Genomic DNA, 115,343 nt, shown 5'->3' with positions numbered 1-115,343 from the left:
CCGAGCTTGGCGAGGGAGGCGTCGAAGGCGCGGTGGGTGTTCTCCTCTCCGGCGTCCTGCACCCAGAGTTTGGTGGTGATGAACAGTTCCCCGCGGGGGATGCCGCTCTTCTTGATCGCTGCGCCGACTGCCTCTTCGTTGCCGTAGGCGGCGGCGGTGTCGATGGAGCGGTAGCCGGCGGTGAGGGCGGCGGAAACGGCCTGTTCGGTCTGGTCGTTGTCGACCTGGTAGACGCCGAAGCCGAGGATGGGCATGTCGACGCCGTTGTTCAGGGTCACTGTCTGGATGGTGTTTGTGGTCATGGTTTCAACGGTAGGGGCGAAACCGGTGCGGGTGAGAGTCACTGGTGTTATCCCCCAGAGGCGTACTTGGTGCGGCAAGGCACCAAAGCCGCGTGCCGCCGTCGTTCTTCCCTGGGGGTTAACGCCAGGGGCTCCCACACGTGGCGCTGACCGGCCTAGCCTTGTGGATATGGATACCCGCAATGACGTGCAGCAGTTCCTCACCGCTTTGCGCGCCCGCATCACCCCGGAGGTGGCGGGCCTGACAGTGTTCGGTGGGGAACGCCGCGTCCCCGGCCTGCGCCGCGAGGAAGTGGCCCAGCTCGCAGGAGTCAGCACCGCCTACTACACGCGGATGGAACGCGGGGACCTCAGCGGGGTGTCCGAGAGCGTCCTGTTCGCCCTCGTCCGGGCGCTGCAGCTGAACGAAGCGGAAACGGCACACTTGTTCGATCTGACCCGTGCCGCGACCGGGCCGCGCCGCGCACCCCGGACAAAACCCGAGCTGCGGGTCTCCCGGCGGGTTACGCAGCTGATCAACACGATGAGCGATGTTCCCGCGATCGCGATGACAAGGCTCGGCGATCCGGTCGCGTCCAATCCACTGGGCCGCCCGCTGTTTCCGGACCTTTTCCCGGGCGGGAAACCGGTCCTGAACAGTGCCCGCTACCTGTTCCTGGATGAACGCTCCAAGGGTCTTCTACCCGGACTGGGAGACAACCGCCCGCGAAGCAGTATCCGGGATGCGGCTCATGGCCGGACAGGATCCTACCGACAGAGCGCTCATGGCACTCGTGGGGGAGCTCGCGACCCGCAGCAATGAATTCCGGACCTGGTGGGGCGGACACACCGTCCGAACCCACTCCACCGGAACCAAAAACATCCACCACCCCATCGTGGGTGACATGACCATCGGCTACGAAGTCCTCGCGCTGGCGTCCACTCCGGGTTTGAGCCTCATGACCTACCTCCCCGAGCCCGCTACGCCGTCCGCGGACGCCATGAACCTGCTCCGCAGCTGGACCGCCAACGAAGCCCACACCCCGGACTCAGCGCGCACCGGCCACTAGAGGAACAGCTGCCCTTGCCACTTACCCGAAGGACTCCAGATGACAAAGAACCAGCGGACCGTCGGCAGGCGCTCGGTCCTGCGCACGGCCATCACGGGTCTGGGTGCGGCCATGGTCACCGCCGGAATTTCAGGCTGCGCCGTGGAAGACAGCGCCCAGCCCGCCCAGGAAACGCCACCTTCGCCCAGCGCAGAGAACACCCCGGCCCAACGGGGAAACGGGCACATCCTGCTGGCCTACTTTTCCCGCGCCGGGGAGAACTACTACTACGGGGGCCGGACCAACCTGGAGATCGGGAACACCGAGGTCCTGGCCGGCATGATCAGCGCACTCATCACGTGCGACGTCCTGCGGATCGAGGCGGCAGAGCCCTACCCGGAGGACTACGAGGAGACAGTTGCGCGCAACGTCCGCGAGCAAAACGCGGACGCCCGCCCGGCCATGGTTGCCCCGCTGCCGGACATCGGCCAGTACAGCACCGTGCTGCTTGCCAGCGGGATCTGGAACAGCCGCGCGCCGATGATCATGTCCACGTTCGCCGAACGGTACGACTTCGCAGGCAAAACCGTCCACCCCGTCACCACCCACGCCATGAGCGGCCTCGGCACCACCGAACGGGACTATGCCGCATCCTGCCCCGGCGCAGCCATCGGCCAGGGACTCGCTGTTCAGGGCGAGGAAGTCCGGGACGCCGGGGCGGCCGTCGAATCCTGGCTGCGCGGCACCGGACTCCTCAGAGGCTAGGTACCAAGCTGCACGGTTATCTCTTGACATTGCCCACGGTCAGGGCGCTCTTATCGAGTATCCATCTGAATACGAGAGGGAGTGGTGGCCATGCCTGCCATCCAAACCAGCCAGGAGAAACAGTCCCGCCTGCGGACGGGGGCCGCGCTGATGGCGATCGCCGGCCTGGCCTTCGTGGGGTATGCGGCAGTCTTCCTGGTCCTCAACTTCACGGGCGCGTTCCTTGAGCTTGGCATCGGTCCGGACGAAGTGGACAAGGGTAAGGCCGAGGTTGAGGCATTCAGCCCGGAACTGTCCCACTACATCAGCCACCTGCACATTGCGCTCAGCGGCTTCATCGCCGCTACTGGCCTGGCAATCACGGCCCTGTGCTGGTTCGGCGTGCGCCGGGGAGAGCGGTGGGCCTTCGGCACGGCCGTGACCGTCGCCGTCGTCGGACTCGTTGTGTCCGTCCCCGCGCATTACCCGTGGGGCCTGGCCACGCTGGGGCACCTCGGCCCCGTCTATGTCGCGGTGGCCATTTTCCTGGCGGGGGTGGCGGTTGCCTACAGCGGAATGCGCAGCCCGGGGATGAAACACAGCTGACACGCCACGGGACGGACGGCGGCGTCGTGGCGGAGCCCACATCCCGGTGCTAATCTCGGAATTGCCAAAGGCGGGCACCCGGACTCCGGGCAGCTATCTACCAGGCGCAACATCACCTCGCAGCAGACGCTGAAGCCTGGTAACCGTCGCATCTGGTCCTACTGGCGCAACGGGATACAGGCTTCCTCGCATAGGGAGCCACCATGAGTAGCATTGTCACCGCCGAACATTACCTGGCCCGGTCCATCCAGCTGGCAACAGCCAACGTACACAACAGCGGCGGTCCCTTTGGAGCCATGATCGTGACCGCTGATGGCCGCACGTTCGACGGCGTCAACCGCGTCACCGCAGACCACGATCCCACCGCGCACGCCGAGGTCACCGCCATCCGCACTGCCTGCCGTGCATTGGGGACGCACGATCTCACCGGGGCGGTCCTCTACACCAGTTGCGAGCCGTGCCCCATGTGCCTGGCCTCTGCGCTGTGGGCCCGCATCGGGCAGGTCGTCTATGCCGCGGACCGGCACGATGCCGCGTCCGTCGGTTTCGATGACGCCCTTTTTTACGAATACTTCGAGAACCGGGACAGGGACGCACTGTTGCATGTCTCCAAGCTTGAGCTGAACGATCCCCAGGCTCCGGCCCCGCTTGAGCCGTTCACCACCTGGAACACCCTCACCTCGCGGATCGATTACTAGGGAGCCGCTGTTCCCCTGTTCACCGTCGGGGGTACGACAATATGGGAATCACCGCATTCCCCGAATGCAGTTCCGGAAGAAGGAGCGCCGCCATGCTGGACCTGATACCTTCGCTCGGATCCTGGCCGCCGGCTGTGGCCGGTCAGCCGTACGCTGTGGCCACGATTGTTGCGGCGGGAGGCTCGGTGCCGTTGCCCGTGGGGACGTCGATGCTGGTGGCCGAGTCCGGGGATGTCCTGGGCAGCCTGTCCGGCGGGTGTGTGGAAGGCGCCGTGGTGGCGCTCGCACAGGAAGCAATGGACGACGGCGGCACCCGCCATGGGACGTTTGGCTACAGCGCCGCTGATGCCTTCGCCGCCGGACTCACCTGCGGCGGTGAGCTGGAGATCCACATCGAGCCCACCGGCGGCGGCCGCGGCATTCAGCTGCGGCAAGCCCTGGAGCAGCTCGCCTCCGTTCCGCCGGGTGACCCCGTGGCACTGGTGCGCCGGCTGGACACCGGCGGCGCCGTCGTGATCCTGGAGCCTGACACGTTCACCGCGGCCGGATCGCCGCAGGTTGCCACCCTGCTGGGCACGGCAGGGAAGCCTGACCTGGACCGCGGTTGGGTGGAGCCCTCCGGCGCGGCCCTGCTGGAATCATTGCTCCGGGGCGGCGGGACCGGCCTGCTGCACGTTGGAACACCGGATACCTGCCCTGCCGGCCCCGGCCCCACGGCGCCACTGGTGACAGGGACGGCAATCACGCTCCTGGTGGAGAGCAGGCTCGCCCTGCCCCGCATGCTGGTGTTCGGCGCCAATGACTTCGGCGCGGCCCTCATTCCCGCCGGCAAACTGCTGGGATACCACGTGACCCTGGTGGATGCCCGGCCCGCCTTTACCGCCCAGGCCCGGTTCGCCGGCGCGGACGAGGTGGTCACGGCCTGGCCGCACCGGTACCTCGGAGCGGAAGCCGCAGCGGGCCGGCTCGACCGGCGCACCGTTGCCTGCGTCCTGAGCCACGATCCCAAGTTTGATCTCCCGCTGCTGGAAACCGCCCTGGCCCTCGATCTTGCCTACGTCGGTGCCATGGGATCACGCCGCAGCCACCTCCAGCGGATGGAGGACCTCCTCACCGCGGGGGTGCCGCCGGAGCGGATCGCGCAGCTGCACTCGCCGATCGGCCTGGACCTCGGCGCCGTCACCCCGGCCGAGGTGGCGGTCTCGGTCACCGCAGAGCTCATCGCATCCGGGAACCGGAAACCGACGTGCGCCCCGCTGCGGGACACCTCCGGTCCAATCCACCAGCCCGCCGCACGCCGGGCGACAGACACAGCCGGCCCAGATGCAGCCGGCCCTGCCACCGCGTGCCCTGCCACCGTCAGCCCGGAGGTGATCGCATGGATATGAACAGCATCGAGGCGGTGGTCCAAGCCACGGATCCGGCCGACTGGCGGGACGGCGACGCCTGGCTGGCCGGCGGCACCGTCCTGTTCTCCTACGGCAGCTACGCCTTCGGGCCCGAACCGCTCAAGCGCCTCCTGGACCTCGGCTCGGCCGGCTGGACACCCGTCACTGTCACCGAGGACGGCATCGAGCTGGCCGCCACCTGCACGGTGGCCGAGCTGTATGCCCTGCCGGATTCGCCGGAGGTGGCCCAGCGGGGCTGGCCCGCACTGGACCTCTTCCGGCCGTGCTGCGATTCCTTTGTTGCGTCCTTCAAGGTCTGGAACATGTCCACCGTGGGCGGGAACATCTGCACCGCACTGCCTGCAGGACCCATGACCTCCCTTTGTGCCGCTCTCGACGGTGTGGCCACCATCCTGGGTCCCGGCGGCACCAGCCGCACCATCCCGGTGACCGACCTCGTCACGGGGGACGGGACAACCTGCCTGGCACCCGGCGAGCTGCTGCGCAGCATCCACCTGCCGGCGTCGGCCCTTGCCTCCCGAGTGGCGTTCCGCCGCCTGTCACTGAGCAACCTCGGACGCTCCGGTGTGCTGCTGATCGGAAGACTCGACGCCGGGACGCCCCTGGTGCTGACAGTCACCGCCGCGACTAAACGGCCCGTGCAGCTGCGCTTCGGGCACCTGCCGCAGGCCGCCGCACTCTCCGCGGCGCTGGACGGTGCGGTCCCCGACGATCTGTACCACGACGACGTCCATGGCCTGCCTGCCTGGCGCAAGGACATGACGTACCGCCTCGCGGAAGAGATCCGCGCCGAACTCGCTGTACCCGAGGGCGCCCCGGACCTTCAGATGTCCGGAGACTTCTGGCCGCCGCGTGTGCCCCGTAGACCGCAGCAGGAAGGGGTCTGAGCGTGGCTATCGAGATCAACGGCATCCCGGGGGAAACCGCGCCGCGCCCCGGGCAGTGCCTGCGGACGTTCCTGCGGGAGCAGGGGAACCTGGGCGTCAAGAAGGGCTGCGACGGCGGCGACTGCGGTGCCTGCACCGTGCACGTGGACGGCACCCCGGTCCACAGCTGCATCTACCCGGCCGTCCGGGCCGAAGGTCACGCCGTGACCACTATTGAGGGACTGGCCGGAACAGCCGGCGCCGCCGGCGGGGAGCTGCATCCCGTCCAGCAGCAGTTCCTGGAGCGCCAGGGCTTCCAGTGCGGCTTCTGCACCGCAGGCATGCTCATGACGGCGGCCACATTCACGGCCGACCAGAAGGCGGACCTGCCCCGCATCCTCAAGGGCAACCTCTGCCGCTGCACCGGCTACGGGGCCATCGCGGACGCCGTCTGCGGGCAGGCCGGGCACCCGGATCCGGCAGGGCAGGGCTCTGGGATCGCAGGGGAGGGGCAGCCGGGACCCCGGCCGGGCGGGATGGGCGACGACGTCCCCGCCCCAGCGAGCCTGGCTGTGGTCACCGGCGCCGCCCGCTACACCTTGGATGTTCCCGCAGACCAGCTGAAGGGGCTGCTGCACCTGAAGCTCCTGCGCTCGCCGCACGCCCACGCCCGCATCCTCAGCATCAACACCGAGGCGGCCCTGATGGTGCCCGGGGTGGTGGCGGTCTTTACCCACCTGGACGCGCCAACGCGGCTGTTCTCCACTGCCCAGCACGAGCTCTTCACGGACGACCCGGACGATACCCGGGTGCTCGATGACGTGGTGAGGTTCATCGGGCAGCGGGTCGCCGCCGTCGTGGCTGAGTCGGTCCAGGCAGCCGAAGCGGGGGTCCGGGCGCTCGCCGTCGAGTACGAAGTTCTCGACGCTGTGTTCACGCCGCAGGACGCCATCCGCCCCGGCGCCCCGCTGGTGCATGGGGAGAAGGACGGCCCCACGGCGCGGATCGCCCGGCCCGGGCAAAATGTGGTGGCCGAACTCCACTCCGAACTGGGCAATGTGGAGGATGGCTTTGCCGCCGCCAGCTTCATCCACGAACGGACCTATCAGACGCAGCGCGTCCAGCACGTGGCACTGGAAACCCACGCGGCCATCGCCTCCGTGGACAGAGACGGCCGGCTACAGGTCCGAACCTCCAGCCAGGTCCCGTTCCTGGTCCGCCGCACCCTGTGCCGGGTCTTCGGACTGCCCGAGGCGCAGGTCCACGTCGTGGCAGGACGCGTCGGCGGCGGGTTCGGCGGCAAGCAGGAAGTGCTGACCGAGGACATTGTGGCGCTGGCGGCCCTGAAGCTGGGCCGGCCCGTCCAGCTCGAACTGACCCGGACGGAGCAGTTCATCGCCACCACCACCCGGCATCCTTTCACCATCCGGCTCAAGGCCGGCGCCGATGCCAACGGCCGGCTGACCGCGCTGAAGCTGGATGTCCTGACCAACACCGGCGCCTACGGGAACCACGCCCCGGGAGTGATGTTCCACGGCTGTGGCGAGTCGCTTGCTGTGTACAACTGCGACAACAAGAAGGTGGACGCGCAGGCGATCTACACGAACACTGTCCCGTCCGGCGCCTTCCGCGGCTATGGGTTGAGCCAGATGATCTTCGCCATCGAGTCCGCCATGGATGAGCTCGCCATCGGCATCGGGATGGACCCGCTGGAGTTCCGCCGCCGGAACATGGTCCGCGAAGGCGATCACATGCTTTCCACGCATTCGGAGCCGGCAGAGGACGTCCACTACGGCAGCTACGGCCTGGACCAGTGCCTGGACCTGGTCCGCGATGCCCTGGACCGTGGCCTGGAACGGGACCGCGCCGCAGGGCTGGACCGGCTTGGGGCGGACTGGGTGACCGGGGAAGGCGCCGCGCTGTCCATGATCGACACCGTGCCGCCGCGCGGGCACTTTGCCCATTCGAAGCTCCGGCTCCTGCCGGACGGAACGTACCAGGCCGACGTCGGGACCGCCGAATTCGGCAACGGCACCACCACCGTGCACGCCCAGCTGGCCGCCACCGCGCTGTCCACCAACGCCTCCAGGGTGGCCATCCGGCAGTCAGACACGGACCTGATCGAGCACGACACGGGAGCGTTCGGCTCCGCCGGCACCGTCGTCGCCGGCAAGGCCACACTCGCCGCCGCGGAGGAACTCGCTGTCCGGATCCGGGCGTTCGCCGCCGGGATCCGCCAGGTCCAGTCCTCCGGATGCATCCTCGACGGCGACACGGTGGTGTGCGAGGGAACGCCCGTGCCGCTGGCGGAACTGGCGCACGCCGCCGCGGAAGCCGGCGTCGAACTCGCCGCCGAAGGCCGCTGGGGCGGCACGCCGCGCTCCGTGGCGTTCAACGTCCACGGGTTCCGTGTCGCCGTGAACCGCGCGACGGGGGAGCTGCGGATCCTGCAGAGCGTGCAGGCCGCCGACGCCGGCGTGGTGGTCAATCCCCGGCAGTGCCGCGGCCAGATCGAGGGCGGGATCGCCCAGGCGCTGGGCGCCGCGCTGTACGAGGAGGTGGTGGTGGACGACGCCGGCCGGGTCACCACGGACATCCTGCGGCAGTACCACATCCCCACGTTCGCGGACGTGCCGCCGAGCGAGGTGTACTTCGCCGACACCAACGACAAGCTGGGCCCGCTAGGTGCGAAGTCGATGAGTGAAAGCCCCTTTAACCCGGTGGCGCCTGCCCTGGCCAACGCCATCCGGAATGCCACCGGGGTGCGGTTCGCCTCGCTGCCGATCGCGCGCGACAGGATCTACCTGGGCCTGAAATCCGCCGCCCCTCCTCCGTCACAGAGCAACGCGGGGTCAGATAACGCCCAATAATGCGGCGTAATTGGGCCGGATCTGACCCCGCGTTGCATATAGTCGGGGGATGGAAAAGCGCATATTAGGCAAGACCGGACGGAACGTCTCGATCGTGGGGCTGGGCACCTGGCAGCTCGGCGCCGACTGGGGCAACGTTGACCAGGCACAGGCGCAGGCAATCCTGGCCGCCTCGGTGGAAGCCGGCGTCACTTTCTTTGACACCGCAGACGTCTACGGCGACGGCAAGAGCGAGCAGGCCATCGGGAAGTTCCTGAAGGACAATCCCGGGCTGGACATCACGGTGGCCACCAAGATGGGCCGCCGCATGGACCAGCTGCCGGAGAACTACACCTTGGCCAACTTCCGCCAGTGGGTGGACCGGTCGCGGAAGAACCTGGGCACGGACAGCCTGGACCTCGTCCAGCTGCATTGCCCGCCCACCGCCGTGTATAGCAACAACGAGGTGTACGACGCGCTGGACACCCTGGTCTCCGAGGGAGCCATCCGCAACTACGGGGTCAGCGTCGAACGCACGGACGAAGCCCTCGAAGCCATCAGGCATCAGGGCACCGCATCAGTCCAGATCATCCTTAACGCCTTCCGCCTCAAGCCGCTGGACGAGGTCCTGCCCGCCGCGAAGGCTGCCGGCGTCGGCATCATCGCCCGGGTGCCTCTCGCCTCGGGCCTGCTCTCGGGCAAGTACACCAAGGACACAGCCTTCGCGGAGAATGACCACCGCAACTACAACCGCACCGGCGGATCGTTCGACGTCGGCGAGACCTTCTCCGGCGTGGACTACGAACTGGGGCTCAAGGCTGTCTCCGAGTTCCAGCAGCTCGTCCCTGAAGGTGTTGGGACCGCGCAGGCTGCCATCGCCTGGATCGCCGCACAGGACGGCGTGACCACCGTGATTCCCGGCGCACGCAACGTGGACCAGGCCATCGCGAATGCTGCTGCGGCCGAGGTTTCCCTGGACAGTCAGTTCGATGAGGGCGTGCGCTGGATCTACGACCACTACTTCCGTGAGGCCATCCACCCGCGCTGGTAGGCGGCCTGTCGTAGTCCACCGGGGCAGATGAATGGCTGCATCCTCGGTCAGGGCCTTAACGGAGCGGCTCTCGGCTGCGCCCTCAGCGCATGGGCGCACCAACTTCTTCGATGACACCATCCCGGGAAATGCTGTGCGCCGCCGGAACCTGGAGATCTACCTGCAGGAGATGCTGGACCGCTCGCCAAAAGTGCTGCTCCTCGGTGAGGCCCCGGGTTTTAGGGGCATGAGGATCACCGGGGTTCCTTTCACCAACCGCACCATGTTCGAGGGGCCGGCCAACAGCTTCGGCCTGTTCGGGCCTGGAAAAGGCTATGCGCTGCCGGCGGAGGCGGCAGAAGCCGCGGCTGAGCCGACGGCAACGGTGATGTGGGAGGTCCTGGCGGAGCTGCGGTTCCTTCCCCTGCTGTGGAGCGCCTGTCCGTGGCATACCCACGTGCCGGGTCGCCCCAGGTCCAACCGCACCCCGACTGCGGCCGAAGCGGCCCTGGGAACTCCTTTTTGGCAGGAGCTGACGGAGCTGTTCCACATCGAATTCGTAGTGGCCGTCGGAAATGTTGCGCACCGAAGCCTCGTTCGAACAGGACTGGACGTACCTAAAATCAGGCATCCCGCCCATGGCGGGCGGGCCGGCTTCAAGCAGGGCCTCCAGGAGCTGCTCAGGGCCGGCCTGGGCAGAGACTAGTTCAGCAGGCGGAGCTGCTCCGGGGTGTCGATGTCCTCGCCCGTTGACTCGTCGCTGCAGTCCACTTCGTCCACCAGTTCCGGGTGGGACTTCAGAAAGAAGCGTGCGCCGGCGTCGCCCGTCACTGTTGCCGCAACAGCGTCCCGGAGGTCGACGTCGATAAGCAGCGGATGCCCCCGGCGGACCGTTCCGTTTGAGTTGCCCTCCCCGTCACCGCCGCTGTAGGCGGCGGCAGTGATCCGCCCCGGACGATGGGCGGCCAGCAAGCGCGTCACAATCCGGGGTGTGAGGCCGGGCTGGTCCACAAGGGCAATCAGCAGGTGGCATTTCGGGTCAGCCGCGGCGTTGCCCAGCAGGAACGAGCTGCCCATTCCGGACTCCCAGTCCTCGTTGACCACAGTCCGGTAGTGGTCCAGCTCCGCTAAGGCCGCAACGTCGGCGGCGCGGGCGCCGAGCACCACCACCACTTCGTGGCAGCCGCCATCGAGCAGTGCTCCGGCGATTGATTCCACGAGCGGGCGGGCGCGGTAGGAAAGAAGAGCCTTGGGTCCCCTCCCCAGCCGCGTTCCGGCGCCGCCGGCCAGGACAACACCGGCAGTCCTGATCTCGGTCATGTTCCCCATATCCACACCCTAACGCCGTGCACGGTTGGGCAGGGTCGACTGTTGTGCAGGGGCGCCGGCCAGGGCTTGTCTGCCCAGCACCGGGGCGCTTGATCTCCGTGGGTCCATTCAGCCCTTGAAGGTCTGATCGCCCGGGGCATAGCATTGCCGGCACGCGCACCGACGGAGTACCCGCACCGCTTGGTGCCAGCGGAGACTGAAGCCGGCTGAAGCGAGGAGAAGGCCATGGACGGGAAAACTGGAGAGGCATCATCAGCGTCCCTGATGATCGACCTGATCATCTCCCTGGACGGGTATGCGTCGGCCGAGGGATGGCCTGGCTGGTGGGGTCTTGAAGGGCCGGAGTACCTGGGCTGGCTGGAGCAGGAGGGCGAGAAGGGCTACACCTTCCTCCTGGGGGCGAATACTTACCGGCTGATGTCCGGCATGTCAGAGGAGGCCGCGGCCGGGGGCTCGGAATTCTCGGAGGAAGAGGGGGCCAGCCTGACGGGCCTTGCCGCCGTCCCCAAGGTCGTCTTCTCCTCCTCGATGCAGGCGCCCCTGACCTGGCCGAACTCGGAGCTGGTGACCGGGGACGCGGTTGAGGCCGTGAGCGAGATGAAGCGGACGCGCACCGGCCCCCTGAGCACTTTAGGGAGCCTCAGCCTCTGCCGGTCGCTGCTGACCGCCGGGCTTGTGGACAGGTTCCGGCTGGTGGTCTTCCCCGTGATCACGGGCCGTACCGGGCGGGAACGGATCTACGACGGCTATCCGGACGTCGCCCTTGAGATGGTGGACAGCAGGACCTTCGACGGCCGGCTCCAGTTGCTTGATTACATTCCCACAGTGCTCAGCGGACCGCCGGGCAGCCGGTCGACCTGACGGCTGTTGTCTCAAGCTGGACTTTCATCGCAGGACGGCGGCGACCGCGCTGATCTCGACGAGTGCCCCGGGCACGCCCAGCCCGGCGACAAACGCGGCGGTCACCAAGGCAGGTTCTTTAGAGGCGAGAACCGGAGCGATCGCACCGTACCCCGCCGCGAGGTCAGCGCCGTCGACGAAGAGCACAGTCCAGTGAACGACGTCGGTGAGGGTCGCCCCGGCCGCTGCGAGTGCGGTCTTCGCATTTTCGAGGGCGCGGGCAGACTGCACGGCGACGTCGCCCGCACCGATCAGTGCGCCGTCGGCGTCGACCGCGTTCTGCCCACCGACGTAAATGGTGGTCGCGCCGGGCGGCACGATGGCGACGTGGCTGAAGGCCGGGCTTGAAACGAGCCCCTGGGGGCGGATGCGCTGAATGGGTGCCATGCCTGTATGGTCCCACCGCGGACCGACAGAGGCGACCGAAAGTTCCCGGACGTTTATGTGCGGCCCCAATCGGGGCGCGGTACCAGGCCCACCAGCGTGGAGATGGTCACGAGCGTCTGCTCCTGCTCCTGCCTCAGCCGAGGACGGCCCACCCTCGCGGGGGCACCACGACTGTGTTCGCGCCTACATCGACGGCCGCGTGTCCGGCGACGACGGTGGTGGCGCCCGCCGCGCTGATTTTCTGGGTTTCGTGCGAGAGATTCAACGCGACGACGAGCCTATCGGCGTCGACCGCGACGCGGTATGAAAGCACCTCGTTGGAGAGCTGGATGACGTCCGTCGCGGCACGGTGCAGCCATGGGTTCCGTCGACGCAGCCCAATGAGCTCCTGGTGCACGGCGAATACGGTTCCCCCCAAGGCGGAGAGCTGGTCGGGGGAGGACGGGAAGAGCGGCCTGACATCGTCGTCACCCCCTGCCCTGTCCTCCTTGACGCCCCGGTAACCCTGCTCGTCACCATAGTAGATGGACGGCGTCCCGCCGACGGTGAGAAGTACGACGACGGCGTGCGGCACGAGCGCGGCATCGCTGAGCTTGCTCGCGATGCGGGTGACGTCGTGGTTGCCGATGAACGTGAGCGGCGCGTAGGAGGCCAAGAGCACGTTGTGCCGCTCGAGCGCGGCAGCGAGTTCAAAGAAGTTTGCGTCGTTGAGCGAACTCCAGACAGCCTTCCAGAGTTCGTATTGCGTGGCGGAATCGAGCTCCCCGGATCGTACTTCCGCCGCATAGTCGCCATGGATGTACTCGCCCACGAAGTACGCATTCGGATGGGATGATCGGACGCGCGCGATGACAGGGGCCCAGAACGACGCCGGGACTGCATATGCGGCGTCGAGTCGCCAGCCGTCCGCACCCCGTAGTAGCCAGTGCTCCATAACTTCGACGACGAAATCGGCGACGGCCGGCTCGTCATGGTTGAGGGCCACGAGGTGGTGGTGGCCCTCGAAGTCACGGTACCCGGGTTCGGTGCCGGGAGCGGCCCCGTCGGGCCACTCCAGCGAGAACCAGGACGCGGTGTCCGCCGCCGGCCCGTGGGCCAGGACATTCTGGAACGGCGCAAAGGAGCGCCCGGTGTGGTTGAAGACGCCGTCGAGCAGTATGCGCAGCCCACGACGGTGTGCCTCGGCCACCAGTGTGTCGAAGTCTTGCCCGGAGCCGAGCCGGGGATCAATCCGGAAGTAATCCGTGGTGTCATACCCGTGCGTCTCCGAAGCGAAGATGGGGCCCAGGGCCAGCCCCGACGCCCCGAGTTCCACGGCGTAGTCCAGCCATGGGACAAGGCCCAGCAACCGGTGGTCGGCGGCGGGATCCGACGTTGCGGTCTTCTCGGCGCCGACGAAGCCGAGAGGATACACCTGCCACCAGATGGCGTGCTGGACCCAGTCAGGTTCGTTCATGGCGAGGAAGCCCTTCCGTCCGATCCCGGGACGCCCGGAAAGGCGACGGGTTGACCCTGGCCGGGGCCAGCGTCTTCTCCAGCCTATATCGGCCAGGAGGTGGGCTGCTTCAGCCGTACTGCAGCCGCGGGTTTTAGCGCTTCCTGCCACCGGCACCCGGCACGGACGTGACTTGCTTCATCCACGCGGGCCGGCAAATCCGCCGCAGCTGAAGCGCCCCCATGACAGACACCGTAGTAGGCCATGCCCCACTTCACGGAGCGCCTGAGGTCCGGAAGTGTCTTTGCTGGCGACGTCGGCAGGTGCCGATGTGCGCGTGGGCTCGAACCTGCAGCTACTGGAGCTGTGTGGCCCGGCTCGGTAGCGTGCAACGCATGACCATCAAATTTGAGAACGTCGGAATCGCCGTTCGCGACCTCGAAGCAACGATCTCCTTTTTCACCGACCTCGGTCTCACGGTCGTCGGCCGTGACACTGTCAGTGGCGAATGGGCCGACACCGCCGTCGGGCTTGACGGAAACCACGCCAAAATAGCGATGCTCCAAACGCCGGACGGTAACGGTCGCCTTGAGCTCTTCGAGTACATTCACCCGGATGCGATCGAGTCGGAGCCCACCCTTCCCAACGAGATTGGTATGCACCGCGTCGCGTTCTCAGTCGATGACATCGAAGAAGCCCTGGAGATAGCCGCGAGGCACGGCTGCCGTCCGCTTCGGGGCGTGGCGACCTATAAGGACGTCTACAAGCTCACCTACGTCCGCGGTCCCAGCGGCATTATTGTGATGCTGGCCGAAGAACTCAAGAAAAGATGAGGGCCGGATCAGCATCTCGTACGGCCGTCGTTTCCGCGGATCGACGCCGTCACCAACCGCCTCGCGTCGGAGTATGTCCCTTTCGGGCGTCGTCGGGCATTGCCATTTCCGCCCGCAGGCCCAGGAGCCGGATGGGCCGGCCCGCTTCGATTCCGGCCGCCAGGTCCAGGGCCCGCGCGAGGATTTCGTTCGTGTCGTACGTCTCAGGGATCTTCCTCGCGTGGGTCCTGGTAATGAACGGCGCGTACCGAACCTTGAGGGTCAGCCCAACCACAGGCCTTCCTTCGGCCACAACGTCCTCAAGCACACGGGCAGTCAGTTCCTTGACCGCCTCGTCCACCTGGGCGGTCTCGGTCAGGTCCCGCTGGAAGGTGGTCTCCCGGCTATGCCCGCGGGCAACCCACGGGGTGTCGTCCACGACGCTGGCGCCGTCCCCGCGACCGAGCTCCGCGTACCAGGGACCCATCCTGGGACCGAACTCCGGGACCAGGTCCTGCGGATCGGACGCGGCGAGCTCGGCGACTGTGTTGATGCCAAGTTTGGCGAGCCGGCCCGACACCTTGGTTCCGACGCCCCACAGGTCCTTGGTGGGCCGGCTGCCCATGACGTCGAGCCAGTTCGCGGCCGTAAGACGGAAGACGCCTGCAGGTTTGCCGAAGCCCGTGGCGACCTTGGCGCGGACCAGGGTGTCACCGATGCCCACGCTGCAATGCAGCTGTGTTCGTTCCAGGACAGCGGCCTGCATCTGCATGGCGTAGGCTTCCGGATTCTCTGTTTCAGTGCCTACAAAGGCTTCATCCCAGCCCAGCACCTGCACGGTGGCGCCGGGCTGCTCGCGCAGGGTAGCCATGACCGTTTCAGAAGCCGCGAGGTAGGCCTCATGATCAACGGGCAGGATCACAGCGCCGGGCACTTTCCGGGCCGCGACACGTAAGGGCATTCCGGAACCCACGCCGAACGCCCTGGCCTCATAGGATGCGGTCGACACCACAGCCCGTTCCGTGGGGTCACCCCGGCCGCCGATAATGATCGGCTTGCCCGCAAGCTCCGGCCGCCGGAGCACTTCGACCGCCGCGATGAACTGGTCGAGATCGACGTGCAGCACCCACCGGATTCCACTCACGCCACCAGTCTGCCCTAAACCCCGGCATCGTGGATCCGATAACTGTGACGCAGGCAGGTGCCGATGGTTTTTGGCCGGTCAGGGCTCCCGACCACTCGATTAGGGCCGGCCCGGCGCCCGCGCTTCGGGGTCAATCGCGATGATCTCCGGATAGCACTGCGTTCAGATGCAGGCCTCGCCGTCGTCATGGAAAACGTCATATAACGGCACTAAGGCATACTGAACAGGAGTTTTAGGGACCCGTTGGCTGTTGGCTGACGGGTCCCTGCAATGTCCTTGAAGAAACGAACCAACGTGGGTTTGCCTGGCGGCGGTTTGCGCGCGCCGGGCTTTTTGTATGGATGAAGGAGAGCGAACGTGACACGTATTGGCATTGTGGCCGAGTTGGGTCGCGAGACACGGGTGGCGGCGACGCCCACCACGGTCAAGCAGTTGTTGGGGTTGGGCTACGAGGTTGTGGTGGAGAAGGGCGCGGGGGAGTCCGCGTCGTTCCGTGATGAGGCCTATGTTGAGGCCGGCGCCCTGATTGTGGGCGCCGATGAGGCGTGGGGGTCTGAGGTGGTGCTGCGGATCAACCCGCCCACGGAGGAGGAGATTGACCGGCTGGCTGAGGGTGCGACGCTGATCGGTTCGCTGAGCCCTGGCCTGCGCCCGGAGTTGGTGGAGGCCCTGGCGGCGCGGCCGATCACGGCGCTGGCCTTGGATGCTGTGCCGCGGATTTCGCGGGCGCAGTCCATGGACGTGCTGAGTTCGATGGCGAACATCGCCGGGTACCGTGCGGTGATTGAGGCCGCGCACGAGTTCGGCCGGTTTTTCACGGGCCAGGTGACTGCGGCGGGCAAGGTCCCGCCGGCGAAGGTCCTGGTGGCCGGAGCAGGTGTTGCCGGGTTGGCGGCGATCGGGGCTGCGTCCAGCCTGGGCGCGATTGTCCGGGCGACTGATCCGCGGCCTGAGGTCGCTGACCAGGTGAAGTCGATCGGCGGGACCTACCTCAAGGTTGAGGTGGAGGAGGAGATGAAGTCCTCCGACGGGTACGCGAAGGCCACGTCCGAGGCGTACAACGCCCGGGCCGCGGAGATCTACAGCGAGCAGGCAGCGGATGTGGACATCATCATCACCACCGCCCTGATCCCGGGCCGTCCGGCCCCGAAGCTGCTCACGGCCGAGGACGTGGCGGGCATGAAGTCCGGCAGCGTGATCGTGGACATGGCCGCCGGCCAGGGCGGGAACGTGGAAGGCTCCGTGGCCGGGGAACGGATTGTGACGGAGAACGGGGTGGTCATCCTGGGCTACACGGATCTGCCTGCCCGTTTGCCGGCGCAGGCGTCCCAGCTGTACGGGACGAACATGCTGAACCTCCTCAAGCTCCTGACCAAGGACAAGGACGGAGTGCTGCGGATCGACCTTGATGATGTGGTCCAGCGTTCGGTGACGGTGGTGCGCGATGGTGAAAAGACGTGGCCGCCGCCCCCGGTCCAGGTCTCCGCCGCACCCGCGGCCAAGGCCCAGGCCGCCGAAAGCACCGCCCCGAAGAAGAAGCAGGGCCTCAGCGCCGCCGGCAAGGCAGGCCTTTTTGCGGCCGGCATCGCTGCGTTGTTCCTGGTTAACGCGGTGGCGCCGGCGCCGTTGCCGCAGCACTTCACCGTTCTGATGCTCTCGGTCGTGGTGGGCTTCTACGTGATCGGCAAAGTCCACCACGCCCTGCACACCCCGCTGATGTCCGTCACGAACGCGATCTCCGGGATCATCGTGGTCGGCGCGCTGCTGCAGGTCACCTCGGAGAACGTGGTGATGCAGGTCCTCGCCGCTGTCGCGGTGCTGCTGGCCAGCATCAACATCTTCGGCGGGTTCGCTGTGACCCGGCGGATGCTCGCGATGTTCTCCCGCGGAGACGGGGCCCGTAAATGAGCGCCGTCACCGAAGCAGCAGCCCGAATCGTCCCGAGGAGCCTTACCGTGTCTGACACCGTCTCCGGTCCGTTGACCGCCGACACCATCGCCGGAGCTGCGTACATCGTCGCGGCCCTGCTGTTCATCCTGTCCCTTGCCGGCCTGAGCAAACACGAAAACGCGCGCGCCGGCGTCGTGTACGGCATCACCGGGATGGTCATCGCCCTCGCTGCCACGGTCTGGCTGACCTTGCAGGGCGCCTGGGGCACCGGCCACGGCCTCACCGGCCTGGTCCTCCTCCTGGCCGCGGTGATCGTGGGCGGGGCCATCGGGCTCTGGCGGGCCCGGGTGGTGGAAATGACCGGCATGCCCGAACTCATTGCGCTGCTGCACAGCTTCGTGGGCCTCGCCGCCGTGCTGGTGGGCTGGAACGGGCACCTCGAAGCCCCGTCCCTGTCACCGGAGCTGATGGCCGTCCACCACGCCGAGGTGTTCATCGGCGTGTTCATCGGTGCGGTGACCTTCACCGGTTCGATCGTGGCGTTCCTGAAACTCTCCGCCCGGATGAAGTCCTCACCCCTGATGCTGCCGGGCAAGAACGCGATCAACCTCGGCGCGCTGGCCGCGTTCATCGTCCTGACCGTCTGGTACGTCAACGACTCCCAGCTCTGGCTCCTCATTGTCGTCACCATCCTCGCCCTCGGGCTGGGCTGGCACCTGGTGGCCTCCATCGGCGGCGGCGACATGCCCGTGGTCGTGTCCATGCTCAACAGCTACTCCGGCTGGGCCGCGGCCGCCGCGGGTTTCCTGCTGAACAACGACCTGCTCATCATCACCGGCGCCCTGGTCGGATCCTCGGGTGCGTACCTGTCCTACATCATGTGCAAAGCCATGAACCGGTCCTTCATCTCCGTGATCGCCGGCGGCTTCGGCATCGCCGCCCCGGCCGCGGCGGACGCCGAGTACGGCGAGCACCGCGAAATCACCGCCCAGGCCACCGCCGAGATGCTGTCCAACGCCTCGTCCGTGGTCATCACCCCCGGCTACGGCATGGCCGTGGCCCAAGCCCAGTACCCCGTAGCCGAACTCGCCCATCAGCTCCGCGAGAAGGGCGTGAATGTCCGGTTCGGCATCCACCCGGTCGCCGGGCGCCTGCCCGGACACATGAACGTCCTCCTCGCCGAAGCCAAAGTCCCGTACGACATCGTCCTGGAAATGGATGAAATCAATGACGACCTCGGCGACACTTCCGTGGTCCTGGTCATTGGCGCGAATGACACCGTCAACCCGTCCGCCGCTGAGGATCCGGGAAGCCCCATCGCGGGCATGCCCGTCCTGCGCGTCTGGGAAGCCGAGAACGTCATCGTGTTCAAACGCTCCATGGCCGCCGGCTACGCAGGGGTCCAGAACCCCCTGTTCTACCGCGACAACTCCCAAATGCTCTTCGGCGACGCCAAAACACGCGTCGAAGACATCCTCAAAGCGTTCTGACAGACACCGCGCTGAAGGCAGCGGGCGACGGCGGGAGATTCCCGCCGTCGCCCGCTGTTCCTTTTTTTTGGGGGGGACCGGAGGTCAGGCCATGATGGCGAGCTCGTCGCGGTTTTGGGAAATTGCGGGGGCGGCTGCAGCCAGGCTGACGGTGACGGGTTCGAAACCGTCAGCGCTGACATGGACGGTGATCTCCCCTTCAGCGGTGGGCCTGACGACGGCGAGCAGGCGGCCGTCGAACGAGGTGTGGCTCTTCGACGTGTACAGCTCCTCGGTGTCGGGCCGGGCGCTGCCCAGGCCCTGGAGCACGCCGGCCCCTTGGACCGTCACGGTGACGCTGTGTTCGACATTCGAGGCCAGGGTGCCGCTTGCATCGCGGAACTCGATGGCCAGGTAGCTGAGGTCTGAGTGGTCGGCCACCAGTTCCGTGCGGTCTGCGCCGGCGGTGAGGCGGATATCTCCCGTTGCCGTGCGGAGTGTGGTGCGGGCCTGCTCCGTGCCGTTCACGTAGCCCACTGCCACCAGCTCACCGGGCTCATAGGTCAGCTCGAAGTGTGCGCGGAACCGGTGCGCGGCTCCGGCCGGGGCCCTGCCCACGGCGGAGCCGTTGAGGAGCAGCTCCACCTCATCAGCATCGCTGTAGACCTCAACCCTAACCGGGGACCCGTCGGCCGCGTCCCAGCTCCAGCTGGAGATGCAGTCAGTCCAGGTCCACGGCCCCATCCCGTGTTCACGGGCGTAATTCTGCGGGCGCTGGACGGCGATGTACGGCTCGTGCCGGAGCCCGAAGACCGTCTCGCGGTAGTAGGAGGCGGGCCGCCGGTAGCCGGTGATGTCGATGTCACCGCACCAGGCGAGCAGCCAGGGGTACGGGGCTGCCAGTGAGGTCTTGCCATCGCTCCCATCGGTGTACTGCACGCGGCCGATGCCTGCTTCGCCGAGGTAGTCCCAGCCTGTCCAGGTGTAATCGCCGATCACGTGCGGGTTTTCCTCCACCAGTTTCCAGAGGACGTCGATCCGGTCAGGGAACGTTTCGGTTCCGACGATGATCCTGTTGGGGAAGAGGTCCTTGTCCATGACATAGCGGCCGTCACCGTAGTTGATGCCGGCCACGTCCACTGCCGCGTGGGATTCTGCCGTGCGCTCCGACACGAGAGGGGATGCGCTGATGCGGCCCATCGCCTCGCCGGCTTCGCTGATCAGGGCGTTGACGCCCTGGCTGTCATCGCCGGCGCCGGCCTCTTTCATCATGGCCGCGGCGTCCGCGATCACCGAGACGAACCCGTTGATCCCGTTGGTGATGTAGCGGGTGGAATCCAGGGACCTGATCTTCTCCGCGATCCGGCGGCCCCAGCCGGAGCCCAGGCCGCTGCCGGTTTCCGGGATCTCGTTGCCGATGGAGTAGAGCACCACGGACGGGTGGTTGAAGTCCTTGGCCACCATGGCCTCAACATCGCGTTCCCACCATTCGGGGAAGGACAGCGAGTAGTCGAACGCGGATTTTCCTTCGGTCCACACATCGAAGGTTTCGTCCATGACCAGCATGCCGTGCTTGTCGCAGGCGTCCAACATGGCCTGGCTGACCGGATTGTGCGCGCTGCGGATGGAGTTGAAGCCGGCTTCCTTCAGCAGTTGCACGCGGCGCTCGTCCGCGCGGGCAATGGTGGCTGCGCCGAGGATGCCGTTGTCGTGGTGGATGCAGGCGCCGCGGAGCTTGACGGTCTCGCCGTTGATCTGAAGGCCGTTGAAGGGGTCCAGCTGGAGGGACCGGATGCCGAAGGTGGTGCGCTCTGCCTGCAGCACCTCCAGTTCGTCGCGGAGCTCAGTCCGCGCCGAGTAAAGGTGCGGGCGCTCCAGTCCCCACAGCAGTGGTTCGGTGACGTACAGGCGCTGGCGGACGACGGCGGTGCTGCCCGCCTTGAGTGTCACCGGCGCGGAGCCGACGGCGACAACCGAGCCGTCGCCGTCGTACAGTTTCGTTCCGACCGTCACCGTGGCAGTGGACAGGCTTTCGTTCTCCACGGTGGTGGCGACGTGCACGACGGCACGGCCGGCAGTGATGTCCGGCGTCGAGATCCGGACGCCGTTCGTGGCAAGGTGTACCGGGTCCGTGACGTTCAGGAACGTATCGCGGTAGATGCCGGCGCCGGAGTACCAGCGCGAATCCTGATGGACGCGCGCATCGACGCGGATGGTGTTCTCCTGGCCATACTTCAGGAAAGGGTCCAGCGGGATCGTGAAAGTGGAGTAGCCGAAGGGGCGCTGGCCGGCGAAGTCCCCGTTGACGAAGACCATGGCGTCGCGGTACACGCCCTGGAACTCCAGGGAGACGCGCTTGTCCCGGTAGTCCTCAGGCGCCTCGAAGGTCTTGGAGTATTCGAAGGTGCCTCCGGGGGTGTAGCCGGCGTGCGAACCCTGGGCGGAACCGGCAGAGCGCGGGAGGCCGATCAGTGCGTCGTGCGGCAGGGTGACGGACTGCGGCGGGGCAACCGGCGCGTCAAACTCAGCGAAGAGGCCGACCTTCGGCCGTACCGCCCAGCCGGCATTGAAAGAGGTGCGCGTCATTGAGGTTCTCCATGGGGATAGGTATCACGTGTCACAACAAGGACATCACGGCGAGGTGACACGTGTCAATGAGAGCTGCAGGGGGCTAGGCGGTTTCCCCGGAAATAACTGACACGTCCGCCCGGACGGCCGGCAATGGCGGGGCGGGAGCCGGGTGGCTGATCGAGGCCAGGTCTGAAGCGATGCGTTCCATGAGGGGCGCATTGTGGATGCGGACGCTGGTGAGCCGCGGAGAGACCAGTTGCCCGATCGCCGTGGCATCGACGCCCACCACGGAGAGGTCCTCAGGTATCCTCAGCCCGAGCGCCCTTCCGGCGGCCACCACGGCAATGGCGACGTCGTCGTTGTAGCAGCCCACGGCAAGCGGGGCGTCCTTGGCTTGAACGGCAGCGAGGGCTGTGGTGGCCCGTTCGAGCTCGAGGGGGATTTCAATGCGTTCGGGTTCCGGCAGGCCCTCGTGGCGGGCCGCTGCCTTCATCCCCTCGAATCTCCCTGGCCCGAAGGGGTCGAGCCGCTCATCCAGCAGGGCAGCATACAAGAGCTGCCTCGGTCCGTTCCGCAGGAGGGTCTTCGCCATGGTCCGGCCGATGACGTGGTTGATGTCATGGGTGGGGTCCTCAGATGCAGGGATCCGTGGAATGACCGCCGCCCCGGAATTATGGAGGACCTCACGCTCGTCCGCCCCGAGGATTCCCATGTCCACCACAGCAACGGGCCGGAAGCGCAGGATGGCAGCGAGTGTCTCACCGGGATTGCTGCCGGCGAAGCGAACAACAACACTCAGGCCGTGCGCTGCTGCACGCTGTGTGACGTTGTCCACGAGATCCTGGAGGTTGCTTCCGAACGTGGTGTTGGGGACGAGGATCACCAGAATGTCGCTCCGGCCTGTCACCAGCGCGCGGCCGGCGGGGGAGGGCTGGTAATTCAGTTCCCCGGCCGCTTTCAGGACTTTGGCACGGGTCTCCTCCGGGAAGCGGGACCCCTGCCCGTTCAGGATATGGCTCACCGTGGCCCGGGATACCCCGGCCAGTTTGGCGACATCAAAGCTGGTGGGGCGCTTGGTGGGTTTCGTTTCCGCGGTCACGGTCTGATCATTGCACAGGGAGGGTTGACACGTGATACTTATCCGCGGTCGTCTTCAGAGATCGTGTGGACAAATTTCGTTGCCTGCCTGCTCAGGCCTTACTTGTCCAAAGGCGGGATCGTCGTCGCTTCCGGCCCAAACAACACCGCCTCGAGGGCAGGGCAGCACCTCGAACGCCAAGCCGTCATGGTGTGCGCGAAGGTGGCGCCCGTCGTCCTCCACCACTTCCCAGCCGGCCGCCGGCAGCGCTGCACGATAGTGCTGCAGGACATCGACGTCTCCTACGACCACGAACCCCCGGCTACAGCCGCCGACACCACTCATACCGCCACCGCTGAAATGGCCTATGTGTTCGATGGAATCGAACGCCCGCTGGGACTCACGGTCCGCGGTGGCCATTGGCTCATCGGTGCCCTCGATCACGCATTGTGGAGCGGCGTCGAACCTCTCAAGCCGCTGCCCCAGGGCCGAGGGGGTGACAGCGAGCATCCCGAGCAGCATAAGGACCAGGATGGCCACGGCCGTCAGGCGCATCCACAGGCGGGGCGCGAGCACCACGCCGATCAAGGCAACTACCACGACCACACCCAACGCCAAGCCGGAGGGACCGGCCGTCAACCCCCAAGTGAACCCATCGAACGCGGTACCGGTGACATCGCCGTACACAGCCATGAAAGCGTGGTGGACCAGCACAGCCAGCAGCGCCAGGCCTGCCTCAACGGCGAGCAGCACCGCAACAGAGACGACACGGCCGGTCATGGGCATGGCTCATGTTAGTCCCGCTCCCAGTTCCAGGAAATGGGGTACTTCCTTGACAGTGCTGGCGCCAAAGAGGAATGTGGCCCACGAAGAGGTCTCCTTCAGTTCAGGTCCCAGTCTCGGCAGCGGTGCTGTGACGATCCGAAGGAGAAGTGAATGCGAATTAAGCCAGCCCTCATCGTCCTGTTGGCTTCGGCTCTTTGTTTGACGAGTCCCATTCCTGCCACAGCTTCGAGGGACGGTGACCAATGGAAGCACGAAAACGGCGACATCGCTTTTGGCCGGTTCGATCCTGCCTTGGATGGGCTGAGCCTGTGGGTGGCCGAATCCGATGGCTCCCAACAGAAGCGCCTGACCGAAGATCAGACAAATTTCTCAGACTGGGCACCGGATGGCGACCGAATCGCTTTTGACTTCATCAACGACACCGGGGTGCACATCGCGACCATCAACCCCGATGGGCAGGACCGGACGGCGCTTACGTCAGCAGCCGGGGTGCAGGAGAGCCCTAAATGGTCTCCTGACGGCGAGTCCATTGCCTATGACGGATTTCCGTTCCCTGTGGATGAAGCGAATTTTGCCATTTCCATTTGGGTAATGGATGCTGACGGATCTGATCCTCGGCAGCTCACGCACGATGCCCTGGATGTGGAGCCCGTATTCTCTCCCGACGGGACCAGAATTGCATTCGGACGTATCACCGGGGACAGCACGGACGGGCAGATCGAAGCAATTTATGTGATCAACACCGATGGCACCGGGCTTCGCGAAGTGGTTGCACCGCGGGCCGGCCTGGAGCATCCGGACTGGTCCCCTGACGGCCGCTCGATATCCTTCAATATCGCGCCGGAGAGCCCTGCTGCTGCAGATTCCGGTTCGATTCTCGCCGTCCGTCCGGACGGAAGCGGTCTTCGCGTGGTTCAGGAAGCAACAACAGCATTGAAATTCTTCAAGGCGGTGTGGTCCCCTGACGGCCGCCGCCTGCTCAGTGGCTGCTTCGAGGAATCAGACGGCATCGACAGGATCTGCAGCATCTCCCGTGGTGGGCGCGTCAACGTCATCGTGGGTGGAATCCAAAGAGTTAATTTCCCTTCGTGGGGATCAGCCGGCTGACTTTAGGGCTGCAATCCACATAGCTACACCTCGTGGCTTGTCGGAATGTCCTGGGATGCCGCCCATTCGCCTACGTCGCGGCGTTCTATGGCAGCGGCCATCAGGTCCGGGAACAGGTCCGGCGTGCAGGCGAAGGCCGGGACGCCGATTCCGGCGAGGGCCGCAGCATGGTCCGCATCGAAGGACGGATGGCCGCTGTCGCTGAGGGCGAGGAGCGCGATCATGGTGGTTCCCGCCCCCACGATCGAGGCCGCACGCCGCAGCATCTCCTCGGCAATCCCGCCCTCGTAGAGGTCGCTAATCAGCACCAGGATGGTCTCCGTGGGCTGGGTGATCTGGTCCTGGCAGTAGGCCAGGGCGCGGTTGATGTCAGTGCCGCCGCCCAGCTGCACGCCGAACAGCACGTCCACGGGATCGTCCAGCTCGTCCGTCAGGTCAACCACCGCAGTGTCGAAGACCACCAGACGGGTGCGCACCGACCGCAGCGAGCTGAGGACCGCCCCGAACACGCTGGAGTACACCACGGACTCGGCCATCGAGCCGGACTGGTCGATGCACAGGATGATTTCCCGCTGGATCTCGGTGCTGCGCCGGGCGTGGCCCACCAGACGCTCGGGCACGATGGTCCGGTACTCGGGCTGGTAGTGCTTGAGGTTCGCCGCGATGGTCCTGTTCCAATCGATGTCCCGGTGCCGCGGCCTTCGTGTCCGCGCGGCCCGGTTCAGCGCTCCGGAAACGGCCTGGACGGTCCGCGCCCGCAGGCGCTCCTCGAGCTCATTGGTCACCTGCCGGATCACGGCCCTGGCCGTCTCGCGTGACTGCTCGGGGATCACCCGGCCGAGGCCTATCAGCGTGCTCACAAGGCCGACGTCGGGCTGTACCGTGCGCAGCATCTCCGGCTCGAGCAGCAATTGCCGCAGTCCGAGACGGTCCATGGCGTCGGCCTGCATCACCTGCACCACCGTGGACGGAAAATAGCCGCGGATGTCGCCCAGCCAGCGGGCCACCCGCGGACTGGAGGCGCCCAGGCCGCCGCGGCCGTTCTTGTCCGCCCCGTACAACTCCTCCAGCGCCTGGTCACGGCGGGCATCGGCGGCAGAGAGCTCCACGCTGTTCCCGTCCGCCGTGACGCCGTCGGCCTCATTCCCGCCGAGCACCAAGCGCCAGCGGCCCAGCCGGCCGCGGCCGTTGCCGCCATCGGGCTCCGTAGCACTCACGCGACCGCCTCCCATCCGAGATACCGGGCCATGGTCCGGATGGCGGGGCCCGCGGCAGCCAGATCCAAAGTGGACCCGCCGGCCACTGGGGAGGCATCGCCGATGCGGCTGACCTGCTCGCCGATCTCCCGCCGCTCCGGCCGGCTGAACGCCGAGAACGTCCTGCGCAGGAGCGGCAGGACGTCGTCAAAGATCTCGCTGTCCACGCCCGCGACCCACCCGTCGACGATCTCCAGGAGCCTTCGATCGTAGACCAGCAGCGTGGCGTCGCCGGAGAGAAGGCCGTCCAGCCAGGCAGCGACTTCCCGCGCCGGCGTGGCGATCGAGAGCCGGCGGCTGAGGCTGGCCGCCACGTCGTCCCGGTCAACCAGACCGGCGTCCAGCAGCAGCCGCGTGGCCCGCCCGGCCACCGAGCCATGGATCCTGTCCGAGCCGGCGACGGCGGCGAGTGCCCGGTGCCAGTCATCCAGTGGGAGGTCAGGCAGCAGGGACATCCCCTGCTGGGCGGAGTCGACCGCGTGCCGCATGGCCCCGGCGGCTTCATCGTCCAGTCCGGCGCAGGCCGTGGGCAGTCCAACGCAGGCGCGCACCACCGTGGTGTCCAGGATCTTCCGGACCCCCGTGACATCGACGCCGCGCACGTTGCCGTACCGGCAGGTCCGGGCGAGCGGCGCGATGGTTTCCAGCAGCGGCGCCACGTCCTGCTGCAGGGCGGTGCGCTCGGCCAGGACCGAGACGACGGCGCCGATACCGTCCGGCAGATCCGCAAGAAGGCAACCCGCCAGGAGCCCGCTGAGCTCCGTGAGGCTGCCCGAGTCCTGCGCCTTTTCGGAGACGTAGGCACCGGCGGCCGAGGCAACCGTGGTGCCGTAGCGGCTGGCCTCCACCAGGTCGAGGGCCAGCTCCGGCTGCCACTGGAGCGTCCACACCTCCTTGAAGGTGCCCGTGGTCCGGCCGGTTTCGGTCTGCGCCCCCCACCCCACTCCGAGCAGTACCAGCCGGTGCAGCAGGACCGAGCGGGCCAGCTGGTTCGGCTTGCGCAGGTCCAGGGTGAGGACTTCTTCCATGGCGCTGGGTTTCCAGCGGAGCCTGCGCTGGGTGGCGGTGAGATCGGCGGCCAGGGGCAGGGTCGGCGCGGACTCCGGCACGTTCCCCAGCTCATGCCCGACCGTGAGTTCGCGGTGCACCAGGGCAAGCGGAAGGGGTGAACCCTCGCACAGGACCGCCTGAGCGGCGTCGTCCAGTTCCGGCAATCCAGGGCTTGGCCGCCCCCTTACGGCCGCAAGGGCGGTGGCCATCCGGCTTGCCTCCACGATGGACGCCGTTGAGGCGTCGAGGTCTTCGCGTCGGAGGGCGTGGGCCACCCGGACCAGCCAGGTGGTGGCCACATCCGTGTCCGGATCCTGGGCCATCCAGTGGGCGAAAAGATGCTGGTACCAGCCGGGTGCCGTGACACCGGCGCCGTATCCGCTGCGCAGGCTGAGCCTGCCGGAGGTCCACGGGACCCAGGTGACGGCCACCTTGGCCTTGGGCAGCCCTGCAAGTACTTTGTTGTCGGCGGCCACCGACGGAAACGTGGAAGGCACCAGCGCGGGGGCGTGATAGGCACCGCACACCACGGCGATCCGTTCATGCCCGTCACGCATGGCCGCCCGGATCAGGCGCCGCATCCAGGCTTCCCGGCGGTTGTTCTCCAGGACATCAGGATGGTGGTCCGGCCTGTCATCCACTGCCCGAATCTCCGCAATGGCCTCGGTCAGCGCCGCGAAACGCTCCACCGGGTCCGCGTTCCGGTGCTCGACGGCGTCCTCCCACCAGCGCTCGGCGTCGCTGTATCCTGCGGCACCGGCCAGTATCCCGATCGCGTCGGGCCGGTAGGGCGGCTGCGGCAGGGCGGGAGGTTCCGTTCCCTCGGCGGAGGTGCCGCCGTCGGCGTCGGATTCTTCCCCTTCCGCGTCCGCTGTCGACGGACCGGACGGCGACGGACCGGACGACGGACCGGACGACGGCGGCCCTGCAGTTGAGGCGGCCAGCTGAAGTCCCAGGGTGTGCGCTGCGGGCAGATCGATCGCCCGCACCTGGGCGCCCGTGGACAGCGCCCAGCGGATCGCCACCCACTCCGGTGAAAAGCCTGCCATGGGGTAGAAGGAAGCCAGCCGGGGTTCGTCCGCCGCGTAGATCAGCCCGGCGACGGGCGGAACCATCTCCGGATCGGACAGCAGCGGGATCACCTGGTCAAATTCCGGCGGGCCCTCCACCAGCACCAGGTCCGGGCGGAGGAGTGCCAGGGCTTCGGCAACGGAGCGTGCCGAACCCGGGCCGTGGTGCCGGATCCCCAGGACGTGGACGTCGGTCATGGTCTCAGTTCGGGGATTCGAGGTCGCGGCAGGCCCGGTAGAGGTCCTTCCACTCCGGCCGGTTCCGGACCACGGTCTCCAGGTATTCCTGCCAGACCACCCGGTCCTGCACAGGATCCTTGACCACCGCTCCCACCAGGCTGGCCGCCACATCGTGGGCCCGGACCGTGCCGTCGCCGAAGTGGGCGGCCAGGGAAAGGCCGTTGGTCATCACCGAGATCGCCTCCGCAGTGGACAGGGTCGCCGAGGGCGATTTGATGGTGGTTCGCTGGTCCTGGGTCACGCCCGACCGCAGTTCGCGCATGACCGTGACCACCCGGCGGATCTCGGAGAGCGCGGCGAGGTCTGCCGGAAGTTCCAGGGCAGTTCCGAGGCTGCGTACCCGGGTGGTGACGATTTCGACTTCCTGTTCGATGCTGTCCGGGAGCGGCAGCACCACAGTGTTGAAGCGGCGGCGCAGTGCGGAGGAGAGATCGTTGACGCCCTTGTCCCGGTTGTTGGCCGTGGCGATGATGTTGAACCCCTTGCGCGCCTGCACTTCCTCGTTGAGTTCCGGAATGGGCAGGGACTTCTCACTGAGGATGGTGATCAGGGAGTCCTGCACATCGGAGGGGATCCTGGTGAGCTCCTCCACCCGGACCAGGCTTCCGGTCTCCATGGCGCGCATCACCGGGCCGGGAACCATGGCCGCCCGGGACGGGCCGTCGGCGAGCAGCCGGGCATAGTTCCAGCCATACCGCAGTGCCTCCTCCGGGGTTCCTGCTGTGCCCTGAACCACCAGGGTGGAGGAACCGGACACGGCCGCGGCGAGGTGCTCTCCGAGCCAGGTCTTCGCCGTGCCCGGCACACCCAGCAACAGCAGGGCGCGGTCTGTGGCGAGAGATGCGACGGCGATTTCCACCAGCCGCTCCGAGCCGAGGTATTTGGGCGTGATCTGGACTCCGTTCGGCAGGGTGCCGCCGAGGATATAGGTGGTCACCGCCCACGGGGACAGCCGCCAGCTGGGCGGCCGCGGCCTGTCATCCGCCGCGGCCAGGGCGCTGAGCTCATCGGCGTAGGCGTTCTCGGCATGGGCCCGCAGAACATCTGTGCCGGTCTGGGCATCTGTCATTGGAAAGCCTCCGTCAGTGATTGTCGGAATGAGTGGTATTGCACGGCATCACGGAGCACGCGGCGGCGCCCGGCGTCGTCGTCGGACTCTTCGAGCAGGCGCCGCGCCTGTTCGGCAGCCTCGGGCGGCAGCGCCGCAGGAAGGACGTCGGAAAGCATGCCCGCCAGACCGCTGCCGTTCTTGGCAAAGAGCTGCTCCAGCACTGTCCCGGCCAGCTGAAGCCCCCAGGGCCTCGTCAGGGCGCGAAGCGGTTCAACCAGGCTGAACGGGTGGTCCGTTCCCGCTTTGATGTGCCGGATCATGATGTCTTCGCGCTCGTTCCGGGGAAGGCAGTTCAGCAGCCGCAGGTCCGTGCGGAGGTCGAGCAGCGCACGCACCCAGTCAAGGTCCGCCCGCACGGCTGCGGTAGTAAGGATCGTCTCCAGGATCCGGGTTTCGCCCTTGAGCAGCGCAAGGGTTGCCGCCGGGCTCCGGCCCGAAACAGTGGTCCAGACATCGAGCGGGGCACCGCGGACGACGGCGTCCAGCCGGGCCAGCCGGTCGGGTTCACCGGTGCGCCGGTCAGGCGGGATCCCGTCGCGCAGCGCGGCCTCATCCGGTTCAGGCGGGAGGCTGATCTCGAATTGTTTGCGCAGCACTCCCTTGACGTGAAGCAGCGGACGCAGCCGGTCAGCCATCCGGCCCGCGCGGGCGCTGGCCGGCAGCCTGTCGAGCAGGCCCGCGGCGACGTCCCGCACGCTCTTGGCCTTGTCGTCCAGCCCACGCTCCAGCAGTTCCTCGTCCCCGTCACCGAGGTTCGTGGCGAACGTTGCCAAATGGGCGGCGCGCTCCCGGGCGGCGAGAGTGTCCCAGTTTGAGGCAATGTGTTCGCGGGCGGCTGCCGGATCTTCGCGGCGGAGCCGTTCAAGCTCCGTAGCGGCGTCAGCGCTCTTCAGCCCGGTCCAATCAGCGGATGCATGCTGCCCCGCGGCGGGGACACCGGCCTTCAGGTCCTCGAGCCAGCGGCCCCGGACACCGATGGCAGGATGCAGGCGCTCCGCCACCGCGGACCTGGCGTCTGCCAGCTCAAGCAGCTTCGGGAGCAGCCGGTGCGGAACCCGCTGTCCGGCCGCCTCCGCGAACCGGAGCCAGTCGGCCACCAGCTGGTTGCGCAGGTCCAGTCCAACAGGCGGCTGGGTGAGCAGGAGGTCCAGCAGGCGTGCAGCGTCCCCGGAGGCCAGCGGAGCATCGTCCGGTGGGGCCGGCTCCGGAATATCGGCAGGGTCCAGGGTGGTGGAGTGCCGGGTGGCGCGGGTGGCGGCGTCGGCCAGGGCCGCCTGTTCCAGCAGCAACTCCTCGCTGGAGAGCCCGTCCGGAGGTTGGAAGCCGAGTTCCACGGGCGGGGGCGGCGCCGGGTGCCGTGCGGTGCCAACGAGGGCGGCAGTCCGCAGCTCGGCCAGCCAGGTCATGGCGTCACCACCGCGCCGTCAATGACCGCGGAGAGCGGCCGCACGCGACCCTCCTCAAGCTCCCCGAACAGGTCCACGGGATGGCCGCCGGTGAGGGCCAGCAGCGAGTCCAGGGGTGCGTCCGCCAGGGGGAGGGCGTCTCCGGATCCGTCGCGGAGCCAGCCCCGGTCACCGGGGGAGACGCTCACACCGCAGAGCAGGACCGGGTGGCGCTCCCGCCAGGGTGAGAGGGCCACGCCAGCCGATTCGGCGTCGAGCGCTTGTTGAATGCTGCCACCCTCGCCCAGATCCGTTGCCATGCCAAGGGGTGCAACAGTGCCGGTGAACATGGCACGCCGAGGTGCGGAACCGGGGTACCGTGCGACGGTGGCGTCCAGCAGCGCGCCAGCCAGCTGTGGCGCCGCCAGCACTTCACTCCGGGCGGCAAAATCGAGGACGACGACGACTGTTCCGTCGGGTGCGCGAAGCCAGGTCCGCTGTTGCTGCAGCCGCCCGTCGTCGCTGCGGTGGGCGCCCAGCACCAGCCACGGACCTGGGAGTTCCTCCGTGCCCTGGACGTCCGCCGTCGGGAGTGCCCAACCGACGGCCACCCTGAGGTCGGCAAGCTCGGCCGGGGTCAGGGTGTCCCGCTTGCGCCACGCCTTGGTCACCGCCCACCACCGGCCGGCCCGCAGCAGGAGGTGGTCGGCCCAATCCGGCCGGGCATGGACATCAGAACCCATGGCGCGCACCTGTTCAGCCAGGCCTGGAAGCTGTGCGTCAACCAGCCTCGCAGCCACGCCGTCCCACCAGGAATACGGCTGCGTGCGGGCAGCGGCAAGGCCGGTCCGGACCAGGTCCGTCAGCCACCGGGAAAAGTCATCAATGCCCGCATCCATTAACGCCATCCGGTCCGCGAGCCGCTTGGCCTGTGCCTCAGGATCCACCGGCTGCTCGGTATTGCGGCGCTCCCGCACGGTGGCACGTTCCGCCCGCTGCGCCGCCCATTCCCGGGCGAATTCAGCAGTCTCGGCGCCGCCGTCGGCCGCTTCACCCCGGGACCACAGCAGGAGCAGCGCGAGGGCGTGCTTGCAGGGGAACTTCCTGCTGGGGCAGGAGCAGCGGTAGGCGGGGGCGGCGGTATCCACGCTCACCTGGTAAGGGGTTTTTCCGCTGCCCTGGCACTTGCCCCAGACGAGGACGTCGTTGCTGCCCGTTTCGGACCACGGGCCCTGCCGTGCGAGCTTGCGGGCGGCCGCCAGGGAAGCCGCGTCGGGCGCAGCGTTGACCACCCGTTCCTCGCTCCAACGCCCCATGAAGCACATTGTGCCCGAGGTCACGGAACCTGCAAAGTAGGCAGGGCGGCGTGGCGGCGTCAGCCGGCTGGCTGACCTGCAGCATTCCGGTTCCGTCCGCTGCGCAGAGCCGTCATGATGTTCACTTTCGAGGTGTAGGAAATCGATCCGTATTGGAAGAGGCGGACGCCGAGGTAGAACATGAGCACAGCCCCGATGTAGACGATGGCGATGACGACCGCACCCTCGCCCACTGTGAGCGAGCCGAGCCCGTTACGGAGCAGCGCGGTGACCGGGGCGGTGAACGGGAAGTAGGTGAACACCTGCACGATCAGTGTCTGGGGGTTGGAGAAGATCAGGGTAACGGCGTAGAACGGCACGAAGATCATGATGATGACGACGGCCATGAAGTTTCCCGCTTCCTTGGCGGTCGGCATCACTGCTCCGATGGCCACCAGTGTGGTGGTGAACAACGCGAAGCCGCCGACGAGGATGAGGAAACCGGCGATCATGGGGAGCGGTTCGAAGACCAGGGCGGAAAGATCGACGTCGGGGATGTTGATCTGGTCCCGGAAGAACAGGTAGGCGATGAGGAGCGGGGATGCGAACACCACGATCTGCACCAGGCCGATGGCGAAGAGCGCCAGGACCTTGCCGCTGATCAGTGTGGTCGGTTTGAGCGTGGTCAGGATCATCTCGGTGACCCGGTTCTCCTTTTCCTCCAGGGTGGAGTTGAGCATCTGCCCCGACAAGAGGATGACCAGGCCGTAGAAAATAACCACGTACGACAACGGCGGCACCGCGGACATGAACCCGCTGGTTTCCGCTCCGCCACGGTAGGCCTTAGTTTCGATGGTTGCGTCGGAACGGGCCAGGGCTGACAGCTCGGGGGAGCCGATGCGGGCGCTGACTGCCTGGGTCAGCATCGCCTGGGCCACGGCGGAGTACTTGTTGTTCTCGAACAGGCCTCGGTCCGCACCATAGACCTTCACTTTTTGGGTTGCCGGGTCGGCGGGGAAGTCGAAGAATGCGTCGATGGTTCCGGACTGGACAGCGCGGATGCCCTCCTCCGGGGACGGCGCCCTGGTGGCAGTGAAAACCTTCGCCTGTTCCGGCGTGATGAGTCCGGACGCATCCGCATACGAGATGGTGAACTCGGCGCTTTTCTGGGCGTCGGCGGCGGTGTCGGTTGCAGACCTGGAGAGGTAGAGCAGGCCGAAGACGACCGCAAGCATAAGCGGCACGGCCAGGGTGGCCGCCCAAAAGCGTTTCTTGGTGACGGTGCGGATGAACTCGAAACTGACGACCGTCCTGAGGTTATGCTGTGCCATTTTACGGCCCTGCCAGTTGGTAGACGGCTGCGTCGGCCCTGTTCTGGTCGCCGTAGACCCGGATGAAGATTTCCTCGAGGGAGATCTTGGTGGTGGTGAAGCTGCGGACGGCCACACCGGCGGCGACGAGTTCCCTGAGGATGTCTGCCTCGTCAGTGTCATCGGTGATGGACAGTTCGGAGTAGTTGGTTTCATTGAGCGTTGCGGTGTAGTGCGGTGAGGCAGGGATGGGACCGGTGTGCTTGAGCCGGATGATGCGGCCGCCGTACTGGTCCTGGACCTCGTCGATGGTTCCGTAAGCCTCTGAGGTCCCGTTCTTGAGCAGGATGACCCGGTCGCAGAGACGTTCGACTTCCTCCATCTGGTGGGTGACCATGACCACGGTGGCGCCCTTGGCCTTCTGTCCGTCGATGATGTCCATCAGCAGGCGGCGGTTGACCGGGTCAAAGCCTTTGGTTGGCTCGTCCAGGATCAGGAGTTCGGGTTCGTTCATGATGGTGACGCCGAGCTGGACTTTCTGCTGCTCCCCGCCGGAGAGCTTATCCAGCAGCAGGCCCGCCTTGTTCGCCAGGGCCACGCGCTCCAGATAGGCGAGGGACCAGCGCTTGGCGGTGTTCCGGTCCATGCCCTTGAGGCGGCCGAAGTAGGTCATGACGTCGATGACCTTTTCTTTCTTGTACAGGCCGCGCTCCTCGGGCAGGTAGCCTAGGCGCTCGCCGGCTTCGGGACGGAAGGGTCTACCGTCGATATGGAGGATCCCTCCGCTCGGCTCGTAGATCCCGAGCAATGCCCTGATGGTGGTGGTCTTGCCTGATCCGTTGCTGCCGAGGAACCCGAAGGTCTCGCCCTCATGGACGTCGAAGGATAGATCCCGGATGACTGTGGTGTCCCCGAACTCCATCCGAAAGCCGTCAATGTGGACCAGTGCTTCGCTCATGGCCGTTCCCAAGAAATCTGTGGGCTGCTGTCAGGTTTGAGCCTACAGACGCGATCTCTGCTGACCCATGGCCTTAAGACCCGCGATTTTGGTGTCTGAGGGTCAGCCTTCCCGGCCGGGGCGGTGCTATTCGGCCGAGGGCCGCTGCCTTTGCTGTTTGGTTGCCGACCGCTGTTGCTTTGCGGCCAGGCGCCGCCGGTCCGAACCGCGGGTGGGTTTTGTCGGACGGCGGCGGGGCGCATCCGGGGCAAGGCCCTCGGTGACGAGTTCGGCGAGTTTACCCAGGGCTATCTCGCGGTTCCGCAGCTGGGACCGGTGTTCGGAGGCGGTCACGGTAAGCATTCCCGTGATGAGGCGCTGTCCCAGCCGGGTGAGCAGCTGCGTCCGTTGCTGGTCGGAGAGCACCGCAGAGCCAGCGATGTTCCAGGAGAGTTCGACGCGGGTGTCCGTGGTGTTGACGTGCTGGCCGCCCGGGCCGGACGAGCGTGAGAACCTCCAGTGGAGTTCCGTGGCGGGAATCGTGAGCATTGGCGACACCTCAAGATCCATGAAACAAGTGTTGCATGTATGCCCCGATGGCTAACCTGCACTGCTTCTCTGGTCCCACCAGGACAGAACCCGGAGACAGCGCAGCGTGGCGATGCGGCTCGGACCGGGCGGTTCGAGCGGGAACCACTGCTTTCCGGGATACGGGGGATAGCGCTTCCAGGTTCCGTCCGGACCACGGGCTGAACGGACCCGGGCCACAGCGTCGGCGAGTTGTGGATCCTGGGCAGCCCCGCTGGCCCTGAAGTATTCGAGTCCGCGGAGGATATCGAAATGCCACTGTGGCGGGAAAGGGAAGCGGACGAAGTCCTGACGGGCGATCCGGCCGGTGGTGTGGGAGCGGTATAAGCGGTGGAGGAGGAAGAACGTCTTCCCCCTTTCGGCGGCCTCCCGGACATCGATACCACCACCAGCAAGGCCATAGGCGAGGAGGGCTTCAAGCACTGTGATGGTGGTGTGGAACGAGCCGTGGCAGGAGCCTGTCCTGATGGCGCGGCAGTTCCAGCCGCCGTCGGGTAGTTGGTCCCGGAGCAGCCACGAAACCGCCTCGTCAATGCGGGAGTCCCTGTACCGGAAGTGGGAGCCGAGCAGGACGAGCATCCCCGTCACACACGTTTCCGGGGACCGATAGGCCAGATTGAGCCCGCCGTCGGTGTACGTGGCGCCGTCCCACAGGCAGCCGCAGGCGCGCAGGGCCTGGGGGTGTGCTGCCGGAAGCCCGAGCCAGCGGAGAAGCAGGAGGGTGTAGGTGGTCGACGTCCATTTGGGCAGGTACAGACCCTGAGCCCAGGTACCGGCCGCATCTTGGGCTGCCAAGAGTTGGGAGACCCATCCCTCCTCCGCCACGCGCTGCCGTTCAGCCGAAACCTCGGCCGTGGACGCGGCCGTCAGGTCCTGAAGAACCTGCCACCGCAGGGCCGGGTCCCCCTCGAGCAGCCAGGCGATCACCTGTGGACCGGGCACAGGATCTCCCGGTCCTGCCGGGTCCAGCGGGGTGGAATGTTCTGTCATGGTGGTGCAGTTCTGAGTTGGTGCCATGGAGCGGTTCCCTGCCAACATTCCCAGCCGTGCTCCGTGCCCGTAAGGGACAAAGGTCCTTGACGCCGGCTGGTCCCGCCGCAAGGCTTGCTGCCATGGACCCTGGACCCCGAAAGGACCGGATATGGGCAAGGTAATCGTGATGAACCACGTGACACTGGACGGGGTCATGCAGGCGCCCGGGCGTGCGGACGAGGACACCCGGGACGGCTTCGCGCACGGCGGCTGGGCCGTTCCGCGCAGCGATGAGTCCATCGGGGCGAAGATGGGCGGACTCATGGGCGCCGAGCACGCGTTTCTGTTCGGCAGGCGCACGTATGAGCAGCTCCTGGCGTCGTGGAATGCCCAAGGCGGACCTTTCAAGGAAGCGCTGAACAGCACGGCCAAGTACGTGGCTTCCCACAACCCTGAGGCGCAACTGCAGTGGCCAAACTCCACCCTCCTGGGCGGCGATGTTCCCGAAGCCGTGAAGGACCTCAAACGGGGCTCGGACACGACTTTGGTGGTCATGGGCAGCGGTGTCCTGATCGGCTCCTTGATGGCCGCCGGCCTGATCGATGAGTACCTGCTGATGATCCATCCGCTGGTGCTGGGCACCGGCCGCCGGCTCTTTGCCGGCGATACCCCCGCGTCCCTGCGGCTGGTTGACAGCAGCGCTACCAAAGCCGGGGTGCTGATGGCCACCTATGAGGCAGTCTGCGGATAGCTTCGCGCTGCCGGCGAGGCCCGGCATTACACAATCGTCCATATATTCGCGCTTTTCTGCCATGGGACCGGGGCCTCCTGGTTCCTAGACTTGCATGCGTGATCAACGCCGATGAGCCCCAGAGCCAAATCATCCTTCCCGACGCGCCGCCGGATCAGCAGGCCATCCTGGCCGGGGGCGGCGTTGCCTGCTGGAGCGAGCCAGTCTCCATCGACACGTACGCGCCGGGGGAGCCGGACCGGTATCCGCTGTTCCTGGACCGGCGCGTCTACCAGGGCTCCAGCGGCAAGGTATATCCGATGCCGTTTATTGACAGCATTGCCGCCGTCAAGGAATCCCGCCTCTGGCAGGCGATCCATCTGGAGAACGAATTTGTCCGGCTGATGCTGCTCCCGGAAATCGGCGGCCGGATCCATATCGGGTTTGATAAGACGGCGGGCTACGACTTCTTCTACCGGAACAACGTGATCAAGCCGGGACTGGTGGGGCTTGCCGGGCCGTGGATTTCCGGCGGTGTGGAGTTCAACTGGCCGCAGCACCACCGGCCGGGCACCTTTCTGCCGGTGGAAACCTCGGTGGAGCGCGGCGAGGACGGCCAGGTCACCGTATGGCACAGCGATCTGGATCCTTTGCAGCGGATGCGGGGGACCCACGGTGTCCGGCTCCGGCCCGGCAGTTCGCTGGTGGAGGTCGAGGCCCGGCTCTACAACTGCACGGACGTGCCGCAGACCTTCCTGTGGTGGGCCAATGTCGCGGCCCGCGCCCACGAGCAGTACCAGTCCTTTTTCCCCACGGATGTCCGGTACGTGGCGGATCATGCCAGGCGGGCCATTACCGCCTTCCCGCAGGCTGACCGACCCTACTACGGGGTGGACTACCCGGCGCTGGCCGCAAAGGGAAACCCGGATGCAGACCGGATCGATTTCTACGCCAACATCCCCGTCCCCACCTCGTACATGATCACCGGGACAAAGGACAGTTTCTTCGGCGGCTACGACCATGAGGCCAAGGCAGGCTTCGTCCACTGGGCGGACCGCTCAATTTCCCCGGGCAAGAAACAGTGGACCTGGGGCAATGGCCCGGTGGGTAAGGCCTGGGACGCACACCTGACTGACGACGACGGCCCTTACGTTGAGCTGATGTCCGGCGTCTTCACCGATAACCAGCCTGATTTCAGTTATCTGGCGCCGGGTGAGACGCGTACGTTCAGCGAGTTCTGGTACCCGATCCGCGAGATGGGTTCGGCGCATCAGGCCAACCTGGCTGCCGCCGTCGCGCTTCAGCTGGATGGGGAAGGACGGAACGCCGTGGTAGGCGTGTCCACGACGGCGGACCACGAAGAGGCAACCGTCCTGCTCAAGCTCAAGGGCACCACCATCCGCTCGTGGACAGTCCGGATCTCTACGGCCCATCCCTTCCACGGGGTCGTGGAGCTCGGAGCGAACGCAGACGCACCTGACCTCACGCTGCAGGTGCTTCACGGCACCGAGGAACTGATTTCGTGGACTCCGCTCAAACCTGCGGGCAGCGAAGAGGCCGAGGAGCCCTGGGTAGCCACGGAGCCGGGCCTTCCGGCGGCCATCGACAGCCAGGACGAGCTATACGTCACGGCAACCCACCTGGCGCAGAACCGGCACCCCACCAGGTCTCCGCTGCCCTACCTCGAAGAGATGCTGCGGCGGGATCCGCTGGACTCGCGCGGGGCCACAGCATTGGGCTCTGCCAGGTACGCCACCGGCCATTATGACCAGGCGCGGGAACTGCTGGAGAAGGCCCTGGCCCGGCTGACCCGGCGCAACCTGAATCCGCCCACCGGGGAGGCAAGCTACCGGTTAGGCCTGGTGCTGGAGCGCACCGGGCACCGGGAGGAAGCCAAGGCGCACTTTGGGAAGGCGGCCTGGGACCGGGCCTGGGCACAACCGGCGCATCTGGCGCTCGCCCGGCTGGCACTCAGGTCACGGCAGCCCGCCGAAGCACTCCGGCATGCCGAAGCCGCAGCCGGGTTGGAGGCGGCGAGCCCGGAGGCGAAGCATCTGCTGGTCCTGGCACTTAGGGGACTGGGACGTACTGACGAAAGCCGTTCATTACTGCAGAAGATCCTGTTCACGGACCCGCTCGACCCTGTGGCGTTGGCGCTGGACGGTTCGCTGCAGGCAAGCGATCCCAAAACAGCACTGGCCGTGGCGTGCTGGCTGGCCCGGGCTGGCCAGTGGCAGCTCGCATTGGACCTCACGGAGCAGCCCGCCCCGTCAGGCCACAGAGTGTTCGGCAACCCCGAGCCCCTGCGCCGTTACCTGCGGGCCAGCTGGCTGGAGGAGCTGCTCGAGCCGGAAGCGGCATCCGCGGAACGGTCGGCGGCACGGCGCAGCGACACCACCCATGCGTTCCCCTACGGGCTTGACGACTACGACGCGCTCCGCCGTGCCCTCGAAGCTGACCCAGGCGACAAAACGGCCCACGGGCTGCTGGGGTGCTGGCTGCTTGACGCCGGCCGCACGGAGGACGCCCTGAAGGATCTGCGTGCAGCCATGACCCACGGTTCAGAGGACCCCGTAGTGTGGCGGAACGCCGCCATCGCGACGGTCAACACCGGCGGTGACGCCGCCCTGGCTGATTCATACTTTGAGCGTGCCCTTGAGCTGAGCCCGGACGACGCCCGTCTGGTCTTCGAACGTTCAGTGCTGGCCGGCGTGAGGGGGCTGCCGGTCCAGGACCGGATCGCCGGGATTGAGCGCCACGACCGCTCCGTCCTGAAACGCGACGACCTGACCCTCCTCTACACCAACCTGCTGATTGACGCCGGGCGGGCCGCTGAAGCCCTGGGCATCCTGTCCACGCGAAGTTTCCAGCCCTTCGAGGGCGGCGAGGGAATGGCCCTCGCCGCCTATGACCGGGCGGCGGTCCGGTGCGCCCGCACGCTGATGGAGCAGGACCCGACGGCGGCAATCACGTTACTGAGGGAAGGCATCGATGCTCCCGCGAACCTGGGCGAAGGCCGGCATCCGGCGGACCGCATGGCAGAGCGGCTGGTCGCAATGGGGGACGCCCTCGAACTGGCCGGGGACAGTTTGGCAGCAACGGGGGCATGGGGCCAGGCCTGCCAGGAAGTGAACGCCCTGGCAGTCCATGCCGCGCCCGCGGGCCCTTCGGATTACTGGCGGGGCGTCGCCCAGGTCAGGCTCGGCCGGCATGCGGAAGCGGAGCGGGTGTGGCGAAGCCTGGAAACCCGAGCCGATGAGCTGGAGTCCGCTCCGGCCGCGTCGGACTATTTTGCGACGTCCCTTCCCGAACTGCTGCTCTTCGACACCGATACAGCTGCGGCCCGGTCAGAAACGGCGGGCTCCCTCCGCGAGCTGGCAGGACGAGGCCGCATGGAACAGCAACGTGTGAGCCGGCAAGGTGCGGCACAGCAGCAGGAAGGTGCAAGCCTGTGACGGAATCACCGAGGTATCTCGGCTCAGGGACCACGGAAGTGGACACGGCCTCCCTGACCGGTGTGCCGCCGTCGCACCTTCCCACCCGACTGACCGTCACCCTCTGGGACTTCTCCTGGTATACGCGGGCCGAGGACGGCGGCCCGTATGCCGATCTGGACGCAGCCTGCGCGAAGGCCGCTGACCTCGGCTACAACACCATCCGGCTCTGCGCGGCCCCGCTGCTCCTCTTCGGCAACCTTGGCCTCGAGGACCTGGCTATGGACCTGGACATCGAAGGACTCGGGCAAGCCCCCGACGGCGGCATCTACGGCCGGGGGACGCGCTGGTACGACGTGCCCGGCGGTTACCGGCTGAACCTGCAGGCGAGGCTTCTTGAACTTTTCGACGCCGCCGCCCGGCACGGGCTGGTCATCATCCTTGCCAGCTGGGAGTACCAGCAGTCCACAGTGTTCGCCCGTTCGCCCCGCTGGTTCGATGCCATCGACGCCGTCCCGCTGCACGACAGGTACCGGCTCCTCGCCGACTCCTGGGACCGCCTTATCGCGGCACTCACGGCCGCAGGCCACCGGCACCGCATCGCGATGGTGGAACTGCACAACGAGGTGGACTTCTCCATCCTGCCCGCACTGGCCGACGGCGGCAGCGGGCAACTGCACCGCCTGCGTGAACTTCACCCGGACCTCCTGGTCACCGCCAGCTACGGCAAACCGCCGCACCTGGCCATGCACACTGTTCCCGACGGTCCGGGGGCGGCACAGTTCCACGTCTACAGCTACGGCGTCCTGGATGCACTGCAGCAGCAGATCGACATCCGCTCCGAGGGAACCTCGGACTTCCCCAACCCGGCACTCACTGCCCTGCTGCGGCCCGACGCCCCCTCAGTGGCAGAATACAAGCGCCTCGCCGACTGGAAATACCGGGCAACCGTGGTGACCGACCGGATGTTCTACGGCTACGACTGGATTGACCCGGACGCCTGGGACACCTGGCTCTGCAACGAATACGGGCCCTACCGGGAGGTCATGCGGCGGGAGATCGACTCCCGTGTGATCGCCATCGCCGAGTGGGCACGCTGGAAGAGTATCCCTGCGGTGGTGGGGGAAGGCTGGATCGGCTACACCCCGCTCCATGGCACCTTCGAGGAGGGTCCCATCGGACGGGACCTCGCCGAACGCGGCATCCGGACAGCGCTGGACCACGGCATCTGGGGGATGGTCCTGTGCTCCAATGCCGCACCGCATCACCCCCTGTGGGCCAACGAAGCATGGCAAAGCCGCCTCAACCACCTCATCCTCGCTGCCCCCACCGATTGAGAGACTTACCCATGCGCCAGGAACCAACCACCCTCGAACTGCTCTCCGCCACCCACCGGCCACACGGGTCAGCCCTGCAGTCCCCGGCCATGAGCAACACGGTGGATCCGCACAGCAGGTGGCGGCTGACCAGCCACTACATCGAGTGCGAGAGGGTGCCCTCGGTTCCCGTATCCGGCGAAATCCATTTCAGCAGGCTTCCCCGGGCCCGCTGGGAGGAACGGCTGCGCCTGATGAAGGCCGGCGGCATCACCGTGGTGGCTTGCTACGTCTTCTGGATCCACCATGAACGGACCGAAGGCGAGGCCCGCTTCGATGGCAACCTGGACGTGGCCGCCTTCGTCCGGCTCTGCGCCTCCATCGGCCTGGACGTCGTCCTGCGCATCGGGCCCTGGGCCCACGGCGAGGTCCGCAACGGCGGCTTCCCGGACTGGGTGCAGGCAGCCGCCGTCGGACACCGGACCAACGATCCGGCCTACCTTGCCCTGGTGGAGCGCTGGTTCCAGCGCATTGGGTCTGAACTGCGCGGCCTCACCGGCCCGGACAGCAATGTGGTGGGCATCCAGCTGGAGAACGAACTCTACGACCAGCCCGGGCACATCATTGAGCTGAAGAAGATTGCCCGGGCTGCAGGGCTCAGTGCCCCCCTCTGGACGGCGACAGCCTGGGGCGGGGCGGACATCCCGGAGGCTGAGGTCCTGCCCGTCTTCGGAGGTTACGGTGACGGGTTCTGGGTGGACGCCGCGGCCCCCTGGGACCCCACCTTCCGGCAGCATTACTTCTTCAGCCACCAGTGGGATGACCCCGGCATCGGCGCTGACCTGCGGGAACAGCTGTCCGGGATCGACGCAGCACCGCCGCGCTCCCCGTTCGCCCTCTACCCGCCGGCCACGTGCGAGCTGACCGGCGGCATGGCCACGGCCTACCAGCGACGGCCCTGGCCGGAGGGCAAGGATGTTGCCGCCGTGGCCCACAACAAGATCGGCAGCGGCTCAGGCTGGCAGGGGTACTACATGTTCGCCGGCGGAACCAACCCGCCGGGCGGACTCCAGGAATCACAGGCAACGGGGTATCCGAACGATCTTCCCGTGATGGACTATGACTTCCATGCCCCCATCGGGGCCGCCGGCAGGCTGGCACCCGGGTTCGCCCAGCTGCGCAGGCAGCACGCCTTCCTCGCCGCCTTCGGTGACCGGGTGGCGCCCATGCCCTCAACGTTGCCGGACCGGCTTCCCGCCAGTGTGGACGATTCCGAAACCCTCCGCTGGTCCCTGCGCAGCGATGGCCGGTCCGGATTCGTGTTCATCACCTGGCACCAGCCGCACATTCCGCTGCCGGACTATGCCGCTGCCCAGTTCAAGCTCGCACTGGCAGAGGAAACGGTGAGCTTCCCGAGCACGCCGCTGCCCATTCCGGCCGGAACCATCGCCCGGTGGCCCGTCAATCTGGAGATCGCCAGCGTCTGCCTGCGCTGGGCCACGGCTTCGCCTCTGACAGTTCTGGGCCCGGAATCCTCACCCACTGTGGTCCTCGCCGCCGAAGAAGGAATCGAGGCACAGCTGTGCCTGCCCTTGGGTACGACGCTTGACGGACCGGCCATTCCACTGGCCGGAAACACGTACGCCGTGGACACCCGGGAACCGGTCACCCTGACCGCGACGTCGGGGGATTGTTCACTGAAAATCCTCGTCCTGCCGCCGCAGCTGGCGGATCAGGCGTGGGTCCTGGAAACGCCGCATGGACGCGACCTGGTCCTCTCCGCAGACCCGGTGTGGTTGGCTGCGGACGGCGGCCTGGCCGGCAGGTCCGTGGGGTCGCCGGATATCAGGCGCTACTCAATGGACCTTTCCGGGTTCGAACAAGTGGTGACGGCAGCGGAGGAACCCGGCCGGCCGCGGCACCCAGCGCCTGCGGCACTGCTCCGTGCCGCCAAGCCAGTGCCCGCGTCCTTCGGGTCGCTGGCGGGCCGGGCGGCCGCACCGTCCGATAACGTGATGGACGGGCTGGCCGCGGTTTATCGCCTGGACCTGGCCGCGGCATCCACGTCCGGAGGAGACCACACGGAATTGGAAATAGCATGGGCCGGCGACGTCGCCCGGCTGTTGGTTGAGGGCGTCCTGGTTGCCGACAGGTTCTGGGACGGCTCGCCGTGGGTGATTGAAACGCACGACGCCGGGATCCGCGCCGGTGCGGAGGTCCTGCTCCAGATCCTTCCGCTGTCGAAGGCGGCAAAGGTCGGGCTCCCGGCGGCGGCCCAGAAACGGAGAGACAGTGTGGCGGGCGACCTCATATCCCTGGATGGAGTGGAACTGATCCGGTGGACCCCGTGGACCGAAGAGCGCCCCTAATAGGCGGTCCGTCCGTGGCGTAACATGGACATTCCGTCTTGGAGGGAGTGCCGCGTGGAGCTGGCAACAGGGTTCCAGAACCAGCGCCTGGTGGTTGTGCCGCGGCCCCTCGTCAGGGATGCCCTGGCCCGCCCCGTCACGCGCCGCCTGGTGGTCACCGACGCCGGGGTCTTTCCCGTGGCGAAGGCGCACGGGCGCCGTCGCCCCGAAGGCGCAAAAGAGACCATCATCATCCTCTGCGTCGCGGGGACAGGCTGGGTTGAAGCGGGAGGTTCCCGGTTCGACGTCGGCAAATCCACCGCCGTCGTACTCCCCGGCGGAACGGGGGAGGCCCATGCCTATGGCGCCTCGCCCGATGACCCATGGACAATCTGGTGGTGCCACGTCCTGGGCTCCGATGCCGCTGAACTCGTTGAAGAGGCCGGCGTGCATCCGGACCGGCCCCTCATTCCGCTCGTTGCGGTGGACCGGCTGACGGCGATGCTGGACGAGATCATCACCGCCCTGGAGCAGGACCAGTCGCCGGCCCGCCTGGTGGCCACGGCGGGAATGGCCTGGAAGCTGCTGACCACCCTGGCCGTGGACCGCCGCCTCCCTGAGCAGGGAACGCCCCTTCAGCAAGCCATGAAGTTCCTGGAAGAAAGGGTGGACGGCGCCATCCGGCTGCCCGACTTGGCCAAGGTGGTGGGTGTCTCGTCGTCGCAATTGAGCAAGCTGTTCCGGGAGGCGACCGGCGGGGGAGTGCTGGCGCACCACACAGCACTGAAGATGGCCAGGGCCAGGCTCCTGCTGGACACGACGGACCTCTCAATCGCAGAGGTTGGACGGGAGACCGGACTCGCTGACCAGTTCTATTTCTCCCGCCAGTTCCGGCGGCTGCATGGAGTCAGCCCCAGCGCCTACAGGGCGGAACGGAAGGGCTGACGGGCTGATGATGCGCCGGCCGGGCCCGCCCCCGGTGCGGTGCGGCACGGAGTTGTCCGGGTCCGTTGAGCCCCGACTTTGACGGATCGCGGCTAGGCTCCTTCCGGTACTGAATCGCACTCGATGGAGAGGTAATGCTCTGTGGCAAACACAGTCCTGACCAATAGCGGAACCGAAGAACGTGGTCTCGCCCGCGTAGCCCAACGGATGGCGGCCTGGACCGAAAAGTGGTTCCCGGACGCCTACATCTTTGCCCTCGCCGGCGTCGTCATCATCGCTGTCGCGGCCCTGGCCATCGGCGCCTCACCGCAGTCGATCGCCGACTCCTTCGGCAACGGATTCTGGGACCTGACGGCGTTCACGCTCCAGATGGCCATGGTGGTGCTGACGGGCTACGTGGTGGCCACCTCGCCTCCGGTGGCAAAGCTCATCAACCGGCTGGCGCTCATCCCCGCCACGGCCCGCACGGCGGTCAGTTTCGTGGCCGTGATGTCGATGTCCGTGTCGTTCCTCAACTGGGGCCTCAGCCTCATCTTCGGCGGCCTGCTGGCCCGGGCCATCGCCCGCCGCAAGGACCTCTCCGTGGACTACCGCGCACTAGGCGCGGCTGCGTTCATGGGCCTCGGCGCCGTCTGGGCGCTGGGGCTGTCCTCCTCTGCCGCGCAGCTGCAGGCCACTGCCGCATCGCTGCCGCCGGCCCTGCTGAAGATCACCGGAATCCTGGACTTCGGCACCACCATCTTCACCTGGCAGTCACTGGCCACCCTGGTCATCCTGATGGCCCTCACCACCGTGATCGCGCACTTCTCTGCACCCCAGGGCGGCGCGATCCGCACCGCGGAGGACCTCGGCGTCGACCTCGACGACGAACCCAGCGAACCGGCGCCGCGGTCCCGGCCGGGCGAGTGGCTCGAATACAGCAAGATCCTCCCGGTCCTCGCAGGCATCCTGACCCTGGGCTGGCTGGTTTCCCAGTTCGTTACCAAGCCGTTCCTGACCGTCGTCAGCAGCCTCAACGGCTACCTGCTGGTCTTCCTGATCCTTGGCCTGGTGCTGCACGGCACGCCGCGGAACTTCCTGCAGGCCGTCACCAAAGCTGTTCCTGCGACGGCCGGTATCCTGGTCCAGTTCCCGCTGTATGCAGCAATGGCCGCGATCCTGACCAAGGCCACGGGCAACGGCGGGATGACCATTTCCGCCCACCTGGCCGAGTTCTTCTCCGACATCGGCGGCGGCGGTGCGTTCGCCGTCGTGATTGCGCTGTACACCGCGGTGCTGGGGCTGCTGGTCCCGTCCGGCGGCGGCAAGTGGCTCGTTGAGGCGCCCTACGTGATGCAGTCCGCCACCGATGTTCAGATGAACCTCGGCTGGACAGTGCAGATCTACAACATCGCCGAGGCCCTGCCGAACCTGGTCAACCCGTTCTTCATGCTTCCACTCCTCGCGGTGCTGAGGCTGCGGGCCAGGGACCTCGTCGGGTTCACGTTCCTGCAGTTCGTGTTCCACCTGCCCGTGGTGCTGCTGCTGGTCTGGCTGCTGGGCATGACGTTCCAGTTCGTCCCGCCGGTCATCCCGTAACTGGAGCAACCCGGGGGAATAAGCCCACAAGGGGCACCGGCCTGGATTCAGGCCGGTGCCTCTTTTGGGTGCATAGGGGGCCGCTGACCCACCGAAACAGTGCCAACATTGCCGCAATCTTGACCCAACATGATACGCAAGGGCGCCGCGGGCCGTTTAGGGTGGGCCTAATGATTCATGCAGACGGATCAAACCACTAGCGTTCGGAGTGCAACAACGTGGCCGAGAAAAACGAACACCCGCCTTCACCGCAGAGTGAAGAAGGTCAGGACGAATCCGGCACTGCCGCGGAAAGCATCGAGCCTGGAAACTCCCCCGAACCGAAGGATGAACCCAGGCCCAGGCCCCGCCTCTACGGGTATGACAAGGACCTGTGGCCCTGAGCAGTCAGCTCCACGCTCCTTTTAGCGCCGCTTCCGCTTAGACCTCTGCTGCTCCTGACGCTCTGAGTGCTCACGCTCAGCGGACCGCTGCGATTTCCCTGCTGCCACCACCTTCTGGTGCCACTCGCGCTGATAGGCCCTGCGTGCGGCGGCATCGGTGCGCCGGGCGAGGGCTGCCAGTTCGCGCTGCAGCTTTCCGTAGCTGAGCCACCGGCGTTCCTCCAGCGTCCCGTCCGCCAAGGCTGCCTGCACGGTGCAGCCCGGCTCGCTCTGATGGGTGCAGTCAGTGAACCGGCAGAGGCTTGCCAGCTGCTCCACGTCGCCGAACATTTCCGTCAGGCCCTCGTCGGCGTCGAACAGCCCGAATCCCCGGACACCGGGGGTGTCCATCAGGACCGCCCCGTTGGGCAGCGGCACCAGCTCCCGGGAGGTGGTGGTGTGCTTGCCTTTGAAATCTCCCGAACGGACTTCGCCGGTGTGCTGCACCTCGCGGCCCACCAGCGCGTTGATGAGGGTGGACTTGCCGGCGCCCGAAGGTCCGAGGAGAACCAAGGTTCCGTGCGGTGGCAGGTGCGCCAGCAGCGCGTCGATCCCACCACCGTTCTCGGCTGAGGTGGTGACCACCTCCACGCCCGCCGCTTGCAGAATGACTTTCCCGACGACGTCGTCCGCTATGTCCGCCAGGTCCGCTTTGGTGATGATCACCAGCGGAACCGCGCCCGAATCCCAGGCTGCCACCAGCGTGCGTTCGAGGCGGTTGTGCGTAAGCGGACGGTCCACCGGCACCACCACGCCCACCACATCCATATTCGCGGCCAAGACCTGGGCCTCGGAAGAGTCTTCAAAGGCACGTTTCCGGCTGAGTTCTGACCTGCGGGGGAGAATCACGGTGATCTGCCGGTCACCCGCGCGGTTTGGCCCGAGCCAGACCCAGTCGCCGGTGACCGGCACGCCGGCGTCGAGCGGATAAGGCAGATGGAGCAGTTCGCTGCCCACGGCCACGAGGACCAGGCTGCGGTCCACACGGACCACCCGCCCGCGCTCGCTCCGCTGAACGGCCTCGAGTCGGGTCCCGTGCTCGGCATGGTCAGCATCGAAATGTGCTGCGACGGCGGGGGAATACCCGTACATTGCGGGACCGTCGTTGCTGGAAGCGGGTACGGCAAGTCTGTCCAGGCTGGTGCCTGAGAAATTGTTCAAGGTGGGTCCTTCGGGCGTGGTCCCCAGGCCCGGATTCCCGGCAGGCACATGGCAGGTTTCCTGCCGGTTGGTGCCTTGGGCGGCTAGGCCGGGCGGGCGCTGGAGACGTGGGGGATTGGTTTGATGTGTGCTGGGCACTCTGGGCGCGCGGCTGAAACAGTCATCAAAACCACCTCCCGTCTCTCCCGGTGTCCGGATTCCGTCACGGACTCTCGGTTTCCGAGTGTAGCCTCGCGGAGGCGGCTTGTGTAGGGCCACAGCGAAGTGCGGCATGGCTGTAGTTTGGCAACGGAACATGGGCGGCGCGGGCGTTCACACAAGCGGCCAGGGGTAACGCATGCCCGTGCGGTCCACCGGCAGCACTCCCTCGCGAAGTGCGCGCTCCACCCGGCGCTGCAGGGCGGTAACCTCGGCGGCGTCGAGGAGCCCTGCAACGTCCGGGGGAATCTCCTCCGTGAGCGGCGTGATGTCCGCAAGCAGGGCGTCGGGAATGGGCAGCCCGGCGAAGTCCCAGATCACGGTGCGGAGTTTGTAGGCCGCGGAGAAGCACAGCCCGTGGTCGATGCCCCACACCCGTCCGTCGTCGCCCCGCAGCACATGCCCGCTCTTGCGGTCGGTGTTGTTCGCGATGTAATCGAACAGTGCGATCTGCGACAGGACGCCGTGGGTGTGCGGCGCCTCAGCTAACAGTGTGAAGTAATGCTCACGGAAGTCGCACTCGATGAACAGCTGCAGCGACCCCACGCCCAAGGGGGAGTCCTCACGGATCACGGTGGGCGGCACCAGGCCCCAACCCAGGTACTCGCTGAGCAGATAGGCGGCGACTTCGCGGCGGTACAGCCCGGGCTCGAAATCGGACAGCGGCCGCTCCCCGGCCTCCGGTTTGTAGACCGCACGCGCAGAATCCGAGCCGCGGGAGACCCGGACAAGGAAGGTCTCGTTGCTGCTGCGGAGGATACGGCCGAGGACTTCGATGCGGCCTTCGGTGAGCAGTTTCAGCTCCCGTGCGGACACCGTACGTCCCTCATTACGACGCCCTCAGGCCAGTCAAGGCGTCCGACGTCGAATTCACCGTCAGCACGGCGGGCGCCTGGCCGTCCATATAGGAAATGACCGTAACTGAGCCCGGGCTGATGACAATCCGCTGGAAGTGGTCCAGTCCGGAGCCGAGAGCGTGGGCCACGGCGGCCTTGATCGGGTCGGCATGGGAGAAACACACCACGACGCCCCCGGCGTGCGCGGCGCATAGTCCTTCGAGGGCTCGGACAATCCGTTCCTGCATCGCAACGAAGCTCTCACCGTCCGGGAAACGGAACGACGACGGGCTGCGCTGCACCGCGTGCCATTCCGGCAGCGCCACCAGGTCGGCGAGCGCGGCGCCGGTCCACCCACCGAAGTCGCACTCAATCAGCCCGGCGTCCAGCTTCACTTCCAGGCCGGTCAGTGCCGCCGTCGGCTCCGCTGTCTAGCGCGTGCGCTCAAGGGGTGAGGAGTAGATGCCGTCGATGGAAAGCCCCGCCAGGCGTTCCGCGATCCGTTCGGCCTGCGCCCGGCCGCGGTCGGACAGGTGAAGCCCCGGCGCGCGCCCCGGCAGCACCATGCCCGTTGTAGGCGTTTCACCGTGGCGCACGAGCAGCAGCAGCGTCTGTTCCCGTCCCGCTGGACGGGACGCTGGAGGTGTCGAGGGTGCCGACGGCGTTTCTGCAGTCATCAGGGATAAGCGTATCGCCCAATGTCTGACCCGGGCGGCTCTCGTGTTTCGGACCAAGGGCAGGAATTCGCGACGGTTTGCTCGATTCCGCCCGCGTTTGGGGTCTACCGTAGAGGAGTGAGTGAGCGCCCCGATATCTTCACCATTGGCGAACTGCGTGCCGCCGGCCACGTCCACAAAGACCTGCGGCACGAAATCCGCGACAACCTGCTCGCCGCCCTCGCGGCGGGCCGCGATCCCTGGCCCGGGATGTTCGGGTTCAGCAAGACCGTCCTTCCCCAGCTGGAGCGGGCCCTGATCGCCGGCCACGACGTCGTCCTGCTCGGCGAACGGGGGCAGGGCAAGACGCGGCTCCTGCGCACCCTGGTGGGACTGCTGGACGAGTGGTCGCCGGTGATCGAGGACTCGGAACTGAACGAACACCCGTATGAGCCGATCACCGAACACTCCCGTGCCCGGGCCCTTACCGAGGGGGACCGGCTGCGCGTTGGATGGCGGCACCGCTCGGAACGCTACGTGGAGAAGCTCGCCACCCCGGACACGTCGGTCGCGGACCTCATTGGCGACGTTGACCCCATGCGGGTGGCCGAGGGCCGCCGCCTCGGGGATCCGGAAACCATCCACTACGGCCTGGTCCCGCGCTCCAACCGCGGAATCATCGCCATCAACGAACTGCCGGACCTTGCCGAGCGGATCCAGGTTTCCATGCTGAACGTCATGGAGGAACGCGATATCCAGATCCGCGGCTACGTCCTGCGGCTCCCGCTCGACGTGCTCGTCGTCGCGTCCGCCAACCCTGAGGACTACACCAACCGCGGCCGGATCATCACGCCGCTTAAGGACCGGTTCGGCGCCGAGATCCGCACCCATTACCCGATCGAGCTGGAGGACGAGGTCGCCGTCATCCAGCAGGAGGGGCAACTGGTTGCAGACGTCCCGCCGGTCATCCTCGAGATCCTGGCCCGCTACACCCGCGCGCTCCGTCTGTCCCCGGCCATCAACCAGACCTCGGGGGTCTCCGCACGGTTCGCCATCGCGGGCGCCGAAACCGTCGCCGCAGCCGCCCTGCGCCGGGCCAGCGTGCGCGGGGAGGACCAGGCCGTGGCAAGGATTGTGGACCTGGAGACGGCAGTGGATGTCCTGACGGGCAAGATTGAATTCGAATCAGGGGAAGAGGGACGGGAACAGGCCGTTCTGGACCACCTGCTGCGCACCGCCACTGCCGAAGCGGTGCGGGCGCACTACCACGGCCTGGATCTCGGTCCTCTGGTGGCAGCCCTGGATGGCCACCGGACCGTCACCACCGGAGAACACGTCACAGCGCGCGAGTTCCTCGAGAACCTCCCGCCACTGAACGGATCGGGCCTCTATGACGAGATCAGCGGGCGCCTCGGTGCGAAAAACGACGGACAACGCGCCGCCGCCATCGAACTTGCCCTCGAAGGCCTCTACCTCGCCCGGCGGATTTCGAAGGAGTCCGACGACGAGGAATCGATCTACGGCTAGCAACAGCGACAAGGACGGGGCAGGGAGCTTATGGGCGTTCACCACCGGGCCCGGTACGGCCGGTACGCGGGCGGGCCGGATCCGCTCGCTCCGCCGGTTGACCTCGCCGAAGCGCTGGACGCGATCGCCGAGGACGTCATGGCCGGCTATTCCCCCCGGCACGCCCTGCAGGAGTTCCTGCGCCGCGGCGGCCGGAACCGGGAAGGGCTCGATGACCTCGCCCGCCGCGTCCAACAGCGGCGGATCGAACTGCTGGGCCGCCACAACCTGGACGGCACCCTCAACGAGGTCAGGAAACTGCTGGACGCCGCAGTGCTGGAGGAACGCAAGCAGCTGGCCCGCGACGCGATGATGGACAATACCGACCGCGCCTTCCGCGAGATGCAGCTGCAGAACCTGCCGCAGTCCACGGCGGCGGCGGTCAATGAACTTGCCTCCTACGACTGGCAATCCGGCACCGCGCGTCAGGCCTACGAAAAGATCAAGGACCTGCTGGGCCGGGAGGTCCTGGACCAGCGCTTCGCCGGCATGAAGCAGGCACTCGAAAACGCCACGGAGGAGGACCGCGCCGCCGTGAACGGGATGCTGCGGGACCTCAACGGGCTGCTCGGGAAACACCGCCGCGGTGAGGACACGGCCGCCGACTTCCAGGAGTTCATGGCCCGGCATGGACATTTGTTCCCGGAAAACCCTCAGTCTGTCGAGGAGCTGATCGACGCCCTGGCCCAGCGTGCTGCCGCTGCGCAGCGGCTCCTGCAATCCATGTCACCGGAGCAGCGTGAGGAGCTGATGAGCCTGTCCGCCCAGGCGTTCGGTTCGCCGGAGCTGATGGCCCAGCTCGATCAGCTCGACTCCAGCCTGCGCGCCCTCCGGCCCGCCGAGGACTGGACCGGGTCCGAACGCTTCGAAGGTCAGGAAGGCCTCGGCCTCGGTGACGGCACAGGCGTGCTCCAGGACCTCGCCGAGCTCGACGAACTGTCAGAACAGCTGTCCCAGTCCTACAACGGGTCCCGCCTGGACGATCTTGACCTGGATGCCCTGGCCCGGCAACTGGGGCAGAACGCCGCCGTGACGGCCCGCACCCTCGCGGAGATCGAACGGGCCATGCAGGACGGCGGCTACCTGAGGCGCGGGGCGGACGGCGACCTGAAGCTGTCCCCGCAGGCCATGCGGCGGCTCGGCAGGGCACTGTTGCGCGACACCGCAAGGCAGCTTTCCGGCCGTCAGGGGCGCCGGGACACCCGGGTCGCCGGGGCAGCCGGCGAGCAGATCGGGTCCAGCCGCCAGTGGGAGTTCGGGGACGCGGAGCCCTGGGATGTGACCCGCACCATGACCAACGCGATCCGCCGTACGGTGGCCGACGGCGGCGATCCGGGCCGGGGCCTGCGGCTCGGTGCCGGCGACATCGAGGTCGCGGAGACAGAGGCACGTACCCAGGCCGCCGTCGTCCTTCTGGTGGATGTCTCGTTTTCCATGGCTGCCGAGGGACGCTGGGTACCGATGAAACGCACGGCCCTGGCCCTCCACCACCTCGTCTCCACCCGTTTCCGCGGGGACCGGCTCCAGCTGATTGCGTTCGGCCGGTACGCGCGGTCCATGGACATCGGCGAGCTCACGGCCCTTGCCTCGCGGCGGGAACAGGGTACAAACCTGCACCACGGCCTGCTGCTGGCCAACCGATTTTTCCGGCAGCACCCGTCAATGCAGCACGTCCTGCTGGTGGTGACCGATGGCGAACCGACCGCTCACTTGTTGCCGGAGGGCGAGTCGTGGTTCTCCTACCCGCCGGATCCGGAGACCATCCGGGTCACCATCGCCGAGCTCGACCGCCTGGGCCGGGCCGGAACGCAGTCCACGTTCTTCCGGCTGGGCGATGACCCCGGCCTGGCACGGTTCGTCCAGCGGATGGCCCGCCGGGTGGATGGCCGGGTGGTCGCCCCGGAAGCCGGGGAACTCGGTACCGCCGTCGTGGGGGAATACCTCAGGGCCCATTTCCGCGGCCGCCCCTACGACGACGATGATTGGGCCTCCTAGCTTTGCGGCCTGGCGCTGACAAGCTGCAGGAAGTCACGTAAAGAACCGGCCATGTCGACCGAGTCGTCGTAAAGCCAGGCAAGCTGCACGCCCTCGATGAGCGACGCCGTCTGGCGGGCAAGGACAGCAGGGCTCAGGTGCGAAGCCACCCGCCCGGCGCCGATTTCACGCTCGAACTCGGACCGCAGCGAGGCAATGATCTCCTGGTCGCGGCGCTGGATGAACGCGTGGGCCGGATGGTCAGGGTTCACGGCTTCGGCCCGCAGGGTGGCGTCGAGCTGGATCACGCCTCGGATGCCCGCGTTGTGGCGCATGACCTCCGGCACTGTCTCCAGCAGGCCCTTCTCCTGGAGCAGGGTGCGGCGCCACGGACCTTCGCGCTCCTCGCGGCGGACAAGAACAGCCTCGAGCAGTGCATCCTTGCTTCCGAAGTGATGCAGCAGGGCGGTGTGGCTTGTCCCGATCTCTTCAGCGATCTGGCGGATCGACAGCCGTTGGAAACCCTTCTCGGCGAAAACAGCGAATGCGGCATCCACCAGTTCTGCGCGCTTGCGCTCACCGTTGGCGTAGGGGGCGCGCCGTCCGGTGCGGCCCGGCTGCCGTGCCACTTCTGTCATCGTCGCCCTCCTGGGGTTGTGAGCCGAGCGTATCAATTATCGTTTCCACCTTGGTAAAGATTATAGCTTCAAAGTGTTCCAACATGGAAAATGTTTGCGTATGGTTGTGACCAGCCCAAGGGCAGGCGCCTCCCAAGAATGGCAGGGCCGGCCCGACGCAACCCTGAAAGGATTTCCATGACCGAGCTCCAGCAGTTTCCTTCCAACTTCCTGTGGGGCGTCGCCACTGCCGCCCATCAGGTGGAGGGCAATAACACCAACAACGACACGTGGTTCCTCGAGCACCTCCCCGGGACCATCTTTGCCGAGCCGTCCGGTGACGCCATTGACCACTACCACCGCTACCGCGAGGACATCGCCCTGATCGCGTCGCTGGGTTTCAGCACCTACCGGTTTTCCCTGGAATGGGCCCGGATCGAGCCGGAGGAGGGCCACTTCTCCGTTGCGGAGCTCAACCACTACCGCCGGATGCTCGAGACCTGCCATGAAAATGGCCTCACCCCGGTGGTGACCTTCCATCACTTCACCTCGCCGCTGTGGCTCCTTGCTGCCGGCGGCTGGGAGGACCCGGTCACGCCGGAGCGGTTTGCCCGGTACTGTGACCGTGCCACCGAACACCTGGGTGACCTGATCGGCGTCGCCTGCACCCTCAACGAGCCCAACCTGGCGTGGCTCCTCCAAGCCCTGGGCATCGGCGGGGAGCCGGCGGAACATCGCGGCCGGGTTCCGCTGTGGTCGGCGGCCGCTGAAGCCCTGGGGATCGAGGCGGCCAGGGTGGCACCGTTCCAGTTCACGGGTTCCGATGCCGCATTCGACATCAAACTCGCGGCGCACCGGGCCGGACGGGATGCCATCAAGGCCCGCCGGCCCGAATTGATGGTGGGCTGGACCCTTGCCAACTCGGACATCCAGGCGGCGGAGGGTGGTCAGGAACTGGCGGACCAGGTCCGGCGGGACGTCAACGAACGCTTCCTCGAGGTCTCGCGCGGCGACGACTTTGTGGGAATCCAGACGTACGGGCGCACCGTCTTCGGGCCCGACGGCGTCGCCCCGGCCCCCGCCGGTGCCGTCACCAACCAGCTGGGCGAGGAGATCTACCCGCAGGCACTCGAAGCTACTATCCGGGAGGCGCACCGGATTGCCGGAATCCCCGTCATGGTGACGGAGAACGGCCTGTCAACGAGCGATGACACCCAGCGGCTTGACTACTTCAAGACGGCCCTGGCCGGGGTTGAATCCTGCCTCGCGGACGGCATAGATGTGCGCGGCTACATCGCGTGGACAGCGTTCGATAACTACGAATGGATCTTCGGTTACGGTCCCACGTTCGGAATTATCGCCGTCGACCGCGCAACCCAGATCCGTACCCCAAAGCCGAGTGCCTACTGGCTCGGCGGCGTGGCCCGGGAAGCCCGGGAGCGCCTGAGCACGGTGGGTATCAGCTAGGAGGAGGAGCCGGCGTCAGGTTTCGCCGGGGCATGCCCGGCGGCCGCGGAAGGGACCTCGTCCTCTCCGTGGCCGCTCATTTTGTTGCCGAACGGCAGCACTTTCAGCAGCGGCACCACGATGGCCATCACGATGAGGCCCCAGATGATTCCGAGGACGGCCGAGCACAAAGTGTTCACGAGCCAGGCCAGGAAGCTACCCGCCACGGGGATCCCGGCGACAGGGGACTCGAGGGTGTGGACGAGGTCATAGGGAGCATGCCAGCCGAGATCATAGGCGCCCTGCAGCATGATGTGGCCACCGACCCACAGCATGGCAACCGTCCCCACAATGGTGATCGCGGTCAGCACGGCGGGCATGCCCTTCACGAGCAGTTCGCCGAAACGCTGGGAGCCTGCGGATTCCTTGGCAGCCAGGTGGATGCCGATGTCGTCCATTTTGACGATCAGTGCGACAGCGCCGTAGACCAGCACCGTGATCGCCAGGGCAACAACAACAAGGATGAGCGCCCGGGCCAACAAAGACTCAGCGGCTACCTCGTTCATGGAGATGACCATGATCTCGCAGGAGAGGATGAAATCAGTGGTGATGGCGCCCTTGGTGACCTTCGCCTCCGCCTCCGGACCGCGGTCCACGGCCGGCGCGTCATTATCGTGCGGGTGGTCTCCGCGGAGCTTGTGCCAGACCTTCTCGGCACCCTCGTAGCAGAGGTAGGTGCCGCCCGCCATGAGGATGAACGGAATGGCCCAAGGGGTGAAAGCACTGATGAGCAGCAGCGCCGGCAGGATGATCAGCAGCTTATTCCGGAGCGATCCCCAGAAAATCTTCTTGATCATCGGCAGTTCGCGTGACGGGTCCGCCCCGGAGACGTACTGCGGCGTGACGGCGGCGTCGTCGATCACCACGCCGGCGGCCTTTGCCCCCGCCTTGGCGGCCCCGGCAGCGATGTCGTCCACTGAAGCGGCGGCTATGCGGGCAAGGGCTGCGACGTCGTCCAGCAGGGCGACGAGACCGCCGCTCACAGGTCGGTCCCGCACCGCTGGGACGTGGACTGCTGGGCATGGAGGCCTCGGTTGAGGCGCGTGATCGGCATGCTCAGATTATACGAGGCATGCCCGTTCACCTTCGGCACCCGCCCGGCACGGCCGCTAAGGGCGCATGCTCACGCTGTCACTCGGTCCGCTGTTGTAGCCGAGGTTTCGCGATACCGCCCTGGCCGTGGCCTGGACCGCGGGTGCCAGCACGTTAGGGGGAGTGGCCCCATCGGGCACCACGATGGACAGCGCGGCCACGACCGCGCCCTGCGCATCAAAAATCGGCGAAGCAACAGAAACAGTCCGGGACGGCGCAGACCTGCGGATCATCGCGACGCCGGTGCGGCGGACATCGGAAAGAGTCCGCCGCAGCTGGCCTTCAGGCATGGCATCCACGCCCGATTCCATATCAGGAGGCTGCCTGATGACCGCCTCCTGGAACCCTGCGTCCGCCCCCGCGAGCAGAACCAGGCCCACCGCCGTCGACCTCAGCGGCGCACGCCCGCCAACACGGTAGGCCACCTCTGTGGCCTGCTTTGATGACAGGCGCTCGATGATGACGGCCTCGTTCTTGTCCCGGACGGCCAGCAGGACGTGGTGGCGGGTCACGGCAAAGAGGTCCTCCAGGTAGGGAAGGGCAATCTCGCGCACGCCGTGGCCGCGGGGGGAGAGTGAAGCGACTTCCCAGAGCCTGACTCCCACCACGTACCGGCCGTCGTCGAGGCGTTCCAGCGCACCCCACTCCACCAGCCTGGCGATCAGCCGCAGCGCTGTGGGTGCAGGCATTTCGGCCAGCCGGGCCATTTCAGAAAGAGTCAACGCACGACGGCGGTCACTGAACACTGCGAGGAGGCTCAGCGCCCGGTCAATCACCGGTTCGCCCTGCTTGGGGCGCTTGCCGCGCTGCGGTTTTGCCGCATCCCCTTCAACTTCAACCGTCACGCCTGTGCTCCTTTGCCATTTCATGTCAGGTGATCCCCACCACAATACTGTTTCAACCAATGAAATTCGCATGGGGAGCCGATACCCGCGCCAGCGATTGTTGAAGAAGCCGGTTACCGGGGCCATCTGACGAGAGGGCACCGACGGATCGGCCCGCATCGGTCACAGCCGACCGGACGGGCCGCCGGTCCCGGACCTACTCACGATTCCCATCACGAATGCGAAGGCGCACATGAAACTCCTGACCTCCCCCGCACGACGGAGCGCGGCCGTTCTGGCCGGGGCCCTCGTCATTGGCTCCCTGACCGCCTGCGGCGGCGGAACCAGCCAGACGGCCGCCAAAGCTGACACCAGCACCCTGACCCTCGCCATTGACAGCGACTCGGCGTCGTTCGGGTATGACCCGCTGCGCGTGTCGTCGGCCCAGCGCCAGTTCTTCGAAGGCCTCTATGACAGCCTGATGGTCCTCAAAGCTGACGGTTCGGCAGGTCCCGGCCTCGCCAGTGCCTTTGAATACAACGCGGACAACACCGTCCTGACGCTCACCCTCAAAGAAGGCGTGACCTTCACCGATGGTTCCACGCTGGACGCCGCACTGGTGAAAGCAAACCTCGACCGCCGTTCCGATCCGGCACTGACCGCCTACTCCGCCGTGGCCAAGGGCGGAGCCCAGGAAATAACCTCCGTTGACGTCGTCAGCCCCACCAAGGTGTCCCTGACTTTCGCCAAGGCACAGCCGGGGTTCGAAAAGAACCTGGCCTCCACCACCGGCATGATCGTCGGAAAGGCCGGCGTCACCGATACCGCAACCCTCGCCGCGACTCCGGCCGGCTCCGGGCCCTACATCATTGACCCCTCCACGGTGAAGGGCAACAAGTACGTGATGGTGAAGAACAGCAAGAACGCGGACGCAGCAAAATACCCGTTCAGCAAGGTCATCTTCAGCATTGTCCTCGACCCCCAGGCCCGTGCCAACGCCCTGGTGTCCGGCCAGGCAGACGTTGCCATGCTGACGTCCAACACCGTGGACTTCGCCAAGTCCAAGGGGGTAGGCGTGTCCCAGATCGGCGGCACCGTCAACACCATGATTTCCTTCGACAAGATCGGCAAGACCGCCCCTGCGTTCGCTCAGGAGAAGGTCCGCCAGGCCATCCAGCACGCCATCAACCGGCAGGCCCTCGTGGACGCGCTGCACAAGGGCGACATCCCGGCCTGGAACGCCCTGCCCAAGGATTCTGCAGGGTTCACCGAGGAGCTGGAGACCAGGTTCGCCTACGATCCGGCGAAGGCCAAGGCCCTGTTGGCCGAAGCCGGCTACGCCAACGGCTTTGAATTCACTATCATCGCCGGCGCCCAGACCCAGACGGACCTGCAGGCCGTGCAGAAGGACCTTGCCGCCGTCGGAATCACCATGAACGTCAAGATGGCAGCCTCCACCGACGAAGCCTTCGCCGCCGTTGCCACCACCCCGCTCGGCTACTCCCCGCTGAACTGGGACAACCCGGTGGGCATCATGTACGGCGTGGTCCTGAACGGTTTCACGAACGTCCAGAAGGCCACCGACGAACAGCTGAGCGCCGCCACGGGCGAAGCCGCAGGCGCGAAGGACGACGCCGCCAAGAAGGCAGCCCTCACCAAGCTGAACACCCGCCTGGTGGAGTCCGGCTGGATGATCCCGCTCTATGAAGCCCTCACCAACCAGGGCTACAACACCAAGAAGATCAAGCAGGTTGAGTTCGCAGGCACCAACGCGTACCCGCTGCTCTCTTCCTACGCACCGGCCAGCTAATACCCGAACCGTTCCGGGTGGCCGCCCCCGCTGGGCGGCCGCCCGGAACGTTCTGACCGATGGAGGTCACCATGGCACTATTCATCACCAAACGCCTGCTGATGGCGTTGGCCACCGTGCTGGTGGTCGCGGTGCTGGCATTCCTGCTGGTTCACGCAATGCCCGGCAGCCCCGGGGCTGTCTCGCTCGGAGCCGGCGCGTCCCAGGAAGCGATCGACGAGGTCAACGCCCGCCTCGGCTGGAACGATCCGCTCCTGACGCAATTTGTCCGCTGGCTCGGCGACGCGGTCCAGGGCAACCTGGGGATCTCCCTGATCGATGGCCGTTCAGTGTCCGATGACCTGGCCAGCCGTCTGCCGGTCACGGCCTCGCTGGCAGCCAGCGCCACCCTGCTCAGCGCCGTCTTCGGAATCGGCCTGGGCGTGAGCGCAGCCGTTCGCGGCGGCCTGGTGGACCGGATCGTCGGCGGGCTCTGCGGCCTGGCCGTGGCATTGCCGGCCTTCTGGATCGGCATCATCTTCGTCTACCTGTTCGCGGTCCAGTCATCCGTCTTCCCCGCCACCGGCTACGTTCCGTTCGAGGTGTCCCCGCAGGACTGGGCCATGTCGCTTGCCTTGCCGGTGATCACCCTGGCGGTTGGCGGCGCGGCGTTCATTGCCCGCCAGACCAGGGCTTCCATGCTGGATGCCCTGCAGCAGGAGCACATCCGGACCCTGCGGGCCACTGCGACGCCCACCTGGAAGATTCTCTACATCCATGCACTGCGTTATGCCAGCCTGCCGATTGTGGCCGGCATCGCCCTGCAGTTCATGGGCCTGTTCGGTGGCTCAGTCATCGCAGAACAGCTCTTTGCCATGCCAGGCCTGGGCCAGGCAGCCCAGAGTTCGGTCAGCACCCACGATGCGCCCGCCGTCCAGGGCGTGGTCGTCATCGCCACCGTCGTGGTGGTTGCGGTGAACCTGGCTCTCGAACTCGCCACCAAGTTCCTCGACCCGAAGTTGCGTGCCGCATGATCCCCAACGTTGCACCCGCCCCCGCTGACAGCCAGGTTGAAAACCCCGTCCCTGCTGTCCAGTCCGCCCCGGGCCGGCCCACCCCGGGTCTTCCCGCATCCGGCCCGAGGAGTGCCTTCGCCAGGCTGTCGGCCCACCGGCTCTTTTCCTCACCCGGCGGCGTCGCCGGTTTGCTGTGGCTGGCCGCCCTGGTGGTTGCCTCCCTGACCGCCCCCTGGTGGCTGCCCTTCAAAACCGAGGACCAGGACTTCACCGCCGTCCTGTCCGGACCCACCGCCGCCCACTGGCTGGGCGCCGATGAACTGGGCCGGGACATCCTGAGCCGCATTTTCGCCTCAGCCGCCGGTACCCTGGGCACGTCCTTCATCACGGTCCTGGTGGGCATCGGCCTCGGAACCATCCTTGCCATGACCGCTGCTGCCTCCCTCCGGGCCGAGGGGATCATCAGCCGAAGCACCGAGATCATGATGTCCCTGCCGTCAACGGTCATCATCCTGGCCGTAATCGGCGCCGTGGGGACCAACATCCCCTTCATCATGGCCGTCCTTGGCTTTTTTATGTCCGCCGGCGTTTACCGGGTGATCCTGGGCCAGGCCAAGTCCCTGCAGTCCCAGCTCTATGTGGACGCAGCCAAAGTGGACGGTGTCAGCGCCCTCGGAATCAGCCTGCGCCATGTCCTGCCCGGCCTGACCAACACCATCGTTGTCCAGTCCGCACTCATCTTCGCTGTGGGCATGCTCATCCAGGCCGGTCTTGCCTTCATCGGCTTCGGCCCGCCGCTTCCGGCCCCCAGCTGGGGCGGGATGATCCAGAGCGCATCACAGCACGTCTACGACGCCCCGTGGCTGATGGTCCCCACCGGTGCCGTGCTGGCCCTGACGGTCCTGGCCGCCAACGCGATCGGCAACGCCCTGGGAAAGGCACCCAACGCCACCGCCTCCCACCTGCCCTCGGCCGCTGCCCGCCGGCAGCGCGCCAAAGCTGTTGCCGCCGTCGGGGCCGCCCCGGTGGCCACTGATACCGCACCGCCCAAGGGCCAGCTCAGCGTCCGCGGCCTCTCGGTAGGGGTCGACGGCGGCCCGCGCCTGGTCACAGACGTCTCCTTCGACGTCGAACAGGGCACCGTCCTGGGCCTTGTGGGAGAGTCCGGCTGCGGCAAGACCATGACCGCGTTGTCCCTGCTGGGCCTCCTGCCGTCCGGCGTCGTAGCCACCGGCGGACAGATCCTCTGGAACGGGAAGAACCTGGCCGCCGCCTCCGACACCGAAATGGAAGCCATCCGCGGGCGTGAGATCGCCCTGATCTCCCAGGAGCCCATGCGGGCGCTGGACCCCATGTTCACCGTGGGCTACCAGCTCGTCTCCGCCATCCGGCGGCTCCGGAAACTGGGGAAGGCGGAGGCCCGGAAGGAAGCCCTCAACCTGCTGGAGAAGGTGGGCATCGTGGACGCGGAGCGGATCCTCAAGACCTACCCGCACCAGATTTCCGGCGGCATGGCCCAGCGTGTGGCCATCGCCCTTGCCCTTTCCGGCCGGCCCCGACTGCTGGTGGCCGATGAGCCCACCACCGCGCTGGACGTGACAGTCCAGGCCGAGATCCTGTCGCTCCTGCGGTCCCTGGTGAAGGACACCGGGATGTCCGTGGTCATGGTCACCCATGATCTCGGTGTGGTGGCTGACATCTGCGACCAGGTGGCCGTGATGTACGCGGGCCAGGTGGTGGAGAACGGCAAAACCACCACCATCCTGGACAACCCGCGGCACCCCTACACGCTCGCGCTCCTGGCTGCAGATCCGCATGCCAACGATGCGTCCGACATGCCGGAACGGCTGGCCACCATCAGCGGCCAGGTTCCGCAGCCCAAGGACTGGCCCTCCGGCTGCCGCTTCATGGCCCGCTGCCAGTTCGCCGGCTCGGCCTGCGCTGCACCTGTCCCGCTGCTGCCTTCCGGCTCCGGTGACGGCCTGGTCCGCTGCGTCAAAGCCGACGAACTGGCCGTGGAAGGCCTCGAATGGGTGGCCACGGAGGTACCCAGCCACCGGCTGCTGGGCATCACACCCAAACCATTGCACCGGGTTGAACCGCTGAACATTGTTGAAAAGGACCTGGCATGAGCATCGCAACCCATTCCCGGCGGGAAGCACCCAACGCCGTCCTGGACGGCCCCATGCTCGAAGTGAAGGACCTGGTGGTCCGCTACGGCCGCGGCCGCAAGGCAGCAGCCGCACCGGCCGCCGTCGACGGCGTCAGCTTCGCCATCCGGCCCGGCGAAACCGTGGGCCTGGTGGGGGAGTCCGGCTCCGGAAAGTCCACCATCGGCAAGGCAATCCTTGGCCTGCAGAAGACCGCCGGCGGAACCATCAACTACCAGGGCAAGGACATCACCCACGCCGGAGCAGCCGAACGCCGCGCCCTCGGCGGGGAGCTCCGGGCCGTCTTCCAGGACCCCAACTCCTCGCTCAACCCGCGCCAGACCATCGGTGCCTCCCTGGCCGAGCCGTTGCGCCTCCGCGGGGTCTCCGCAGGCGAAGCGCGGGCCAAGGCCGAGGCCATGCTGGAACGCGTGGGCCTGCCCCGCGAGGCGGTGGACCGTTACCCCAGCCAGTTCTCCGGCGGCCAGCGGCAGCGCATCGCCGTGGCCCGGGCCCTGATCTGCGAACCCCGGCTGGTGGTCTGCGACGAAGCGGTCAGCGCCCTGGACCTCTCCACCCAGGCCCAGGTACTCAACCTCCTCGCCGACCTCCGGGACGAACGCGGCCTGAGCTACCTGTTCATCGCGCACGACATCTCCGTGGTGCAGTTCCTGGCCCAGCGCGTGGTGGTCCTCTACCGCGGGCAGGTCATGGAAAGCGGACCGGTCGCCGCAGTGACCGAGTCGCCCAAGCACCCCTTCACCCAGGCCCTCGTTGCCGCCTCGCCGGTGCCCCGCCCTGCCGAACAGGCCGAGCGGCGGAACCTCCGGGAATCGATGGGCGTCCGGACTGCTTCCTCCGTTTCCGCGACACCCGGCGGTTGCCCGTTCCGGCAACGCTGCCCGCTGGCCACTGATCTCTGCGCCGCCGAACGCCCGGCACTGCGCACGGTGGGCCAGTCCGACGTCGCCTGCCATTACGCCTGAACGGAATCCCTTGGACAAGCCCACCCGCCTGAGAACTGACCACCTGCGCGAGGCCTTCGGCATCACCCACATCGCTCCGCGGTTCAGCTGGACCCCGCCGCAGGGCACGCTCCGGCAGGCTGCCTACCAGCTGACCGCCAGCAACGGCTGGGACACCGGCCGGGTGCAGTCGGCTGCCCACAGCAACGTCGTGTACGCCGGGCCGGACCTGGGGTCACGGGACCGGTTTTCGTGGACGGTCAGGACGTGGAACATCGAGGCCGACGGCGTTGAGCAGGTGTCCGACTGGTCCGAGCCCGTGTTGGTGGAGATCGGGCTCCTCCACCCCGCCGACTGGTCCGCAAAATGGATCGGCCCCGACGAACCGCTCATCCCCGTCCCGGGCGAGCGCCCTGGCTACGCCCTGCACCGCGACTTTACCCTTGACACCGCACCGGATTTCGCCCGGGCCTACGCCACCGCGCACGGCATCTATGAGCTGTTCATCAACAGCCAGCGCGTAGGGGATCAGGAGCTCACACCCGGCTCCACGAGCTACCACAGCACGCTGCAGGTGCAGGCTTTCGATATCACCGCCTTGCTCCGCGCCGGCACCAACAAGGTCCGAGCTGTCCTCACCGACGGCTGGTACCGCGGCACCTTTGGCTTCACCCGCGACGTCGACATGTACGGGACGCAGACTGCGCTCCTCGTGCAGATGGAAATCGAGGCTGAGGGGGTGCGGAGCGTCATCGGCACCGATGAATCGTGGCTGGTGTCTCCAACGGAGATTGCCGCCGCGGATCTGATGGCTGGCCAGCAGATTGACTTCCGGCGGCTACATGACGCAGGCGTCCCCCGCCTCGCCGTCCTACGGGAAGGCAGCTTGGATACCCTCACCGGCCCGGTGGCTCCGCCCACCCGGATCGTGGAGGAGCTACACCCCGTCAGTATCATCCGCCTGCCCAATGGCAACCAGGTGGTGGACCTGGGCCAGAACATCAACGGCTGGGTCCGGCTGTCCCGGCTCGGCGCCCCCGGCCACAAGGTCACACTGGTTTACGGCGAGGCCCTGGGCTCCGACGGGGACGTCAACCAGGACCACCTGCGCCCCATCGACTTCAGGAACCCCGGGCACTTCCTTGCCGCCGGGCAGGTGGATGAGGTCATCGCTTCCGGCGCCGCCGGTGAAGTCTTCGAACCGCGCCACACGGCCCACGGGTTCCAGTACATCTCCATCCAGGGCCTGGCAGAAAACCTGCTTCCCGGAGACGTTGTGGGCTGCATGGTCCAGACCGACCTCGAACGCCTGGGCACCTTCAGCTGCAGCGATACCCGGCTGAACACACTGCACGAAATTGTGGAATGGAGCTTCCGGGACAACGCCTGCGAGGTCCCCACCGACTGCCCGCAGCGCGAAAAGGCGGGCTGGACCGGCGACTGGCAACTGTTTGTGCCCACGGCGGCCTACCTCTTCGATGTGGCCGGCTTTACCCGGAAATGGCTCAACGACGTCCGGGCCGACCAATGGGGGAACGGGGTGGTCGCCAACATCTCGCCCTCACCCGGCCCCGACGTCATCAGCGCCGACTTCATGGCCTTCACCAACGGCTCCTCTGGCTGGGGAGATGCCATTGTCATGGTGCCCTGGAAGATCTACCTTGCCACCGGCGACGCCGCAATCCTCGAGGAGAACTGGGATGCCATGAACCGGTGGCTGGGGTTCGTCCGCGGCACCGCGGAGGGGAACCGGCACCCGGCCAGGGCTGCAGCAAGCACCACGCCTGCCCCGCACGAGCAGTACCTCTGGGACACCGGCTTCCACTTCGGGGAATGGATGGAACCGGGCGGACCCGCGCCTGACCTTTTCGCCGCCAGGACAGCAGACAACGGGATCGTGGCCACCGCGTATTACCGGCATTCCGCCGCCATCCTCGCCAAGGCGGCCGCCATCCTGGGGAAGCATGCAGCAGCCCTCGAGCTGGCCGAACTCTCGGAACACGTCCGCCGCGCCTGGCAGCAGGAATACCTGCTGCCAAACGGAACGGTCGACGGCGGGACGCAGGCCAACTGCGTCCGCGCCCTGGCCTTCGACCTCGTTCCGCACACCGCAAAGGCCGCGGTCGCCCGCCAACTGGTCGAGCTGATCAGGGACGCGGGTACCCACCTGGGCACCGGCTTCCTCTCCACGCCGTACCTGCTGCCTGTTCTGGCTGACAACGGTCATCTGGACCTCGCCTACGAACTGCTGATGCAGGACTCGGAGCCCTCGTGGCTGGTGATGGTGGACCGCGGCGCCACCACCATTTGGGAAGCCTGGGACGGCATCGCTTCGGACGGATCGGCCCGGCAGTCGCTCAACCATTACAGCAAGGGTGCCGTGGTTTCCTTCCTGCACCGCTACACCGCCGGCTTGCGTCAGGCCGCCGGCAGCGCAGGCTGGGAGGACATCGTCATCGAACCCCGCCCCGGTGCCGGGCTGACGTCCGCCAGCACCTCGCACCAGGGCCCGCAGGGCCTTATCGACGTCGGCTGGGTAACCGACGACGGCGCGCTGACGCTCACCGCGACTGTGCCGTCCGGAACCACCGCCGAAGTCAGGTTGCCCGGCGAGCCGGCCGCCGTCGTCGGGCCCGGCACCCATACCGTTATCGCCGCTTCCCCCGCAACGGGGACACTGACACGTAATGATCTTGCAAGGAGTGCACTATGACACCGGAAACCGCTGCCACCACGGAGAGCCCACGAAGGATGCCGGCGCCGCCGCCGTTCCCGGCCTTCGGTCTGTTGGGGGAGCCCGAGGAGGTGTCCGCGCACTCCCAGGTACACCGGGAAGTCAGTTACGCGATCGCCGTCGGCTTCCGCCGGCTGGCCATGGACATCTGGCTTCCTCGGCGGGCAAGCGCGCCGGTGCCCCTGGTGGTGTGGATCCACGGCGGGGCATTCCAGCTGGGGGACCGCCGCGAACTCCCGCCCACCTTCGCCCCGGATTCCGTGTTCCGGCTCCTGAACGAGGCAGGCATCGCCTGCGCCACCGTGGACTACCGCCATGCGTTGGAGGCGCCCTTCCCGGCCCAGCTGCACGACATCAAAGCCGCCGTCCGCTACCTTCGCGGCCACGCCGACGCCCTGGGCATCGACCCGGAACGGATCGGCGCGTGGGGCGAATCGGCCGGCGGGCATCTGGCAGCTTTGCTCGGACTCACCGGCGACCGCGCTGACCTGGAGGGCGGCCTCGGTGTCCAGGGGCAGTCCAGCGCTGTCAGTGCCGTCGTCGATTTCTACGGTGTCTCCTCGCTGCCGGACATGCCGCCCATGGATACGCCTCCCGGCCTCATGTCCGGCCCCCTCGTGGCTGCGGTCCCGCCCGGCATGTCCATGGAACCGGGACCCATGCTGGTGGGCGGCAGCGCCGATCCTGCCTCGCTCGCCGCCGCCAGCCCGTTGGGCTATGTCACCGCCGGGGCGCCGCCGTTCCTGCTGATCCACGGCGACAGCGACGGCCTGGTCCCGTTGTCGCAGAGTGAACTGCTGTCCGACGCGCTGACGTCCGCCGGCGCGCGAAACGACCTCATCACAGTCGAAGGCGGGGACCACTGCTTCTTCTTCGCCGAGCACCAGCTGGACGGAATCCTCCGCACCGCCATCGACTACTTCAGCCGCGAGCTCTCACCGCGGCCACACAGTTCCGGCCAATGAAAGTCCGCTAGCTGCCCCTTCGCCATCCCCGGCACGCTTGGGGAAGCCCCGAATCTTCTCCTTCTTGACGAATTGAGCCGACGTTGACTCCCAACACCCCTCGTTTCCCGTTCCAGGACGCCGCCCTGCCGGTAGCCCAGCGTGCGGCGGACCTGCTGTCCCGGTTGTCCCTGGAAGACAAGGCAGGCGTGATGTTCCATGACATTCTCCCCTTCGCCGCCGGTACCGGTCCTGCCCACGAGCTGATCGGAAAGCGCCGCCTCAACCACTTCAACATTCTCGGCGCAGCCCTCAACGCCCGGGACCTGGCGGACTGGCACAACAGCCTCCAGGAGATCGCGCTGGCCACCGGGCCCGGCATTCCCATAACGCTGTCCACCGATCCACGCCACGCCTACACGGACAATCCCGGCACAGCGGCGTTTGCCGGCCCATTCTCGCAATGGCCCGAAGCCCTGGGCTTCGCAGCTGTCGGGGATCCTGGCGCCGTCGAGGAGTTCGCGGACATCGCCCGGCAGGAGTACCTCGCCGTCGGAATCCGCTCCGCGCTGCACCCGCAGGTGGATGTCTTCACCGAACCGCGCTGGTCCCGCGGCGGCATGACCTTTGGCGAGTCCGCCGAGATGGCGGCCACACTGGTGGGCGCATACGTCCGCGGCTTCCAAACGGAAGCGTTCGGGCCGGCGTCGGTCTCCACCATGACCAAGCACTTTCCGGGTGGCGGACCCCAGCTCAACGGCGAGGACCCGCACTTCAGCTACGGCCGGGAACAGGTCTACCCGGGCGGCAACTTCGAGTACCACCTGCTGCCCTTCCGTGCCGCGATCGCCGCGGGCAGCCGCCAGATGATGCCCTACTACGGTATGCCTGTGGGCACCGCGCACGAGGAAGTCGGCTTCGCCTTCAACAAGGGCATCCTCACCGACCTGCTCCGCACCGAGCTCGGCTTCCAGGGCGTGGTCTGCACCGACTGGGGGATCCTCACGGATGGTGAAATCCTTGGCCGCGTCTTCCCCGCCCGGGCCTGGGGCGTGGAGCACCTCACGCCCGAGGAGCGGATGCTCAAAGCACTCGACGCAGGCGTGGACCAGTTTGGCGGCGAACACTGCGTGGAGCTCATGGTCGCAGCCGTCCGGGCAGGACGGCTCAGCGAGGAACGCCTGGATACCTCCGTCCGCAAGATCCTTGCCGAAAAGTTCCTCCTGGGCCTCTTCGAAAACCCGTTTGTGGACGCCGCTGCGGCAGACTCAGCAGTGGGTACACCCTGGTTCAAGGCCGCAGGCAGGGCAATGCAGCGCCGCTCCTACACCTTGCTGAAGAACCAGGAGACCGACGGCGTTCCGCTCCTGCCGCTCCGCAGCGTGCAGCCAATCAACGTGTACTCGGAAGGGATCTCAGCCGAGGACCTCGGCCCGGAGTTCTGCGTGGTGGCGACGGCCGAACAGGCCGACGTCGCGATTCTCCGGCTCCGAACCCCCTTCGAAATCCGCGGAACAGGATTTTTGGAGTCCTTCTTCCACTGCGGCAATCTGGCCTTCGCCCCGCAGGAGGTGGAGCGGCTGACCGCCATCTGCCGCACCGTCCCCACCATCATCGACATCAACCTTGAACGGCCGGCCGTCATCCCCGAACTGGCGGAGCACGCCGCCGCGCTGCTGGCCAACTACGGCTCCGACGCAGATGCCCTCGTGGATGTCCTAACGGGCCGGGCAATGCCGGAAGGCAAACTGCCATTCGATCTGCCCCGTTCCATGGCCGCCGTCGAGGCATCCCGCGAGGACGTTCCCTTCGACACCGAAAACCCTGTCTTCCGCTACGGTCACGGCCTTTCGCTGACCAACACCGATCGCACCACCGCCCTCGCCACAACTTCTGGAGCCACCCGATGACCACCACTCCCTCAGCCCTCCGCTTCGAACACCACGAGGAGCCCTTCGGCATCGGCGAGGACCGGCCGCGGCTTTCCTGGCAGGTCACCACCGGGACAGCCGGCTGGGTCCAGACGGCCTACGAGCTCGAACTTGGCCCTGACGAAGGGCAGCTGGTCAGCTACGGCCGGACCGAGACTGCCGAGCAGCTCCTGCAGCCCTGGCCGGCACCGGCCTTGAACAGCCGGCAGCGTGTCGCGGCCCGCGTGCGGGTCTGGGGAACGGACGACGACGTGCCCTCCGCCTGGAGCCCTGTCACCTCCGTCGAGGCCGGGCTCCTGAAGCCGGAAGACTGGCAGGCCGCCATGATCCGGCCGGCCTGGGACGAGGCCAGCGAATCGATCGAACCGGCGGCACGCCTGAGACGGACGTTCGAAGTGACCGGCCCGGTGGCCTCGGCGCGCCTCTACGCCAGCGCCCATGGCGTTTATGTCGCCTCGATCAACGGACGGCGTGTGGGCCGCGACATCCTGGCGCCGGGCTGGACCAGCTACCACCACCGCCTGCGGTACCAGACTTATGACGTCACCGATTACCTGCAGCCGGGCACAAACGTCATCGGCCTGGAAGTCGCTGACGGCTGGTGGCGCGGCTACCTGGGCTTCCAAGGCAAACGAAACACTTACCACGACCGCACCGCTGTGCTCGCGCAGCTTGAAATGACCGACAACGGCGGCACCGTCACCGTCGTGGGGACGGACAGCGACTGGCTGGCCGGCCGCAGCCCCATCGTGGCCGCAGACCTCTATGTCGGCGAAACTTACGACGCGCGGCTGGAGGACGGCGGCTGGGTAGGTGCCGGCCGGGACGGTTCTGCCGGGCTGCATCCTGTTGAAACCGAGGTCTTCGACGCCGCGGTAATGGTGGCCCCGGACGGTCCGCCGGTCCGCGCCACAGAGGAGTTGGCTGTTGCCGCGGTGCTGGCTTCGCCGTCGGGGAAGACCATCCTGGACTTCGGGCAGAACCTGGTGGGCCGGGTCCGGATCACGGTCAACGGACCCGCCGGCACGGAGGTCACGCTGCGGCACGCCGAAGTCCTGGAGCATGGGGAACTGGGCGTCCGGCCGCTCCGCGAAGCCAAGCAGACGGACGTCTACGTCCTCAACGGCGCCGCGGATGGCGAGACCTGGGAGCCCGAATTCACCATCCACGGTTTCCGTTATGTCGAGGTGAGCGGCTGGCCCGGCGACGTTGACCCGGAAGCGTTCACCGCCGTCGTGATTCACTCAGACCTGGTCCGCACCGGCACCTTCGAGTGCTCGGATCCGATGCTGAACCAGCTGCATTCCAACGTGGTGTGGGGGATGCGCGGCAACTTCGTGGACGTGCCCACCGACTGCCCGCAGCGCAACGAACGGCTCGGCTGGACCGGGGACTTCCAGATTTTCGCGGCCACTGCGTCCTTCCTGTACCGGATTCCGGGGTTCACCACGTCATGGCTCAAGGACATGGCTGCCGAGCAGGGAACCGACGGTCCACCGCCCCTGGTGGTCCCGGAAGTGACGTTCGACAAGCCGCCGTTCCCCGTCCGCCCGGTCATGGCCGCGTGGGGCGACGCCGCCGTCCTGGTCCCCTGGGTGATGTACCAGCGCACCGGTGACCTGGAGTTCCTGCGCCGCCAGTTGCCGGGAATGACCGCTTGGCTGGAGGCGGCCGCCGAGGCCGCCGGACCGGAGCTCCGTTTTGAACACGGCTTCCAGTTCGGTGACTGGCTCGACCCGGCGGCGCCGCCGGACAAGCCTGGCGATGCGCTGACGCCGTGGCAGCTCGTTGCGCAGGCGTACCTCGCCTACTCGGCCCGGGTAGCTGCCGAATCCGCGGATCTGCTGGGGGAGGATTCCACTGCCCTGCGCGGGCTCTCGCAGCGGGCCTCCGCGGTGTTCCGTGAGCATTACATCTCCGACGGCGGGCGGCTCACCCCGCCCACCCAGACCGCCTACGCCGTGGCTCTGACCTTCGGGTTGCTGGAGCCCGGAGAGGAAGCATTGGCTGCGGCCGGGCTGGCCGCGGCTGTCGAGGCCGACGGCTACCGGATCGCCACCGGCTTCGTGGGAACCCCCCTGGTGTGCGACGCGCTCACCGACCACGGCTATGTGACCGCGGCCTACCGGCTGCTGCTCCAGACCGAGTGCCCGTCCTGGCTCTACCCGGTGACCATGGGGGCAACCACCATCTGGGAGCGCTGGGACTCCATGCTTCCGGACGGCAGCATTAACGAGGGCGAAATGACGTCCTTCAACCACTACGCCCTGGGAGCCGTGGCCGACTGGATGCACCGCAGCCTCGCCGGGCTGGCACCGGCGGAACCGGGCTACCGGAAACTGCTGGTCAGGCCGCGGCCAGCCGGCGGCCTTGACTGGGCCGAAGCCCGGCACGAGACCCCATACGGTGCAGCCAACGTGCGCTGGGAGCTGAACGGCCAGGCGTTCAGCCTGGACGTGGCTGTGCCGGCCGGCTGCACGGCGTCGATCTTCCTGCCGGACGGTTCCGATGCTGTGGAGGTTGGATCCGGAACGCATTCCTTCGCCTGTGCCTTCCGTCCGGCTGAAAACGGCACCGTCCCGGGCTTCGCCGACCCCGTCCGCGGTGAGCCCGAGCCGGTACTCCAGCCATGAGCCTGGATCCGGAGTTGGCCGCCGCCATGCAGCACGTGGAGGGAGCTGGGTCGTTCGCCGAACTGTTTGCTGATCCGTCCGGACCCGCCCGGCTTGAAGCTTTCAGCGGCGGCGGACTGCCGTATGCGCGGCCTGACGTTCCCGTCCTTGAAGTCCGCGCTCCGGGTCCCAATGGACCCGTGCCGGTAAGGGTCTATGGTTCCGGCGCTCCGTTGCAGGCAGGGGCAACCGACGGCGGCGTGCCTGGCCTCGTGTGGCTTCACGGCGGTGGTTTTGCTGGGGGCGACCTGAACATGCGGGAAGCCGACCAACTGGCACGTGAACTGGCTGAGCGGACCGGCGGCGTCGTATTTTCCGTGGACTACCGGCTGGCGCGGGGCGGGGTGCACTTCCCTGCCCCGCATGAGGATGTCCTTGCGGCCTGGTTCTGGGCTTCAGCCCACGCCCTGGACTTTGGTGTCCTGCCGGCGAAGCTGTGCATCGGTGGGGCGAGCGCCGGCGCGAACCTGGCGGTCGGAGCGGTCATGTACCTTAACGACGTCGACAAACCGCTGCCGGCGAAGATGCTCCTGGCCTATCCGCTCCTGCACGCAGTGCTGCCTCCCCTGGAAGACCCCTCCGGGGTTCTCTCCGATCTTCCCCGGCTCCTGCGCTTCACCCCTGATGACTGCCGCGCCATGTTCGAAAACTACATCGGAGGCCCGGTGGCCATGGCGTCCTCCTACGCGGTGCCCGGCAACGCCGACCCGTCAGGGCTGCCGCCCGCTGCCATCCTGGCTGCCGAATACGACGATCTGCGACCCTCCGCGGAGCTTTATTCGGACAGCCTCCGCCGCGCCGGCATCCCCGTGGATTACCGGCTTGAGAGCGGTGCCACCCATGGCTACCTCAACCATTCCGCGGCCATGGCCGTGGTCCGGCGGGGCCTTTCCTTCCTGGCAACGGAGCTGGCGGCCGCGAAGCCATTTCAATGATTGGAATAGGCTGTTCAGGTACGGCCGCGGATCCGCCAGTCTTGAGGAACAGACCGGGACATCGAGGATCCGGCAGCGCAATGAGGAACCAAAGGGAGTCAACGATGACGGAAGGCCGAGTGCTGAAGGGCGTCGAGTTCGCCCGGGCGGGGGACCGCTCCGGACGTCCGCTCCTGCTGGACCTTTACCTGCCGGCAGCACAGAAGCCGCTGCGTCCCGCCGTCGTCCATTTCCATGGCGGAGGCTGGCGGATGGGGGAACGGTCCTCCCTGGGACCGGTGTGTGACGGCTTTGGCCTGAACCCGTTCGAGGTCCTGGTGGAGGCCGGCTTTGTGGTTGTTTCCGCGGACTACCGGCTGAGTTCCGAAGCGCATTTCCCCGCCCAGCTGAACGACGCGCTTGCCGCTGTGGAATGGCTGCGGAACCACGCAGACGAGTACGGCGTCGATCCGGCGCGGATCTACGCGTGGGGCGACTCCGCCGGCGGTCACCTGGCCAGCCTGGTGGGTCTCACCGGCGAGCACCACAGCAGCGTCGCCGCGGTCGCCGCCTGGTATCCGCCCACCGACCTGGCCTCAATGGCGGAGCAGGCGCTGCCCACAGCCGTCTCGCGGCCCAGCGATCCGGGGTCCCGCGAGGAGCTTCTGATCGGCGCGGTCCTGGCAGAGGAGCCCGGGAAGGCCGCCGCGGCCAGCCCCATCAACTACGTCCATCCTGGCGCACCGCCCTTCCTCCTGGTTCACGGCACGGCCGACCGCTTCGTTCCGGCAGCACAGTCAGAAACCCTGGCGGACAGACTGACGGACTCAGGCGCCGACGTCGAACTCCTCCTCATCGAAGACGCTGACCACATGTGGAGCCTCCCGGACGGGAGCGCAGCCGCAGCCGGAAAGGCATTGGCGGCCACAGTCTCGTTTTTCCGGAGGCAGTCCGGCCTCTCCTAGCTTCTCCGCACCACCCCCACTTCGCCACAGTTCCACTCCGGCACCGGCCGTGGCTTTCCTTGCCATGCCCTCCCACCGACAACCGCCCCCGGGCGAACCTGAAAGGCCCCACATGCAGTACATAGGAATCAACCACGACGGCGGCACCTGGGTAGCAGCCCTGAACGGGTCCCGGGTCTTCCCACTGGCTTCGGTCACTGATTTCTGGGCCGATGCCGCCGGCTGGCAGGACAAAGCCCTGGCGATCATTGCCGATGCTGCGGCAGGCCGGGACTCGGCGGATTTCACCGAGGTGCCGCTTGTTCCGGCGGCGGCCCGGGTGATCTGCGTCGGGCTCAACTACAGGGCACACGCAGCAGAGGGCAGCTACAAGGACCAGGATCTTCCGCCGTACCCCACCCTGTTCGGCCGCTGGACGGCCTCGCTCTCTGTCGGCCAGGTGCCCGTTCCTGTCCCGGGCGGCGAGGCCGGCCTGGACTGGGAAGGCGAAGTTGCCGCCTATATCGGCAAACGCGTGGAATCCGCAAACGAGGCCACCGCGGCCGACGCCGTCTTTGGCTACTCCACCTTCAACGACCTGACGGCCCGGCGTGCCCAGAAGCTGACATCGCAGTGGACGCTGGGCAAGAACGGCGACTTCACCGGGCCGCTCGGCCCGCTGGTCAGCCGCGACGAGGTGGGCGATCTCCGCGATGGACTCCAGGTGCGGACACGCGTCAACGGCACCGAAGTCCAGAACGGCAACACCCGGGACATGATCTTCTCCGTGCCCGCCATCATTGCCCTGATCAGCGAAACCTTCACCCTGCACCCCGGTGACGTGATCGCCACGGGCACCCCCGAGGGCGTGGGCTATGCCCGCACCCCGCAGTGGCTGCTCCAGGCAGGCGACACCGTGGAGGTCGAGATTGAGCGGCTGGGCACGCTGGTGACCCCCATCGGTGAACCCTCACTCCGGGCGAGGGCCTGATGACTGCCATCCATGATGCCCGTTTGGCGGACCTCCCGGCGGAGATCCCGGTCCTCATCTCCGGCGGCGGGCCCAGCGGACTGTTCCTGGCCCTGGACCTCGCCAACCGGGGGATCCGCAGCATTGTCATCGAGCCCCGCACCGCCATCGACCCGGACCGGCCGCGTGCCAAGACCACCAATGCCCGCACCATGACCCATCTCCGCCGCCTGGGCCTGGCAACAGCCCTGCGTGAGGCGGCGCCGCTGCCGGTGGAGTTCGCACAGGACATTATCTTCTGCACGTCCCTGACCGGCCGGGAAATCCGGCGCTTCACCAACGCCTTCCAGCTCGAAACCGGCCAGTACGAAGCGCAGCCCGAATGCGGGCAGCAGGTGCCGCAGCCTGTGCTGGAGACGGTGCTTCGCGACGCCGTCGCGGCGTCTGAACACACCACGCTGCTGACCGGGCTGCGCGTTGAGGAGTATGTGGCCTCCGGCCCTGACTCCGGCCCTGACTCCGGCCCTGACTCCGGCACGGGCGCCGGCACTGGCGCCGGTCAGCAGGTGACGGTGGCTGACGCCGCAGGTGGCCTGCGCATAGTGCGGTGCCGGTTCCTGGCAGGGGCCGACGGCATCTCTTCCGCCGTGCGCCGCGGCCTCGGCCTCCGGCTTGAGGGGGGATCCGCAGCGCTCTCCAACATCAGCATCCTCTTCCGGTCCGGCGACCTCGCTGACACCATCAGCCTGGACCCGGCCGTCCAATACTGGGTCCTCGGGCCGGGTGCTGCGGGCATGGTGGGCCGCATGGACCTGGACCAGACATGGTGGGCCATCATCCAGGGCGTCGATGCCCGGGGCGTTGATGGCCAGGACCACGGCGGCGCGCCGGACCTTGATCCGGTGGCCCTGGTCCGCGAGTTGGTGGGGGCCGACGTCGAAGTTGATGTCGTCGCCACCGACCCGTGGACGGCGCGGATGCTCCTCGCCCCCTCGTACGGGCACGGCGGCGTCTTCCTGGTGGGCGACGCCGCCCACCAGAACCCGCCCTGGGGCGGCCACGGCTTCAACACGTGCATCGGCGACGCCGCAAACCTGGCCTGGAAAATCGCGGCCGTCCTTGATGGCTGGGCCGGTCCGGAGTTGTTGGACAGCTACGAACTGGAACGGCGGCCGGTAGCGGAACGGACCATCAATGACGCCGCCACCAACGGCAAAGCCCTGGCTTACCACTTCGCCGACCCAGCCCTGGAACTGGAAGGTGCGGAGGGCGAAGCGGCCCGGGTACGCGCCCACGACGCCCTTGGCGTCAAGCGGAGTGAATTCGATTCCCTCGGGCTGGTCCTTGGCTACAGCTACGCGGCGTCGCCGCTGGTGATCCCGGACGGTTCGCCCGTTCCGGCGGAGGACCCCATCCGGTACACGGCGTCCGCCAGCCCGGGCGCGGTGCTGCCGCACGCGTGGCTGGACGATTCGACGTCGGTCTACGACGTTTTGGGCGACGGCTTCACGCTGCTGGTGGACGCCGGCGCCCTGGCTGGTTCCGCCGTCGACCCGTACGCCGATGTTCTGGCAGCGGCGGCTGACCGGCGGATTCCGCTGACGGTCGCTGCTGTCGGATCGGACCGCAACGGATTACCCATGGCCGAATGGTGGGCAGCTGAAGCCGTGCTGGTCCGCCCGGACCAGCACGTGGCCTGGCGGGGAAGTTCTGCCGATTCAGCCTCCCGCGCCCTGCTCGTTGCAGCCGGCCTCGTCCCCGCCGTTCAGACCGGTACCGAAACCTTGGAAATACAGGAGAACGACCATGTCAACGCCGTCATTTCGTGATTACCTCTACCCGCCGGACCATCCGCGCGTAGCGTCGGTCCGCGGACTGGACGTGCGCTCCTACGCCGAGGCGGCCAAGGACGATCCTTTCGCCGGACCCATGATCGAAGGCTGGAAAAAGCTCTATCCCCGGCCCTTCGCGGGGGTGACCAGCGACGGCGTCGTCCGCGAAGGCCTGTTCCCGGTTTCCGAAGCCCGCCCCGGCGAGGAGGCCCCGACGTCGGACATGGTCGCCGCGGCCGAAAAGCTGCTGGCCCTGGCTTCGCCGGAGCAAGTCAGCCGGCTGAGCTACGTGGTGGCCGCACAAGAGTGGCAAAGCTGGGCCAATCCGGAATTCATGCAGCACGATACCGGGCTGCGCCTGGACGAACTGGATCCCGCTCTCCGCGACACCGCCCTGGCATTGGTGGAAGCGAGCCTGAGCCCGGAGGGTTACGCGCTGGCCCGGAACCTGATGCGGATCAACGGCTTCCTTGGCGACCTGGTTGACCTGCCGCTGCTCATGAACGAGTACAGCTACAACTTCGCCCTCTACGGCGTCCCCTCCGAAACTGAGCCCTGGGGCTGGCAGCTCTTTGGCCACCACGTTGCCCTCAACTGCCTCGTTGCCGGAAGCCAACTGGTCCTGACTCCGGTGTTCCTGGGCGCTGAGCCGGACGTGATCGACGCCGGACCCCACAAGGGTGTGAAGGTCTTCAAGGAGCGTATCCAGTGGGCGCGTGGGCTGATGGCCGCCCTGCCGGACTCATTGCGCCGGGACGCTGTGGTATTCGAGCACATGCAGGACCCTGCCATGCCGGAGGGGCGGATGCATCCCGGGGACGAACGGCACCTTGCCGGCTGCTTCCAGGACAACCGCGTCATCCCCTACGAGGGTATCCGCGTCAGCGCGATGCCCGCAGAAGCAGTGGCTTTCCTGGACAAGGTGGTGGACGATTCCATCGCCTATCTGCCGTCCGGACCACGCGCCGCCCGCCGACGCGACATCCAGGAGCACTACGCCGAAACCTGGTTCTCGTGGATCGGCGGCTGGCAGGGTGAGGAAGCCTTTTACTTCCGCATCCAAAGTCCCGTGGTCATCCTGGAACTCGATCACCACACCGGAGTCTTCCTCGACAACGACGCCCCGGCGCCCTTCCACATGCACACCGTGGTGAGGACGCCCAACGGCAACGACTACGGCCGCGCCCTGGTCAAGCAATTCCAATCCCTCTAAAGCAACGCGGGGTCACTCCCGGCCCAATAAAAGCTCTCCGAGGGGCCGGGAGTGACCCCGCGTTGGGTTAATAACAGATGGCCCGGACTTCCTTTTCGGAAGTCCGGGCCATCTGGTTTAACGGGCTTGTTGGTGATGGGGAAACGCTAGGAGATTTCCAGCGCTGTCCGCCGCTGTGGGGGAGGGCCGACAACCGTGAGGTCCATCTCCGCCTGCGCCCGGCCGAAGCCTTCCATGTCCATGTAGGGCGTGCCGCCTTCGGTGTACATGTAGTCCTCGGTGGGCTTGTTGAAGTACTCAAAGAACCCGTTGAAGACCGACGGCGTCAGGAATCCCACCATCTGGGTGTTGTGGGAGTCCAAAGCGAACGAGTGGATGGTGCCGGCCGGGGCGTGGACAAAATCGCCCTTGGTCAGCAGCATCTCGCGGCCGTTCGCGTACAGCCACATCCGGCCCTCGGTGCAGAGGAAGTTCTCGGTGTGCTCGGAGTGGAAGTGCAGCGGGATGTAGGGCGATTTGGCGCCCTTGGTGTGCACGGCGAAATAGTTGGATCCCGTGTTCGCCGGCCGCGAGAGGTAAGTGAACATGGTCTGGTAGCTGGCGAGGCGTTCGCCTTCACCGGCGCTGAGGAAGTACGGGCTCTGCGTCGCGGGAAGTCCGGCGTTATGCTGCAGGCTGGGCTGGACGCGCTCGACGTCGGGGAACGTGATGCCGAACTCGGCACCCACTTCTGCCTGCTCCCGGAGGCTGGCCGTGTGGCCGGCGCGGACGGGCGGGACATGGGAGTCAATGGGGGTGCCCACGCGTTCGTAGTAAGCCTCGGCTCCGCCCGGTGTCATCCAGTTCAGGAAGCGTGTGTAGTGGCCGGCCATCCGGTAGGCGTGGGGCGTTCCCGGCGGAATGACCACCGAATCCCCTGACGTGAGGATGCGGCTCTCGCCCGGCAGCCAGACGTGGAGGATGCCGTCGAAGACATAAAGGGTCTTGTGCTCGACTTTGTGGGTGACGAACGGTGACTCGGCGCCCATGCCGCCGGAGATGTAGGCGGCACTGAAGATTCCGCCGGTGTCGGCGGCGCGGGCGATTACGGTCACCAGCTGGCCGTTAACCTCGTACCGGGCCCCCTCCCCTGAAGCCATGTAGTAGGGGACGGCCTCGCCCGGCAAGGTGTTGGCCATGGGGAGTTGCCGGTTCATTTCCTCAACGCTGAGGGACATCGCTTCCTTCTTTCCTGTGCTTCGCCCGGATCGGGTCCTGGGAAGAGCATGGCTGATCCGACAGCCGATAGTGAGCCGGTATTTCATTGGTTGAAAGCCTTCATCGGCCACCACCCGTATGGTGGCAGGATGCGGGCGGCCTGCGGCCAGCGGGTCGAAAGCCTCTGCGTGCGGCCCCCGCCGGTCACGATACTGAACTTATGTGCGCAGACGCCATGGTGCGGCTCACCGACCTGAGGAAACGCTTTGGGAAGACCACTGCGCTCGACGGCGTCAGCCTCACCATCGGCCCGGGGGAAGTCTTCGGCTACCTCGGTCCCAACGGGGCCGGCAAAACCACAACCATCCGCCTGCTGATGGGAATGCTCCGACCCACCTCCGGCAGAGCTGAGATCCTGGGCCTGGACTGCTGGCACCGCCCCGTTGAGGTTCACAGGGTGGTGGGTTATGTCCCCGGCGAGCCGGCTCTCTATGACCGCCTTACCGGGCACCAGCACGTGACCTTCTGTTCCAACCTCCGCCGCCCCAAGGAGGGGAACGGCAAGGAAAGACACCGTGCCGAAGAGCTGGCCGATCGGCTCGACCTGGACCTTGACCATCCGGCCAGGACGCTGTCGCGTGGCAACAGGCAGAAGCTTGCTGTGGTTCTGGCGATGATGTCAGATCCCCCTCTGCTGGTGCTCGACGAACCCACGGCGGGCATGGATCCCTTGGTGCAGCAAGCGTTCCATTTGCTCCTTCGCGAGCACACTGCCAGGGGCGGAGCCGTCCTGCTCTCATCCCACGTGCTGGGCGAGGTGGAACGTGTTGCGGACAGGATCGGGGTGGTACGGGGAGGGCGCCTGGTGGCGGTCGAGCGGCTGCAGGAGCTTGCCGCCAGATCGCTGCACCGGGTGCGCGCAAGTTTTTCAGAGGACATCTCCGCCGCAGACTATGCGGGCCTCACCGGACTCCGGGACCTGGCCGTGACCGCCCGGTCCCTCTCGTGCAGCGCCCCTCAGTCGTCACTGGATGCGCTGCTGAAAATGGTCAGCAGACATCAGGTGGTGGACTTCGAGTGCGCGGAAGCTCCGCTCGAAGAGACATTCCTGGGCTACTACGGCTCCGATTACGACAGAAAGAACGACGCCGATGCTCACTAGTGTCCTGACCAAGACACTGCGCGACCAGACGCGAAGCCTGATCGGGTGGTGCGTATCCCTCGCGTTGCTTGTCGCCATGTACGTCGCGTTCTGGCCCACTGTGCGGGATCAGCCTTCCATGGGCGATTTCCTTGACCAACTGCCCGAGGCATTCCGCTCGCTGTTCGCCTCCTCGGGTGCGGACATGTCCACTCCTACTGGCTACGTCCAGGTGGAACTGCTGTCCTTCATGGGACCCATCGCGGTCCTGCTGTATGCGGTTGGCACGGGTGCCGGGGCAATTGGGGGCGAGGAGGACAAGCACACACTGGACCTGTTGCTCTCGAATCCGGTCAGCAGGACAAGGGTGGTCCTGGACAAGTTTGTGGCCATGGCTGCCGGGACCTTTCTGCTGGCGTCCGTTACGGGCTTGGCGCTCGTCTTTGAGGGCAGACTCGCTGACCTTGAGCTCGATGAGGGCATGGTGGCCGCAACAATGCTGCACCTTGCCCTGCTCGGCGTCGTGTTCGGCACCGTGGCACTGGCCTTGTCCGCGTCCACGGGACGGACCGGGACCAGCCGCGGGATACCCGCAGTGTTGGCCGTTGTCGCCTACGTGGTCAATGGACTGGCGCCCTTGGTTGACTGGCTTGAAGGCATCCAGAAGTTTTCCCCCTTTTTTCAGTACATCGGCCATGATCCCTTGCGTCACGGAGTCGATGGCGGGAGCCTTGCCGTTTCCGTCGGCACAGCCTTGGTGCTGCTGGTGGTGGCGGTGATGGGCTTCCGCCGCCGGGACGTTGACGCCTGACCGGCGGCAGTCATTCAGAAACAATCCACTGAGGATCAAAAGACAGGAGACAAGTCATGCATCAGGTAGGGAAGAAGGACCCGGGAGCCGAGCAAAGTGCCCTCGTTGCGGTGGAGCATCATCATGCCCGGATGTTGGCGGAGCTTCGGCAACTCGAGGCTTCGCTCGTCCAGGCTGTGGAGGACCGCTCCGGCGACGAACATTCTGCCCGGAACGCGCTGGTCACGTGGTGCGAACGCGAGCTTGTTCCCCACGCCCTCGCAGAAGAGGGCCCGCTCTATACGGGCCCCGGGAAGACTGAACAAGGCCGTCTTCTGGTTGCCGGCATGCTGGCTGAGCATCAGGTCATCGTGGGACTCGTTGAACGCCTCCGGAACTCGGAAGGGGTACGGGCTGCGGTAGCCGGTGGGGCCATTGAGGAGCTTTTCGCCGTGCACCTGGATATGGAAAACCGGCTCCTGATGCCATTCGTCGCCGAATCGCCTGAGCTCTCCCTTGCTGCCGCCGTCGAAGGCCTCCACCAACTGGTAGGGGAAGCCCACCACCGCGAAGAGCGTCGCTGAGGCGGTCCCGGCGTCGGCCCATGGTCGGCGCGGACCGATCGTGCCTGTCATCCGGGAATCTACAAGCACCGATAGCCCGGTGCGCGGCCCTTGCCGCGCACCGGGCTGTCCCGGGGATTTAGCGCTTGACGGCGTCGAGCTTGAGCATCTTGGCGATGACGCTGTCCAGCTCGGAGTCGTCGAAGATCTTCTTCCAGTCGTCCTTGATGATGGTGTCCTTGCCGTACTGGATGGCGATCTCGCAGGCTTCGGAGAACGGGTTGGAGCCGCGCAGGGCGTTGGTGAGGGCGATCTGGACGTGGCCGAACAGCATGGCCTTGGCCGCTTCCTCCGGAACGCCGGCGGTGTGGATGGTCTCGTGCAGTGCCTCGTTGAGCAGGGTGCCGATCATGCAGGCGACGGTCTCCACCAAAGTGGGTTCGAGGATGGCGAGCTGCTTGACGGTGACCCAGTGGACGTCGATGACGGGCGCGTAGATGATGCGGATGGTGGCCTCGGCGGCTGCCTTGGTCTCCTCCGGGGCGTCCTCGTCGATGGCGGCAACCACGTTCTGCGGGGCGCCTTCGCCGCCGAAGGTGTCGGCCCATTCTTCCTTGGTGGTGCGCTCCAGGAACACGGACGGGTGGCAGGGGTGGGCAACTGCCTGGACGACGTCGTCGCGCTTGGCCAGCAGCCCGGCGTAGGCGGCGGCGGGGTCAAGGGTGAGCAGGATCGCTCCGGCTTTCATCTGGGGGACGACGCCTTCGGAGACAACGCCGAGGACGGTGTCCGGGACGGCGAGGATAACCACGTCGGCGCCCTTGACGGCGTCCTCAGTGGACGTGATCCCGCGGCCCTCGGCCTGGATGCGCTCCTGGCCGGCGGGGGAGTTCTCGCTGTAGAAAACGGTGTGGGCGCTCTTCTGCAGGTTGCGGGAAACGCGCATTCCCATTTTGCCACCGGCTCCGATGACGGCGACGGTCAATTTTTCTGCTGACATTTCACTTGCTCCTTAGGAATTCGATGCTTTGCTGGGTCCACTGGTTTTCGAGGCGGATGGTTTCCGCCTCGGAGTCCTGCCACGGCAGCCAGTGTTCGACGATCTGGTTGATGTTTCTTTGGTGGGGCTGGAATTTGCTGACCATGTAGTCGTAGTCGAGCAGGCCTTCACCAAGCGGGGCGCCGGAGTACGTGAAACCGACCCACCCGTCCTTGCGGCTGAAGGCGAAGTCCTTGACGTGCATGTTCAGGACGTAAGGCGCGACGGCGTCAATCACCTCGCGCGGCATCTCCAGCGCCGCGACGGTGTTGGCCGGGTCGCTGCAGATGCCGAGGTACGGGCTGTCCACCCCGCGGATCACGTCCAGGATCCTGGAGGTGGGCACCTGCTCATAGGTTTCCACCGCGATCTTCACCCCGGCTGCCTCGAACTCCGGCAGCACGTCCTTGAAGATCGCCACGGCCTCCTCCGGCGTCGGGGTGTGGCCCGGGACGTTGAACATGGTCCGCAGCAGGGGCGAGCCCAGGATACCGGCGATGTGCAGGAACTTGCGCAGGTGCTCGGGGCGGATGCCCTTGGTGCCGAGCTCCAAAGCGATTCCCAACCGGCCCGCGGTGGCACGGACGGCTTCCAGTTCGGCATCCGTCATGGCTTCGAGCGGGGCGTAATCGCAGACCTGGAACAGGTCCACGCCCAGGGTCGCGGTCCTCTCCAGCGCCTGATGGATGCTGAGGGGTTCGGAGACTTTGTCCGAGAGCTGCCAGAAGAAGGCATAGCTGCTCAGGCCGATCCGTGAACCCTGTCTGGTCCGTGAGCCGGTGGTGGCGCTCATGCTCCGGCCCCAGCTCCGGTGAGCAGGCCGACCCGCGCGGCGGCTTCGTCCAGGATGGTCTTCACCGCCTTCGGATCGTGCGCGAAGCGGCCCAGGAACAGGCCGGCGACGGCGGAATCCAGTTTGGTGATCAGGCCGGGTCCGGCGCTGCCGCCGTAAATCACGCGGCTGTCCGCCTGGCCGGGCAGGTCACGCAGGTGCGCGTCCAGTCCGGTGATGACGGCGCTGATGTACTCCGGGGTTGCCGGTTCCGGGGCGCCGATGGCCCATTGCGGCTCATACGCCACGATGGTCCGGCCTGCGGGTGCCAGGGACTGTGCGCGGTTCAGCGCGCCATCGATCTCTGCCGTGCACTGGGCAATGGCCTCCTCGACTGATCCTTGCTGCAACTCTCCGACGCACAGGACCGGGGTGAGGCCGTTGCGGTACGCCGCTGCGGTTTTCAGTCCGATGATCCTGTCGTCCTCGCCGAAGATCCGGCGCCGTTCGGCATGGCCCACCTCGGCGTACCGTCCGCCAAGCTCGGCCACGGTCCTGCCGCCCACCTCGCCGGTGAACGCGCCTTCGTCTTCCCAGAAGATGTCCTGCGCTCCGGCTGACGCTCCCGCGGCGCCCAGAATCCGGGCAGCTTCGGGAAGTACAGGGAGGGTGGGCAGGACAAAGAGCTCGATGTAGCCGCTCTGGACCGCCGGGTGCGTAAGCGCAATGGCGGCAACGTGGCGGCAGTAATCGACCGAGCGCTGGTAGCCGAAGTACATCTTGAGGCTGACGCCGATGATGGCCTTGGGAGTTGTAGCGGCCGCGCTGGTACCCGGGCTGTTAGCAGGAAGTGACACCCTCGTAGTCCTTAATCAGGGTGACTTTCTCGGCCGAGGCTGAGGTTTCGTCAAAGGTGTAGGTTAGCCATTCCTTGGCGAGGCGGCGGGCCAGTTCCAGTCCGACGACGCGCTGGCCGAAGGTCAGGACCTGGACATTGTTGGACAGGATGGAGCGTTCCACCGAGTAGCTGTCGTGCGCGGTGACGGCGCGGATGCCGGGGACCTTGTTCGCGGCGATGGCCACGCCGAGGCCGGTGCCGCAGACCAGGAGGGCACGGTCGGCTTTGCCGGCGGCGATGAGTTCGGCGGCGGCGATCGCGATGGATGGGTACGGGGTGTGGCTGGTGGCGTCCACTCCCACATCGGTCACGGATTCGACCAGGTCGGAGGCCTCCAGGTCAGCTTTCAGCGCTTCCTTGTAGTCGAATCCGGCGTCGTCGCAACCGACGATCAGGCGCAGTTTGGCGCTCATGCTTTCTCCTTGATGGTTGCTGCAGCTTTCGCCTCGGCGAAAGTGTTGTGGATGGCTCGGACGATCAGTGCCATGGATACCGCGCCGGCGTCCGGGGTGCCGAGGCTTTTCTCGGCGTGCACGCGGGCGCGTCCCATGAGGGGCATCAGCTGGGCGGTGTTTTCGGCGGCCTGCTCGGCGGTGAGGGCGGCGTCACCCCATGCCTCGGTGAGGGGCTTGCCTCCCTCGACGCCGGCTGCCAGGGCATCGCGGAACGGGACCAGGACGTCCACCAGGGTCTTGTCGCCGGGTTTGGCCTTGCCGAAGTCCATGATCGCGGCGGCTGCCCCGGCCACCCCGGTGGCGACAGCACCGGCGTCGGGCGCCCTCGTGTCACCTACGGCGTCACCGACGGCGCGCAGGGCCATGCCCCAGAGGGCGCCGGAGGTGCCGCCGGCCTTGTCGGCCCAAGCATCCGCGGCGAAGTGCAGGGTGGTGGCGGCACCGGCACCGCGGGCGACGGCGTCTGTTGCGGCTGCGACGGCGGCGCGGACGCCGCGTTCCATCCCGATGCCGTGGTCACCGTCGCCCGCGATCGCATCGATCCGGCCCAACTCATCGGCGTTGGCGTCCACCACGTTCTTCGCAGCTCCCAGCGCTGCGAGGACCCGGGCGGCGCCGGCGCGGGACTCCGCCGTCGCCTCCGGAATGGAAACTTCGGCTTCGGAAAGGTCGGCAGCGTCGGCGTCGAGGGCTTCGGCGGTGACGGCTCCGCGGCGGAAGGCCGGAGCGTCAGCCGGGGCGTTCCACAGGGTCTCGAGTTCCTTGTCCAGCCAGAAGAGGGTCAGGGAAGTGCCGGCCATGTCAAAGCTGGTCACGAGTTCGCCCACCTGCGGGTCGACCGCTTCGATCCCTGCTTCGGCGAGGAGCTGTGCGACGCGGCGGTAGAGAACAAAGAGTTCTTCGTACTTGACGCTGCCCAGTCCGTTCAGGATGGGGACCACGCGGGCAGGGGCTGAATCCGCCGAGGTCTCAACACCGTCGGGGACTTCGGTCAGGAGCTTGGCGACCAGCAACTCGGCGAGCTGATCCGCCGTCGGGATGTCCGTCTCATCAATGCCGGGTTCGCCGTGGATGCCCATGCCCACCGCCATCCGGCCCTCGGGGACGGAGAACAGCGGATGGTCCGCGCCCGGCAACGTGCAGCCGCTGAAGGCGACGCCGAAGGAGCGGGTGCGGTGGTTGGCGCGGTCGGCGATGTCCACCGCGGCGTCAAGGGAGTAGCCCGCTTCAGCGGCGGCAGCTGCCACCTTGAAGACGGTAAGGTCCCCGGCGATGCCGCGGCGTTTGGCGCGTTCGGCGAGCGGGGCGGAGGAGACGTCGTCGGTGACGGCGATGCTGCGGCAGTCGATGCCTTCCTTGCGGAGGCGGTCCTGGGCCTGGGTGAAGTGCAGAACGTCACCGGCGTAGTTGCCGTAGCCCAGCAGCACACCGCCGCCGTTGTCCGCAGCCTTGGCCACGTTATAGATCTGTTGGGCGGACGGGGAGGCAAAAAGGTTGCCCATCGCTGCGCCGTGCGCCAGGCCCTGGCCCACCAGGCCGGCGAAAGCGGGGTAGTGGCCGGAGCCGCCGCCAATGACCAGAGCCACGGAGCCCGGAGTGCTCTTGGTGTTGCGGACGACGCCGCCGGAAACGCGCTTTACCCAGCGGCCGTGGGAGGCGACAAAGCCCTCGATCATTTCGTCAGCAAAAGCTTCGGGTTCGTTGAACAGGCGGGTCATGGGAAAGCTCCTGGGCCTAACTAGGGGAGGTCGTGATGCTTCGGTGGTGCGGAGGCGTCCCCGGGCGAGGGGGACGCCTCCGGGTTTGTTAAGGCTCGGCGTGGTGCCCGGCGCCGGCGGGGTCCAGTGCTTCAGCCGGCACACCCTCGCTGACCTTGCCGGAACGGCTAAGCAGGACCATCAGGATGGAGGACATCAGCATGAAGCCGCCGACGACGAACATCGGAACGGTATAGCTGCCGGTCCAATCCTTGAGCCAGCCCGTGACGTAGCCTGCGCTGAAGCCGGCCAGGTTGCCGATGGTGTTGATCAGGGCGATGCCTGCGGCTGCTGCGGCTCCGGTGAGGAACTGCGTGGGTACCGTCCAGAAGTTGGGCAGTGCCGCGAAGATCGACATGGCCGTGATGGTGATAACAGCGATGGTCGCCGCCGGCGAACCGGCGAACAGGGCCAGCGGGATGCTGAGGGCGCCGGTGAGGGCAGGAAGGGCGATGTGCCAGGTCTTGACGCCGCGCTTGGAGGCGTCCTTGGACCAGAAGTACAGCGCGAACGCGGCCGGCAGGTACGGGATGGCGGTGATCAGGCCCTTCTGGAACACGTCGAACTTCGTGCCGTATATGCCCTCGAAGCCGGCGATGATGGTGGGCAGGAAGAAGCCGAGGGCGTACAGGCCGTAGATGAAGCCGAAATAGATCGCGGAGAGCATCCAGACGCGGCCGTTACCGAAGACAGTACGGACGCTGACGTGCTTGTTGCCTGCAGCGGTTTCCTTCTTTTCCTTCTCCAGGGCGCCGGTCAGCCAGGTCTTCTCTTCCTGCGTCAGCCACTTGGCCTTGGCGGGGGAGTCAGCCAGGTAGAACCAGGCGATGATGCCGATGATGATGGCGGGGATGGCGACGCCGAAGAACATGACACGCCAGCCGGCGAGGCCGAAAAGGCCGTGCTGCTGGATAAGGAGGCCGGCCAGCGGGGCACCGATCACGGTGGTCAGCGGCTGGGCCAGGTAGAAGAGGGCGAGGATCTTGCTGCGGTGCCGGGACGGGACCCAGAGGCTCAGGAACAGGATGGCGCCGGGGAAGAAGCCGGCTTCGGCCACGCCCAGGATAAAGCGGAGGATGTAGAGCTGCTCCACGTTGCCCACCCAGGTGAACAGCAGGGAGACGATGCCCCAGCTGACCATGATCCGGGCGAGCCAGCGGCGGGCACCGAATTTGTGCAGGGCCAGGTTGCTGGGGACCTCAAGCAGGATGTACCCGATGAAGAAAACGCCTGACGCAAAGCCGAACTGGGCGGCGGACAGTGCAAGGTCCGTATTCATGCCGTTCGGACCGGCAAAGGAGATTGCCGTGCGGTCCAGATAGTTGATGAAGAACATCAGGGCGACGAACGGCACAAGCCGGATCGCCACTTTCCTGATGGCAGATTTTTCGACCACCGATTGTGTGGTGTCCACGTTGACTCCTAGAAATTGAACTTCCCCGCGCTTCAGTCACTGGAGCTGGGGGGTCTGTGGGTGCCGGAATGAGGGTCCGTGGACCAACCGGCGGCTGAAGCATGTGAGTTCCACCATACGAGCCAAATGCAAATTGGTCAACCGGTTGACGTGTGATTTATTCACATTGCGTCTTACCGGGTGGGAAGGGGGTCGGTTGCTACGCTTGGGCTGTGCCAACAAACTCCGCCGCGTCGACGGCCAAGATCAGCGCAGCCTTGGGGTCAGTGGGCCAGGGATCGGTCGTGTCGGAGGTTGCCGAGCGCCTGCTGGCGTATTTCACCAGCGGGGACATCGCCGTCGGAACACGGCTGCCGGCCGAGCGCCAGCTCGCTGCGTCGCTGGGCGTGGGACGGTCCGCCGTGCGTGAGGCGCTGGCCGCGCTGGAGATCCTGGGCATCGTGATAGTCCGTCCCGGATCCGGTACCTACCTCCGCGACGGGATCTCTGAGCTTCTGCCCCGGACCCTCAGCTGGGGTTTGATGCTGGGGGCACCGCGGACGCGGGAGTTGGTGGAACTGCGCAGCGGCCTGGAGGTCCAGGCGGCGCAGCTTGCTGCTGACCGGATCACCGACGAGGCCCTGGAGCGGATGAAGGGCAACCTCACTACCATGGCCGATTCCCTTGATGACCTCGCCGCCTTCGTGGAGGCGGACGCTTTGTTTCACCGTGAAATCGCGGAAAGCTCGGGAAACCAGGTCCTGCGGGAGCTGCTGCAAAGCATCCGGTCACTGCTGCGGATCTGGGTGGACCGCGCCCTGACCGACGAGGGGCATGCCGCCGCGGCCCTCAAGGAACACCGGGAGATCTTTGCCGCCCTGGAGGCGCGCGACCCGGAGGCCGTCACCCGCACCATGCGCTCCCATATGCAGACGGCCTCACGACGGCTGCTCGCAGGGTTCGACGCTTCACAGTAGAGCTGCTGGCCCAATTAAGCAGACTCAACGGATCATGTCCGCCCTTTGGTCAACCGGTTGACTTGTGCAGGCCGTGATTCAATAATCGGGTACGGCCGGCTCGCCGGCGCCCTTAACCGTTCATCACCCCGCTACTTCCCCCAGCCGCTACTTCTCACCAGCCACGCCGGGCACCCGGGCCACAGCAGCCCCGGGCAAGGCAGAGAGCAGTCCACGTGTCTTTCCAGCCCTCCACCGACCAGCCGGAATCTTCCTCTTCCCTGCAGGCGCGTTTGGCACCCCCAGTCCGGTCACTTTCCGCGGGACCGTGGTCAGCCCAACTGGTGGGCGACGAACTGGCCCACCTGAGCTATGCGGGCAGGCCCGTGCTGCGGGCCATAAAAGCCGTGGTCCGGGATCAGGACTGGCGGACGCCGCCGCCTTCTGTTTCCAATGTTGAGGTCACCCAGGGCCACGACGGCCTGCACGCGAGCTGGAACGTCAAGTACTCCGGCTTCGGCGTGGACTATGACGGCGCCCTGACGGCCCGCTTTACTCCTGTTGCGGTGGAGATTGCCTTCGAAGGGACCGCCGCCCACGCGTTCCGCAGCAACCGGATTGGGCTGGTGGTGCTCCACCTGCCGGCAGATGCGGGACGCGATGTCACGGTGGAGCATCCCGACGGCGGCATCACGGCAGCGCAGTTCCCCCTCGAGGTCAGTCCGCACCAGCCGTTCATGGACATCGCGGCCCTGGAATGGGCCGACGCCGGCACCGCCTTCCGGCTGGAGTTTACGGGCGACATCTTCGAGACCGAGGACCAGCGGAACTGGACTGACGCCTCCTTCAAGACCTACAGCACCCCGCTGGAACGGCCGTTTCCGGTAGACGTTGCCGCTGGGGACACTGTCCGGCAGGCGGTGTTCCTGGAGGCTGCCACCCTGGAACCACAGGAGGCGGTGGAGGCAGCCGCTGCGATGCCGGCCGGCGGAGAATCCGGCGCACCACAGCGGCTGCGCGCCAGCGTGGGCGGTGCAGCCGGACACGTTCCCGGCCTTGCGGTCGGAGCAGGCCAGCACCCCGAAGCGCTTGCTGAAATCCCGGGGCTGGACGCGCTGCTGGTGGAGCTGGTCGAAGTGCAAGGCGGATCTTCCCGGTCCGCCTGGGCCGCCCAATTACAGGCGGCCGGCACCGCGGCCGCTGTCCATGGAGCGGGGCTGGACATCCGTGTAACCACGCCGGACCCGCTGGGCGCTGTTGCGGACGTGGCCCCGTACTTGCCTCTTGCCAAGCGGCTGGCGGTATTCCACCCTGACAGCAACGTGACCGAGCCGGACACCTGGCTCGAATTCAAGGCAGCAGTGCGGGCCGCAGGGTTCGCCGGCGAGCTCCTGGCCGGTGCCCGCTCCCACTTTACGGAACTGAACCGCAACAGCGGCCGCACGCCGTCGGACTCGGACGCCCTGACGTTCAGTATCACGCCCCAGATGCACAGCACCGAGATGGCTCATGTCGTTGACAATGGGCCGATGCAGCGGGTTGTGGCTGAGAATGCCTTGCGGCTGGGCGGGGGACGGCCGGTGCATGTGGGCCCGGTGACCCTGCTGCCGCGCTTCAACGCCGTGGCGACGTCGGGCGAGGGTGCGGAACCGTCGGCGGATGAGCTCCAGGCGTTGCCGTTCACTGCGGCGTGGCTGTTGGCAAGCGTGGGTGCGCTGACGATCGACGGGGTGTCCACGGTCACCTACTTCGAGGCGTCGGGCCCGAGGGGCATCTCCGATTCCGAGGGCAGGATGAATCCTGCCGGCGAACTGCTGAAGGAACTCGCTGCCCTGCGGGGCAACGCTGTCCTGTCAGTCGACGCGGATGCTGCCGGGCCGGGGCGAAATTCTCCGGTAACGCTGTATCCCGTGGACTCATCGGCCGGCCTCATGGTCTTCGCAGCCAACCTGTCGGGTGCGTCCGCTGAGGTTGAACTCCGGCTGCCGGAAGGTGCCGGCGCAGGCAGCGGGCAGTCCATTGCCTTCGGATCAGATTCGGGCTCCCGCGTCGACTTCGGTGCTGATGACGCCGAACACACATCGCACGGGCGGCTGACGCTTGGACCTTGGTCCGCCGGCATCGTACGTTTTCCGGCATCCCGCTGATTCACCTATTGGGCTGGCCGCCACACAATCTTGCAGTACCCACACATACTTTGCTGCCGGCATCTTACGGCGGCGTCACCTCATTGAAAGGAGACCCCAATGGGTCTGCGTCTTGAAGGAAAAACTGCCTTGGTCACAGGGGCCGGTTCGGGGATCGGCCTCGCCGTTGCGCAACGGTTCGTCGCCGAAGGGGCCAGCGTCTACTTTGCTGATATCAACCTGGAAGCTGCCGAAAAGGCCGCCGCCGCTACCGGTGCCGCCGGAGCCCACGCCTTGCGCATGGACATCTCGGACGAAGAGAGCGTGGCCGCGGCATATGGTGCTGTGGCTGATGCGGGGACGCTTGACGTCGTGGTGGCCAACGCCGGCGTGCAGCTCTTCGGCCAGGACGCAAAGGTGGGCGACCTCGACCTTGCAGTGTGGGAGAAGACAGTCAGCATCAACCAGCGCGGTGCCTTCCTCACGCTCAAGCATGCTGTCCGGGCAATGGAAGACGGCGGAGGGTCCATCATCTGCACCGGCAGCCCCACCGCCGTAGTGGCCTGTGGCCAGACGTTCACTGCGTACACCAGCTCCAAAGCCGGGGTGCATGGTCTGGCCCGTGTGGTGGCGGCCGACTACGCGCATGCCGGAATCCGCGTCAACATCGTGGTGCCGGGTTACACCGAGACCCCCTTGGTTCAGGCGATCGCGGACGACCCCGTCAGCCGCGCCGGCCTGGTGGACTCCACCATGCTGGGACGTCCCGGAACGGCTGCCGACGTTGAGGGCATCATGGTGTTTTTGGCCAGCGACGACTCTGCCTACGCCACCGGCGGGATCTTCACTGTGGACGGCGGCCTGACGGCACTGTAGAAACTAGCTAACCAACGCTTATCCAACACTCACCACTTCTCTCACCGGGAAGGGCACTAACCGCGCGATGAATGGAGGCGCAGCGGTGTGCCGTAACCAGGACAGCCGTAACTAGGACAACTGCCAGACGTCCCACTCCAGCCAGGGCTCTTCGAGCGGTGCCGTTGGCCAGTCTGCGTCTGAAGGCAAGGCTGCATCCGGCAGGTGACCTGGTGGTATTTGATCTCTTGAGATTCGTGACCATTCTTCCGGTAGTTGTGGTGGTTCCCAGTCGGGGTATTCGCTGGCGTAGCGTCTGCCTGACGGTGAGATCCAGCCCGGCGGTTCGTGTTGGGTGGCCGAGCCGGGTGTCCAGCCACCGGTGTGCCGAAGCTTGTGGTGTTTCGGGCAGGGTAGGGCCAGATTGGTGATGCCGGTGGTGCCGCCGTGTGCCCAGGCGAGGAGGTGGTCGGCTTCGTTGTCCAGGGATTGGTTGTGGCAGCCGGGGAACGGGCATTTCCCGTCGCGGAGGCGCAGCCACTGGCGTTGGGCTTTGGTGACCGGGTAGCTGGTCCGGCCGATCTCCAGCGGTGCACCGTCCCGCGGGTCTATCAGGACCCGGTGGAACGACGTGGCGCCGTATGCGATGAGCCTGCGTGCCATGGTGACCGGGATCGGCCCGAACCCGTCCAGCATGGCCGGTTCATCCGTGGCGCCGAGGAGGGACATGATGGGCACGGTGAGCAGGACCTGCGCCCTGGGTGACGGCACCCGCCCGGCTCCACCCCCGCCAGTCTGGCTGGCCATTTCACCCGTGCCGCCGGAGCCGGCGGTGAGGTCGTCCGCGTCCCCACCGAGGAGCAGGGTGGCGGCGATGTCGGCACGCCTCTGGGTCATGGTGCGGTCCTCGTCCGGGCCCTGCAGCGCGCGGGCGTCGGCGGTGGTGCGGTTCCAGATCCCGGCGGCCTGGTCCGCGGGCAGGTACGCCGAAAGCCAGGCCATCCCGTCCCGGTCCGGGCGGTATTCCAGCCGTCGGTCGGCAACGCTTCTGGTGTGGCGGTTTTCGATGCTGACCGGGTGGTGCCGTTCGCGCCAGGTCCGGGCCTTGTGCCGGAACCTGGAGGCGACGAGTTCCCCGGCCGGGCAGCCCCGGTTGGGGTTCTCCGCCTCGGGGTCCAGGAAGTGCGCCTCAAGAGCCTGAGCAGCAGAAGCGTCGAGGTTGGTGGTCTCGTCGACCATGACCCGGGCATGCTGCCAGGACAGCGAACCTTCCGTCAGCGCGGACAGAGTCAACGGCAGGACAGTGGTCAGGGCCTGGGATTCAGCCAGCAGGGCCCCGGCGGTCCGCTCACCGATGGTAAGTGCACACGCGACCTCCGCGATCAACGCCATTTCCTGAGCGGTGGCCTCCTGCGGCGACTGTGCCGGTGCTGCCAACGCCGTGGATACCTCGACTAATTCCGCCAGGATCCGGACCTTCTCAGCAGCGGTCCGGGCCTCGCACCGTGCAATCCCGGCCAGGCGGTCCAGACAAAAACCCTTCCGCCAGCGCATGGGATCGGACGGATACGACTCCTCTTGGGGGCGGCCAAGGAGACTGGCGCTGCAATCGAGGCCGTCAGCAGCAGCGGCGGAGCCCATGATGAGTCCCAGCACCTCATCCGCTCTCAGCGTTTCCATACTTGAATCATCCTGCGGGGCACTGACATTTTTGCCCCACCGGACGGTCCCTAAAAATACTTTCGGAAATCTTTTCGATTAGAACTTTTCGGTGGTGAGGGCTTCGAGGAACGCCGCCACTTCGGCGGGCATGTCAACTGAGTCCCTGTCCAGAAGCCACTGAACCTGCAGGCCATCCATCAGTGCGATCAGTTGGCGCGTGGCCGCGGCGGGGACAACGCCAGGACGCAGCCGTCCCTCCCTGCCGACTTCCGTGAATGCGTCGGTCATGATGCCACGGACCCAGTCGTAGCGGCGCAGGAAATACCCGTGGGCGGGGTGTTCGGGGTCGGTCGCCTCTGCTGAGAGGACGCAGTAGAGCGACACCAGACCGGGGATGGTGGTGTTGTACCGCGTGAGCTCTACCAGGGCGTGCAGCAGGTCCAGTCCTTTGGCATCCAAGGCGCCGAGGCGCTCCACGGATTCCTCGTCACGAAGGGTCAGCAGTGACTCCAGGAGGGCTTCCTTGCTGGGGAAGTGGTGGAGCAGCCCGGCCTGGGTAAAGCCCACCTTGTCGGCTATGTCCTTCAGGGATCCGGCCCGGTAGCCGGACGTTGAGAACACTTCAAAGGCAGCGCTCAGGATTTCCTTGCGTCGTGCTTCGGTTTTCGCGTAGGCACCCCGTGGCCTGCCCCGTCGTGGGGCTTCGGCTACTGTTCCGGCCGCCATCTCTGTCATTTCATCACCCTAACAAGCTAAGTTCCGCGTAGCCGCCGTCGATTGGTCAACCGCTGTGCGGAGCGTCACATTTAGGAACGTTTCAAGATCGCCAAGTCAAAACCTATCACCCGCTAGGTTTTCATGTTACGGTCTTTCCCAATGGCAGTCCATGGTGGACGCCACTGACCGCGAAAGGGACCAAAGATGTTCCGATCCAAGCGAATGGCCGCAGTTGTTGCCGCCGTTGCCCTGGGCCTCACCGGCTGCTCAGCCGGCGGAGACGCCTCCGGGGGACAGTCCTCCGAAACCCTCACCCTCGGCGCACTCCTGGCGCCAAAGACCTTTGCAGCCGACCAGTCCGAGTTTGCCAACCTGTCGCCGTTCTACCAGGCCGTATATGACACCCTCATCCGCATGGAGCCGGACGGCACGTTGGTGCCCATGCTCGCCACGGAGTGGAAGTACAACGACGCGAAGACCGTCCTGACCCTGAAGCTGCGGGACGATGTGAAGTTCACTGACGGCACCGCCTTCAACGCCGATGCCGCCAAAGCAAACCTCGAGCGGTTCAAAGCCGGCACCTCCCCGGACGCGCAGTTCCTGGCCGCCCTGCAGAGCGCCAAGGCAGTGGATGCCACCACACTGGAACTCACCCTGTCAGCGCCGGATCCGGCGTTCCTGGGCTACCTCTCCAAGGACGCGTCCTTCATGCAGAGCCCGAAGTCGTTCGCTAACCCGGACATCGCCACCAACCCCGTCGGCTCCGGACCGTACGTCCTGGACACCGCCGCGACGGTGACCGGCACCTCATACACGTACAAGAGCAACCCCGACTACTGGGCAAAGGACCTCCGTCACTACGACAACCTGGTCCTGAACGTCTACGGCGACCCCACGTCACTGCTCAATGCGATCAAGTCCGGCACGCTGGATGCCGCGAACACCATTGACAACAACACGCTCTCGGAAATCGAAGCGGCCGGCTACAAGGTCAACCCGCTCCAGCTGAACTGGTCCGGCCTGCTGATCTTTGACCGTGCCGGCACCACCAACCCGGCACTGAAGGACGTCCGCGTCCGCCAGGCACTGAACTACGCCTTCGACAGCAAGGCAATGCTGGAATCCATCGGCCAGGGCTACGGTGAGCTGACCACCCAGGTGTTCCCGCCGTCGTCGGACGCCTATGACAAGTCCCTGGACTCCCGGTACACCTACGATCCCGCCAAGGCGAAGGCCCTCCTGGCCGAGGCCGGCTACGCCAGCGGGCTGACCCTGGTCCTGCCCTCCGCCACACTCCTGGGCCCCACCATCCCGGCGCTGATCACCCAGCAGCTCAAGGATGTGGGCATCACAGCGCAGTTCACTGACGTCGGCAACAACTTCATTGCCGATCTGCTGGCTCCCAAGTTCGGCGTGAGCTACATGATCCTGGAACAGCAGTCTGACTGGCAGCTGATCAACATGAAGATCGCCCCCAAGGCTCCGTGGAACCCGTACAAGTACGAGGACCCCAAGGTCGATGAACTGATCAACAAGATCCACCTTGGTACTGAGGCCGAGCAGAAGACCGCGGCGAAGGAACTGAACAAGTACATCGTGGAGCAGGCCTGGTTTGCCCCGTGGTACCGCCCGCAGTCCAGCTTCGTGACCGACGCCAAGACCAACGTCGAGGTCCAGACGGGCAACGCCTACCCGTTCCTCTGGTCCTTCACCCCCGCCTCCTAGCGGACAGCTGCCTGGCCGGGCCGCCCAACAGCGGCCCGGCCAGGCAGCCTCAGGAACCCTCCCAAAGGATTTTCGAATGTACCGATTCCTGCTGCGGCGCCTGTTTTCCGGTGTCCTCTTGCTGTTCGTCATCACCACGGTCGCCTACCTGATGCTGTACGCAGGCGGCGGCGACATCGCCCGCCGCATCGTGGGCCCCACCGCCAGCGACGCCCAGGTTGCCCTGAAGGCTCATCAGCTTGGCCTGGACCGCCCGCTCGTGGTCCAGTACTGGGACTGGCTCACCCACGCCCTGACCGGCGATCTTGGCCGGTCCTGGTTCAACGGCCAGCTGGTCAGCGCCGGCGTCAGCAGCCGGCTCTCCGTCACCATCTCCCTGGTACTCGGCGCCACCATCATTGCTGCCGTGATCTCGATCGTCGTGGCCGTCTGGGCAGCCGTCCGCCGCGGCTGGGTTGACCGTGTGGTCCAGTTTGTCGGTGTGCTTGGCTTCGCCATTCCCGGCTTCCTGATCGCCCTCGGCCTGGTATCCCTGTTCGCCCTGAACCTCAAATGGTTCAAGGCCACCGGTTATGTTCCTATTACGACGTCGTTCGGCGGCTGGGCGGCCACCGTCACCTTGCCGATCATCGCGCTGTCCATCGGCTGCATCGCCGCGGTCGTCCAGCAGGTGCGCGGCTCGCTGATCGATGCACTCCGCCAGGACTACGTCCGGACACTCCGGGCCCGCGGCCTCTCCTTCAACCGCGTGGTCTACAAGCACGTCCTGCGCAACGCCGGCGGACCGGCCCTTGCCGTACTCGCCGTGCAGTTCATCGGACTCCTCGGCGGCGCCGTCATCGTGGAACAGATCTTCGCACTGCCCGGCCTCGGGCAGATCACCGTGGCCGCCACCGGCCAGGGCGACATCCCGGTCGTCATGGGAGTCGTCGTCGCCACGGCCGCCATCGTCGTCACCGTCAACCTCATCATCGACCTCGCCCAGGGCTGGCTCAATCCGAAAGTTCGGCTGTCATGATCGAAACACCCCTCGCACTGCCCGTCACGGCAGCCAAGGTTTCCCTTCTCCGCAGGCTCCTGACCCACCCCACCGGTGCGGCATCCCTGCTGGTCCTGTTCCTCGTGGCGCTGGCCTCGATCCTCGCCCCGCTGCTGGCCACCCATGACCCCAGCGCCGCCAACCTCAAGGACGTACTCGCCAAGGCAGGCTCCCAGCACCTTCTGGGCGCCGACAGCGCCGGCCGCGATGTGTTCAGCCGCCTGCTGTTCGCCGGCCAGTTCAGCCTCGCCGGAGCACTCTTGGCCCTGGCCGTCGCACTGGTTCTCGGCGTCACCGCCGGCCTGATCGCCGGGTACTACGGCGGCTGGTTTGACTCGATCTCCTCCTGGCTTACCGGCCTGATGATGGCCCTTCCCGGCATGGTGGTGCTGCTCGCGGCCCGCGCCGTGGTGGGTCCGTCCATGTGGCTGTCCATGATGATCTTCGGCATCCTGCTCTCACCGGCCTTTTTCCGGCTGGTCTATGCCGCCGTGACCGCGGTCCGCAATGAACTGTATGTGGACGCCGCGCGGGTCTCCGGACTCAGCGACGTCCGCATCATCGGCCGGCACATCCTCACGGTGGTCCGCGCCCCTGTCATCATCCAGTCCGCCATGGTCCTGGGGATCGCGATCGCCATCCAGGCCGGCCTGGAGTTCCTGGGCCTGGGCGATCTGAACATCCCCACCTGGGGCAGCATGCTCAACGACGGATTCAGCAACCTCTACAAGTCACCGACCCTGGTCCTGTGGCCTGCCCTCATCATTGGCCTGGTCTGCATCGCCCTGACCCTGCTCGCAAACGCCATGCGCGATGAACTCGAACGCAGCCGCGGCCCGGTGAAGAAGAGCCGCAAAGCCGCGGCAGCCGCCGCAGCAGCCGACGCCGAAGGTGCCGCGGAGAAGCGCGGTGCCGCCGCCGTCGTCCATCCCGAAGAACCGAATAAAAATGCCGGCGAGCTGCTGCTGGAAGTCACCGACCTCGGTGTCGGCTACGACCAGCAGGACGGTTCCACCACCCACGTGGTCAACCACGTGAACCTGACTGTCCGCCGCGGTGAAGTCCACGGCCTGGTGGGGGAGTCCGGGTCCGGGAAGACCCAGACCGCGTTCTCCATCCTCCGGCTCCTGCCCCAGGGCGGCCGTATCACCGGCGGGTCCATCGTCTTCGAAGGCAAGGACCTGGCCAACCTCTCCGAAAAGGAAATGACCAAGGTCCGCGGAAAACGAATCGCCTACATTCCGCAGGAACCCATGTCCAACCTCGACGGCGCCTTCACCATCGGCAGCCAGCTGATGGAACCGATGCAGGTCTGCCTGGGCATTTCCAGGGCCGAAGCCCGCAAACGCGCCCTGGCGCTGCTGGCGAAGGTGGGCATTCCCAACCCGGAACGCACCTTCAATGCCTACCCGCACCAGATCTCCGGCGGCATGGCCCAGCGCGTCCTCATTGCCGGCGCAGTGTCCTGCGAACCTGACCTGCTGATCGCCGACGAACCCACCACCGCCCTGGATGTCACCGTGCAGGCCGAAGTCCTGAACCTGCTCCGCGAGCTCCAGGACGAACTGAACATGGGCGTCATCCTGGTGACCCACAACTTCGGTGTGGTGGCCGATCTCTGCGACCGCGTCTCCGTCATGCAAACCGGCCGCGTGGTGGAAACCGGCCCCGTCCGGGCCATCTTCAAAAACGCCCGGCACCCCTACACCCGCCAGCTGCTGGACGCGATCCTCGAAGACACCGCCCCGCGGGGGCAGTACACCGCCGCCAGGCCCGTCACCGGCGAGCCCGTCGCACTGAAAGGAGTGACGTCATGACCGAGACCCTGCTCGACGTCAAGGACGTCGTCGTCGAATACCCGCTCAAGGGCTTCCGCCGCGAACCGTTCAAGGCCCTCAAGGGCGTCTCCCTGGACATCCGTCCTGGCGAGACCGTGGGCCTGGTGGGTGAATCCGGCTCCGGCAAGACCACCCTGGGCCGCGCTGTGCTCGGACTGGCACCGGTCACCGGCGGCAGCATCAAATACCGCGGCCAGGAAATCTCCAAAGCCAGCCGCGCCCAGCGCAAGGAACTCAGCCACGAGATCCAGGTGGTCTTCCAGGACCCGTACACCTCGCTGAACCCTTCCATGACCATCGAGCAGATCCTCACCGAACCGCTCACCGTCCGCAAAGTCGAACGCCAGGCCGCCAACAAGCGCGTGGCCGACCTCCTGGACCAGGTCCGGCTGCCCCAGGGCGCCGCGCACCGGCTGCCGCGGGAGTTCTCCGGCGGCCAGCGCCAGCGCGTCGCCATCGCACGGGCCCTGGCCCTGGATCCGAAGCTCATTGTCTGCGATGAGCCCGTCTCCGCCCTGGACTTGTCCACCCAGGCAAGGGTCATGGAGCTGTTCGTCGAGATCCAGGAACGCACCGGCGTCGCCTACCTCTTCGTTTCCCACGACCTGGCAGTGGTGCGGCACCTCAGCCACCGTGTCGCCGTGATGTACCACGGCGAGATCGTCGAATGGGGCGACGGCGAACAGGTCACCGGAGCGCCCGAACATCCCTACACCCAGCGGCTCTTCATGGCCGCGCCCATCCCGGATCCCGACCGGCAGGCCAAACACCGGGCCGACAGGCTCCGGCTCCTGGAACTCCAGAACCAGCAGGACCTCCAGGCCGGCGTCGCGTGACGGGCACAGCATGAGCATCGATACTTCCTCCGCACGACCAGCCCAGAAAGACACCATGGAAATCCTCACTACCAACCCCAGCGCCATTGACGAGCGCGCCACTGACCAGCGGCTGGAATCCCTCCTGGCTGAACTGACGCTGGAGGAGAAGGTCCAGCTCCTGACCGGCCGGGACTTCTGGACCACCTGGCCGCTGGAGAAAATCGGCCTGCGCCGCATGCTCTTCTCGGACGGCCCCACCGGTGTCCGCGGCGAGGTGTGGGACGAGCGCGAGCCGTCCATGAATTTCCCGTCGGCCGCCGCGATCAGCTCAAGCTGGGATCCGGCCATCGCTGACCGGCTCGGCGCCGCCTCCGCCGTCGAGGCGCGCCGCAAGGGCGTCGACGTCGTCCTCGGCCCCACCATTAACCTGCACCGTTCCCCGTTAGGAGGCCGGCACTTCGAGGCTTTCAGCGAGGACCCGGTACTCACCGCCGAACTGGCGGCCGCATATGTGTCCGGCGTGCAGCGCAACGGCGTGGGCGCCACCCCGAAGCACTACATCGCCAACGACTCCGAAACGGACCGCTTCACCGTGGACGTGAAGGTGGGCGACCGGCCGCTGCGCGAGCTGTACCTGCTCGCCTTCGAGAAAGCCATCGTCGAATCGAAGGCTTGGCTGGTGATGAGCGCTTACAACTCGATCAACGGCGCCACCGCCACCGAAAACGACCTGCTCGAAACCCCGCTGAACAGCGAATGGGGCTTCGACGGCGTCGTCATCAGCGACTGGACCGCCGTCCGCAGCATCAACTCCGCGAACTCCTCGCAGGATCTGGCCATGCCCGGCCCGGAAGGCCCCTGGGGCGAAGCCCTGGTGGTGGCAGTGAAGTCCGGCCAGGTCCCCGAAGCAGCTATTGACCGCAAGGTGCTGCGGATCCTGCAGCTCGCCGCCCGCGTCGGCGCCCTGGAGGGCTTCGACGCCGTGGCGGCAGAACCCGCGGACGTCGAGGACCCCATCGCGTTCGCCCGCGAAGCCTCCGCTGCGGGCACCGTGATGGTGAAGAACGACGGCGTGCTGCCGCTCGATCCTGCCTCCGTCGCCAGGGTTGCTGTGATCGGCCACAACGCCCGTTACGCCCGGACCCAGGGCGGCGGTTCCGCCACCGTGGTGCCGGAAAAGATCGTCACTCCGCTGGACGGGATCCGCGAAGTGTTCGGATCTGACAAGGTCACCTACAGCGTGGGTGCGGTGGTCCAGGAAGGCATCGCCGAGTTGCCCCTTGAACAGATCACCAACCCGGTTACCGGGACCCCCGGTGTGCGCGTCCGGTTCCTTGACTCCAACGGGCAGGAGCTCTTCGCCGAGGACCGCCGCTCGACGGCCCTGGTCTGGTTCGGCGGGGACGCCCCCATCTCCGCGTCATCCATGGTCCAGTTCCACACCATCTACACCCCTGAAGAGACCGGCCCTGTCCTGCTGGGTTTCTCCACGGTGGGCCATGGCCGCATCTTCGTCGACGGCGTGCTGGCCCGCGAAGCCACCATTGAGGCCACCGGAACCGACCTCGGCGCCGCGTTCCTGGCCCCGCCGTCCGTATCCGTCGCCGTCCAGGCCACCGCGGGTGTCCCTCTGGAGGTCAGGATTGAACTGGACACCGGTGACCGGGAGGGTGCCCTGTCCAACGCACTGGCAGTCACCATTGGTGTGGAAGCGGACGACGCCGACCCCAATGCCCTGATCCGTGACGCCGTGGAGGCCGCCCGCGCAGCCGAAATCGCCGTCGTCGTGGTGGGCACCAACTCACGCGTTGAATCCGAAGGCTACGACCGGACGTCGCTGGAACTGCCCGGCCTGCAGGACCGCCTGGTCCGTGCCGTCGCCGCCGCCAACCCGCGCACCATAGTGATCGTGAACTCGGGCTCACCGGTCCTGCTGCCGTGGCGCGGCGAGGTTGCAGCCACCCTGATCGGCTACTTCGGCGGCCAGGAGTTCGGCAACGCCCTCACCGACATCCTCACCGGCGCCACCGAACCCGGCGGCCGGCTGCCCACCACCTGGCCCGCCACCCAGGAGGACGTGCCCGTCATCAACGTCACCCCCGCCGCGGACGGGACCCTGACGTACGACGAAGGCATCCATATCGGCTACCGTGCCTGGCTCAAAGCCGGCGCCACACCGGCCTACGAATTCGGCTACGGCCTCGGCTACACCAACTGGACCCTGGACACCGTGGACGCTCCCGCCGAAGCCTGGCCCAACGACGTCGTACCCGTGGCCGTTACCCTGACCAACACCGGGGAACGCGCCGGCAAGAACGTGGTGCAGGTCTACGCGGAAAAACAGGGCTCCGCCGTCGACCGCCCGGTCCGCTGGCTCGTCGCCTCAACCCCCGTCTGGGCCGAGCCCGGCGAAACCGTCACAGCTGTCCTGGACGTCCCCACCCGGTTGCTGGCCTACTGGGACAACGGGTGGACCTACGAACCCGGTGACTACAACCTCAGGGTCGGCACCTCGGTCACCGCACTGCCGCTCGAAGCCACGCTGAAGCTGTCAGCAGCAGTCCAGGAAGGTGCGGCATGAGCCAGCACAACGCCAGTAACCTGCCCAACCCGCTGATCCCAGGCTTCAACCCGGACCCCAGCATCGTCAAGGTGGGAAGCGACTACTACCTCGCCACCTCAACGTTCGAATACCTGCCCGGCATCCCCGTCTACCACAGCACCGACCTGGTCACCTGGACCCGGATCGGCCACGTCGTGGACCGGGAAGGGCAGCTGGACTCGCGGGACGTTCCCACCCTCGGCGGCGCCTGGGCACCCACCATCCGCTTCCACGACGGCCTGTTCTACGTGGCGGTCACGGACGCCATGGCACGCGGAACCCTGGTGTTCACGGCCAAGGACCCCGCAGGCCCGTGGAGTGACGGGCTCTCGATCGAGGGCGCCATCGGGATTGACCAGGACCTGGCCTGGGATGACGATGGCACTGCCTACATGACCTACTCCGGCCTGGACACGGTCACCGGCAACATCCACGAGCACGCCGGCATCCTGCAGGTCCGCGTGGACCTCGAGGCAGGCAAGGCCCTGGAGGAACCCCGCAGTGTCTGGTCCGGAACCGGCCTGATGTTCCCCGAAGCGCCGCACCTCTACAAGCGCGGCGAGTACTGGTACCTCATGATCGCCGAGGGCGGGACCGAACGTGGCCACAGCGTCAGCATCGCCCGCGGGACGTCGCCGGCCGGACCGTTCGAAAGCAACCCCGCCAACCCCATCCTGAGCGCCCGCAGCACCGACCGCCCCATCCAGAACACCGGCCACGGCGACCTGGTGGAGACACCGGACGGCGGCTGGGCCATGGTGCTCCTGGGCATGCGCCCCAAGGGCATGACCCGTGCGTTCTCGGCCCTGGGCAGGGAAACCTTCATCACCCCGGTGACCTGGGAGGATGGCTGGCCCGTCGCAGAACCCGTCATCCTGAACCCCCGCGAGGGCGGCACATTTGAGGACGACTTCGCAGAGGCAGAGCTCGACGGCGGCTGGATCGCCGTCCGGCGCTTCCCGGGCGCCTTTGCCTCCACCGAGAAGGTCCCGGGGCACCTCACGCTGACCAGCGACGGCACCAGCCTGGATGACCCGCGTCCGGCGTTCCTTGGCCGCCGCCAGCAGTACCAGGTGGAGACCATCACAGCTCTTGTGGACGCTGGAGGCAGCAGCACTGGCGAGAACGGCGCCGGCGGCCTGGCTGTCCGCTACGACGAGGCCCACCACTACTCCATTGAAACGGACGGAACCACCATCACCGCCCGGGCCAGGATCTCCTCGATCGAGCAGACGTGGACGCAACCGGCGCCCGGCGGCCCGGTGGAACTGCGGATCGAAACCCGCGAACCGAATCCGGACAACGCCATCGGCAGCCTGAGCCCGGACACCATCGCCCTGCAGGCAGTGATCGATGGCGATCCGGTCACCCTGGCCGAGCTCGACGGCCGGTACCTCTCTGCCGAGACGGCCGCGTCCTTCACGGGACGGGTTTCGGGCGTCTTCGCCAGCAACGGCACAGTCACGTTCGACTGGTTCCGCAGCGAAGGCCGCGAACCCCGCTAGCCAGGCCCGGCATCCCACCAGCCCTTCCGCCCGATATGTCGTTCCTCCCTTGGAAAGGTCTTCCGTGACATCCACGTCCCTGACACCGCAGTCAGCCATCCGCCAGCAGACGGCAGTCAGCCGCTTCAGCGCGGAATATCGGACGGACACCCCGTTCGTGGCTGAGCCGCGTCCCCGGCTCAGCTGGGTAACTGCAGCGCAGAGCACCGGCTGGCTTCAGAGGGGAGCCGAACTCCGGCTGACACGCGGCGAAACTGTGGAGTCTGCGGAGCACGCGGGCCCGGAGTCGGTGCTTGTGGAGTGGCCGTTCAGGGCCATCGCGGCAGGCGAGCAGGTGGATGTGGAGGTCCGGGTTTCCGGGAATGACGGCGGCACCACGGATTGGAGCGCACCCCTGACCCTGGTGGGCGGTTTCGTCGACGGGCCATGGCAGGCCGAGGCCATCAGCCTGCCTGCCCGGGCCGGGGAAGAGACACCGCTGGGCCAACCAGGCCAGCTGCGGCACGAGTTCACGGTAGGGGAGGGGCTGGCCAAAGCCACCCTGTTCGCCACCGCCCACGGCGTCTACCAGGCCGAGATCAACGGCTGCGAGGTGGACGACCAGATCCTGAAGCCGGGCTGGACGGCGTACGGGGACCGGTTGAACCATGAGACCACGGACGTCACGGCGCTCCTTGCTCCGGGCGCCAACGCCATCGGCATCTGGCTCGCCGGCGGCTGGTTCACCGAGAAGTACGGCTTCCACGGCTTTGCCAAGCCGTTTTACGGCGAACAGCCCGCGGTCAAGGTCGAGCTGCGCCTGGAATACACCGACGGCACACGGGAAACCGTGGCCAGCGGCCCGGCATGGATGGCTTCCACCGGCGGCCCGCTGGTCTCCAGCGGCATCTATGCCGGCGAAGCCTTCGACGCCCGCAGGGCCGAGGCCGGATGGTCCGAACCCGCCTTCGACGACGCTCATTGGCTCCCCGCGCCCGTCGACGTTAAGGACACCTGGGCAGAGGCCACGCCGGCCATCGCCCCGCCCGTGCGCCGCATCGAGGAGGTGCCCGTCAGGGAAGTCCTGACCACGCCCGCCGGCGCCACGGTGCTGGACTTCGGCCAGAACCTGGTGGGCAGGCTCCGGATCCGGGTTACCGGTGAGGCCGGCCACACGGTCACGCTCCGGCACGCCGAGGTCCTCGAGGACGGCGAACTGTCCCTCCGGCCGCTGCGCCAGGCGGCCGCCACGGACTCCTACACCCTCGCCGGCAGCGGTGAGGAGGAGTGGGAACCCCGTTTCACCTTCCACGGCTTCCGCTACGCCCAGGTGGACAACTGGCCCGGCGGGCTTGACGCGGCGGCGATCACCGCCGTCGTGATCCACAACGACATGCGCCGCACCGGCTGGTTCGAGTGCTCCGATCCGCTGCTGAACCGCCTGCACGAGAACGCGCTCTGGGGGATGCGCGGCAACTTCCTGGCGCTGCCCACCGACTGCCCGCAGCGCGATGAGCGGCTGGGCTGGACCGGCGACATCCAGGTCTTCAGCCCCACCGCCAGCTACCTATACGACTCGCTGGGCTTCCTGGGCTCCTGGCTGCAGGACCTGTCCCTCGAACAGGGACACCGCGACGGCGTGGTCCCCATCATTGTGCCGTCCGTGCTGGGCATGCTCGAATCCCCCGTGGCCGCCTGGGGGGACGCCGCCACCGTGGTCCCGTGGGTGCTGTTTGAGCGCTTCGGGGACACCGGCCTGCTGCGCCGGCAATACAGCAGCATGCGCGACTGGGCGGATGCCCTCCTCAAGGTCAGGGACAGTTCCGGGCTGTGGCAGGGCCAGATGCAGCTGGGCGACTGGCTTGACCCGGCCGCACCGCCGGACAAGCCCGGCGCCGCGCGCACCCACGGTGACATTGTGGCCAGCGCCTACCTGTACAAGTCCCTGGACCTGGTGGCGCAGGCAGCCGCGGTGCTGGGCCACGGCGCCGACCAGGAAAGGTACGCGTCTCTGGCCCAGGAGACCCGGCTCGCGTTCCTGGCCGAGTACGTTACCCCTGCAGGCCGCATGGTTTCGGACGCCCAGACTGCCTACTCGCTCGCCCTCATTTTCGGCATCAGCACCGATCCGCACCAGCGCCAGGCCCTCGGCGACCGGCTGGCCGAGCTCGCCCGGCTGGGCGGCTACCGGATCGCCACGGGCTTTGTGGGCACACCCCTGATCGCCGATGCCCTGACCGTCACCGGCCACCTCGATGCGGCCGAGCGGCTGCTCACCCAGACCGAATGCCCGTCCTGGCTTTACCCGGTCACGCAGGGTGCCACCACCATCTGGGAACGCTGGGATTCCATCCTGGAGGACGGCAGCGTCAACCCCGGCGAAATGACTTCCTTCAACCACTACGCGCTCGGTGCCATTGCGGATTGGATGCACCGCACAGTCGCCGGGCTGGCTCCGGCCGCTCCCGGCTACCGGAAAATCAGCATCGCGCCGCGCCCGCTGGCCAGCCTGGAATACGCTGCCACGTCACATGAAACGCCGTACGGCCTGGCGCGGGTCGCCTGGAAGCGCCTGGAAGACCGGATCCTGGTGGACGCCACAGTGCCGCCGGGCACCACCGCTGTGGTCTCCCTCCCGGACGGTGCACCCGTGTTTGACGTGGGGTCTGGCCAGCACCGCTGGGACGTTCCTGCCGCGGCGGCCGCTGCCGGCCCCGGCGCTCCCTCGCTGCACTCTCCTCTCGCGGACATCATTGATGACCCGGACGCCTATGCCGCTGCCTGGCAGGCCATTGACGCCCAGGACCCCGCCGCCGCGGCAGCCTTCCGTAAAGACACCGTGTGGTACCGGCAGACCAGCCTGGACCAGAGCCTGCTCTTCACGCCGCCCGCGGTCAAGGAGGACATCGCCGCTGCCCTGGCTGCCGTTGCCGAACGCCGCTCCACACCAACTTTTACCAATTCCTGAACCAAGAGGCTTCGATGACAACTTTCACCGCTGAGAGCCCGCTCTACTTTGTGATGGGCCATGCCGAAGGCAACCGCATCCTGAACGAGCGCGTCCCCACACTCACCAACAACCCTCTCCTGCACACCCTGTACTTCCATGAGGTAGGCATGATCCTGGGGACCGAGGATGCCCTCAAGGACAAGCCCGCGGAGGTCGCCGAAATCCTCCGCCTGATCGGCGGGCTCGAACCCGAGGACACCGTGGCGCAGCGGGCCGAGGCGGCCGCCGTCGACGTCCCCGCCCCGTCCGCCGGCTACGAGCCGGAAACGGTGGAGCGCGGCAGCGCCGCACTTTCGCTGCCGGCGACGGCGGCAGTGCACGAACGCTTCGAAGCCACCATCGCCGGTCCCTCGCACGGAAATCCGTTTACCGACGTCGACCTTCAGGCCGTATTCACCGCCCCCTCGGGCAAAACACTCACCGTCCCCGGTTTCTACGACGGCGACGGCTCCTACAAGGTCAGGCTCCTGGTCCCCGAAGAGGGAGACTGGACCTTCACCACCGCCAGCAACGCCCGCTCCCTGGACGGGATCACCGGCACTTTCACGGCCGGCGGGGCCGCACCGGGTGCCAAGGGCCTGGTACGGGTGGCAAACACCTTCCACTTCGCGTACGACGGCGGAACCCCCTACCTGCCCATCGGCACCACTGCCTACGCCTGGACGCACCAGGGTGACGCCCTGGAGAAGCAGACCCTGGACACGCTGGCGGCCGGACCGTTCAACAAGATGCGCATGTGTGTTTTTCCCAAGTCGTACCTGTTCAATGAAAACGAACCGGACCTGTACCCGTTCGAGGGCTCGCTTGCCGGCGGCTTCGACTACGAACGGCCCAACCCGGCCTTCTACCGCCACCTCGAACTGCGCATCAGCCAGCTGGACGAACTCGGCATCGAAGCTGACCTGATCCTGTTCCACGCCTACGACCGCTGGGGGTTCTCCACCATGTCCCCGGGCCAGGACAGCCGCTACCTGAAATACGTGGTGGCCCGGCTGGCGTCACACCGGAACATCTGGTGGTCGCTGGCCAACGAGTACGACCTGCTGTTCCGCAAGACCACCGAGGACTGGGAACGCTTCGCCGGCATCGTCCAGGCCAACGACCCCAGCGGACACCTGCTGTCCATCCACAACTGCCAGGCCTTCTATGACTACAGCCGCCCGTGGATCACGCACAGCAGCATCCAGCGCCAGGATGTCCACAAAACCGCCGAGTTCACGGGGGAGTGGCGGGACCGCTGGCAAAAGCCGGTAGTCATTGACGAGTGCGCCTACGAGGGCAACATCGACCAGGGCTGGGGAAACATCACCGGCGAGGAAATGACCCGGCGGTTCTGGGAAGGCTCCATGCGCGGCGGCTATGTCGGCCACGGCGAAACGTACATGCACTCCAATGACATCCTGTGGTGGTCCAAGGGCGGCGGCTTCCACGGCAGCAGCCCTGAACGCATCGGTTTCCTGCGCCGCATCCAGGAGGAGACTCCCGGCGGCTACCTCGATCCGCTGCCCAGCGCCTGGGATATTCCCACCGCCGGCATCCGGTACGAGTACGAACTGAGCTACTTCGGCTTCAACCAGCCCACGTACCGGAACTTCGTGATGCCGGCCAGGCGGCAGTACCAGGTGGACATCATCGATACCTGGAACATGACTGTGGACACCCTGCCCGGCACGGTGGAGGGACGCTTCCGGGTGGAGCTCCCGGGCCGGCAGTTCATTGCCGTCAGGATCCGCGCCGTCGCCTAACCGTCAGGCCAGCCGACAGTCAGGCCTGCGCCGCGATGGCCACCCGCTCGCCGTTGAAGTATTCGAGATGCCAGCCTTCGTCGGCGTGGTGGTGGGCCAGGTTGAGTGCAGCGTTGTCGACACTTTGCAGGGTCCGGCCGATCGCGCGGCTGAGGCTGACGCGCAGGAGTGTGCCATGGGCGACCACCAGGACCCGGCCGCCACGGAACTCGTCGGCGAGCCCTTCCAGGGCGGCGAGTCCGCGGCTTGCTGCTTCGTCCTCGCTTTCGGCGTCACGGAAACCGCCGGGAACGCGCAGGGCTTCCAGCTCGGGGCCGGCCTGCATGCCCTCCGCGGGGCCGAAACTCCGCTCGGTCAGTTCAGGGATGTGCCGGGCGACGCGCAGGCCCAGCCCCTGGGCAATAAGGTCGGCGGTCTCCGCGGCACGGCTCAGCGGCGAGGACACGATCGCGTCCCATTCGTAACCGGAAAGGACAGCCACCGCCTCCCGCGCCTGGCCACGGCCGACGTCGTTCAGCGGGATGTCAGTGGAACCCTGCAACCGGCGCTGCGCGTTCCAGTCTGTCTGTCCATGGCGGACCAGGGCGAAGGTCGTGAGGGTCATGCCTTCCATTGTGCCCTGCGCGGTGCCAGGTACCGGAATCGGCACTTGCTTAGGTCCAACGGCCCTGCCGGCCGTGGCAGAAGTCTCCTAGCCTGAGCAGGGGGTCATCCAGCTTCGCGGGAAAAGAGAGTGAGATGCCCTTTACACGACGTCAGCTGTTGCAGGCCGGTGCTATGGCCGGAGCGGGCCTGCTGGTACACCCGCAGCAGGCTTCCGCAGCCAGGACAGTCGCGGGACCGGCCGCGGCACCAATGTTCTCCGAGCCACTGCCAACGTTGTCAGAGCTCGGAGTTCTGGACATGAGGGCAGGTGGCGCGGCTGAACTCTGGATGCGCAATGCCCGCCACAGCTTCCATTCCCGGATGGAGCTGACGGACACCTTCGCCTACCAGGATGCCAGCGCTTCGCAGACGTATCTGGGGCCTGTCATCCTCGCCCGGAGGGGAACGCCTTTCACCCTCACCGTGCATAACGACCTGCGTTGGCACCCGCTGGCATCTGCCATCGATCCCGAACTTGCCCCGCCCGGCAGCAACGATGCTGAGTACCCGCGGACGTCCACCCACCTGCACGGCGGCAATACCCGTCCGGGCTCCGATGGCCACCCGGAACTGGTCTTCTACCCTGGCCGCTCCTACACGTACAGCTACGACAACAACCAGGATGCGGCCGGGCTCTGGTACCACGACCATGCTCTGGGCATCACCCGCCTGAACGTCTACGCAGGGCTGGCCGGCGGCTACGTCCTGCGGGACACCCCTGGCACTGGGATAGATACCGGCGACGGAACATACCTTCCGTCGCCGCCCTATGAGGTGCCGCTGGTTATCCAGGACCGGATGTTCAATCCCGACGGTACCTTTGCCTATCCGCCGAATCCGGACCTGACCCTCAGTGACGGCACTGCCCGGCCCTGGGCGCCGGAATTCTTCGGAGATGTTGCCACAGTCAACGGAAAATGCTGGCCGAACCTGGACGTCGCGCGGGGGAAGTACCGCTTCCGTGTCTACAACGGATCGGACGCCAGGTTCTACAATTTCAAGTTTGTCGTGGCGGGAAATGCGCTCGAATTCGTGCAGATAGGGACCGACGGCGGGCTGCTCGATGCCCCCGTCCGGCTCAACAAGCTCGTCCTTGGGCCCGGCGAGCGGGCGGACATAGTGGTTGACTTCGCTGGACTCCCGGCCGGCTCCCGCGTGGTGCTGACAAACAACGCGCGCACGCCCTTCCCGGACGGCCCGGTCGCCGTTCAGCAGGGCGGCATGCCACTTCCGGAGATTATGCAGTTCACTGTGCAAAGCCATTCCGGGTACACCGCACCGTTGCCGGCCCGGCTGCGGGCGGAGCCGCTGACGCGCCTTGCCGCACTGCCCATTGCGGCCACCCGGCCGATGACCATGGTGGAAGTCCTCAACCCGGCCGGTATCCCGGTCATGGCGCTCCTGAACAACCGCAGTTACGCCAGCCCGGAGATCACTGTGGTGCAGGGGGACACCCTCGAACAGTGGGAGCTCACCAACACCACGGAGGATGCCCACCCGATCCACCTGCATTTCACCCAGTTCCAGGTCCTGAACCGCCAGCGTTTCCGGGTTGAGGACTACCTCGGGGAAACCGGCTACATCGATCCTGCCACCGGGCTGGTGACGCCTGGCCGGGGGACCGCCATGCCGGTGGGCCCGTTCCTGATCGGCCGCCCGACGCCGCCTCCGGCCCATGAGCGGGGCTGGAAGGACACCGTTGTTGCCATGCCCGGTGAGGTGACCAGGATCCGCGTCCCGTTCGGGGCGGGCGCCGCCGGGGGTGCTCCATTGGCCATTGGATCCTCTTTCAAGGGCGACTACGTGTGGCACTGCCACATCCTTGAGCACGAGGACAACGACATGATGCAGCGTTATGTCATCGCTTAGCATCTGCCGCTTACTGCACCGGAACTACCGGTAACAGCACGAAAGGGCACCGTACGACGGCGGCGGTCTCCCGGCGTCGTACTCTGCTGTGTGGTGCCGATGCAGCCCGGTCGCAACCTTTGGATCCGTAGCATCGCACCAGGACGACGACGTCTTCTCAGCCAGCAAAGGGACACTAATGACGAGAATGCTGATTATCGGCCCGCCCGGTTCGGGCAAGGGAACACAGGCCGAGCGGATTTCCGAACGCCTCGGCGTGGTGGCAATCTCCACCGGGGATATCTTCCGCGCCAATGTGAAGGGTGGCACGCCCCTGGGCCTGGAGGCCCGCAAATATATGGACAACGGAGACTTCGTGCCGGACAGCGTCACGAACGAAATGGTGCGGAACCGGCTCAGCCAGGACGATGCCAAAAACGGCTTCCTGCTGGACGGCTATCCGCGCACCATCGCACAGGTCGATTACCTCGACGGGATACTCGCCGCCGCGGACCAGGAACTTGGCGTGGTGCTCCAACTGACGGCCGACGACGAGGAACTGGTCTCGCGCCTGCTGGGCCGGGCCCGGGAAACCGGACGGAGTGACGACAACGAGAGCGTCATCCGCCACCGGCTGGATCTCTACCACCAGCAGACGGAGGCCGTGGTGGCCCGGTATGCCAGGCGGGGGATCCTTGCGCAAGTGGACGGCATCGGCGGGATGGACGAGGTCACGGACAGGGTGCTGGGCAGCATCAGCGAACAGGCAGGCGTTTCCCGTCCCCCGGCCGGTTTGTAGCGGGCGCCGTTCTGTCCGGACCCTCACAGGGCAAATATCCGCCAGGATGCCTCATGCGTGGAGCCGGCCTCGAGCCTGACGAGGTCCTGGCCGCTGTTGAAGGCGTTGGGCGGGCAGGTCATGGGTTCCACGGCGAGTCCGAGCCTGCTGGGTTTCGGCGCGGGCTTATCGGCAGTGTGAACCTGCAGCCAGGGACACGCCCTGTCCCATGCCATGCCCACGCCTGTACCGCCCGGGTCCCTGACATGGAGCCGGGCGCATCCCGCGGCGTCGAAGGCGAGGCCGGTAAACGCGTGGTCAATCTCCGTAGACCCGATTCTGCGGGGTTCGCGGAAATCGAACACATGGTTCTCCACCGGGCGCAGCCCCACCGGCAGCAGCCTGTCCGGGGTCACGTCCAGGTAATGGCTGGCCGAAAAATCGAGGGTCCACTCGTCAAGCGGGGCCGGTCCTGCGACCAGGTAGGGGTGGGGGCAGACTCCGTACGGCGCTGTTGTGGTCCCGGTGTTGCTCGCCGTGACCTTTGTGTGCAGGCCGTCACCATCGAGGTGGTATTCGGCGGAAAGTGCAAGCCGGAACGGATAACCAGGGGCCGGTCCCACGGAGCAGGTGAGAACCATGGATGACCCGTCATGCGCTTCGACAGTCCAGTCCTCGGCAAAAGCGAGTCCATGGAGGGCGCAGCCGCGCTCGGGCTCGTTGACGGGGAGTTGGTGCTCCGCGCCCTCGAAGGGGTACCTGCCGTCCTCTATGCGGTTGGGCCAGGGGGCTGCGAGAATGCCGCGGTAGTCCGGAATGGGGCCGCCTGCGGGGAACGGCACGATCAGGTCCCGTTCCCCGTGGCGCAGCTGCCGGAGGGCAGCTCCCCGGTCAGTCACAACTGCCGAGTACGCGCCTTCCCGGAGCGTGTACTCGTTCACAGCCCGCCGGCGAGTTTGTAGTAGGCGGCGTTCCAGTTCAGGTCCTTCTTGAACTGGCGGATGGTGGTGCCCTCGTCGATGGCCAGGAGCTCCGTTTTGGCGATCTCGGCGAAGTCCTCGAAAACGTCCATGCCGACGGCGGTGCTCAGCACGGTGTGGTGGGCGGCGCCGGCGGTCAGCCAGGCGGCGGCCGAGGTCGCGAAGTCGGGCTTCGGCTGCCACAGGGCGCGGGCTACCGGAAGGTTGGGCAGCGGCTGGTCCAGCGGCACCACCTCTACGGCGTTGGCCACGAGCCGGAAGCGGTCCCGCATGTCCGACAGGGCCACCACCACGCCCGGGGAGGCGTCGGCGTCGAACACCAGGCGGACGGGGTCTTCCCGGCCGCCGATGCCCAGCGGGTGGATTTCCAGGCTCGGTTTCCCGGCCGTCAGGGACGGGCAGACCTCCAGCATGTGGGCGCCCAGGATTTTCTCGGCGCCGGGCGCCAGGTGGTACGTGTAGTCCTCCATAAGGGACGCGCCACCGGGCAGGCCGGCGCCCATCACTTTGGCGGCCCGGACCAGGATCGCGGTCTTCCAGTCGCCCTCGGCGCCGAAGCCGTAGCCGTCGGCCATGAGCCGCTGGACCGCGAGTCCGGGGAGCTGCCGGAGCGCGCCGAGGTCCTCGAAGGACGTGGTGAATGCGGCCGAGCCGTTGGCTTCCAGGAAGCTGCGCAGGCCAAGCTCGATGCGGGCCCCGTAGCGGAGGGAGTCGTGCCGGGCCGCGCCGGCGCGGAGCTCCGGAACCACGTCGTAAAGCTCCTCGTACTCCGCAACCAGGGTGTCGACGTCGGCCTCCGGGGCGCCGTGAACGGCGTCGGCGAGCTCGTTGACGGACCAGGTGTTGACGGAGACACCGAAGCGGAGCTCGGCTTCGGTCTTGTCGCCTTCGGTGACTGCAACGTTGCGCATGTTGTCGCCGAACCGGGTCAGCTTGAGGGTGCGGACGGCGGCCCAGCCGGCGGCGGCGCGCTGCCAGACGCCCACCTGGCGGGCCACTTCCGGGTTGGAGACGTGCCCCACCACGGTTTTGCGGGCAATGCCGAGGCGGGACTGGATGTAGCCGAATTCACGGTCGCCGTGGGCGGCCTGGTTCAGGTTCATGAAGTCGAAGTCGATGTCAGCCCACGGCAGCTCCACGTTCGCCTGCGTGTGCAGGTGCAGGAGCGGCTTGCGCAGCAGGTCCAGGCCCTGGATCCACATCTTGGCGGGGGAGAAGGTGTGCATCCAGGCGGTGACGCCGATGACGGAGTCGTCCGAGTTGGCTTCAAGTGCGGTGCGGCGGATGGCGTCGGAGTCGGTCAGGACGGGCTTCCAGACGATCCTGACCGGAACGGCCGAGGAGGCGTTGAGCTGGTTGGCGATCTCCTGGGACTGGGCGGCCACCTGCTTGAGGACGTCCTCGCCGTACAAGTGCTGGCTGCCGGTGAGGAACCAGACCTCGTAGCCGTCAAGGGAAGTGTTTGCTGCGGTGCTCATGGGTTCTCCTGCGAAAGTAAGTTCGGGTGGGCTGGCGCCGGGGTGCCGGCCGGATGGCTGGGCCGGTTGGCCGGGCCGCATGTTATTGGCCGTAGACGTTCTGGTAGCGGGCGTACAGGGAGTCGACGTCGCTCTGGTCGATGGCGACAGGCTCGCCCAGCTGGCGTGAAATATGGACGGTCCGGGCCACTTCCTCGCACATGACGGCGGCTTTCACGGCGGACCTGGCGTCCTTGCCGATGGTGAACGGGCCGTGGTTCTGCATCAGCACGGCGGGGGAGTTGGAATTCTTCAGCGTCTCCACGATGCCCTGGCCGATCGAGTCGTCGCCGATCAGTGCGAAGGGTCCCACCGGGATGGAACCGCCGAACTCGTCGCCCATCATGGTCAGCACGCACGGGATGGACTCGCCCCGCGCCGCCCACGCCGTGGCGTAGGTGGAGTGGGTGTGTACTACGCCGCCGACGTCGGGCATGTTCCGGTAGACGTACGCGTGCGCGGCAGTGTCCGACGACGGCGACAACGGCGGGTTGCCCCACCCACCGTCCGCATCGCCATCCACGGGAACCCCGTAGAGGTCGGTGACCACCATCTGCTCCGGCGTCAGGTCATCGTAGGAAACGCCCGAGGGCTTGATGACCATCAGGTCGTGGCCGGGGACGCGGGCGGAGACGTTGCCGGCGGTCCACACCACCAGTCCATAGCGGGTGAGCTCGGCGTGCAGGGCGCAGACTTCCTCGCGGATCCGGGCGATGGTCTGAAGGACATTCGACGGCGGGGTGCTCATGCGGAGGCTCCAACGGCTGCGGGGGTGGCGGGCTGCGCTGCTGCGCCGGCGGAAGGAGCGGCTGCCGTGGCGGACCTGCGCTGGATGGCCTTGAGCCGGTGCATGACATCGTTCGCCCCGCGGCCGAAGTAGTCGTGCAGCGTGCGGTATTCGGCGAACAGTTCCTCGTACGCGGCAACGTTTTCCGGGATGGGAGTGAAGACGTCGCCCGGCTCGGATCCCATAGCTGCAGCAGCTTCGCGGATGTCCGCATACTTTCCGGCGGCGACGGCGGCGTGGATGGCGGAGCCCAGCGCGGGACCCTGGGCCGAGCCGATGGTGGAGAGCTGCAGCCCCGTGATGTCGGCGTAGATCTGCATCAGCAGCTTGTTCTTCAGGAGTCCGCCGGCCACGATGAATTCCTTCACCGGCACGCCGGAATCGCGGAAGGCGTCCACGATGGTGCGGGTGCCGAAGGCCGTGGCCTCGAGCAGTGCCCGGTAGGTGTCTTCGGGCTTGGTGGCGAGGGTCTGGCCCACCACTATGCCGGAGAGTTCGTGGTCCACCAGCACCGAGCGGTTCCCGGAGTGCCAGTCGAGGGCGATCAGGCCGTGCTCGCCAATCCGCTGGCGGGACGCAAGTTCGGTGAGGTATTCATGGATGCCCAGCCCGGCGGCACCGGCGGCCTGGTGGTACTCCGGCGGCACTCCGTGTTTGGTGAACCAGCCGAAGATGTCGCCCACACCGGACTGGCCTGCTTCATAGCCCCAGAGGCCGTCGACGATGCCGCCGTCAACCACCCCGCACATGCCCGGCACTTCGCGGAGTTCGGTGCCGTTCATGACGTGGCAGGTGGAGGTGCCCATGATGGCCACGAGCTGGCCGGGGTCCACAGCCCGCGCGGCCGGGGCGGTGACGTGGGCGTCCACGTTGCCGACGGCGACGGCGATGCCCTCCGGCAGGCCGGTCCACGCGGCGGCTTCAGCCGTGAGGTAGCCTGCGGCGTCGCCGAGCCGGCCGATGGTGTGTTCGAGTTTCGTGCTGACGAAATCCTTGAACTCCGGGTTCAGTGCCGCCAGGAAGTCCTCGGCAGGGTAACGGCCGTCCTGGTAGATGCCCTTGTATCCGGCGGTGCAGGCGTTGCGGACGTACTGCCCGCAGAGCTGCCAGACGATCCAGTCTGCGGCCTCCACCCAGTGGTCCATGGCGGCATAGGCTTCCGGGTCCTCTTCCAGGAGCTGCAGGCCTTTGGCGAATTCCCACTCCGAGGAGATGAGCCCGCCGTAGCGGGGCAGCCATGACTCGCCGCGTTCTGCGGCCAGCTGGTTGATGCGG

89 protein-coding genes and 1 pseudogene (2 of these 90 only partly in view) are annotated in these 115,343 nt (G+C 66.8%); 53 read left to right on the top strand and 37 right to left on the bottom strand.

Annotated features, from left to right (window positions below):
- A protein-coding gene (locus tag ABIA70_RS16515) for an aldo/keto reductase (RefSeq protein WP_502917220.1) crosses the window boundary here: on the bottom strand, window positions 1-302 show its 5' portion. The gene continues 559 nt to the left of window position 1, outside the view; 302 of the gene's 861 nt are visible here — the first part of the coding sequence; it begins with the start codon at window positions 300-302; the stop codon falls past the left edge of the window.
- 169 nt (window positions 303-471) lie between these two features.
- On the opposite strand from ABIA70_RS16515, the gene ABIA70_RS16510 reads away from it, so the two are divergent.
- The 10 genes from ABIA70_RS16510 (at window position 472) to ABIA70_RS16465 (ending at window position 10,238) form a co-directional block, all read left to right on the top strand.
- A complete protein-coding gene (locus ABIA70_RS16510) occupies window positions 472-1,104 on the top strand; it encodes a helix-turn-helix domain-containing protein (RefSeq protein ID WP_354148650.1) in 633 nt (210 codons plus the stop codon).
- Window positions 1,025-1,351: an MmyB family transcriptional regulator gene (locus ABIA70_RS16505; RefSeq protein WP_354148649.1), complete on the top strand. Its 327-nt coding sequence runs from the start codon at window positions 1,025-1,027 to the stop codon at window positions 1,349-1,351. Before ABIA70_RS16510 ends, ABIA70_RS16505 begins: the two co-directional genes overlap by 80 nt.
- Before the next feature lie 39 nt (window positions 1,352-1,390).
- Window positions 1,391-2,095, top strand: a complete 705-nt coding sequence (locus ABIA70_RS16500; protein ID WP_354148648.1) for a flavodoxin — start codon at window positions 1,391-1,393, stop codon at window positions 2,093-2,095.
- 90 nt (window positions 2,096-2,185) lie between these two features.
- A complete protein-coding gene (locus ABIA70_RS16495; protein ID WP_354148647.1) occupies window positions 2,186-2,680 on the top strand; it encodes a hypothetical protein in 495 nt (164 codons plus the stop codon).
- A gap of 203 nt (window positions 2,681-2,883) precedes the next feature.
- Entirely contained in the window at window positions 2,884-3,378 is a 495-nt protein-coding gene (locus ABIA70_RS16490; RefSeq protein WP_354148646.1) for a nucleoside deaminase, read from the top strand.
- A 92-nt stretch (window positions 3,379-3,470) separates the two neighbouring features.
- The gene (locus tag ABIA70_RS16485) at window positions 3,471-4,766 is read left to right on the top strand and encodes an XdhC family protein (protein WP_354148645.1); all 1,296 of its coding nucleotides are present in this window, start codon (window positions 3,471-3,473) and stop codon (window positions 4,764-4,766) included.
- Entirely contained in the window at window positions 4,757-5,674 is a 918-nt protein-coding gene (locus ABIA70_RS16480) for an FAD binding domain-containing protein (protein WP_354148644.1), read from the top strand. The genes ABIA70_RS16485 and ABIA70_RS16480 overlap by 10 nt, the downstream gene beginning before the upstream one ends.
- 2 nt (window positions 5,675-5,676) lie before the next feature.
- Entirely contained in the window at window positions 5,677-8,523 is a 2,847-nt protein-coding gene (locus ABIA70_RS16475) for a molybdopterin-dependent oxidoreductase (RefSeq protein WP_354148643.1), read from the top strand.
- A gap of 49 nt (window positions 8,524-8,572) precedes the next feature.
- Window positions 8,573-9,553 (top strand): aldo/keto reductase, encoded by a 981-nt coding sequence (locus ABIA70_RS16470; RefSeq protein WP_354148642.1) that lies wholly within the window; start codon window positions 8,573-8,575, stop codon window positions 9,551-9,553.
- Window positions 9,554-9,584: 31 nt separating this feature from the next.
- On the top strand, window positions 9,585-10,238 hold the full coding sequence (locus ABIA70_RS16465) for a uracil-DNA glycosylase (RefSeq protein WP_354148641.1): 654 nt from the start codon (window positions 9,585-9,587) through the stop codon (window positions 10,236-10,238).
- Here the strand turns inward: ABIA70_RS16465 and nboR are convergent.
- Window positions 10,235-10,861, bottom strand: coding sequence for a nicotine blue oxidoreductase (gene nboR, locus ABIA70_RS16460; RefSeq protein ID WP_354148640.1), 627 nt, complete (start codon window positions 10,859-10,861; stop codon window positions 10,235-10,237). The two genes, ABIA70_RS16465 and nboR, sit on opposite strands and share 4 nt — an antisense overlap.
- 225 nt (window positions 10,862-11,086) lie before the next feature.
- Between nboR and ABIA70_RS16455 the strand changes: the two genes are divergently transcribed.
- Entirely contained in the window at window positions 11,087-11,722 is a 636-nt protein-coding gene (locus ABIA70_RS16455) for a dihydrofolate reductase family protein (protein WP_354148639.1), read from the top strand.
- Window positions 11,723-11,746: 24 nt separating this feature from the next.
- Here the strand turns inward: ABIA70_RS16455 and ABIA70_RS16450 are convergent, their stop codons facing one another.
- Both ABIA70_RS16450 and ABIA70_RS16445 read right to left on the bottom strand, forming a co-directional pair.
- Window positions 11,747-12,148, bottom strand: a complete 402-nt coding sequence (locus ABIA70_RS16450; protein WP_354148638.1) for a RidA family protein — start codon at window positions 12,146-12,148, stop codon at window positions 11,747-11,749.
- Between the two features lie 133 nt (window positions 12,149-12,281).
- Entirely contained in the window at window positions 12,282-13,604 is a 1,323-nt protein-coding gene (locus tag ABIA70_RS16445) for an alpha-amylase family glycosyl hydrolase (RefSeq protein WP_354148637.1), read from the bottom strand.
- 374 nt (window positions 13,605-13,978) lie between these two features.
- On the opposite strand from ABIA70_RS16445, the gene ABIA70_RS16440 reads away from it, so the two are divergent.
- A complete protein-coding gene (locus tag ABIA70_RS16440; protein WP_354148636.1) occupies window positions 13,979-14,416 on the top strand; it encodes a VOC family protein in 438 nt (145 codons plus the stop codon).
- A 49-nt stretch (window positions 14,417-14,465) separates the two neighbouring features.
- Here ABIA70_RS16440 and ABIA70_RS16435 read toward each other — a convergent pair whose 3' ends face one another.
- Window positions 14,466-15,539, bottom strand: a complete 1,074-nt coding sequence (locus ABIA70_RS16435) for a DNA polymerase IV (RefSeq protein ID WP_502917219.1) — start codon at window positions 15,537-15,539, stop codon at window positions 14,466-14,468.
- Between the two features lie 357 nt (window positions 15,540-15,896).
- Here ABIA70_RS16435 and ABIA70_RS16430 point away from each other — a divergent pair, with 357 nt between their 5' ends.
- On the top strand, window positions 15,897-17,447 hold the full coding sequence (locus tag ABIA70_RS16430; RefSeq protein WP_354148635.1) for a Re/Si-specific NAD(P)(+) transhydrogenase subunit alpha: 1,551 nt from the start codon (window positions 15,897-15,899) through the stop codon (window positions 17,445-17,447).
- Complete coding sequence (gene pntB / locus ABIA70_RS16425; RefSeq protein ID WP_354148634.1) at window positions 17,444-18,919, top strand: Re/Si-specific NAD(P)(+) transhydrogenase subunit beta; 1,476 nt, start codon at window positions 17,444-17,446, stop codon at window positions 18,917-18,919. Before ABIA70_RS16430 ends, pntB begins: the two co-directional genes overlap by 4 nt.
- A gap of 84 nt (window positions 18,920-19,003) precedes the next feature.
- On the opposite strand, the gene ABIA70_RS16420 is transcribed toward pntB, so the two are convergent.
- The 3 genes from ABIA70_RS16420 to ABIA70_RS16410 all read right to left on the bottom strand — a co-directional run bounded on the left by ABIA70_RS16420 (window position 19,004) and on the right by ABIA70_RS16410 (window position 23,327).
- Complete coding sequence (locus ABIA70_RS16420) at window positions 19,004-21,484, bottom strand: glycoside hydrolase family 2 TIM barrel-domain containing protein (RefSeq protein ID WP_354148633.1); 2,481 nt, start codon at window positions 21,482-21,484, stop codon at window positions 19,004-19,006.
- A gap of 85 nt (window positions 21,485-21,569) precedes the next feature.
- The gene (locus ABIA70_RS16415) at window positions 21,570-22,568 is read right to left on the bottom strand and encodes a LacI family DNA-binding transcriptional regulator (RefSeq protein ID WP_354148632.1); all 999 of its coding nucleotides are present in this window, start codon (window positions 22,566-22,568) and stop codon (window positions 21,570-21,572) included.
- A 54-nt stretch (window positions 22,569-22,622) separates the two neighbouring features.
- Window positions 22,623-23,327, bottom strand: coding sequence for a hypothetical protein (locus tag ABIA70_RS16410; RefSeq protein WP_354148631.1), 705 nt, complete (start codon window positions 23,325-23,327; stop codon window positions 22,623-22,625).
- A 318-nt stretch (window positions 23,328-23,645) separates the two neighbouring features.
- Between ABIA70_RS16410 and ABIA70_RS16405 the strand changes: the two genes are divergently transcribed.
- Window positions 23,646-24,440 (top strand): TolB family protein, encoded by a 795-nt coding sequence (locus ABIA70_RS16405; protein ID WP_354148630.1) that lies wholly within the window; start codon window positions 23,646-23,648, stop codon window positions 24,438-24,440.
- Between the two features lie 23 nt (window positions 24,441-24,463).
- Here the strand turns inward: ABIA70_RS16405 and ABIA70_RS16400 are convergent, their stop codons facing one another.
- The 9 genes from ABIA70_RS16400 to ABIA70_RS16360 all read right to left on the bottom strand — a co-directional run bounded on the left by ABIA70_RS16400 (window position 24,464) and on the right by ABIA70_RS16360 (window position 35,699).
- Window positions 24,464-25,657 (bottom strand): VWA domain-containing protein, encoded by a 1,194-nt coding sequence (locus tag ABIA70_RS16400; RefSeq protein WP_354148629.1) that lies wholly within the window; start codon window positions 25,655-25,657, stop codon window positions 24,464-24,466.
- The gene (locus ABIA70_RS16395) at window positions 25,654-28,014 is read right to left on the bottom strand and encodes a DUF5682 family protein (protein WP_354148628.1); all 2,361 of its coding nucleotides are present in this window, start codon (window positions 28,012-28,014) and stop codon (window positions 25,654-25,656) included. The genes ABIA70_RS16400 and ABIA70_RS16395 overlap by 4 nt, the downstream gene beginning before the upstream one ends.
- 4 nt (window positions 28,015-28,018) lie before the next feature.
- Window positions 28,019-29,125 carry an ATP-binding protein gene (locus ABIA70_RS16390; protein WP_354148627.1) on the bottom strand — a complete coding sequence of 369 codons (1,107 nt, stop codon included), beginning with the start codon at window positions 29,123-29,125 and terminating at the stop codon, window positions 28,019-28,021.
- Window positions 29,122-30,573: a DUF5691 domain-containing protein gene (locus ABIA70_RS16385; protein WP_354148626.1), complete on the bottom strand. Its 1,452-nt coding sequence runs from the start codon at window positions 30,571-30,573 to the stop codon at window positions 29,122-29,124. The genes ABIA70_RS16390 and ABIA70_RS16385 overlap by 4 nt, the downstream gene beginning before the upstream one ends.
- The gene (locus tag ABIA70_RS16380; RefSeq protein WP_354148625.1) at window positions 30,570-31,868 is read right to left on the bottom strand and encodes an SWIM zinc finger family protein; all 1,299 of its coding nucleotides are present in this window, start codon (window positions 31,866-31,868) and stop codon (window positions 30,570-30,572) included. The genes ABIA70_RS16385 and ABIA70_RS16380 overlap by 4 nt, the downstream gene beginning before the upstream one ends.
- Before the next feature lie 59 nt (window positions 31,869-31,927).
- Window positions 31,928-33,178 carry an ABC transporter permease gene (locus ABIA70_RS16375; RefSeq protein WP_354148624.1) on the bottom strand — a complete coding sequence of 417 codons (1,251 nt, stop codon included), beginning with the start codon at window positions 33,176-33,178 and terminating at the stop codon, window positions 31,928-31,930.
- A 1-nt stretch (window position 33,179) separates the two neighbouring features.
- The gene (locus tag ABIA70_RS16370) at window positions 33,180-34,115 is read right to left on the bottom strand and encodes an ABC transporter ATP-binding protein (protein WP_354148623.1); all 936 of its coding nucleotides are present in this window, start codon (window positions 34,113-34,115) and stop codon (window positions 33,180-33,182) included.
- Window positions 34,116-34,241: 126 nt separating this feature from the next.
- Window positions 34,242-34,664 carry an alternative ribosome rescue aminoacyl-tRNA hydrolase ArfB gene (gene arfB, locus ABIA70_RS16365; protein ID WP_354148622.1) on the bottom strand — a complete coding sequence of 141 codons (423 nt, stop codon included), beginning with the start codon at window positions 34,662-34,664 and terminating at the stop codon, window positions 34,242-34,244.
- 30 nt (window positions 34,665-34,694) lie between these two features.
- Window positions 34,695-35,699 carry a hypothetical protein gene (locus ABIA70_RS16360; RefSeq protein ID WP_354148621.1) on the bottom strand — a complete coding sequence of 335 codons (1,005 nt, stop codon included), beginning with the start codon at window positions 35,697-35,699 and terminating at the stop codon, window positions 34,695-34,697.
- Between the two features lie 124 nt (window positions 35,700-35,823).
- Between ABIA70_RS16360 and ABIA70_RS16355 the strand changes: the two genes are divergently transcribed.
- The 6 genes from ABIA70_RS16355 (at window position 35,824) to ABIA70_RS16330 (ending at window position 46,005) form a co-directional block, all read left to right on the top strand.
- Window positions 35,824-36,405 (top strand): dihydrofolate reductase family protein, encoded by a 582-nt coding sequence (locus tag ABIA70_RS16355; protein WP_354148620.1) that lies wholly within the window; start codon window positions 35,824-35,826, stop codon window positions 36,403-36,405.
- 98 nt (window positions 36,406-36,503) lie between these two features.
- A complete protein-coding gene (locus ABIA70_RS16350) occupies window positions 36,504-39,839 on the top strand; it encodes a DUF5107 domain-containing protein (protein WP_354148619.1) in 3,336 nt (1,111 codons plus the stop codon).
- Window positions 39,836-41,155 (top strand): cellulase-like family protein, encoded by a 1,320-nt coding sequence (locus tag ABIA70_RS16345; RefSeq protein ID WP_354148618.1) that lies wholly within the window; start codon window positions 39,836-39,838, stop codon window positions 41,153-41,155. Before ABIA70_RS16350 ends, ABIA70_RS16345 begins: the two co-directional genes overlap by 4 nt.
- 11 nt (window positions 41,156-41,166) lie before the next feature.
- Window positions 41,167-43,503: a beta-galactosidase gene (locus ABIA70_RS16340; RefSeq protein WP_354148617.1), complete on the top strand. Its 2,337-nt coding sequence runs from the start codon at window positions 41,167-41,169 to the stop codon at window positions 43,501-43,503.
- A gap of 54 nt (window positions 43,504-43,557) precedes the next feature.
- The gene (locus ABIA70_RS16335) at window positions 43,558-44,427 is read left to right on the top strand and encodes a helix-turn-helix domain-containing protein (RefSeq protein ID WP_354148616.1); all 870 of its coding nucleotides are present in this window, start codon (window positions 43,558-43,560) and stop codon (window positions 44,425-44,427) included.
- A 141-nt stretch (window positions 44,428-44,568) separates the two neighbouring features.
- Window positions 44,569-46,005, top strand: coding sequence for a short-chain fatty acid transporter (locus ABIA70_RS16330; RefSeq protein WP_354148615.1), 1,437 nt, complete (start codon window positions 44,569-44,571; stop codon window positions 46,003-46,005).
- Between the two features lie 404 nt (window positions 46,006-46,409).
- On the opposite strand, the gene rsgA is transcribed toward ABIA70_RS16330, so the two are convergent.
- The 3 genes and pseudogenes from rsgA to ABIA70_RS16315 all read right to left on the bottom strand — a co-directional run bounded on the left by rsgA (window position 46,410) and on the right by ABIA70_RS16315 (window position 49,299).
- Window positions 46,410-47,588, bottom strand: a complete 1,179-nt coding sequence (gene rsgA, locus ABIA70_RS16325) for a ribosome small subunit-dependent GTPase A (protein ID WP_354148614.1) — start codon at window positions 47,586-47,588, stop codon at window positions 46,410-46,412.
- Window positions 47,589-47,900: 312 nt separating this feature from the next.
- A complete protein-coding gene (locus ABIA70_RS16320; protein ID WP_354148613.1) occupies window positions 47,901-48,602 on the bottom strand; it encodes an SCO1664 family protein in 702 nt (233 codons plus the stop codon).
- 13 nt (window positions 48,603-48,615) lie between these two features.
- Window positions 48,616-49,299 (bottom strand): annotated as a pseudogene (locus ABIA70_RS16315) (MSMEG_4193 family putative phosphomutase).
- Window positions 49,300-49,416: 117 nt separating this feature from the next.
- On the opposite strand from ABIA70_RS16315, the gene ABIA70_RS16310 reads away from it, so the two are divergent.
- Window positions 49,417-50,805: a sigma 54-interacting transcriptional regulator gene (locus tag ABIA70_RS16310; protein WP_354148612.1), complete on the top strand. Its 1,389-nt coding sequence runs from the start codon at window positions 49,417-49,419 to the stop codon at window positions 50,803-50,805.
- A 30-nt stretch (window positions 50,806-50,835) separates the two neighbouring features.
- Window positions 50,836-52,839 carry a vWA domain-containing protein gene (locus ABIA70_RS16305; protein ID WP_354148611.1) on the top strand — a complete coding sequence of 668 codons (2,004 nt, stop codon included), beginning with the start codon at window positions 50,836-50,838 and terminating at the stop codon, window positions 52,837-52,839.
- Here ABIA70_RS16305 and ABIA70_RS16300 read toward each other — a convergent pair.
- A complete protein-coding gene (locus ABIA70_RS16300; RefSeq protein WP_354148610.1) occupies window positions 52,836-53,456 on the bottom strand; it encodes a TetR/AcrR family transcriptional regulator in 621 nt (206 codons plus the stop codon). The two genes, ABIA70_RS16305 and ABIA70_RS16300, sit on opposite strands and share 4 nt — an antisense overlap.
- A gap of 177 nt (window positions 53,457-53,633) precedes the next feature.
- On the opposite strand from ABIA70_RS16300, the gene ABIA70_RS16295 reads away from it, so the two are divergent.
- Window positions 53,634-54,902: a glycoside hydrolase family 1 protein gene (locus ABIA70_RS16295; RefSeq protein WP_354148609.1), complete on the top strand. Its 1,269-nt coding sequence runs from the start codon at window positions 53,634-53,636 to the stop codon at window positions 54,900-54,902.
- Here ABIA70_RS16295 and ABIA70_RS16290 read toward each other — a convergent pair.
- The gene (locus ABIA70_RS16290; protein ID WP_354148608.1) at window positions 54,899-55,924 is read right to left on the bottom strand and encodes a DUF808 domain-containing protein; all 1,026 of its coding nucleotides are present in this window, start codon (window positions 55,922-55,924) and stop codon (window positions 54,899-54,901) included. The two genes, ABIA70_RS16295 and ABIA70_RS16290, sit on opposite strands and share 4 nt — an antisense overlap.
- 126 nt (window positions 55,925-56,050) lie before the next feature.
- On the bottom strand, window positions 56,051-56,878 hold the full coding sequence (locus ABIA70_RS16285; protein WP_354148607.1) for an IclR family transcriptional regulator: 828 nt from the start codon (window positions 56,876-56,878) through the stop codon (window positions 56,051-56,053).
- Window positions 56,879-57,110: 232 nt separating this feature from the next.
- Here ABIA70_RS16285 and ABIA70_RS16280 point away from each other — a divergent pair, with 232 nt between their 5' ends.
- The 13 genes from ABIA70_RS16280 (at window position 57,111) to ABIA70_RS16220 (ending at window position 76,931) form a co-directional block, all read left to right on the top strand.
- Window positions 57,111-58,667: an ABC transporter substrate-binding protein gene (locus tag ABIA70_RS16280; protein ID WP_354148606.1), complete on the top strand. Its 1,557-nt coding sequence runs from the start codon at window positions 57,111-57,113 to the stop codon at window positions 58,665-58,667.
- Between the two features lie 59 nt (window positions 58,668-58,726).
- Window positions 58,727-59,680, top strand: a complete 954-nt coding sequence (locus ABIA70_RS16275; protein ID WP_354148605.1) for an ABC transporter permease — start codon at window positions 58,727-58,729, stop codon at window positions 59,678-59,680.
- Window positions 59,677-61,794 carry a dipeptide/oligopeptide/nickel ABC transporter permease/ATP-binding protein gene (locus ABIA70_RS16270; protein WP_354148604.1) on the top strand — a complete coding sequence of 706 codons (2,118 nt, stop codon included), beginning with the start codon at window positions 59,677-59,679 and terminating at the stop codon, window positions 61,792-61,794. Before ABIA70_RS16275 ends, ABIA70_RS16270 begins: the two co-directional genes overlap by 4 nt.
- On the top strand, window positions 61,791-62,798 hold the full coding sequence (locus ABIA70_RS16265; protein WP_354148603.1) for an oligopeptide/dipeptide ABC transporter ATP-binding protein: 1,008 nt from the start codon (window positions 61,791-61,793) through the stop codon (window positions 62,796-62,798). The genes ABIA70_RS16270 and ABIA70_RS16265 overlap by 4 nt, the downstream gene beginning before the upstream one ends.
- 10 nt (window positions 62,799-62,808) lie before the next feature.
- Complete coding sequence (locus ABIA70_RS16260) at window positions 62,809-65,490, top strand: family 78 glycoside hydrolase catalytic domain (protein ID WP_354148602.1); 2,682 nt, start codon at window positions 62,809-62,811, stop codon at window positions 65,488-65,490.
- A complete protein-coding gene (locus ABIA70_RS16255; RefSeq protein ID WP_354148601.1) occupies window positions 65,487-66,476 on the top strand; it encodes an alpha/beta hydrolase fold domain-containing protein in 990 nt (329 codons plus the stop codon). The genes ABIA70_RS16260 and ABIA70_RS16255 overlap by 4 nt, the downstream gene beginning before the upstream one ends.
- Before the next feature lie 83 nt (window positions 66,477-66,559).
- Window positions 66,560-68,365, top strand: a complete 1,806-nt coding sequence (locus tag ABIA70_RS16250) for a glycoside hydrolase family 3 protein (RefSeq protein ID WP_354148600.1) — start codon at window positions 66,560-66,562, stop codon at window positions 68,363-68,365.
- Window positions 68,362-71,019, top strand: a complete 2,658-nt coding sequence (locus tag ABIA70_RS16245; RefSeq protein ID WP_354148599.1) for a glycoside hydrolase family 78 protein — start codon at window positions 68,362-68,364, stop codon at window positions 71,017-71,019. The genes ABIA70_RS16250 and ABIA70_RS16245 overlap by 4 nt, the downstream gene beginning before the upstream one ends.
- On the top strand, window positions 71,016-71,993 hold the full coding sequence (locus ABIA70_RS16240) for an alpha/beta hydrolase fold domain-containing protein (RefSeq protein ID WP_354148598.1): 978 nt from the start codon (window positions 71,016-71,018) through the stop codon (window positions 71,991-71,993). The genes ABIA70_RS16245 and ABIA70_RS16240 overlap by 4 nt, the downstream gene beginning before the upstream one ends.
- A 104-nt stretch (window positions 71,994-72,097) precedes the next feature.
- Window positions 72,098-72,937 carry an alpha/beta hydrolase fold domain-containing protein gene (locus ABIA70_RS16235; protein WP_354148597.1) on the top strand — a complete coding sequence of 280 codons (840 nt, stop codon included), beginning with the start codon at window positions 72,098-72,100 and terminating at the stop codon, window positions 72,935-72,937.
- A 112-nt stretch (window positions 72,938-73,049) separates the two neighbouring features.
- Complete coding sequence (locus ABIA70_RS16230) at window positions 73,050-73,907, top strand: fumarylacetoacetate hydrolase family protein (RefSeq protein ID WP_354148596.1); 858 nt, start codon at window positions 73,050-73,052, stop codon at window positions 73,905-73,907.
- Window positions 73,907-75,715: an FAD-dependent monooxygenase gene (locus ABIA70_RS16225; RefSeq protein WP_354148595.1), complete on the top strand. Its 1,809-nt coding sequence runs from the start codon at window positions 73,907-73,909 to the stop codon at window positions 75,713-75,715. Before ABIA70_RS16230 ends, ABIA70_RS16225 begins: the two co-directional genes overlap by 1 nt.
- Window positions 75,693-76,931 (top strand): DUF3500 domain-containing protein, encoded by a 1,239-nt coding sequence (locus tag ABIA70_RS16220; protein WP_354148594.1) that lies wholly within the window; start codon window positions 75,693-75,695, stop codon window positions 76,929-76,931. The genes ABIA70_RS16225 and ABIA70_RS16220 overlap by 23 nt, the downstream gene beginning before the upstream one ends.
- Window positions 76,932-77,077: 146 nt before the next feature.
- Here the strand turns inward: ABIA70_RS16220 and ABIA70_RS16215 are convergent, their stop codons facing one another.
- Window positions 77,078-78,148 carry a quercetin 2,3-dioxygenase gene (locus ABIA70_RS16215; RefSeq protein WP_354148593.1) on the bottom strand — a complete coding sequence of 357 codons (1,071 nt, stop codon included), beginning with the start codon at window positions 78,146-78,148 and terminating at the stop codon, window positions 77,078-77,080.
- Between the two features lie 200 nt (window positions 78,149-78,348).
- On the opposite strand from ABIA70_RS16215, the gene ABIA70_RS16210 reads away from it, so the two are divergent.
- Genes ABIA70_RS16210 through ABIA70_RS16200 form a run of 3 tightly spaced genes read left to right on the top strand, consistent with a single transcriptional unit; the run spans window position 78,349 to window position 80,643 of the window.
- On the top strand, window positions 78,349-79,290 hold the full coding sequence (locus ABIA70_RS16210) for an ABC transporter ATP-binding protein (protein ID WP_354148592.1): 942 nt from the start codon (window positions 78,349-78,351) through the stop codon (window positions 79,288-79,290).
- Window positions 79,280-80,080 carry an ABC transporter permease subunit gene (locus ABIA70_RS16205; protein WP_354148591.1) on the top strand — a complete coding sequence of 267 codons (801 nt, stop codon included), beginning with the start codon at window positions 79,280-79,282 and terminating at the stop codon, window positions 80,078-80,080. Before ABIA70_RS16210 ends, ABIA70_RS16205 begins: the two co-directional genes overlap by 11 nt.
- 56 nt (window positions 80,081-80,136) lie before the next feature.
- Window positions 80,137-80,643: a hemerythrin domain-containing protein gene (locus tag ABIA70_RS16200; RefSeq protein WP_354148590.1), complete on the top strand. Its 507-nt coding sequence runs from the start codon at window positions 80,137-80,139 to the stop codon at window positions 80,641-80,643.
- Window positions 80,644-80,761: 118 nt separating this feature from the next.
- Here the strand turns inward: ABIA70_RS16200 and ABIA70_RS16195 are convergent, their stop codons facing one another.
- The 6 genes from ABIA70_RS16195 to ABIA70_RS16170 form a co-directional block, all read right to left on the bottom strand.
- Window positions 80,762-81,622: a phosphogluconate dehydrogenase C-terminal domain-containing protein gene (locus ABIA70_RS16195; RefSeq protein ID WP_354148589.1), complete on the bottom strand. Its 861-nt coding sequence runs from the start codon at window positions 81,620-81,622 to the stop codon at window positions 80,762-80,764.
- Between the two features lies 1 nt (window position 81,623).
- Window positions 81,624-82,454 (bottom strand): sugar phosphate isomerase/epimerase family protein, encoded by an 831-nt coding sequence (locus tag ABIA70_RS16190; protein ID WP_354148588.1) that lies wholly within the window; start codon window positions 82,452-82,454, stop codon window positions 81,624-81,626.
- A complete protein-coding gene (locus tag ABIA70_RS16185) occupies window positions 82,451-83,290 on the bottom strand; it encodes a triose-phosphate isomerase family protein (protein WP_354148587.1) in 840 nt (279 codons plus the stop codon). The genes ABIA70_RS16190 and ABIA70_RS16185 overlap by 4 nt, the downstream gene beginning before the upstream one ends.
- On the bottom strand, window positions 83,274-83,744 hold the full coding sequence (locus ABIA70_RS16180; protein WP_354148586.1) for a ribose-5-phosphate isomerase: 471 nt from the start codon (window positions 83,742-83,744) through the stop codon (window positions 83,274-83,276). The genes ABIA70_RS16185 and ABIA70_RS16180 overlap by 17 nt, the downstream gene beginning before the upstream one ends.
- A complete protein-coding gene (locus tag ABIA70_RS16175; protein WP_354148585.1) occupies window positions 83,741-85,504 on the bottom strand; it encodes a dihydroxyacetone kinase family protein in 1,764 nt (587 codons plus the stop codon). Before ABIA70_RS16175 ends, ABIA70_RS16180 begins: the two co-directional genes overlap by 4 nt.
- Before the next feature lie 88 nt (window positions 85,505-85,592).
- Window positions 85,593-86,957, bottom strand: coding sequence for an MFS transporter (locus tag ABIA70_RS16170; protein ID WP_354148584.1), 1,365 nt, complete (start codon window positions 86,955-86,957; stop codon window positions 85,593-85,595).
- 212 nt (window positions 86,958-87,169) lie between these two features.
- Here ABIA70_RS16170 and ABIA70_RS16165 point away from each other — a divergent pair, with 212 nt between their 5' ends.
- The 3 genes from ABIA70_RS16165 to ABIA70_RS16155 all read left to right on the top strand — a co-directional run bounded on the left by ABIA70_RS16165 (window position 87,170) and on the right by ABIA70_RS16155 (window position 90,894).
- Window positions 87,170-87,913: a FadR/GntR family transcriptional regulator gene (locus ABIA70_RS16165; RefSeq protein ID WP_354148582.1), complete on the top strand. Its 744-nt coding sequence runs from the start codon at window positions 87,170-87,172 to the stop codon at window positions 87,911-87,913.
- Between the two features lie 215 nt (window positions 87,914-88,128).
- Complete coding sequence (locus ABIA70_RS16160) at window positions 88,129-90,039, top strand: D-apionate lactonase family protein (RefSeq protein WP_354148581.1); 1,911 nt, start codon at window positions 88,129-88,131, stop codon at window positions 90,037-90,039.
- 99 nt (window positions 90,040-90,138) lie between these two features.
- Window positions 90,139-90,894, top strand: a complete 756-nt coding sequence (locus ABIA70_RS16155) for an SDR family NAD(P)-dependent oxidoreductase (protein WP_354148580.1) — start codon at window positions 90,139-90,141, stop codon at window positions 90,892-90,894.
- A 111-nt stretch (window positions 90,895-91,005) separates the two neighbouring features.
- On the opposite strand, the gene ABIA70_RS16150 is transcribed toward ABIA70_RS16155, so the two are convergent.
- A complete protein-coding gene (locus ABIA70_RS16150; protein WP_354148579.1) occupies window positions 91,006-92,553 on the bottom strand; it encodes an HNH endonuclease signature motif containing protein in 1,548 nt (515 codons plus the stop codon).
- 78 nt (window positions 92,554-92,631) lie between these two features.
- A complete protein-coding gene (locus ABIA70_RS16145; protein WP_354148578.1) occupies window positions 92,632-93,270 on the bottom strand; it encodes a TetR/AcrR family transcriptional regulator in 639 nt (212 codons plus the stop codon).
- Between the two features lie 186 nt (window positions 93,271-93,456).
- On the opposite strand from ABIA70_RS16145, the gene ABIA70_RS16140 reads away from it, so the two are divergent.
- The 8 genes from ABIA70_RS16140 (at window position 93,457) to ABIA70_RS16105 (ending at window position 107,513) form a co-directional block, all read left to right on the top strand.
- A complete protein-coding gene (locus ABIA70_RS16140) occupies window positions 93,457-94,977 on the top strand; it encodes an ABC transporter substrate-binding protein (RefSeq protein ID WP_354148577.1) in 1,521 nt (506 codons plus the stop codon).
- 76 nt (window positions 94,978-95,053) lie between these two features.
- The gene (locus ABIA70_RS16135) at window positions 95,054-95,995 is read left to right on the top strand and encodes an ABC transporter permease (protein ID WP_354148576.1); all 942 of its coding nucleotides are present in this window, start codon (window positions 95,054-95,056) and stop codon (window positions 95,993-95,995) included.
- Complete coding sequence (locus tag ABIA70_RS16130; RefSeq protein WP_354148575.1) at window positions 95,992-97,833, top strand: dipeptide/oligopeptide/nickel ABC transporter permease/ATP-binding protein; 1,842 nt, start codon at window positions 95,992-95,994, stop codon at window positions 97,831-97,833. Before ABIA70_RS16135 ends, ABIA70_RS16130 begins: the two co-directional genes overlap by 4 nt.
- Window positions 97,830-98,690: an ATP-binding cassette domain-containing protein gene (locus ABIA70_RS16125; protein WP_354148574.1), complete on the top strand. Its 861-nt coding sequence runs from the start codon at window positions 97,830-97,832 to the stop codon at window positions 98,688-98,690. Before ABIA70_RS16130 ends, ABIA70_RS16125 begins: the two co-directional genes overlap by 4 nt.
- Before the next feature lie 55 nt (window positions 98,691-98,745).
- Window positions 98,746-101,253, top strand: a complete 2,508-nt coding sequence (locus ABIA70_RS16120) for a beta-glucosidase family protein (protein WP_354148573.1) — start codon at window positions 98,746-98,748, stop codon at window positions 101,251-101,253.
- On the top strand, window positions 101,250-102,779 hold the full coding sequence (locus ABIA70_RS16115) for a glycoside hydrolase family 43 protein (RefSeq protein WP_354148572.1): 1,530 nt from the start codon (window positions 101,250-101,252) through the stop codon (window positions 102,777-102,779). The genes ABIA70_RS16120 and ABIA70_RS16115 overlap by 4 nt, the downstream gene beginning before the upstream one ends.
- A gap of 64 nt (window positions 102,780-102,843) precedes the next feature.
- Window positions 102,844-105,726: a family 78 glycoside hydrolase catalytic domain gene (locus tag ABIA70_RS16110; protein ID WP_354148571.1), complete on the top strand. Its 2,883-nt coding sequence runs from the start codon at window positions 102,844-102,846 to the stop codon at window positions 105,724-105,726.
- A 14-nt stretch (window positions 105,727-105,740) separates the two neighbouring features.
- Entirely contained in the window at window positions 105,741-107,513 is a 1,773-nt protein-coding gene (locus ABIA70_RS16105; protein WP_354148570.1) for a DUF5605 domain-containing protein, read from the top strand.
- A 19-nt stretch (window positions 107,514-107,532) separates the two neighbouring features.
- Here the strand turns inward: ABIA70_RS16105 and ABIA70_RS16100 are convergent, their stop codons facing one another.
- Window positions 107,533-108,117, bottom strand: a complete 585-nt coding sequence (locus tag ABIA70_RS16100; protein WP_354148569.1) for a histidine phosphatase family protein — start codon at window positions 108,115-108,117, stop codon at window positions 107,533-107,535.
- A gap of 134 nt (window positions 108,118-108,251) precedes the next feature.
- On the opposite strand from ABIA70_RS16100, the gene ABIA70_RS16095 reads away from it, so the two are divergent.
- Window positions 108,252-110,027, top strand: a complete 1,776-nt coding sequence (locus tag ABIA70_RS16095) for a multicopper oxidase family protein (protein WP_354148568.1) — start codon at window positions 108,252-108,254, stop codon at window positions 110,025-110,027.
- A gap of 187 nt (window positions 110,028-110,214) precedes the next feature.
- Window positions 110,215-110,805, top strand: coding sequence for an adenylate kinase (locus tag ABIA70_RS16090; RefSeq protein ID WP_354148705.1), 591 nt, complete (start codon window positions 110,215-110,217; stop codon window positions 110,803-110,805).
- Window positions 110,806-110,828: 23 nt separating this feature from the next.
- On the opposite strand, the gene ABIA70_RS16085 is transcribed toward ABIA70_RS16090, so the two are convergent.
- The 4 genes from ABIA70_RS16085 to araB form a co-directional block, all read right to left on the bottom strand.
- Window positions 110,829-111,725: an aldose 1-epimerase family protein gene (locus tag ABIA70_RS16085; protein ID WP_354148567.1), complete on the bottom strand. Its 897-nt coding sequence runs from the start codon at window positions 111,723-111,725 to the stop codon at window positions 110,829-110,831.
- Window positions 111,722-113,242, bottom strand: a complete 1,521-nt coding sequence (gene araA, locus ABIA70_RS16080) for an L-arabinose isomerase (protein WP_354148566.1) — start codon at window positions 113,240-113,242, stop codon at window positions 111,722-111,724. The genes ABIA70_RS16085 and araA overlap by 4 nt, the downstream gene beginning before the upstream one ends.
- 82 nt (window positions 113,243-113,324) lie before the next feature.
- Window positions 113,325-114,029, bottom strand: coding sequence for an L-ribulose-5-phosphate 4-epimerase (locus ABIA70_RS16075; protein WP_354148565.1), 705 nt, complete (start codon window positions 114,027-114,029; stop codon window positions 113,325-113,327).
- Window positions 114,026-115,343 carry the 3' portion of a ribulokinase gene (gene araB, locus ABIA70_RS16070; protein ID WP_354148564.1) on the bottom strand. Its footprint extends 446 nt past the window's final position, so 1,318 of the gene's 1,764 nt are visible here — the last part of the coding sequence; the start codon falls outside the window, past its right edge; its stop codon occupies window positions 114,026-114,028. Before araB ends, ABIA70_RS16075 begins: the two co-directional genes overlap by 4 nt.

This window comes from Arthrobacter sp. 754 (assembly GCF_040548695.1).
In the GTDB taxonomy this organism is placed as follows: Bacteria; Actinomycetota; Actinomycetes; order Actinomycetales; family Micrococcaceae; genus Arthrobacter.
Note: the sequence above shows the minus strand (reverse complement) of the source record. Positions and strands in the feature narration are given on the sequence as shown.

Bases quoted from the DNA above. Each gene is read 5' to 3' on its own strand.
- ABIA70_RS16510 (WP_354148650.1), top strand. From the start codon at position 472: ATGGATACCCGCAATGACGTGCAGCAGTTCCTCACCGCTTTGCGCGCC.
- ABIA70_RS16505 (WP_354148649.1), top strand. From the start codon at position 1,025: ATGCGGCTCATGGCCGGACAGGATCCTACCGACAGAGCGCTCATGGCA.
- ABIA70_RS16500 (WP_354148648.1), top strand. From the start codon at position 1,391: ATGACAAAGAACCAGCGGACCGTCGGCAGGCGCTCGGTCCTGCGCACG.
- ABIA70_RS16495 (WP_354148647.1), top strand. From the start codon at position 2,186: ATGCCTGCCATCCAAACCAGCCAGGAGAAACAGTCCCGCCTGCGGACG.
- ABIA70_RS16490 (WP_354148646.1), top strand. From the start codon at position 2,884: ATGAGTAGCATTGTCACCGCCGAACATTACCTGGCCCGGTCCATCCAG.
- ABIA70_RS16485 (WP_354148645.1), top strand. From the start codon at position 3,471: ATGCTGGACCTGATACCTTCGCTCGGATCCTGGCCGCCGGCTGTGGCC.
- ABIA70_RS16480 (WP_354148644.1), top strand. From the start codon at position 4,757: ATGGATATGAACAGCATCGAGGCGGTGGTCCAAGCCACGGATCCGGCC.
- ABIA70_RS16470 (WP_354148642.1), top strand. From the start codon at position 8,573: ATGGAAAAGCGCATATTAGGCAAGACCGGACGGAACGTCTCGATCGTG.
- ABIA70_RS16465 (WP_354148641.1), top strand. From the start codon at position 9,585: ATGGCTGCATCCTCGGTCAGGGCCTTAACGGAGCGGCTCTCGGCTGCG.
- nboR (WP_354148640.1), bottom strand. From the start codon at position 10,861: ATGGGGAACATGACCGAGATCAGGACTGCCGGTGTTGTCCTGGCCGGC.
- ABIA70_RS16455 (WP_354148639.1), top strand. From the start codon at position 11,087: ATGGACGGGAAAACTGGAGAGGCATCATCAGCGTCCCTGATGATCGAC.
- ABIA70_RS16450 (WP_354148638.1), bottom strand. From the start codon at position 12,148: ATGGCACCCATTCAGCGCATCCGCCCCCAGGGGCTCGTTTCAAGCCCG.
- ABIA70_RS16445 (WP_354148637.1), bottom strand. From the start codon at position 13,604: ATGAACGAACCTGACTGGGTCCAGCACGCCATCTGGTGGCAGGTGTAT.
- ABIA70_RS16440 (WP_354148636.1), top strand. From the start codon at position 13,979: ATGACCATCAAATTTGAGAACGTCGGAATCGCCGTTCGCGACCTCGAA.
- pntB (WP_354148634.1), top strand. From the start codon at position 17,444: ATGAGCGCCGTCACCGAAGCAGCAGCCCGAATCGTCCCGAGGAGCCTT.
- ABIA70_RS16420 (WP_354148633.1), bottom strand. From the start codon at position 21,484: ATGACGCGCACCTCTTTCAATGCCGGCTGGGCGGTACGGCCGAAGGTC.
- ABIA70_RS16410 (WP_354148631.1), bottom strand. From the start codon at position 23,327: ATGACCGGCCGTGTCGTCTCTGTTGCGGTGCTGCTCGCCGTTGAGGCA.
- ABIA70_RS16395 (WP_354148628.1), bottom strand. From the start codon at position 28,014: ATGACCGACGTCCACGTCCTGGGGATCCGGCACCACGGCCCGGGTTCG.
- ABIA70_RS16390 (WP_354148627.1), bottom strand. From the start codon at position 29,125: ATGACAGATGCCCAGACCGGCACAGATGTTCTGCGGGCCCATGCCGAG.
- ABIA70_RS16385 (WP_354148626.1), bottom strand. From the start codon at position 30,573: ATGACCTGGCTGGCCGAGCTGCGGACTGCCGCCCTCGTTGGCACCGCA.
- ABIA70_RS16380 (WP_354148625.1), bottom strand. From the start codon at position 31,868: ATGGGGCGTTGGAGCGAGGAACGGGTGGTCAACGCTGCGCCCGACGCG.
- ABIA70_RS16375 (WP_354148624.1), bottom strand. From the start codon at position 33,178: ATGGCACAGCATAACCTCAGGACGGTCGTCAGTTTCGAGTTCATCCGC.
- ABIA70_RS16370 (WP_354148623.1), bottom strand. From the start codon at position 34,115: ATGAGCGAAGCACTGGTCCACATTGACGGCTTTCGGATGGAGTTCGGG.
- arfB (WP_354148622.1), bottom strand. From the start codon at position 34,664: ATGGATCTTGAGGTGTCGCCAATGCTCACGATTCCCGCCACGGAACTC.
- ABIA70_RS16360 (WP_354148621.1), bottom strand. From the start codon at position 35,699: ATGGCACCAACTCAGAACTGCACCACCATGACAGAACATTCCACCCCG.
- ABIA70_RS16355 (WP_354148620.1), top strand. From the start codon at position 35,824: ATGGGCAAGGTAATCGTGATGAACCACGTGACACTGGACGGGGTCATG.
- ABIA70_RS16340 (WP_354148617.1), top strand. From the start codon at position 41,167: ATGCGCCAGGAACCAACCACCCTCGAACTGCTCTCCGCCACCCACCGG.
- ABIA70_RS16305 (WP_354148611.1), top strand. From the start codon at position 50,836: ATGGGCGTTCACCACCGGGCCCGGTACGGCCGGTACGCGGGCGGGCCG.
- ABIA70_RS16300 (WP_354148610.1), bottom strand. From the start codon at position 53,456: ATGACAGAAGTGGCACGGCAGCCGGGCCGCACCGGACGGCGCGCCCCC.
- ABIA70_RS16295 (WP_354148609.1), top strand. From the start codon at position 53,634: ATGACCGAGCTCCAGCAGTTTCCTTCCAACTTCCTGTGGGGCGTCGCC.
- ABIA70_RS16280 (WP_354148606.1), top strand. From the start codon at position 57,111: ATGAAACTCCTGACCTCCCCCGCACGACGGAGCGCGGCCGTTCTGGCC.
- ABIA70_RS16275 (WP_354148605.1), top strand. From the start codon at position 58,727: ATGGAGGTCACCATGGCACTATTCATCACCAAACGCCTGCTGATGGCG.
- ABIA70_RS16270 (WP_354148604.1), top strand. From the start codon at position 59,677: ATGATCCCCAACGTTGCACCCGCCCCCGCTGACAGCCAGGTTGAAAAC.
- ABIA70_RS16265 (WP_354148603.1), top strand. From the start codon at position 61,791: ATGAGCATCGCAACCCATTCCCGGCGGGAAGCACCCAACGCCGTCCTG.
- ABIA70_RS16255 (WP_354148601.1), top strand. From the start codon at position 65,487: ATGACACCGGAAACCGCTGCCACCACGGAGAGCCCACGAAGGATGCCG.
- ABIA70_RS16245 (WP_354148599.1), top strand. From the start codon at position 68,362: ATGACCACCACTCCCTCAGCCCTCCGCTTCGAACACCACGAGGAGCCC.
- ABIA70_RS16240 (WP_354148598.1), top strand. From the start codon at position 71,016: ATGAGCCTGGATCCGGAGTTGGCCGCCGCCATGCAGCACGTGGAGGGA.
- ABIA70_RS16235 (WP_354148597.1), top strand. From the start codon at position 72,098: ATGACGGAAGGCCGAGTGCTGAAGGGCGTCGAGTTCGCCCGGGCGGGG.
- ABIA70_RS16230 (WP_354148596.1), top strand. From the start codon at position 73,050: ATGCAGTACATAGGAATCAACCACGACGGCGGCACCTGGGTAGCAGCC.
- ABIA70_RS16225 (WP_354148595.1), top strand. From the start codon at position 73,907: ATGACTGCCATCCATGATGCCCGTTTGGCGGACCTCCCGGCGGAGATC.
- ABIA70_RS16220 (WP_354148594.1), top strand. From the start codon at position 75,693: ATGTCAACGCCGTCATTTCGTGATTACCTCTACCCGCCGGACCATCCG.
- ABIA70_RS16215 (WP_354148593.1), bottom strand. From the start codon at position 78,148: ATGTCCCTCAGCGTTGAGGAAATGAACCGGCAACTCCCCATGGCCAAC.
- ABIA70_RS16210 (WP_354148592.1), top strand. From the start codon at position 78,349: ATGTGCGCAGACGCCATGGTGCGGCTCACCGACCTGAGGAAACGCTTT.
- ABIA70_RS16205 (WP_354148591.1), top strand. From the start codon at position 79,280: ATGCTCACTAGTGTCCTGACCAAGACACTGCGCGACCAGACGCGAAGC.
- ABIA70_RS16200 (WP_354148590.1), top strand. From the start codon at position 80,137: ATGCATCAGGTAGGGAAGAAGGACCCGGGAGCCGAGCAAAGTGCCCTC.
- ABIA70_RS16195 (WP_354148589.1), bottom strand. From the start codon at position 81,622: ATGTCAGCAGAAAAATTGACCGTCGCCGTCATCGGAGCCGGTGGCAAA.
- ABIA70_RS16190 (WP_354148588.1), bottom strand. From the start codon at position 82,454: ATGAGCGCCACCACCGGCTCACGGACCAGACAGGGTTCACGGATCGGC.
- ABIA70_RS16180 (WP_354148586.1), bottom strand. From the start codon at position 83,744: ATGAGCGCCAAACTGCGCCTGATCGTCGGTTGCGACGACGCCGGATTC.
- ABIA70_RS16175 (WP_354148585.1), bottom strand. From the start codon at position 85,504: ATGACCCGCCTGTTCAACGAACCCGAAGCTTTTGCTGACGAAATGATC.
- ABIA70_RS16155 (WP_354148580.1), top strand. From the start codon at position 90,139: ATGGGTCTGCGTCTTGAAGGAAAAACTGCCTTGGTCACAGGGGCCGGT.
- ABIA70_RS16150 (WP_354148579.1), bottom strand. From the start codon at position 92,553: ATGGAAACGCTGAGAGCGGATGAGGTGCTGGGACTCATCATGGGCTCC.
- ABIA70_RS16145 (WP_354148578.1), bottom strand. From the start codon at position 93,270: ATGACAGAGATGGCGGCCGGAACAGTAGCCGAAGCCCCACGACGGGGC.
- ABIA70_RS16140 (WP_354148577.1), top strand. From the start codon at position 93,457: ATGTTCCGATCCAAGCGAATGGCCGCAGTTGTTGCCGCCGTTGCCCTG.
- ABIA70_RS16135 (WP_354148576.1), top strand. From the start codon at position 95,054: ATGTACCGATTCCTGCTGCGGCGCCTGTTTTCCGGTGTCCTCTTGCTG.
- ABIA70_RS16130 (WP_354148575.1), top strand. From the start codon at position 95,992: ATGATCGAAACACCCCTCGCACTGCCCGTCACGGCAGCCAAGGTTTCC.
- ABIA70_RS16125 (WP_354148574.1), top strand. From the start codon at position 97,830: ATGACCGAGACCCTGCTCGACGTCAAGGACGTCGTCGTCGAATACCCG.
- ABIA70_RS16120 (WP_354148573.1), top strand. From the start codon at position 98,746: ATGGAAATCCTCACTACCAACCCCAGCGCCATTGACGAGCGCGCCACT.
- ABIA70_RS16115 (WP_354148572.1), top strand. From the start codon at position 101,250: ATGAGCCAGCACAACGCCAGTAACCTGCCCAACCCGCTGATCCCAGGC.
- ABIA70_RS16105 (WP_354148570.1), top strand. From the start codon at position 105,741: ATGACAACTTTCACCGCTGAGAGCCCGCTCTACTTTGTGATGGGCCAT.
- ABIA70_RS16100 (WP_354148569.1), bottom strand. From the start codon at position 108,117: ATGACCCTCACGACCTTCGCCCTGGTCCGCCATGGACAGACAGACTGG.
- ABIA70_RS16095 (WP_354148568.1), top strand. From the start codon at position 108,252: ATGCCCTTTACACGACGTCAGCTGTTGCAGGCCGGTGCTATGGCCGGA.
- ABIA70_RS16090 (WP_354148705.1), top strand. From the start codon at position 110,215: ATGCTGATTATCGGCCCGCCCGGTTCGGGCAAGGGAACACAGGCCGAG.
- araA (WP_354148566.1), bottom strand. From the start codon at position 113,242: ATGAGCACCGCAGCAAACACTTCCCTTGACGGCTACGAGGTCTGGTTC.
- ABIA70_RS16075 (WP_354148565.1), bottom strand. From the start codon at position 114,029: ATGAGCACCCCGCCGTCGAATGTCCTTCAGACCATCGCCCGGATCCGC.